A 109,929-nucleotide genomic window follows, 5' to 3' on the forward strand; every position below is an offset into this window, starting at 1 on the left:
CGGCCCGAGTTCAAGGACTATGCCAAGCAGGTGATCGCCAACGCGCAGGCGCTGTCGGATCAGCTGATCAAGGGCGGCCTGGACACGGTGACCCACGGCACCGACACCCATGTGGTGCTGGTCGACCTGCGCCCCAAAGGGGTGAAAGGCAACGCCACCGAGAAGGCTCTGGGCCGGGCGCATATCACCTGCAACAAGAACGGCGTGCCGTTTGATCCCGAAAAGCCGACCATCACGTCGGGCATCCGTCTGGGGTCGCCCGCCGGCACCACCCGCGGCTTCGGCGAGGTCGAATTCCGCCAGATCGCCGACTGGATCATCGAAGTGGTCGACGGCCTGGCTGCCAATGGCGAAGACGGCAACGGCGCCGTCGAAGCCAAGGTCAAGGCCGAAGTCGCAGACCTCTGCGCACGTTTCCCGATCTATCCGAACCTGTAACTGGTCCACCCTCCAACACAGAACGGCGCCATGAGGCGCCGTTTTATTGCGTAAGATCTCTGAAAACGTTCTGGATCTCGCCCAGCGCAAATCCGGTGTTTTGGGCAAGGTCCCGGCCCCCAAAGCCGCCCGGGCCATTCTGGTCAATACGCGCTTTTTTCGCCTCGACCAGCCTTTCGCGCAGCTATTCACACCGAATCCGTGCATTCGATGTCACCGCACCCAGGGATTTGCACCATGTTCAGACCTTGGTGCGCAGTCCAGAATCCAAGGTCAGATCAAGCCGCGCCACCACAGAAAAACCAGCAAAATCGTCGTCAGTGCCAGCATGTTGAAGGCCAGCCCCCCCAGCAGGCCAAGGAACCACCCCCATCTGCGATCCGCAAGATTGATGGACCCCAGATGTTCCTGCACCACGTCAGACGCCTTGATCAGCCTGGGGTTATCCAGAACCAGCCTCAGTTTGGGATGAGACGCCATCGCCTCGGCCCGGGCCAGAATCAAAGCCTGGTTGTAGACGCGCCGCGGCAGTCGGCGCTTGGCCTTGCGGATCGATGCCTCGAGCGTCTTGTCGCGCACCCCGAGCTTTGCGCGCAGCAACACAACCGTTTCGGCGATCCGGGTCTGAATGTCTGGGTCCTGCGGCATTGGTGGCCTCCTGCCGTGGCAATCTAACGGCAGCATCAATGACCTACAATGGGGCTGGCTGTTTCCGGCATTGACTTGTATCACGCGGTACATGCTGAACACCATCATACATGGCGAACCAACCGCCCGACCGCCCCTTGTCATTGCCCACGGCCTGTATGGATCGGCCCGAAATTGGGGCGTGATTGCCAGACGGTTGTCGGACGAGCGGCAAGTTGTGGCCGTCGACATGCGTAACCACGCCTACAGTGCGTGGGATTCTTGCCATGATTATCCTCACCTGGCGCAGGATATCGCCGAGGTCATCGAACGGATTGGCCGGACGGCGGACGTACTTGGGCATTCAATGGGCGGCAAGGCCGCGATGACACTTGCGCTGCAACACGGCGCGCTGGTGAACAAACTGGTGGTCGCAGATATTGCGCCGGTGAAATACACGCACAGCCAAATTCAGTTCATCGAGGCCATGCGTGCCGTGGATTTCTCGCGCATAGCGCGCCGCTCGGATGCCGAGCAGCAATTGGCCGAGCAAGGCGTTGAAAAAGCATTGCAAAGCTTCTTCACCCAATCGCTGGACATCAAGGGAAAGCGTTGGTTGCTGAACCTGGACGTGTTGGCGGACCAGATGCCAAATATCATGGGCTTTCCCGAGTTGGACGCCCAGTGGCAAGGCCCCGCGCTGTTCCTGTCAGGGGGCGAGTCAGATTATGTCTTGCCGGAACATCGAGCCAAAATCCGCGCACTGTTCCCCGGCGCGCGATTTGCCAAGATCCCCGGTGCCGGTCACTGGCTGCACGCCGAAAAACCGCACGAGTTCGAAGCTGCCGTCAGGACCTTCCTGAACGCCTGATCAAGCTCCTTGATACAGCCGCTTGGCCACCATCCAAGATGCCGGGGCGGCGATTACGGCCCCCGCGGCCGCAGCGCCCACAATTGCGCTGACGGACACCATTCCAGCCGAAAGCACGGCGATTACGGCCGAACCGGACAGAGCAGTTGCAATCAGTGAATACAGCATAGCAGCAAGGCGAAACATGGCCGGGCTTTCCTTTTGATGGCTTCCGGCCAAATATTTCACGATTCGAATATGTTGCGCTTTGATTTGTGTCAGATGCAGACGGTTCCGAAGCTAGGATTTGGCGATTTCACCGCCCCCATTCACCCAGTCCGTCAATCCCCCAAGATTGTACACCCTCTGGTATCCCATATCCTTCAGAAGTTTTCCGGCCAAGGCCGCGCGCCCACCCGATGCGCAGTACAACACTATGGGGCGATCCTTGCGCAGTTCAGGGTCATGTGATTGCAATGTATCATCTGCCCGAAACTCCAGCATGCCACGAGGTATGTGATGCGCCCCGGCGGCGCGGCCCGTCTGTTCCAGCTCATTCGCATCGCGTATGTCCAACAGCAGCCCCCCCTGTTCGGTCATCGTCTTTGCCTGGGCTGCATCGACACGTTCGACCACAGCGTTGGCCGCCTCCATCATCTCTTTGACCGTCACCGTCATACGAGTTCTCCTTTACGTCACCGCGCAGAGGTTAACATGCGAATTCCGGAAGGTCCCGACATGGAGGGGAACGCAGGTGTTACTGCTCGCGAAACGCGCGCGACATGCTGTCTGATACCGGTTTGGCGATATAGGCCGCAAAGGTGCGTTCTTCGGTTTGGATCATGATTTCAGCGGGCATGCCCGGTGTCGGAACAAAGCCGCGCACGCGCTGCAACTCATCCGGGGTCAGTGAGACACGTGCCAGATAGACCTCCTGCGGAACACCGGTCGAATCCTCAAGCAACGCATCTGCCGAGATATAGAAGACCTCGCCATACAAAACAGGCGTCGTGCGTTGGTTCAATGCGATCAGGCGGACTGTGGCGGTCTGCCCCGTGACAACACTGTCAATCTCGGTACGCGGAATCTGTGCCTCGATGATCAGGGGCGCATCCGCGGGCAGGATCTCGGCTATCGGTTCCCCGGTTTCAATCACACCGCCCGGCGTATGATAATGCAATCGCACGACCGTTCCTGTCACCGGTGCGCGCACCACGGCCCGATCAAGAACGCTGCGGGCCTGACGGGATTTTTCACGGACGCTTTCCAGATCGGCTTCGATCACGCCCAGTTCGTCCAGTGCGGCCTCACGATAGGCGGACCGCGTACGCGCAATCTGTTCGTCATATTTCAGCAACATCTGGTTGATTTCAGCGGCTTCCGCCTGCAACCGGGCCTGCTGCCCTTCGGCTTCGGCCTGGACACGACGGATGGTGTTCAGCTCTCCTTTGCGGACAAGGCCCTTTTCGAACAGTTGGTTTTTGGCCTCGAACTCCTCCTGCAAAATCTCGGCACGCCGGGTCATGCTGTCCAATTGCGCCTCAAATCCACTGGACCGGATTTTCAGCGCTTCCATGTTGCGTTCCAGCAGCGCCAAGTCATTCAGCAGCGTCTTGCGCGACACATCGAAGCTGAGCTTTTGCCCATCCAGAATGGCCAATACTTCGGGATCTTCGGATGCTTCGACAAGCTCTTGCGAAAACACGAGGCGGTCGCGTTCCCCGTACTCGGCCAGCAACCGCTCGGTCATGGCCTGAAGGCGCAGCTTGCGAATAAACAGCTCACGCTCATTGGCCTGGGCCGAGGTCTGGTCCAGGGTCATCAGAACCTGACCAGCCTGAACCGCCTGACCTTCCACAACCTTGATGTCTTCGATGATGCCGCCTTCAAGATGTTGGACAATCTTGTTTCGGCCCGTGGCAACAAAGCTGCCTTGCGCGATGACCGCTGCGGCCAGCGGGGCACTGAAAGACCAGACCCCGAAACCGCCGAAACACACGACAAGCATGACCAGCCCGATCACCATCAACCTGTTGATCGAGCGTGGAACCTCGGCATACCAGACTTCTGGATCATTGGCTGAGTTGTTCACAGGTACGAGGTTATTCATGGTCAGCCCCCCTGCTGGCCTTCAATTCCAGTCTGCTTGCGCGGCCCGTTGAGCTGCTGAAGAACCTGATCACGCTGACCGAACAGGGCCACGCGCCCGTCGGTCAAAAGCATGATCTTGTCGACAACACTCAACAGCGTTGGCTTTTGCGTAATGACGACCACGGTGATCTTGCTTTGACGCGCCTGTTCGATCGCACATGCCAGCGCCTTGTCCCCCGCGACGTCGAGATTTGAATTCGGTTCATCCAGCACAACCATTCTGGGATTGCCGAAGAACGCCCGTGCCAGTGCGATACGTTGCTTCTGACCACCGGACAAAGGCGAGCCATCAGCCGCCACCACGGTCTCATATCCCTGCGGCAGCGTTGCAATCATGTTATGAACATCGGCCAGAACGGCGGCATCATGGATCTGTTCGTCAGTGGCATCCGCCCTCATCCGACCGATATTGTCCTTGATCGTACCCGGGAACAGCTGAACATCCTGCGGCAGGTAGCCGATGCTTTCGCCAAACTGGCGCGGGTCCCAGTTTCGGATGTCCATCAGGTCAAGCCTAACGCTGCCCGATGTGGGCAGGATGGATCCCACCAGAGTTTTTCCAAGCGTGGTTTTCCCCGCACCGGAATTGCCAATGATGGCCAATGTTTCGCCGGGAACCAGCGAGAACGTGATGCCGTTCAGAACCACGCGCTTGGTTCCGCCCGGTACATAAAGCAGGCGTTCGACATCCAGACGACCTTCGGGGCGTGGCAAGCGCAGTTTTTCGTATTGCAGGGCCGAAGTCGACAGCAGCGCCTTGATCCGGCCATAAGCTCCGCGCGTCAGCAGGTAGCTGTTCCATCCTTCAATCGAACCTTCGATTGGCGCAAAGGCACGCCCGGCAATGATCGAGGCCGCAATCACCATACCGCCCGTGATCTCTCCTTGCAGCGCCAGAAACGCGCCCCAACCCAGAATTCCGATCTGCGTCAAAAGGCGAACGGCGCGCGAGATCGAAGCGAAGATCACGTTGCGGTCCTGTGCCCGCACCTGCCAGGTCAGGGATTGGGCAGTGTCCCGCCCCCAGATCCGCACGGCCTCGGGGATCATTGCCAGGGCGTTGATGATCTGGCTGTTGCGAGACATCGAATCCAGATGCAGGTTTGCCATGGACTGTGCCTTGTTGGCCTCGGCAAACGGCTTGGCAGTCATTTTCTGGTTGATCAGCGCAATCGTCATCAGGATCAGCGCAGTAACCACCACGATCATGCCCAGTTCCGGATGCACCAGGAAAATCATCAGAATGAACAGCGGCGCAAACGGCACGTCCAGAAATGAAAGCAGCGTGCCCGAGACCAGAAAACCACGAAGCTGTTGCAGATCGCCCAATGTCTGATACTCGCGCCCGTTTCCATGCAGCGACGCATGGGCCGCCGCGCTCAGAACCGGTGCGCCCAGCCGGGCCGCCACTTCAACCCCCGTCCGCATGAGCATGAACCGCCGCACCGCATCAAAAGCTGACTGGAAGACCACTGCCCCTGCAACGATGGCCGTCAACATGATCAGCGTGTCCAGCGACCGGCTGGTCAGAACCCGGTCACTGATCTGGAACAGATAGATCGGGATCGCCAGGATCAGGATGTTCGTAGCGCAGGTCAGGACCAGAACAAACGCAAGATTGCGCCGGATCGCCCGCATCGAAACGCGCAACGTGCGCTGGAAGTCTTCGGGCGGGGTGCGTTTGTGGAAGGTTTGGGGTGGCCCGTTCCCATCACCGCCGCCGGAATTCGTTTGCAACAGTGGCTGGTTTGCCTTGGCCTCGATCGTGGTGCCTATGCCGTTCCCACCGGAAGCGCGCGCAGAGGGGGTCTTGCGCGCTGTCGAGTCCCCGGCAGATGCCGGATCCGGGCCGTCGGCGTCGGCCACCCCATTGCCGCCACCCGCCGGGTCTTCATTTTGCGCGGGTTGCGGTTGCGCACGCTGACGGGGAGGATCAGCGCGCCGTTGTTCGCGTGAGCGTTTTCGGTCTTCGGATTGCTGTGGTAGTTCGGTTTCAACCGGCGAATCTGGATCTGACACAGACACGCGCATCTCCTGCGTCAGGTGCAACCGGGCTTTGGCCCGTCGTGCTGCGGGATCTGCCCCACCGTCTGCGCGCTGGCGCTTCGGGCCCAAACCGCCCTGCCTGTCCAGGGGACTGGATAAGAGTGGGCGGCGCGACGAAAAAACAATCGACATATACAAACCTTCTGGTCACTCGATAAAAACTTGGGGGGGGTCAGGCCAGCATGGATTGCAGGCCGTCATCTGGTGTCGTTGTGTCAGTGGATTGTGCGTGCAGTGCCAGGGCCGCATCCGGTTGCGGCACAGACATGTCCGCCATGATTGCGGCGATCGCCTCGTTGGTCATATCTGTGATTTCCTGGTTGTCTGGCACGTCAATCAGGCTGGCCTGATGAAGCAGCAGGTCGGAGTAAGATCCGTCAGCGGCCATTACCGTCGAATCCACGCCCATTTTGGTCAGATTGACCGAGTTCAACAGGGCGTTGCTGCCTGCGACGACCTCGGTATCGGCGGCACTGGGACCGGACAGGTCAATTTGATCCTGATCCAGCATCATGGTGACCTGTTCAACGATGTTCACCTGCAACAAGTCTCCGTCGATCTTGAGCACGCGCATCTGTTCCATCCCTGCGAACAGGGGATCGTTGAGCAGCGCGTTCTCCAACGCATCCATGTCCGTTTGATCAAGCGCCATGGCGTCGGACAGGTTCTGTTGCAGACCCTGATGTGTATCTTCGCCTATCGTTTTGACCGACGCGTCATTCATGATCACGTTGTCATCATCTCCGGCCATTGCGCCGGGCATACCGCCGCTGATGATATCGTCATCCATCAGGACGTTGGTCTGGTACAACATGTCCACGGAAATCATATTCCCGTCGATCATGATCAGGTCGTAAAAACTGCCCAGCTGCACGATGTCGGTGACATTGAACATTTCGTTGTCGCCCAACGCGTACAATGTCGATGCGGCCGAAATCTCGGTCTGTATGTTGTCGATATCCGTGCCGTCGATAACTTGTTTGACGAAGTTTGCCACAACCAGATCACCGTGGACCCAATCCACAACGATGAACTCAGGTTGTCCGGTTGTTCCGGCGCCATTGTCCAGCCAGGGGGCATCTCGGCCTTCGACTTCAATCTTCGAGGACTGAATCACGTTGGTGCCGCTGCCCGTTCCCGGCGCCCCCACATCCCAATCTGAAACAAGCGCAACCTGGCTGATGGCGGTCAGGCTGATCGCCTGCCCTCCGACGGCGATATAGGGGGCATCAACCCAACCCACAGATGCCGAAACGGCATTGATCGCAAGGTTTCCTCCGGTCACGACCAGGTGTCCGTCATCAAAGTCAGGATCTTTCGACTGATCCCACTCGGCCGGAAGCATGGACTCGGCCTCATCCTCTCCGGCTTCCTCCGGTTGATGGAACGCAGGCAGGATGTCTGTCCATACCGGAGCGTCGTCAACGTACTTGCCGTTCACGATCACCCCCAACGCATCATCGCCATGAAACTGATGTACCGTGACCCCGTCGATATTCGCGTTTGCCGGGGCCGTCATCTGTTGGGCCAGCGCCTCGAGCATTTCGGTCGACTTGTAATCCGCGAGCGAAAGCGAAGGGGCTGCCACGGCATGAAGCGACAGCGCCATGTCCAGCATCTCTTCGCCTTGGGCGATCAGCGCCTCGGTATCACGAAAGTCCCCTTCCCCCACCGTGTCGTTGTCGCGCATGACCACCTTTTGCACGGTGAACGTCATTGCCGACCCCAATGGCACCGTATCCGGTCGAAGAATGATCAGTTCAGGTGCGGAAGACGGGCCGGATATGCTGTCTGGAACAAATCGCGCGGACTCCGCGCTGTCACCGTTGAGGATGATGACCGCCTCGTGCACCGGCCCGACAGGAGCTTTTGGCAACGGCAGCTCCGGCTGAGAGGGAAGAAAATTGAACGGCAGGGCTTCGTATTCGCCCGCCGGGATATCCAGATCAGCTTTGATGTGAATCGAGGTTGGCTCGTCAAGCCCGTCTATTTCAGCTTTCCGCCTCAGGGCGCTGAACTCCTCGTACTGATCCCGCAGGCGGGCTTGTTCTATCGTAAGCTCAAAAGTTCCAACAAAATGCGCTATCGTTTCCGTAATACCGTCAAGTGCCATGTCGGTTATCCTTTTTGCCCGCGGCGGCTCGTAATTACCGCTTTGGGTTCAGTTGGGCCGGGGCCGCGTTTTGCGGCCCCGGCATTTTTGAAAGGTAGCAAGGCCCGAAAATGCGAGCCCCGCCTTTTGACTTAAACGTCAGTGTCGTCGCTGGCGTGGGACATGGTCATCGAACCACCCACCATGGTCGTATCGACCGTGTTGCCCAGAACGTTGGCGCCCATGATGATCGACTGGTTGAACGCAGACGTATCAACGACAGCCGCAGCCGATGCATAGGACTCGCCGGTTACGATACCATCGCCACCATTGTTCGCGCCCCAGGCACCACCATTGCCGCCGGCACCACCGTCACCTGAATAGGCGCCGCCACCGTTACCACCGGTGATCATGCCACCCATGGTATCGCCTGACGTTGCAGTGCCCATCGAAGCTCCGCTGGTTCCGCCGTCCGCGGCGGATGCGCCACCGGCACCACCGTTACCCGAGTCGGCCGCACCAGCTGCATCGCCAGAGCCAGTCGATGTGGCATCATTGTCGGAACTGCCTTCGCCACCGTATCCGGCAATTGCTTCGGCCAGGCTGTCAGCCGCACCGTTTGTGTCGGCATCTCCGAAGATGTCGGCAGCTCCGCCGCCACCCGCGGTATTGGCCGCGTCGGCAGACCCGGCTCCGTTGCCGGTAGACGATGATGTCGGCGTCGTGCTGCCGCCCGCGCCGCCGTCGCCGTCGGCAGCCGATGTTCCGGTACCGGCCGCATCCGCTGCGCCATCTGCTGCGTTCGACCCGCCGTCACCGCCGCTGCCGTCGGTGTCCTGCGAGTTGCTGGCCGCACCGTTCACGTCGCCTGGGCTCTGGTCGATGTCCGGCCCACTTGCCGACTGATCGCCAACACCCTGAGCATCGGAATCCGCGTCAGCGGTCCCACCCGAACCGTCGCCGCCCGAGCCGTCGCCACCCGAACCGTCGCCGGCCGTGCCGTCGCCACCGGTGCCGTCACCGCCGGTCCCGTCGCCGCCTTCGCCTGCTTCGGCGTCAATCATGCCCAACTCTTCCTGAAGAGCCATGATTGCAGCTTCGACCATCGCGCCGAATCCACCTTCGCCGTTGCCGCCGGTGCCGTCGCCACCGGTGCCGTCACCGCCAGAGCCGTCACCGCCGGATCCGTCACCACCGGTTCCGGTTCCGCCAGAGCCGTCAGCCGAACTGTCCGCGCCGCTGTCAGCAGAGCCATCCGCAGTGTTGTCACCCGCAGTGGCATCATTTGCATCGGTGTTGCTGTCGCTGGTGTTCGAAGCCGAACCATCTGCCGCAGCATTACCATCGCCACCGTCCGCGCCGGACGCGTCCGCGGCGTTATCTGCCGTTCCGGTACCCGTTCCGGTCGAGTCGGAGTCGCTGTCGCCGCCGTTTGCGTTACCGGATGCATTCGAACCGGACAGACCCAGGCCCAGGCCCAGACCAAACGAATCCGCGCTGCCGCCGGCTCCGCCGGTTCCGCTGCCATCGGCACTTGTGCTGCCATCGTTGTCAGACGACGCGGAACCATCCGCGGCACCGCCATCTCCGCCGGCACTGTCACCGTCGGATCCTGCGCCCGCCATACCAACACCGTTGCTGGCATTGCTTGCGTCACCGGTCGATCCGCCCCGGCCGCCGCTGGAATCGGCATCGGCACTGCCGGTATCGCCACCGTCAGCCCACGCGTGGCTGCCCAGCGTCGATGAATCGGCCGCGCCGCCGTAACTGGTTCCACCGTCGCCCGATTTTCCACCGCCGGCATCCGAGCTGATACCTTCAGCCGCAGTAGCAGTACCACCATTGGCATCGCCGTTCTGGTAGAAGTCGGCATTGTTGGATACGCTTGGTGAGTCCAACGTGTCATCATCACTCAGACTGGCGACCTGGCTGTTCACGGATGACATCGCTGTTCCGGCACCATCCATCGAGACATCCAGATTCATGTCATCGCCTGGATCATAGGTCAGATCGCGACCAGCAGTGATCACGTCACCCACTGTCGCCGAGTCGCCGAGGTCCAGATCAACCTGATCATCGTCGCGCGGAATCCACTCACCGCCGCCGAAATCGATGTTGATTGAGTTGCTGTTGGAGTTGTCGTTGGTGTTGTCGCCGGCATTAAGCGTCTGGTCCTGATCCTGACCCTGGTCCTGATCCTGACCCTGGTCCTGATCCTGACCCTGGTCTTGATCCTGACCCTGGTCCTGACCCTGATCCTGGCCTTGCTCGTTGGCGTTTTCTACATTTTGGTCCTGCTGCTGTTGCTGCGCAGTCACGTCGGCTTCGACAAGGGCCTCATCAACCTGAATTTCGACATCCACCGGAGCTTCGAGGTTTTCGACTACAATTTCGTCAACGGTCGTTACGTTTGTATTGTTTACATTACGTCTCATAACAAATTCCCATTACTGGAACGCCTGACCGCCATTCATCTACAAAGCGGCAACGGGCGTGATTGAAACTGAAATACCCGCACAGCGTTCAAGCACGCTGAATGCGGTCCACGATCGTTTTCCTGAGGCCACCTCCTTTCCCGGCTAAGCCGAATTCGCGGCCGTTCACAATCGATGCTGAAATACGCAAGGAACGGGCGCGGCAGGGACAGACGCTTTCACAATTAAAGCCTGACCATGTTTGCAGCGACGCACGCTTGCGACTAGCTAACTGAAAGTTCTGATATGGATAACATGTTGTATTTTATGTTTATTTTAAAAAACCGCGAAACTATTCCCGGCCTGGATCAAAAAGTTCTAAACAAGAAAAACAACAAAAAATAATGCAATTGTTTCCGCCAGTTACACAATGACAAGCCGAAAAACCTAAACAATAGTTCTATATCTCGGGCACTTGAACTATACCGTCTGGTTGTAGAAAATCACGTTTTCAGCTACAATAAATCTTACGTAATTCTTTGATTAGTTAACTACTTTTGCACCGGCAATTCCATTTCGATAAAGCCATTTCCGGTTAACCCCGTTTTGTGAGGGAATATAATGAGTGAGTCTTTGAACAATGAATCTGGCAATCAGAGTCTTTATTCAGAAGATTTTTCGATTGTCTTCCTCGGGAAAGAACTATTCTATTCAAATCAAACCCTAAGAAGCGTTCAAACTGAATTTGGCGTCCGCGCTTTTCGCTTCGAAACACTCGAGGCCATGCGCTCACATGTTCCGGACAGCGGCAAGATCGTCGTCGTGGATCAGATGTTGATCGAGGACCTTTTGGCGCGCCCCGATGCATACTCCAAAAGTGCAGGTTCCGGCTGTCTTGCCTTCGCCTATCGCAAAGAGGATTCGGCCCGACACCTGTTCGAAGACTGGCACCGCGCGCAGTTTGGAGATGTAGGCTTTCTGCCGATGAATGTCGCGCCGGACGCGTGGCGTGCCATCCTCAGATTGCTGATGCACGAGGAACTGTATCTTCCCAGCTTCCTGGCTGACTGTGTCTCATCCCCTTGTCAGCGCGCGCCTGAGAGACCACGGCAACGGGAAGCCATTACATCCAACGGCGCGGATCGGCATGCACAATACTCCAAGCTGACACGCCGCGAAAAACAGGTTCTGCAACTGGTCTCAGAAGGCAAAAGCAACAAATTGATTGCGGCCAAGCTGGGCATCACGGAACACACGGTCAAGCTGCACATGCATAACGTTGTCGGAAAGATCGGCGTCAGCAACAGGACTGCGGCTGCTCATTTCTATTTCGAGGTAGCGCCTCACGAGGCGCAACAGACCGCCCTTGACTGATCCGTTCGAAGCCCGGTTCGACCGCCTGATCCTTTTGGTCGGCAGGCTGAACTATATGTGGACAAATACCGAAAGCCTGCTGATCCACCTGATCGCCGGCCTGACCGGAACGTCCAAGGACGTGGCCGTAATCATCTTTTTGACTTTGAACACCACCCGCGCGCGAATAGATCTGGTTGAAAGACTTGCAAAAATGGAAGGGCGCCCTGCCCCGGTTCGCGATCCGATCCTTGAACACACGCAAAGGCTGGCCAAGCTTTCCGGCATCCGCAACAAGTACAACCATTGCATCTATTCCTTCGACCCTGAAAGCGGAAACCCGAAAACGATCCTCATGCGGATCGCTGACCGCAAAACCGACATAAAACTCGGCCGCGAGGATACCGTCGACGACGATGCTCTGCTCCAGATCGAAGCAGTCGTTGATCAGCTGTCAGCCGCAAACAGGGAGATTTGGAAACTGATCCGACAATTGGGATTTCCGGTTTAGGGTCGGTTGCACAGCAGAGTTGAGTGGGGCCTTCGCAGCACGCGAGCATCCCCCACGGCGCGTCCTGCCACGCGCCCATAAGTCACGGCATTTTTTGAAAATTTTTGTGGTGCGGGCGGTGGGACTCGAACCCACACGGGCATACGCCCTTCAGATTTTAAGTCTGATATGTCTACCATTCCATCACGCCCGCACGGCGCAGCCCCTGGGGCCGTGCAATTTCCTTACAAGCACAGCGGGATGAGAACAATGCGCTTTGACGCAGATGGACCGGGATTTTTCGGTGCAAAGCTGCGTCTGCCGTCGCCGTCGTTCAGCGGCTGGGCCTCTCCCCTGTTTCGAGGTCACGTAACAATCGCCTTTCTGACATCATCTCTTCCTCGGCAAACCATCATGGCGCGGATTGCGCTGCACGTTCACTTTGCGCATGACCTTGGTGTCGTCTCCATTTACCACCACTGAAAACCGTTCTTCGCCCAATCGCAAAGAAGACCCGACCGGTTTTTTAGCGTCTTGGAATGATCCTTTGTTGGTACTTCCATCGTTTACAAATAATAATATTCAATTTAATGATTGCGTATGAATGGAATTTCTTTGTCCCGACGCAGTTTCCTGTTCAATGCCACGTGCCTCGCGGTACTTGGAGCTCAAACCAGGATCGTGCAGGCAGAGCTGCGGCTCGGCCCTTCAGCCCGAATTACAACCGTGTCAGACGGATACCTGTCATTGCCACCTGATGTTGTTTTCGGAGCCATGCCCAAAGAGGAGATCGAGCAAATCCTGATCCGCAATCAAGCGGACGCGACCAAGTACGAGCCAGAGTGCAACGTCACGCTCTATCGAGATGATGAAAACACCGTACTATTCGATGTTGGCGCGGGGCCGGACTTCATGCCTACATCTGGCAAGCTTTTGGAGACCCTTGAAACAATCGACCTGTCGCCCGAGGATGTTACGCATGTGGTCTTCACCCATGCACACCCCGATCACATCTGGGGTGTTCTGGATGACTTCGACGACCTGCTTTTCCCAAATGCGACGCACCTCATTGGACGCAAAGAATGGGATTATTGGTGGAACCCCTCAACGGTGGACACGATTGGCGAAGATCGCACCGCGTTCGCGGCCGGTGCCAAACGCCGATTGGAAGCAATCGAGGATCAGGTCGCGTTCTTTGAGGATGGGCACGAGATCCTTCCCGGTATTGCCGCACGGGCAAGCTTTGGGCACACGCCCGGTCACATGGCCTTTGAGCTTCGAAATGGGGATGAGTCGGTGATGGTCGTAGGCGACGCGCTGGGAAATCCGCACGTTGCGTTTGAACACCCCGATTGGCACAGTGGAACGGATCAGGACCCCCAGGTCGCCGCAGCTGCGCGTTACTCACTTCTGGATCAGATTTCCGAAGAGAAAATGAGAATGATTGGCTTCCACCTGCCGAACGGTGGAATTGGCCGCGTCGAAAAGACCGGTTCGGCCTACAGGTTCATTGGAGAGGCGTCATGATACGATCACTCATGATTGCGGTTGCTTTCGCCACGCCAACTTGGGCAAGCGAGGATATTGCTGACCAGTATCCGCAAAGCGTTCTGTATTCCAAGCCGGTCGAGTTCATTCCTGGCGTCTATTCCGCCATTGGCGCAACCGCTCCACCGACCTACGAAAACTCTGGTCACAACAACAACCTGAGCTTCATCGTGACCGGTGAAGGCGTGGTCGTTGTCAACGGCGGTGCGGCCTATGTCCTTGCCGAGGCGCTGCACAAGGAAATTCAGGCGATTACGGATCAGCCCGTCACGCTTGTCTTCAACGAAAACGGTCAGGGGCACGCGATGCTTGGTAATGCCTACTGGTCAGAAATCGGTGTTCCAATCGTCGCCCATTCGGATGCAGCAGCTGAGTTCGAGGAATATGGCCCTCAGATTCTGGAAGGAATGAAACGATACAATCAGGACAAGGCAGAGGGTACGTTTCTGGCAGGCCCAACCGAGACATTAGATGATGAATACGTGGTTGAGATGGGCGACTTCCGGATCGAAGCAAAATACCTCGGACCGGCCCACAGCCCCGGCGATATCTCGATCTGGCTGCCGAACCAAGGCCTTGTCATCGCGGGTGACATGGCGTTCCACGAGCGCTTGCTGCCGATCTTTCAGGATACCTATACCGCGGATTGGCTGGAAACCTGGGACAACGAGTTCGAGGCTTTGAATGCCACGTATGTCATTCCCGGGCACGGTCATCCCACGAATATGGATCAGGTGCGCCGCTATACACGCGATTACCTGGTGTACCTGCGAACCAGGATTCAAGAACATATGGATGCAGGCGGCGATCTGACCGAAGCCTACTATGTCGATCAGTCCCCCTATGCCCATCTGGACACGTACGAGGAACTGGCAACAAAGAATGCCGGGCGCGTTTTCGAACAGATGGAGTTCGAGTAAGTCAGGAATGCTGTAGTACCGGCAGCCGCATCAAAAACCTGTGCGTGCCTATCGCCCCAACCCACATGAAGAAAACGGCAAGCCAGGCTGTCAATGACAGGGCGGACCCGCCTGAAAGCCCGGCGCCCACGGCGCAACCTCCGGCAAGCATCGCTCCGAACCCCATGAGGACAGCTCCGACCAGGTAACGTTCCATCGGTGTATCCGAGCCAAAACGTTCGATCTTCCACTCGCCGGAAAGGATGGCAGATCCTGCTGCGCCAATGGCCACGCCGGGAACAAGGCCGATGCCGAAAGACAGCGCCACATTTCTCTCTGCAACCAACGCCATCAGCGTGTCTGTGGCCGGGCCGGTAAACGTCACTGAAGACACAGGTACGACTTCGAAAGAAGCTTGCGCGATGGAATATGTCATGAACCACCCAAGCGCCACTGCCCCGCCCACGCCTGCGGCTGTCACGATCTTTGCAGGTGCGACATTTCTATGAAACGCAAACACAATTGCCAGAACAAATCCAATTGCGGCAACGGCTGTATAGGCCGGTGGTGAAAGCCCGATTATTGCTGAAAGATCGCGCTGTGCGCCTCCTGAGATGGTCCACAGACCGGAAATCGCTTCACGGGCTGGGCTGAGTACTCCTGTGTAGGCTGCCTGGGCCACCAAGGTCAAAATCAATCCTGTCACAAGTGCACGCAGGTTGCCGCACGAGGCCAAGACCAACAGGCGAGATGCACATCCGCGCGCAAGAACCATGCCTATGCCAAACATCGCCCCACCAATAACCGCACCGCTAAGGCTGCCGGTTGACGCGATGGCGCGTGCTTCTGAAAGGTCCAGCAATTCAAGCGAGACAAGCGCCTGAACCAGCGTCAGTGCCGCGGTAAAGGCGATCAGCCAAACCGCCAAACGGGGGCCAAGCTTACCTTCGGCGACTTCGACAGTCGACGCGCGCAAACAAAAATGGGACTTCTGAGCCGTCACGCCGAACAAGATACCGACGAGCACTCCGGCAAATGCCAATGCGCCCGGGTCTCCCAGCAGATCGATGAGCCTCTCCATGGGCAGAAACTCTCACTTCGTTGCGTATGTGTCCTTGCCTTTGGTCAATTCGTCATCGTCATTGCGCGGCCATCGGCCGGCGCGCCAATTGGCATTGCGTCCATAACTCTCCCAATGCGGATACCAGCCGGTCGACATCTTCACAGGTGTGCACCGGCGACGGCGTAATCCGCAGGCGTTCCGTTCCTTTGGGGACAGTTGGATAGTTGATGGGCTGAATGTAGATCCCATAGTCACGCATCAGCACATCCGAAATGAAGCGACACTTGACCGGATCGCCGACCATGACCGGAATGATATGGCTTGGGTTCGGTGTATGGGGAATACCCAGATCGTCCAGCCTGTCCCGGACTTCGCGCACGCGCTTCTTGTGCTGTTGCCGCTCTGCATTGCTTTGCTTCAGGTGCTTCACCGAAGCCGCAGCACCTGCGGCCACGGCTGGAGGTAACGCGGTAGTAAAGATAAACCCGCTGGCAAAGGATCGGACAAAGTCGACAAGCTCCTTCGACGCCGCGACGTATCCTCCTACCACGCCGAACGCCTTGCCCAAAGTCCCTTCAATCACGGTCAGGCGGTCCATCAGGCCCTCGCGCTCGGCAATGCCTCCGCCGCGCGGACCGTAAAGCCCGACCGCGTGAACCTCATCCAGATAGGTCATCGCACCGTAACGATCCGCCAGATCACAGATCCCGGCAATCGGTGCAATGTCGCCATCCATGGAATAGACGCTTTCAAACGCAATCAGCTTTGGCGCATTTGCAGGCAGGTCCACAAGGTGTCTTTCAAGATCCGCAAGATCGTTGTGCTTCCAGATCCGCTTTTGGCAACGACTGTGACGAATCCCCTCGATCATCGAGGCATGATTCAATTCGTCGGACAAAACCGTGATGCCAGGAATGCGGGACGCCAAGGTTCCCAAGGCGGCCCAATTGGATACGTAGCCGGACGTGAACAGCAATGCCGCGTCCTTGCCGTGAAGGTCCGCAAGCTCCTGCTCCAACAGCACGTGTTCGTGCGTGGTTCCCGAGATATTCCGCGTTCCCCCTGCCCCGGCACCACTTTTGTCAATCGCCCCATGCATGGCTGCGAGGACTTTTGGGTGCTGGCCCATTCCAAGATAGTCGTTCGAGCACCAGACAGTGACTTTTTCGGGACCATTCCCCGTGTAACTGCGCGCCTTTGGAAACGCGCCGCACTGACGTTCGAGGTCCGCGAAAACCCGGTAGTTTCCTTCGTCTTTCAGTTGACCAAGTTGATCACGAAAATACTGCTGGTAGTTCATTTCAATCCCCAACAGCCTCTTCAACGATTCCGGACAACAGGGTCTGGACCTTTTGCATTGGGCCGTCCGGATAGCTTCGGTATCCTACCTTCACCCCGTCATCGTCCTCGGTCACGAATATCCCGTATGGGCAATAGCCGATATTCATCGGATCTGCTTCCATCACCTCACGCGAAATCTTTGCCGAGCAAAAAATAAAGATGTCCGCCGCCGCGAATATCTGTTTGTCGCTGCCGACATCAGCGCCCGTTCGGTTCAACATATCCCCAACGTGGCTCACATAGTCGATGACCAGCCCCTGCCCGACAATGGCGGATTCGACGGCAAAGGTGGCATCATCAAAACTTCCGTCAAAGGGAGTGGTGATGATATCCTCGGCGAGTCCCTGACCGGCGGAGACTGCAAAAAATGCGGCCGTAACGATAAAGTGTTTCATGGTTCTGATCCTCCTCCTGAGCCGCATTTTCTCGGATTGAACTTCCGGGGGCTTTGACCCGTGTCAAAACCCCCGAAGACTTCTATCCGAACATGTCCGAGGTGATCCCGGCATACCAACCCAGCGACTCTTCGTAGGTTGCTTTTCTCAGATCGGCATCTTCGCCGGTCTGGCTGATGAAGCCGTCCACCTTGGCGATTTTTTCCGGCGTCGCCTCGTAGGTTGCGCCAACCTTCACGCCATCATCCGTGTCGATCAGTGACCAGCAGGTGTTGGAGAACTTGGCCGGGAACACCTTGGATCCGGTCAACGCGCCCCGCACGGCATTCGCACAGACTTTCGCCTGACTGTTGGCTGAGAAACCCGATTTCGGCATGTCGCCCTGCTGGCTGGCGTCGCCAAGGACATAGATGTCCGGATCAGCCTTGGAGGACATGTCCGCGGCGTTCACCGGCGCCCAGTTGCCGTCGGTCACTCCGGCCATTTCCGCAATATGTCCGGCTTTCATGGCTGGAATCACGTTGCAGACGTCGACTTTGGTCTCTTCTCCGTCGATGGTCAGCGTCATCGCGTCCGGGTTTACCGAGACATTGCCGCCACCGAAGTCTTCGCCGATCCAGTCGACCATGCCTTCATAGTGGTTCGCCCAGCCTTCCTGGAACAATGCCATCTTCGAAAACTTCGGCTTTGGATCTGCCACGATGATTTTCGCAGTTGGGTTGTTTGCTTTCAGAACATGCGCAACCATCGAGACCCGTTCATAGGGCCCGGGCGGGCACCGGTACGGGTTTGGTGGTGCAACCATCGCAAAGGTACCGCCTTCTGGCATCGCCATGATCTGCGCCTTCAGAAGTTCCGTCTGAGAGCCCGCCTTGTACGCATGCGGCATCTTGTTCTGCGCCGAGACGTCCCAGCCTTCAACTGCCCCGTCGACAAAGTCGATACCAGGGCTCAGGATCAGCTTGTCGTAGGGGACCGAGCCACCACCCGCCAGCGAAACAGTCTTGGCATCGCGATCCACGCCGACGGCCCAATCGTGGACCACGTTGATCCCGTATTCGGCTGCAAGCGTACCATAGCTGTGGGCGATATCCGAAAGTTCCTGAAACCCTCCCAGATACAGGTTCGAGAAGAAGCAGGTGTAGTAGGTCCGTGACGGCTCGATCAGCGTCACGTCGATCTCACCTTTGCTGTCCTTGGCGATGTAGCGGGCGGCCGTAGCGCCGCCTGCGCCGCCGCCGACAACAACAACCCGGGGTCTGCCCTGAGCCAGAACCATCGGCGCAGATAGTCCGGCTGCCACCACCCCGGCGGCTCCTAGAAATGTTCGTCTATTGAGTGTCATCGCGTTTCCTCCCCATAGGCACAGTCACTCTGGATTATTGAAGTAGGCGGCCAAAGCCGCAATCTCGTCATTGCTCAGCCTTCCGGCGATCATTTGCATAACCGGATGTGGCCGCTGTCTGTCCTTGTATGCGTGCATGGCGACAACAAAATCCTCGTCGGGCCAATAGACGATCGATGGGATACCTTGGTCACCGCCTTCGATCTGGTGGCACGTCGTGCATTCGCTGCTGAGATATGCGCCGTATTCGGGATCCCCCTGAATCGCCAGGATCGCTGGATCGACGGAATGATCCGTACCTTTCGCGGTTGGGTCCGCTTCGGGAATATCACGGGGATTGTCTGAAAACGCCCGCAAATAGGCAATCACGTTGGCACGGTCTTCCGGGTCTTTCAGGCCGCGAAAGCTCATCCTTGTGCCCGACGCAAATGCACGTGGGTTCTCGATATAGGCCGACAAGGTGTCAGCGTGCCATTCCAAACCCGAATTTCCCGCGCGCACAAGGCTCTTGGAATAATTGAAACCATCGAGACCCGCGGCCTTGCGCCCAAAGACACCATTCAGATGCGGGCCGATTTTGTTTTCAGCACCTTCGCCAACCTGATGGCAGCCTTTGCATTTGGCGAACACTGTTTTCCCGGCCTCGGCATCACCCAGGTTTTCGGTTGCGTAGGTCGATGAGGCGAAAGCCGCCAGAACCGCTGCGCACGACAATATGTTCGACCACCGCATGATCAGCTTCCGAACGATTTGAGGTAGACAATCACGGCCTCAATGTCATCCGGCTTCCTGAGCCCCGCAAAAGACATTCGCGTGCCCTTCATGTAATCCTTGGGTTTCGTCAGGAAAGCCGCCATTTCCTCATCCGTCCAAACAAGGCCGGCCTCGGCTGCGGCTTTCATCGCCTTGGAGTATTTGAACCCCTCGACCGATCCTGCATTGGACCCAACAATCCCGTTCAATGCCGGCCCGGTACTGTGCTTTGCACCTTCACCCACCTGATGGCAGGCTTTGCACTTCTTGAAGACTTTTGCTCCGGCGGCAACCAGTTCCGTTGCCTCGTCAGTCTTTTCGGCCTCTTGAACGGCTGGTTCCGCAGCGGCTTCTTCCTCGGGCTTGGGTGCCGCTGCCGGAATGAACGACGGGCCGTCCGCAGTGAATGTCGGCAACCCGTCCACGCTGGCGTCATTCATCACCGAGTTCGACCCACCTTCGGGCGGCGTTTCGACCAGAAAAACAGAGCGCATCGTGACAGCGGCCTCTGCCTTGCAGTTTTCCATGCAAGGCTCTTTGCGCCATTCAGTGTACTCGGTCTCGGGTCGTGTATCGACGACAAAACCGTCTTTGTTGTACATCTCGAATTCGGCGAAGTTTTCGTTGCTCAATTCGAAATCGTCATCCACCAAATCATTTGAATACAGGATGTAGGCAACAATCGCATAGGTCTCATCCGCGGTCAAAGTGCCCGCCTCGCCAAATGGCATGGATCGGGAGATGTAATCCCAGGCGGTAGACAAATGCGGCCAGTAGGACCCGACGGTCTTCACGGGATCTTCGTTTGCAAGCGTATCGAACCCACCGGCAAGAACAGGCCAGTTGTCCACACCTTCCGCGAATTCTCCGTGACAGGACGCGCAGCGGTCGGCAAAAACCTCTTCCCCGGTCCAAACGTCGCCCGATCCGACAGGCAAGCCCCGCCCGTCCGGCAGAACATCAACGTCCCAGGCCGCGATCTCTTCCTCCAGCGCAGGCCGTCCAAGCCCATAGGTACCCTCGCGGCTGGGCGCGGGTGCGGTCAGGTTCGCGCCATTCGCAACCCGTTCCGCGGCAGCAGCCTGAATTTCCTGAACTTTGAGCTCAAGCTGGGCTGCTCGTTCGGCTTCTGACTTCGCTTTTTCCTGTGCGGCTGCTGCGTGGGCCTCAACCTGGCCAATCCGGGTTTCCAAAGTTTCGATCTTCGATTGGCCGAAGTTTCGGTTGGCGAACACCAACGCCCCCGCAAGCACCAACGCTGTGCCGCCGAATACCGGCAGGAAAACATGACTAAGAGACTTCGACATTCTCGGCGATCCCTTCTGCGCTTACGTACCACGTCTGGATACAGTTGTTGTGATAGACCGAGTTTTCGCCGCGCTTTTCGCGCAGCTGGTCTTTGGTCGGCTGTACATAGCCGGTCTCATCCATTGCTCGGGCCTGTAGGAGCATGGGTGCCCCGTCCCAATTCGTGTCGAGATAGAAACGTGTCAAAGCCTTGGTGTCGCCCTGCTTGCCAAGGCGTGCCGTTTCCCACGTGATGCCGCCGTCCTTGGATACATCAATACGGGTAATCTGTCCGTGGCCTGACCATGCAAGCCCTGAAATCACCAGCGGCCCCGGCCCATGTTTGATCGGCATTTGCGGACTGGGCGAGGTTATGACGGATTTCGCATCCATCACCCAAGTCCATTTCTGGGCCGTGCCGTCGGCATAAACATCGGTGTATTTCGAAGTTTCTTCGCGGCTTTCCACCGCCCTGTCGACAACCTCGATCCGGCGCAGCCATTTGACCCACATGTTGCCTTCCCAGCCCGGCACGACCAGGCGCACAGGATAGCCATGCTCCATCCGCAGGGCTTCGCCATTTGCCTTGAAGGCCACCAGAACGTCATCCAGCGCTTTTTCCATCGGAATGGAGCGGCCATTGGACGACGCGTCCGCGCCCTCGACATAGACCCATTTGTCGGGCGAGATATCGGCGCCGGCCTCCTGCAACAGCGTGCGCAGCGGGACACCGGTATATTCCATGTTGTGGATCATACCATGGGTGAATTGCACACCGTTGAGTTGCGCGCCTGCCCACTCCATCCCGGTATTCGCCGCGCATTCGCAGAAATACACGTGGTTTTCGCGCGGGAACCGCTCGATGTCGTCATACGTAAAAACCAGCGGGCGATCGACCAGCCCGTTGATCATCAGCCGATAGTCTTCCTTGCGCAGTTCAATCGCGCCAGAGTGATGACGTTCAAAGGCGCAGCCCTGCGGCGTTATCGTCCCTTCGAGCGCATGGATCGGCGTGAAGTTGATCGACGAAATCGGAGAGGCGGTCAGCCATTCCACATTGCGTCGCACGACATGGGATTCATAGCTGATCGGCATGCCATAAGGTGTCTCGTCAACGCCTGCACCCGTGTACGATGCCCAATCCTGAAGCTCTGTTATCAGGGGGTCGGGCGTTTCTGCCACTGCCGCACCTGCAACTGACCCCGCGGCGACCGCGGCACTGCCTTTCAGGAAGGCCCGGCGCGACGGTTTGAACGCGTCATCCATATCTCTTAGGTCTCCATCTGTTTCTTAAGCGCCGACGACATCGACACTGGTGTTTTCTTGCACCGTTACGGTGCCTAGATTGCGAATGTGGTTTTCGACGACATCCCAGATCGGCGGACCCTCGGTGCCTTCGTTGACGCTGGCCCAGCCGGCCACGACATAGGTTTTCGACGGATCAATCGCTTCACCTGTCTTCAGCAAAGTCATTTCGCTGATCCGCTGCCCTTGTGGCTTGGTCACGTCGATGCGGTAGCCCAGCCCACCGACACGGACCATGTCGCCGCCCTGCTGGTAGTAAGGATCAGGGTTGAACAGGTTGTCGCCAACATCCTCGAGGATCACATGGATGAATTCACCCGTCATTTCCGTGCGATAGGCATTCGGGTAAGACATCGAGGTGACGTTCCAGATGTCCTCGCGCGTGATCTCCTGCCCCGGCAGGATCGACGGGCCCCATCGAACGCCAGGCGACATGGCAATGTCTGCCTCACGTTCTTTAAGCAGGGCGTCGCAGATCAGATCATCCCAAGTGCCGTTGAAATTGCCGCGACGATAGAGCAACGAGTCCGTTTTACCGATCACTTCGCTGAGCGTGGCCTCATACGGCGCGCGCTGCTCATCTATCAGAGCGGTAATCGCAGGATCCGGAGCGATAACATCAGAGAAAATCGGGATCAGCTTGTGCTTCAACCCCATCAACTGCCCATCCCGTACATCCAGGTCCACACGGCTGACGAATTTGCCGTTCGAGCCTGACGCGATGATGTGTGTTTTGCCCACCAGAACCGGCTCGGGCAGCGCGTCATGAGTGTGGCCGCTGAGGATCACGTCGATCCCCTGCACCCGGCCTGCCATTTTTTTATCTACGTCAAAGCCGTTGTGGCTGAGGACGACGACGACATCGGCACCGGCACCGCGAACCTCGTCAACCATTGCCTGCATGTTCTCATCCCGGATACCGAAAGAGTATTCAGGGAACATCCAACCCGGGTTCGCGATTGGCATGTATGGGAATGCCTGCCCGATCACGGCAACTTTTGCACCGCCCCGGTCAAAGAACTTGTAAGGCTTGAACAATTCCGCGGGTTCATCCCATTCGGCATCAAAAATGTTCTGACCCAAGGCGGCAAAGGGCAGCCCTTCGACGATTTCGTTCACTCTGTCGCTGCCCAGCGTGAACTCCCAATGGAAGGTCATTGCATCGGGTTTCAGCGCGTTCAGGACATTGACCATGTCCTGACCGGCTGTCTGGTAACAGGTGTAAGATCCGTGCCAGGTATCGCCGCCGTCCAAAAGCAGGGCATCGGGTCGGTCCGCACGGATGGCGTTGATGACTGTAGAAACCCGGTCCAAACCACCGACCCGACCGTAGGTTTTTGCCAGGGCTGCAAAGTCGTCATAGGTCAATGCATAGGCCGAGGGGCTGCCATCTTCGATCCCATAGGCCTTGCGGAACGCGGCCCCCGTAACGTGCGGCATCTGTCCCTTTGCCTCGCCGATACCAAGGTTTATCTCGGGTTCACGGAAAAAAATCGGTTTGAGTTGCGCGTGAATGTCGGTGACATGGATCAGGCTGATATTGCCAAAGGTTTCAAACTCCAGCAGCTGATCCTGCTTCAGACTTTGCTGCGCTGCAAGTCTGGCCCAATTGCCAAACCCGGACGCCCCGTACAGAGCCGAAGCCGCCATTGAAACCTGCAAGAAGTCACGTCGAGAAATCATCTTTCAGCTTTCCTGTTACACATATAAATGTGTGAATGTTGCGTTCCTGAAAAACCCGCGCGGGACATCGCCCACGCGGGTCGTTCGTTATTGGCGCACAGCCGGGGTTTCGACTGAAAGCCCGTTGCCACGCGAGGCAACATAAAGCTCCAGCGCACGGAACTCGTCCGACCCTTCGGCAAAGGTTTCCGCCCGCGTATCACGAATACAACCGCGGAAACGATTGTGTCGCGAGATCAGCTTGGCCTGTTTCAAGCGGTAAGTCGGGAACCCGTTGATCATTCCCTGGCTCAGGTGATCTGCCCGGATCATGTTGCCCCAATTGTCTTCATGACAGTTGGCACAGCTCAGCTCCAGCTGACCATAGCGTGTGTAGTACATTTCCTTGCCCTGTTCCCAATACGGGGCTGCATCACCGTCAATGGCAACGTTCATGGGCATTCCGCGTGACTGAAGGCCGATCAAAGCGACCATGCCCTGCATATCGCCACCGGACCATTTCCAGGCATCGGCCTCCATACGCTCGGTTCGGCACTCGTTGATCAGATCTTCCATGACCACCAGCTTGCCGGTTTCGGCATCAACCTTCGGCATGGAAGCCTGCAATCCCTTGAAGCTTTCCACCCCGTCGTGGCACGAGGCACAGCTTTTGCCGGCAGCACCATCGACCGTCTCATAAAGGTCGGCGGCCTGATCGACGAAGATCATCGCCGGATTGTCGAAATCATCGATCTGAAGGGCCTGGGTTTCATCCGTACGGAAATGCCAACCGGAATAGATCGTGTCCAGGTTTTCCAGATGCGCCGGAGCTTCGGTGACCGAGGTCATGTCCAGCTCGCCATTGATCACGAGATTGTCTTCGTCCGGTCCGGCCATTGCTGCCGCTGGGAAAACCAGAACTGCCGCGATCGCCGTTAATGCCTTTGTATTCATTACGTTCCTCCCTTGGTGGACCAGCGCCAAACGTCATGTCCGGCGCTGATCTGCCTTAGTGGTCGAGCCGTCAGGCGATCTCGATCGATTTCTTCTCGTCGTAGACAGAGCCGTCGTCATCGTACCAGGTGAACACGAACTCACCTGCCTCGGGCACGGTTGCCTCAAACTGAAAGTACGGATTGGTAGAAATTGCCGGCTCCATCGTCACATCGATCACCATTTCGCCGTTAAACTCGCAGGTGAAACGGTTGATGATCGACCGAGGTATGACGTTGCCTTCTTTGTCCTTGCGCTGTCCGCTTTCCATCTTGTGGCTGATCAGTGTCTTGATCGTGACGGCTTCGCCAGCAGCGGCTTTCTTCGGAACCTTGACGCGGGGTTTCACACCGGATGCCATTGGTTAGTCTCCTGTTCTTCGAGGCATGCGTGGCTATCAGCCGCCGCAGCCGCCGATTGTCACTTTTACGGTCGCGGATGACTTGGCAAAGCTGCCATCTGCCATCTTCGCCACGGCAATCACGTCTTGCGTTCCCGCAAGACGGATACGGGTCGAAGCGGCTTGTTCAGCAGCCAGCGGTCCGAAATTGAACGTTGCGACGCCCGGTTCGGGGTTGCCTGCTGCAACGATCAGAATCGACGCCGCACCCGGGGCGCTTACTTCGATCGGAACCGTGTTTCCGTTTTCGGCGATTTCAGGTGCCGTCAGTGTAACACCGCCGTCAGCCACATCCGCCCCACCTGTAAACGCGGCAATCGCATCCTCAGCGGCCGCATTTGCACGAAGCGGCATCATTGTCAGGAATGCGGCACCCAGCCCAAGGGCCAGAGTTTCGCGGCGAGAGAGTTCCATTTTCAATCTCCTTTGAATCTTCGACAATCACACTTTGGAAGCGCGACTATTGCTCTTTCAGGGTCGCAAGAAACGCGACCACGTCTTCGATTTCCTGCGCTGTCAGGATCGACGTCAGAGGCTCGGTCGGGGCTTTGCCGGTATAGGCGTCGCCCGGGCGGATATAGCCGTCATCCTTGTAGAATGCCGGCATCACCGTGCCTTCGAACGTCATTTTCGCGTTTGCAACCAGTCCGCGAAGCTCGGCCTCGGACCAACGATCACCGGCACCATCCAGCGCCGGGCCAACCTCGCCCTGGAACGGAATGTCGGCCAAAGCCGATACCGCGTGGCATGCCACGCAATTGCCTTTTGACTTGTCGCCAACGATAAGCGCGCCATTTGCCGCATCACCGGCGGTGCCGGTCAAAGACGCCTCCACCTCACCATATTCACCATAGGTTACGCTTTCCGGGTCTGTCTCCGCAGCAAAAGCGGCAGCCCCCGTCATTGCGCAGACCAATGTTAAGAGTCTCAGCTTCATGATCCCTCCCATATGCTAATACGCCGACGGCGCCTTGCGACCCAAAGCATTTGTGTACCGTAGTCGACGAGTACGGTCTGTCGCAACATTAAATTCATTACAATGAATTTTTTTATTTATAACTCCGACCCTCAGTCTTGCGAAACATTGTTTCGCTCCTGAATGCGTCGCGCGTGATATCGCTGAAAATCTTCACCATTATCAAGTTCGTACCGCTTCTCGTAGACCCAGGTGAAAAGGTCCAAAGTTGTTCCTTTGGCGAACGCTCCCGGCATTACTGCAACCGCAGCTTCAATGGCGGTGGCGTCCTCGGGAACTTCTTCCGGCAGAAATACAAGGGTCGGGGTAAACAGAATCCCCCATTTGCGCATCAGCGCTCTTTGCTCGCTCTCTTCCCCATCAAAGTCGGTGGCCGTGGTACTTCCGTGCAAATCCAGTTGGACGACAAAAAAGTTCTCTTCGATGAACGCCGCCAGGTCAGGCTGGGGGAAAACCTCTTCGTGCATTTTCTTGCAATAGATGCAGCCCTGTTGCTCGATAAACAAAACCAACCGCTTGCCTTCACCTGACGCCTCTTCAAGATCCTCGCGAAGGTCTTTGAACGTGTCGCGCATCCACGGTGTTTTATGCAACCCGTCGTCGCCAAGCTCGGCGGCGGAAACCGCCACGCCCAATAAGCATGCCATCAATACTGACAATGTTCGCTTCATGTTTTCCTCCCGTATTATCCAATGGCCGCAAGCCAGGGCATATGGTCCAGCATCCATTGGGCGACTTGATTGATCGAGTTTGTTGCGATCAGGACGCCGAACAGAATCAACAAGGCGCCCATCCCCTTCTCGATCAGAGGCAAATGCTTTCTGAACCGCGCCATCCACTGCATGAAGGGACGAACCAAGAAAGCCGCCAGAACAAACGGTGCGGTCATTCCTACCCCGTAGACGAACAAAAGAACCGCTCCACGCCAAGCCGTCTCGGTTCCGGCCGCTGTAAACAGGATTGCAGCAAGCACCGGCCCGACACAGGGCGTCCAGCCGAAAGCAAATGCCAGTCCAAGAACATATGCCCCGATCAGGCTCAGGTTTGATGTCTCGCCGACGTCTGCCCGAAACTGGCGATACAGAAACCCGATGCGAATCAGCCCAAGGAAATGCAAACCCATCGTCACGATGATGGCTGCCGCTATCCAACGAAGGATATCGAAGTATTCGCGAACAAGTTGTCCGAATATCGAAGCCGTGGCTCCGAGAGCCATAAAAATCGTTATGATCCCCGCTGAAAATGCGATTGCAGCAAGCGTTGCCCTGCGGCGAACGTTGCCGGAAATGGCGGAATTCGCGGAAATCTGCTCCATCCCGACACCCGCCAGATAACTGAGGTAGAACGGCACAATCGGAAGGATGCAGGGGGACAGAAAGGACAACAGCCCAGCGACCAGAGCTCCTGCAAGTGTAATGTCGAGCATGGTCAAACCTGTCCTGGCGCGCTATCATTCATACATTCAAAGTAATAAAGATATGTCGCCGCGGTCAATCGGAGCTTGAGATGCGCCACCTTTTCCTGCTTGTGCTTGCGGTCACGTTGCTTGTTTCGCCCCGGGTTTTACGGGCGGAAATGACACTTCTGATGGCCGAAGAAGATGGGTGCATGTGGTGTGCCCGATGGGATTCCGAAATCTCGGGGATCTACCCGAAGACACCGGAAGGAAATGCCGCCCCGCTTCAGCGCATAGACATCCATGCATCCATGCCGGATGGAATCGAACTGGGAAGACCTCTGTACTACACTCCAACCTTTGTTTTGCTGAACAACGGCCGCGAAGTCGGCCGGATCGAAGGGTACCCCGGCGAAGACTTTTTTTGGGGCATGTTGGGCGTGCTGCTACGTGACGCAGGGGTACAGATTGAGACTTCTGGATAAACGACGGTATATTACATAAACTGTTTTGAATGCGTGAAGCTGAGAAAGCGAGGCGATCTTGTTGGATAAACCATCGAAACTGCCAGTGTTCACAAAAGACATGTGCGCAGAAGATCTGGACCGAATGATGGAGAATGCGCAAACGGCATCAAACTTCCTTAAGGCCATCAGCCACGAGGGGCGCCTGATGATCTTGTGCTATCTGTCATCGGGTGAAAAGTCCGTCACCCAGATGGAAGAGATGCTGTCGGCGAGACAGGCCGCCGTATCCCAACAGTTGTCCCGACTGCGCTTTGAGGGCTTGGTCAAAACACGGCGCGAGGGTAAGACTATCTATTACAGATTGGCTGATGATCGTTCGACGCAAATACTGGAAGTCGTCTACGATCTTTTCTGCCGGGACACGTAGAAGCCGGTCAAGACGCCGCCAGCTTTGGGAGGAGACTGGCAATGCTCGAAGCATTGGGAGACGCAAATGCCGTTGCTCTGATCGGTTTGATTGGAGGCATCGCATTGGGGCTGGCCGCACGCATCGGGCGCTTTTGCACGTTGGGTGCCATCGAAGATTATCTTTACGCGGATGATGATCGGCGTCTTCGCATGTGGGCGGTTGCGATTGGCGTTGCGATTGTTGGAAGCCATACCGCCATGGCGTTCGGGTGGCTTGACCCTGTCGGGACACGCTACCTTGCCCAGACCTGGAACCCGATCGGTTCGATCGTGGGCGGCCTCATGTTCGGTTATGGAATGGCCATCAGCGGGAACTGCGGCTATGGCGCGTTGGCAAGACTGGGCGGTGGCGACCTTCGATCCTTCGTCATCGTTCTGATCATGGGTCTTTCGGCGTATGTCGTAATGTCGGGTCCCCTGGCATATCTTCGGGTTTGGCTGTTTCCAGTGGAAATGGATCTCAGCGCCCCCCAAAGCGTCAGCTTTCTTGCTGAACGGATGACTTCTGTTCCGGCGTGGCTCTTCGGTTCTGCCGTCGGTATTGTTTTGGTGGTCTTTGCTTTGGCGAACCAGCAGTTCCGCCGCACGCCAGCGCAAGTGTTCTGGGGATCTGTGGTTGGACTGGCGATCGTTTCGGGCTGGCTTGGCACGAACTGGGTAGCGACCCACGGTTTTGACGGTGAGCCGGTGCAAACCCACACCTTCGCTGCGCCTTTGGGTGACACGATATTCTACTTGATGACAGCGTCCGGAAACACGTTGTCTTTTGCCGTCGGATCCGTCTCGGGCGTTCTGATCGGCGCGTTTTTGGGATCCTGGTCAAAGGGCCATTTTCGCTGGGAAGCCTGCGAAGATCCACGTGAACTGAAACGGCAAATGCTGGGCGCGGCGATCATGGGCCCCGGAGCGATCATCGCAGTCGGTTGCAGCGTCGGACAAGGCATATCTGCCTTTTCACTTCTGGCCTACAGCGCGCCCGTGACATTCGCCGCGATCTTTGCGGGCGCGGCGCTTGGACTGAAACAGCTCGTGTCCGGACTGTCCTTCATTACCGAGCGCTGAGTTCAAAACACTACCAAGCCCTATACCGAAAAGGTGTCGGTCGCGCCGATCAGCCCCACTTGAGTGGTCTGGCTTTGTTGGTTGGTGCATGACCGGCCTTTGGTTGACCGACAGGATGCTTTGCGGCGCTCGCGCCCTCAGTGGCGATCGAGGATTCTGCACAGCTCCGTCGCATGTGCCACACGGCTAAAATACGGATTAGGAATCTTCAACGATTTTCAATACCAAAAAAACCCAGCCCTTGAGCCGCATGCCTTCGGGCAATCATGAGGCAGGACTTGCCTCGGATAAACTATCAAAAAAGGCAACAAGGTCTTCAGCAACCGCAGCTTCGGCTTTCTGACACATTGAAGATCTGCCAACGAAAACGAGATTTGGTCGTCCGCAAGGACCCTGCAAACCCACAAGGCCACTGAGGCAATAAGCAATCACCGGACAGCCAGCCAGGTCTTCGATTTTGAAATCTCCGCCCGGTCTGGCTGTACATGTTGCAGGCTTGGCCAGTGACGCGCTTTTCTTCGCAAAGCTTTCGTCAGCCTGACTGAAATAGCACTTTTGCCAAGAACCGGTCTTAGTTCATGCCCAAGGCTTCTTTGTACATCTCGATGACAGCCTCTTGCTCGGCAATATCATCTTTATCTCTTTTTCTGAGAGAAATGATGCTGCGAAGAGCCTTCACATCGTAACCGCGTGATTTACTCTCTGCGTACACTTCCTTTATTTGATCCGCGATGTCTTTCTTTTCCAACTCCAGGCGCTCGATACGCTCAACAAATTGGCGCAGCTCCCCAGAGGTGACCTTGTAACTTGCTTCTGCTTCTTCCGACATGCTCATCCAATTCTTCCCAATTCTGGATCATCACCGCTAAGAGAATACAGTTCATACCCCGTGTATTCGTCTCAAGCTTTGGTTGCTACACACAAAACAGTTTTCTAGAGGCAGAAGCAACGACGTGCCTGGGCCTCGGCCATGGCTTCTTTCCGTTGTTCCACCAGGTTGTTTTCACCGCATCCAGACCCTCAAACCGTTCGATGAACTGGCACGTTTCATCAGCAGTCACGCGACAGTTGGGGGCAGCCTGATTGTTGATGATGCCTTCCATACGCGTCCGTCCCACGGGCTGAAATCTGATGCAGGAAGCCGGATACAATGCCGCCGCCCGGGTCGCAAGCACCCAATCCCACCCAAACCCCAAGTGTGCTTGTACGGCGCGATCCGATCCGGTAAGCGCGGGGGGGGTAGTTCAAGAAGAGATGTAGGGCACCATGTTCGAATTCATCACCTGGGGCGGCGCAGCCCTTTCTCTGGCCGGACTCGCCGGCCTGATCTGGTGCATTCTTCGCGTGATGAAAGCGCGCAAAGCGGGTCTGTCAGACGACGAATTGCGCGCGACCGTTCAGGGCGTTTTGCCTTGGAACCTGGCGTCTTTGTTCCTGTCCGTTCTTGGATTGATGCTGGTCATCCTCGGGATATCCTTTGGATGACTTCTTGTATCAAACCGGCAGGTTATCGAACTGCGCTTCCATAGCGTCTTCGCACAGGGCTGCATCCAGACGCCGCAGGCGGGACGGCACCTGCATCCCCTGCTGTCGCATACGGTCGACAACCTTGCTCACACTCGGCTGAAGCGCCAAACGCGTATCAAGGCTCGCATTTCTGAGCTCTTGCTCAAGCCGTTCTGCTTCGGAATAAAGACTTGTCGATGTCATAATACCCTCCCAAGTGTCGCCAGTATCCCAGATATAGGTAACGGGAATAAGACCCGCTGATATTAACCTGAAATTGTGCGGGATATTGCCCAACACGTTCGCGTTTTCGGCAATCCGGCGCGGATGACCCAAATTTTAGGCTGTTTCAATCGCGAATGCCTTGACCCGCATCAAACACAGGTTCGATGTTGCATCACATTCCATTTTACATATATGATCGTGACAACCGATACGGAGGAAATCATGACACCCACAGTGAAAGCGTTTTTTGACGATCAAACCTTCACGGTGTCCTACGTTGTTCATGAACCGCAAGGGCGTGCCTGCGCCATCATCGACAGTGTCCTGGATTTCGATCACGCGTCGGGGCGCACAGAGACAAAATCGGCTGACGCAATCATCGACTTTGTGCGCGCGCACGATCTAAAGGTCGAATGGATTCTGGAAAGCCACGTTCACGCCGATCACCTGTCCGCGGCCCCCTACCTGCAACAGGAACTGGGTGGCAAAATCGGAATAGGCGCTCAGATCGTCACCGTGCAGGACACGTTCGGCAAAGTCTTCAATGAAGGAACCGAGTTCCAGCGCGATGGCAGCCAGTTCGACGCCTTGTTCTCGGAGGGGGACAGTTTCCACATTGGGCAGATGCGGGGCGATGTTCTCCATACCCCGGGGCATACCCCGGCCTGCCTGACCTATGTGATAGGCGACGCCGCCTTTGTGGGCGACACGCTGTTCATGCCGGATTTCGGAACGGCGCGCTGCGATTTTCCCGGTGGCTCCTCAGCCACATTGTTTGAATCGATCCAGAAAATCCTGTCGCTGCCAGACGAAACGCGCATCTTCGTCGGACATGACTACAAAGCGCCGGGCCGCGATGAATATGCCTGGGAAACGACGGTAGGCGAACAGAAAGCGCTGAACGTCCATATCGGAAAAGGGCGGAGCATCGAAGAATTCGTGGAAATGCGCGACGCAAGGGACGCCACCCTTGCCATGCCGCGCCTGATCCTGCCCTCTTTGCAGGTCAACATGCGGGCCGGGCAAATGCCGCCTGCTGATGAGCAAGGCGATGTATTCCTGAAGCTGCCGGTGAACAAAATCTGACGCAAGTCAAATCAATCAAAAAAGGATAAACCCACATGAACATCGAGTGGATCTGGGGGCTGTGCGGTGGCCTGCTGATTGGCCTGGGCGGAGCCGTGTACCTGCTTGGAAATGGCAGGATCATGGGTGCAAGCGGCATTTTGGGTGGCCTTGTCGATGGTGAGGCCGGCGACACCAAAGCCGAACGCCTGGCCTTCATCGCCGGGTTGATCGGAATGCCGCTTCTGCTGCGGCCACTGATCGCCCCCGAGGCCCAAACGCATCTTACCAACAATCTGGGCCTTGTTGTTGTGGCCGGGCTTCTGGTCGGTGTGGGAACGCGTATCGCCAATGGCTGCACGTCGGGTCACGGGGTCTGTGGCATCTCGCGATTTTCTCTGCGCGGCATCGTGGCCACCGTATTCTATATCCTTGCCGGCGGAATGACCCTCGTCCTGCTGCGCCATGTTTGGGAGCTGATCTGATGCGCCTTTTGATTGCTTTTCTTGCAGGATCGCTTTTCGGTGCCGGATTGTTGATTTCGGGCATGACGGACACGACCAAAGTTCAGGGTTGGCTGGATGTTTTCGGAAACTGGGACCCGACCCTGGCCTTTGTGATGGGTGGCGCCATCCTGCCGATGCTTCTGGCCTGGAGGCTGACCACCGGGCGCAAGGCCTTGACCGGAGGCGATTTTCCACCCCCTGCGAGGTCCGAGGTTGATCGCAGGCTCATCATTGGTTCCGTCCTGTTCGGAATGGGCTGGGGCTTGGCCGGGCTTTGCCCGGGACCGGCGATGGCCTCGCTGACATATGGTGGTTTGGGTGGGCTGGTCTTTCTGATCGCGATGATTGCAGGCATGTTCATCGCACCAACGCTAGGGGCTCAACTGGACAGAGCCGCAAACGCGGCCTAAGGATTTCGCATGGAGATTCGACCGATCACGCCCCGCTATGCTGTCTCGCCGCAGATCACGGTTGAAGATGTCCCGGCAATTGCCGAGGCAGGCTTCGTCAAGGTGATCTGCAACCGGCCCGATGTTGAGGTTCCCGCGATCATGCAATCCGACGCGATCGGTGAAGCCGTCCGTGCCGCGGGCATGGAATACGAGGTGTTGGAGCTGACCCACCAGACCATGACGCCCGAGATCGCAAAGCGGCAGCGTGACCTGGCAGAAAACTGCGATGGTCCGGTTCTGGCTTATTGCGCCTCGGGCACTCGATGTTCGGTGGTCTGGGCCCTTGGTCAATGCGACCGCATGAGCACGGACGACATTCTAGCCGCCACGACAAATGCCGGGTATCAACTGGAAAACCTGCGCCCTGCCCTGGAACAACTCCGCAGCAAGGCAGATTAGGCCCTATTCTGCGTCGGGATTCGTGTCGGCGGCGTCAAGGCCAGCCAGTTGCGAAATCTCTGCGACCATCCGCTCGGAATCGTTCAATGACAGATCGGTGTCCGTCAGGTCCAAACCCTCGTCCCCTATTGCCGGCGGCATGACATCCACCGCGCTGGAATCTGGTTCGACCAGGTGGTCGTGCGGCTGCATTCTCCCTCGGCTCTCGATGAACTCCTGCGCGTCGTCCCCCGACAAGGCGGGTAAGGCTGCATGTTCGTTCAATCGAACGGCGCGCAACCCACCACATTGACCAAGGCGGCCAATACCCGTTGGCTTTCGGTCGATGGTCAATATCTCAGTTCTGTCCAGACGCGCCCCGCGCAATGGCAAAACACATCCAGGTTGAATTTCTGACAGATCGGACAATGGCAGCGACATCCGGCACAAGACGGCGTTCAGTTCCGCCCGCACAACACCCGATGCCTGCTCGAGTCGGGGACCGGCCGGGTCCGAGACCTCCTCTGCCTTTTCCGGGGTGGCAGGATGCTCTGGAAGAAAGATCGAGATCTGTCCCTGCTGCGCCCCGCCGGCCAGATCAACCGTCAGATCGAAGACGCGGTATTCATCTTCAGTCATGGCCAACGACAAGCCGCGCGAATCTTTCGTTCGTGCCGCGAACTCGTATCCCGTCAGGCAGACCTCCTCGGCCGCAGCGTCTATTGAGCCGGCGGTCAAGGTCAGAGCGGTTTCGATAAATGGCACCACCATCGCGGCGTCCGTATCCGTAAAGGCCCTTGGGTCGGGATCACCGGGCAGTACGTGACCGATGGTCTGGGTTTGCACAATGGCGGACACCACATGCGGGCTCAGACAAATCCCAGCGCGCGCCTCCGGCCCGTCAAACACCAGCATCAGCCAATCCTGAGCGACTGATTCCACCATGTCATCCTGCGTGGGGTTGGCCTGTTTTGCCCCGATGACGGCCAAGGGAAGGTTCAATCGATCACTTGCTGCCCGCGCAAACCCCAAGCGCAGCGCCCGCAGAACCGAACGCGGGCGATCGCCCAGATCTTTTCGTCCAACAGACAGTTTGCGCGCCAAAGCAGCGCTGACAGTTTGTGACATGGCGCCCGATCACCAGTTGCTTCAATAACTGGCTATTGGTTTACCCTGCCGAGCGTTACGAAGTTCTTTATGGCTGTGTCATTGCGCGGCCTGCTGGAATGCCAAAGGCAGGCTGACCCGGAATGCCGCGCCGCCCTGCCCGGGCAAATATGTGATCTCACCGCCCAACCGTTGCATGATCTCGCGGCAAATGGCCAAGCCCAGACCTGCGCCCCCTGCCTTGTCGACCCCGACTCGGGCAAATTTCTCGAACACCATCGAACGCGCGCCGGGGGGAATGCCGCTGCCGTTGTCGATGAAATCGATGATGACCCTGCCGCCGACGTCGTGGGCTGAAATGACCAATACCGGATCTTCCGCGTCACAGTATTTCTGCGCGTTCGAGATCAGATTGATGAACACCTGCCCCAACCGGTCCAGATCCGTATGCAGGCGCATTCGCTCTGCCGTAAAAGTCCGCCGGACCATGATTTTCCGCTCTGCTCCGGCCAGTGCGCTGGACACCGCCCGGTCCAGAACCGAACGCAAACTGTCATCGCTGAGGTTCAGATTGACCTGCCCGTTTTCCAGCACGCTCAAGTCCAGCAGATCGTCGAGAAGCCGGGTCAGGCGCAAGGCCTCATCGTGAATGATTGCAGCATAGCGGGTCTGCTCCTCTCGGCTTAGGCCCTCTGTATCCCGCATGATCTCGGAAAACGCCCGGATCGAGGTCATCGGCGTGCGCAACTCGTGACTGACCTGGCTGAGGAAGCTGTCTTTTTGCTCGGAAATCTGCGTCAGTTTGGTGTTTGCTTCGCGCAGTTGGCGCGCCGTACGGGACAATTCGGACGACTTCTCTTCCAACCTCCCCGAATACTCCAGAAGCTGCGCCGATTCATCCGCCACCGCCAGCAGATCTTCTACGGAAACTGAAGACCCACCGACGATCTGAGCGATCATCGCATGTGCCGTGGCGGTGCCAACCGACCCGCTCAACTCTCTCTCCAGACGGTTGAGGAAACCCGGGGTCGGTTCCGGCATATGCGACCGGCCACCCTGTTTTTCAGCCTCAGCCTGAAAGAACTCCTGCGCCGGGGCGGTGCCCAGAATACGCTGTGTCATGATCATCAGATCTTCGCTTTGCGCCACCGAACCGGACCAGCCTCCCGGTGAAACCGAGTGATCGAAAACGTTGACGAACTGCGCGCCCTGCAAACGCTCCAGAGGGCTGGGGAAGCTCAGCAGGGACGCCACGCAAAAGGCAATGGTATTGAGGGACAGAGACCACATCACGGTATGGACCATCGGGTCGATCCCTTCGATCCCGAACAGGGCATGAGGACGCAACCAGGCAAGGCCGAACAGCCCATTCTGCATGACGGCCTCCGGCATCCACGGCGCGCCCATACCCGGCAACAACAGCGTATAAATCCACAATGAGAAACCGACGCTCAACCCGACAAGTGCCCCTGTGCGGGTTGCTCCGCGCCAGAACAATCCCCCGACCAAAGCAGGCAGGATCTGCGAGATGCCCGCAAAGGCGATCAATCCGATCGAGGCCAGTGCCGCACCCCCGCCGGACAACCGATAATAGAAGAAACCCAACGCCATGATCACGGCGATGGAAACACGGCGCGCTATCAAAACAATGCTGCGCACATCGCCCGAGACTGACCCTGTTCCTTCATGCGTGCTCAGCCAAATCGGCATGACCACATGGTTCGACACCATCGTCGACAAGGCCATTGCGCTGACGATGACCATCGACGTTGCGGACGAAAACCCGCCGATAAAGGACAGCATGGCCAACCAGTCATTGCCCTGCGACAGCGGTACCGTCAGCACGAACAGGTCGGGATTGGCCCCCTCTGGCAACAGGTCCAGACCAACGACGGCAATTGGCACGACAAAAAGGCTCATCAAAAGCAGATAGAGCGGAAACGCCCATGCGGCGGTTCGCAGATGGCTTTCGTCATCGTTTTCGACCACCATCACCTGAAACATGCGCGGCAGGCAGATAAAGGCCGCAGCGGACAGGAATATGAATGTTGTCCAGCGCCCGGCATCGACGTTCCACTGTCCGATTTCCGAGGCATCTATCCGCTCCATCATCGGGCCAACGCCACCGGCAATGCCCCACACCACGAAAACGCCCACGGCGATAAGAGCAAACAGTTTGACAACGGCTTCCACGGCAATGGCGGTGACCACACCGTGGTGACGCTCGTTTACGTCCAAATTACGCGTACCGAAGAGAATTGCGAACACGGCCAGCCCCGCGGCGACCCAGAAAACACTGGCCCCTTCGCGATACAGACCTGATGGATCGGCTTCGGCGAATATCGAAAATGACAGGGTAATCGATTGCAACTGGAGCGCGATGTAGGGTGTCCCGCCAAGCACGGCAAGAACGGTCACACACACGGCAAGCGTGTTCGACTTGCCATAGCGCGATGACAACAGGTCCGCGATCGAGGTCACCCGCTGACTGCGCCCGACCCTCACCAGTTTGCGCAGTCCCCACCACCAACTGACCATCACCAGGGTTGGGCCAAGGTAAATCGTTACAAACTCCAACCCGGACCGCGCGGCATTGCCCACCGCACCATAGAATGTCCATGCAGTGCAATAGATCGACAGCGACAAGGTATAGATCAGGGGCGACCGCAGCCACTTGCCCCGCCCTGCCGCAGCCATCCGGTCAGCGGCGAAAGCCACGGCGAACAAGAAAACGACATAGCCAAGGCAGACCAGGATCAGCGTGTTAATGGTTGCCATCACTCAGCGTCCGCGTCCTGATCCTCGCGCACGCCCAAACGGCGGGCGGCAATTCCAAAAAACAACCCTACCACGATCAGCGCGCCCCAGCAGACAAAGATGTAGTACATTGCTGAAGACAGGGGGACAGCCTCGCCCTTGCCGGGCTGATCGGGCCACAGCAACGGAAGCGCCAGCAGAGCCGCCCCCATGAACGGCAAAAGCCGCGCCGCATCCGCCAGCCTACGTCGGCGATAGCTTTGACGTTCGAGAAAAAGCGAGGGTCGTGCGCCCTGTGGTGCGTCCTTTTTGCCCTCGCCAGACATCATATCCGTGTCGCCTGCGCGTGAAGATCGCGCACGGCCGTCAGAACTTCGGCATTGGAAAACGGTTTGGTCATGAAACGGCTGACGCCTGCGTTTTCCGCCATTTCCCTGTCGCGCGATTGACCGCGCGCCGTCAGCATCAAAACCGGCAAACCTGCCAGTTCTTCCATCTCTCGGATGTCCCGCAGGATATCCATGCCGCTCTTGCCCGGCAGCATGACGTCCAGAATGACCAGATCGGGCTGTGCCCTCTGAATCACCTGAACCGCATCCGTTCCATCGCCATGCGTGTCGACCTGCCATCCCTCGCGGGTCAGCAGAAACCGGATTGCTTCGGCAATGTTCGGCTCGTCCTCGATCAACAGAACCTTACGGCTCATATTTTCAGTTCCTCCCCAAGACCGTTCCTCCATCCTCAGATCGGTCCCGTCCAGATTAAGCCTTCTGTCGGGAAAGTGTCAAAAGCCTTCGCTCAAAATCGACGGTTCGCGGCGGGCCTTGCAGGCATTGCTGGGACAGACACGGCAGTTCGGCCCGACTTGCGTGACCGGAGCGCCGCCTGCCGCCTCGTTGCCCGAACGGACCAGCATAACCGAGCGATAAACGGGATCCTGATCATACCCCAATACCGCATAAGGCCAAGCATAGGCGAAGCATTCGAATTCAGCCGGGGTCCGTCCCATCTGGACAACCTGCTTGCGCACCGGAACAAGTGGGCGGCTCAAAGCCGTGAACAACGGCCACAGCGGGCAAACCTCACCATGCCGCGCCAAAGCAAAGCCCGGAATCGGCTTGATGAACAATATGCTGCCGGATGCATCGCACAGCACCATGCCAACCGGCTGCGGCAACACGTCATCGGGTATGAACGCCAGTCGTCGCAGAACGGTGGCGACGTCTACGGAAAAGCGATAAGCCAACGCGATGGGATCCGTGTCGCCTTTTTGCAGACGTGATCGAAGCGCATCCAGCGGCAAAGCTACGGCATCATCGCGATACATCTTCAGAACTTCACGCGCCACAGTTCGCGCAGCCGACGTGTTGAGACTGCTCAGATCAACGGCATCCACGTCCTCGCCCTGTTCCAATTCCGAAAAACTGTACCTGCGGGATTCGAAGAACGCTTCGACCTCTTCAAGCGGAACACCGCGCGGATCAATTGACGAGTCGCTTTCGTCCAGAAAGGTTACAAGTGCCTTTGAACTGCCGGCCAGCCGCTCTGCATCCTGGTGCAGGTTTTTGTGAAATCGTTCCCGCCACTCTGCTTCGATGTCCTCTGTGTCTGCAAGAATTGCCGCCGTTGAACGAATCGCCGCCGCCGTTGACAGCACTTCGTGCATTGATGCCGCAAGATGCGGGTCATGAGTCAGCCGGTCTGACAGGATCTCGACATTCCGTTCAAGCGAAACAACACGGCGGTGCATCTGCGCAAGCACCCCGGCCCATCCGGGAAAGCGCCCGGCAAATTCCTCCAGCCCGTCCACTTCGGCCTGCTGCCCGACGGCGTCATCCGCCGCCTCCCGCAGGGCCGACACAAGGGTCGCCTCGATCCCCTGTGTCAGGACTGAGGGTTCGACGGAAAGCGCAGACGCTATATCCACCAGCAATTTGCCACCGATCCGGCGGCGGTTATGTTCGATCAGGTTCAGGTAGGACGCGGATATCCCGGCAAGGCGGGCAAGTTCCGCCTGCCGAAGCCCGGCAATCTGCCGTCTTTCCCGAATGCGGCTTCCCGTCAACATATCACGCATGATCGTATTCTCCTGACCAGGCTTCAGCCTCTTTTTTCAGAACATATCATGTGTTTCACTGGTTTACCCAGAGATTTTCAAACCGTATTTACAACCTTGACAAAAGCGGCAGCCGCCAATGCGCATCAATGGCCACAGGAAACCGCATCTCCCCTTCAATTCCGCGTGGTTTCCCGGCACGATAAGCGGATGAGTGACCCCGCCTTTGAATATGCACCGATCGGGCTTGTTGAGCTGGAAAACCGGATCATCAGACGCTGCAATCTGCAATTCGCCCGCACTTTCGGCGGGGAAGAGGCCGATTACCGCAACATGCCGCTGTTGCATCTCTATCCCTCGGTCGCGGATTGGGAGAGGATCGGGGAACGCAGCCTGCAAGTGATGCGAGACACCGGGTACTACACGGATGAACGCGTCATGCGGCGTCGCAATGGCGATCTGTTCTGGTGCCGCGCCCGTGGCCGCTCTTTGACGCCCGATGACCCCTTCCGCCATGGAATCTGGAGCTTTTCCGACATCTCGGAAGAACGTCCCCTTGTCGAATTGACCGTTCGAGAACGCGAAGTGGCGATCCTGTCCTGCCGCGGCCTGTCCGCCAAGGAAATCGGCGTCGAACTGGGCCTGAGTTACCGCACAATCGAAGCCTATCGCGCCCGCTTGCTTGAGAAATTCGGCGCCCGCAAACTGCCCGAGCTTGTCGCCAAATTGTCGGGGATGCCTCTGTAACCTGTCCGCCCCTTTAAATTATACGGGATTCCCGCCTGTGATGGTGCGAGTCGGCGCTTTTCATGCACCGCCGCTTAGCCTATAACCCTGCGTAATTTGATCAGAGCCCGCAAGAAACAGACGGGCCAAAGGGGAACCGTCGAGGACACTCATGACAGACACCAAACACGAAGCGGATGTGGCATTCATCAAGGCTCTGGCCGAGTTGCTGCGTGACAACGACCTGACCGAATTGCAGGTCAAGCGCGAATATGGCGAGGAAGACAGCCTGAACGTGCGCGTAAGCCGCATGACACAGGCCGCAGCCGCACCAGTTCAGGTTGCCGTCCCTGCGGCGGCACCAGTTCCTGCTGCTGCGGCTGCGCCTGCCGTGGCCGAAGCCCCTGCTGCCCAGGAAGATCCAGCCAGCCACCCCGGCGCTGTAACGTCGCCCATGGTTGGCACCGTCTACATGCAGCCCGAGCCCGGCGCCCCCGCATTTATCTCGGTCGGCGCTTCCGTGTCCGAAGGCGACACGCTGCTGATTGTCGAAGCGATGAAGACCATGAACCACATCCACGCGCCCAAGTCGGGTACCGTCAAGCGTGTTCTGGTCGGCGATGGCGACGCTGTGGAATTCGGCACTCCTCTGGTCATCATCGAGTAAGGCGGGCCCATGTTCGACAAGATCCTGATTGCCAACCGAGGCGAGATCGCCCTGCGCGTCATCCGCGCCGCCCGCGAGATGGGGATTAAGACGGTAGCCGTCCACTCCACCGCGGATAGCGACGCGATGCATGTGCGCATGGCGGACGAATCGGTCTGCATCGGCCCCCCGCCCAGCCCCCAGAGTTACCTGTCCGTGCCCGCGATCATTTCGGCCTGTGAAATCACCGGAGCGCAGGCGATCCACCCCGGCTATGGCTTCCTGTCCGAGAATGCCGAGTTCGTGCAGATCGTCGAAGATCACGGAATCACGTTCATCGGCCCCACTGCGGAACACATCCGCGTCATGGGCGACAAGATTACGGCCAAGGACACGATGAAGGCTCTGGGCGTACCTTGTGTGCCGGGATCAGACGGCGGCGTGCCTGATCTTGCGACGGCCAAGAAGATCGGTGAGGAATTCGGCTATCCGGTCATCATCAAGGCTACCGCAGGCGGCGGCGGTCGCGGCATGAAAGTTGCGATGAACGCTGACGAAATGGAAAGCGCCTTCATGACTGCACGGGCCGAAGGCAAGGCCGCCTTTGGCAATGACGAAGTCTATATCGAGAAATACCTGACCACGCCGCGCCACATCGAAATTCAGGTGTTTGGCGACGGGAAAGGCAAGGCTGTTCATCTGGGCGAACGGGATTGTTCGCTTCAGCGGCGCCACCAGAAGGTGTTCGAAGAGGCCCCCGGCCCCTGCATCACCCCCGAAGAACGCGCCAAGATCGGCAAGGTCTGCGCCGACGCGGTCGCCAAGATCAACTATATCGGCGCCGGCACCATCGAGTTCCTCTACGAAAATGGCGAGTTCTATTTCATCGAAATGAACACCCGTCTTCAGGTGGAACACCCGGTCACCGAAGGTATCTTTGGCGTCGACCTGGTGCGCGAACAAATCCTTGTCGCCGCGGGTGAACCGATGTCCTTCGGCCAGGACGATCTGGAAATCAACGGCCACGCCATCGAGGTTCGGATCAACGCCGAAAAGCTGCCGAATTTCTCGCCCTGTCCCGGCAAGATCACCGCGTACCACGCACCGGGTGGCCTTGGCGTTCGGATGGACTCGGCTCTTTATGACGGGTATTCGATTCCACCCTATTATGACTCTCTGATCGCCAAGCTGATCGTGCAGGGCCGTGACCGGGCCGAAGCGCTGGCCCGACTGGAACGCGCATTGGGGGAGTTGATTGTCGACGGCATCGATACCACGGTCCCTCTGTTCCACGCACTGTTGCAGGAACCCGATCTGCGCAGCGGCGACTACAACATCCACTGGCTGGAGCGCTGGCTTGCGGAGAACATGGAACAATAGTCACCAAGGACCGGAGGGCCCATGCCCTCCGGTTGCCTCATACCTGACATGAGCCTGTCCCCCGAACTTTTGTTGCATGGCTATTCCATCGGTATCTTTCCGATGGCCGAGCATCGCAATGACCCCGAGCTGTTTTGGGTCGATCCCAAGTTCCGCGGCGTCTTTCCACTGGACGGATTCCACATTTCTCGAAGCCTGGCGCGCCGTATCCGAAACTGCGGGTTCGATATCTCGATCGACCAGGATTTTTCTGGCGTCGTCGACGGGTGTGCCGACAGGGCCGATACCTGGATCAACGCCCAGCTTCATGACCTGTACCGTCAGTTGCACCAAACCGGGCATGCGCATTCATTGGAAATCTGGGAAGACGATGCGCTGGTTGGGGGCGTCTATGGCGTGAGCCTGGGCGCGGCATTCTTTGGCGAAAGCATGTTTTCAAGGCGCAAGGACGCTTCGAAAATCGCCCTCGCCTATCTTGTGGACCGCCTGCGGCAAACCGGCTTCCGCCTGTTTGACACGCAGTTTCTGACCGCGCACCTGGCCTCTTTGGGCGCAATCGAAATTCCGCGCGGTGCCTACAAGAAAGAACTGGAAGAGGCCTTGAACCACAGCGCCGATTTCTCGGCACCGCTGAATCAGTCGGCGGCGGGTGTGATACACCGTATGACCCAAACGTCATAACGCGCGTGATCCAGCGCATTCAACGCGGGGGAGGTTGCGATCATCCAACCGTCAAACAGCTGATCGGCCTTTCCGCTCTCCCAGATGGTCAGATAGGCGAATGCGTCACCGGTTGGATTGTCAACAGGATAACGGCAATCCCCCAGGGCAACATCCAGCCCAAAAACCGCTGCCGTCTCGCCGGTCTGCAATTCAACATCGACAGTCTGGCCGTTCACCTTGTCGAGGCCCCGCAACATTGCCCCGGGTCCAGATTGAACTTTCTGCTGCGCAGCCGCACCAGTGCCGGCCAGCAACAAGGCAAGAAACGCGGCGCGTATCATTCGCTGCCGTCTCCGGCTACGAACTTGACCAGGAGCGAAATCAGGCTGACCGCGCCCTGCGTATCCTCGATCTCATCGCCGGGATCAAAGTAGAATGGCGAGCCGCCGGGCATTACCTCGACGAAATTGCCCCCCAGCAGACCTTCTGACGAAATGACTATGGCACTGTCGTCCGGCACCAGAATCCCGTCCGCAATCGTGAAAGTCGTGTCAGCTCGATAGGTTTCAGGGTTCAGGGTGACGCCTGTCACGGTTCCGATCTTGACGCCGGCAAGGCGCACATCCGTGCCGACACCCACGCCCTCCAGTGATCTGAAAGACGCGCCCAGCTCATATCCAGCGGCCCCTTGCGACAAGCCCGTCGATTGGCTGGCATAGACACCAAACGCCACGGCACCGGCCAATACGACACCGCCGACAAGAACTTCGGTCCAGTTATGGGTCGACATTATCGCCTCGTCTATTCCGGGCTCCAGGCCTCATAGTCCTTACGTTCAACCGGTTCCGCGCGACGCAGAGATCCGGCCGGAGCATAGGCCAGCGCGGTGCCGGTCAGGTTTTCCTGATGTGGTTTTTCCCAGGATTTATGCGGCAGCGGTTTATCCGTCGGAGGCTCGTCCCAAGTGCGATGCAACCAACCATGCCATTCAGGATCAACCCGGCTGGCTTCGGCCTCGCCATTGAAGATAACCCAACGCCTGCTGTCATCGGCATTGCGGTAAAACACGTTGCCTTCATTGTCTTCGCCCACTTTCACGCCCTTGCGTGCAGTGTAGATCTGAGTGTTCAAAGTCGACCCATTCCACCAGGTCACGGCTCGCAAAAGACTGTTCAGGATTCCCATCGGGTGCCTCCGGCATTTCGTCGAGGAAAGGTATGGACCAAAGGCCCGCCAAGGTCCAGTGCCCCTGATACCACCTGCGTCACTCCGGCAGAAAGGCGGTCACTTCGATCTCGATCCTGTATTTCGGATCGATCAAACCGCATTCGATCATTGTCGCTGCCGGAGGGTTGGCTCTGAAAGTTTCGGCCAGGATCGGCCAGCACGGCTCGAACTCACTGCGATCGGGCAGCATGTATGTGACCCGAACCACATCGTGAAAGCCTGCGCCAGCCTCTGCCAAAGCCTTCTCGATCGTCGCCAGGGCTGATCGGCACTGTTCAACCGCGTCTTCACCCTGCCCGACAGTACCGGCGACGTGAACCCATCCGCCCGCGACCACCGCACGGCAGTACCCGACCTTGGCTTCGAACTCACCGCCCGAAGAAATGCGCTTCACTGCCATAATTCGTCACCTTTGTTGTTCGAAAACTTGCTTAAGCTTCCGCCGCCTAACTGCACCGACACTCATGTGCGAGCGACGGATCCACAGTTTCATCTGGCTAAAAATATCCCGGGGGGATGCCCGAAGGGCAGCGGGGGCAGAGCCCCCTGAACCGGTTCAAGTGAAGTCCCACCGTCGCGGCAAATAGCCCGATCTCAACCGGCCGATGCCGACTCCGGTGCAGCGTCGGTATAGATGAACAGAGGCTGCGAGTCAGACATGACCGCCTCTTCGTTCACCACAACTTCGCTGACATTCTTCATTCCAGGCAATTCGAACATCGTATCCAGCAGAATATCTTCCAGGATCGACCGCAGACCCCGCGCGCCGGTTTTGCGCTCGATGGCCTTTTTGGCGATTGCCTTCAAGGCATCATCCGTAAAGGCCAGCTCAACATCTTCCAGTTCGAACAGACGCTGGTATTGCTTGACCAATGCGTTCTTGGGCTTGGTCAGGATAGTCACCAGCGCGTCTTCATCCAGGTCCTCAAGCGTCGCCAGAACCGGCAGACGACCGACGAATTCCGGGATCAGGCCAAATTTCAGAAGATCCTCGGGTTCCAGTTCCTTGAATATCTCGCCGACACCGCGGTCATCATTGTCGCGTACATCGGCGCCAAAGCCCATGGCCGAACCTTTGCCGCGTTGCGCGATGATCTTGTCCAGACCCGCGAATGCACCGCCACAGATGAACAGAATGTTCGTCGTGTCCACTTGCAGGAATTCCTGCTGGGGATGCTTGCGGCCACCCTGTGGGGGGACGCTGGCCACTGTCCCCTCCATCAGTTTCAGCAATGCCTGCTGCACGCCCTCACCGGATACGTCACGCGTGATCGAGGGGTTTTCGGATTTGCGGGTAATCTTGTCGACCTCATCGATATAGACGATGCCGCGCTGCGCACGTTCGACGTTGTACTCACTCGCCTGCAACAGCTTGAGAATGATGTTTTCGACATCCTCACCCACATAGCCGGCTTCGGTCAGCGTGGTCGCGTCAGCCATGGTAAACGGCACGTCCAGAATACGCGCCAGCGTTTGCGCCAGAAGCGTTTTACCGCAACCGGTCGGGCCGATCAGCAGGATATTCGACTTTGCCAGTTCGATATCGCTGCCCGCTTTCTGAGCGTGGTTCAAACGCTTGTAATGGTTGTGAACGGCAACCGACAGAACCCGCTTTGCGGTGGCCTGACCGATTACATAATCGTCCAGCACTTCGCAGATATCCTTGGGCGTCGGAACACCGTCAGAAGACTTCAGCCCGCTGGCCTTGGTCTCTTCGCGGATGATGTCCATGCACAGCTCAACACATTCATCACAGATGAAAACCGTGGGGCCTGCGATCAGCTTCCGGACTTCATGCTGGCTTTTGCCACAGAAGCTGCAATAGAGCGTGTTTTTCCCATCGCCGCCTGAATTCGTCGCCATGATCTACCTTTCGGGCTTCGTCCCTGCACCCCTTTTCGGGGGCGCTTACACCTGTGTGTGCAGCTTAGGCCAGCACTCTGGCGGCTACAATCTCAAAATGACCCCCGCGCCGGTGACGCGGGGTATTGGCCTCAGGCCTCTTCCGTGTCCATTTTCGCTCGGTTTTCGACGATTTCGTCGATGTGACCCCATTCCTTGGCCTCTTCCGGGCTCATGAAATTGTCACGATCCAGCGCTTTTTCGACCGCCTTTTTCGTCTGTCCGGTATGACGCACGTAGATGTCATACAGGCGATCCTTCAGCTTTTGCGTCTCGGCCGCGTGAATCATGATGTCACTGGCCTGGCCCTGGTACCCGCCGCTGGGCTGGTGCACCATGATGCGGCTGTTGGGCAGCGAAAAGCGCATTCCCTTCTCGCCCCCGGCCAGCAGAACCGAGCCCATCGAGGCCGCCTGACCGATAACCAATGTGGAACATTTCGGCTTGATGTATTGCATTGTGTCGTAAATCGACAAACCGCTGGTCACCACACCACCGGGCGAGTTGATGTAGATCGAGATTTCCTTGTTCGGGTTTTCCGCCTCGAGGTGCAGCAATTGCGCCACAACAAGATGGCTCATCCCATCATGGATCGGTCCGTTGATGAATATGATCCGCTCTTTCAGCAGGCGGGAGAAAATATCATAGGCGCGCTCGCCCCGGCTGGTCTGCTCAACGACCATGGGGACAAGTGTATTCATGTAGGTTTCTACGGGATCGAACATTCGTAACCTGCCTGTTTAGCTATGGATCGGGACAATATCCCAACAAGTGTTACCTGAGTCTTAGTGTCGGCTAAGGGGGGCTGCAAGGGGGGCAAGTGAGAACGCTGACCGAATGTCGATCATCATCAATCGTCAAAGCGAACCATCTGTTGTTTCCGGGGCCGATCCGCCAATCGCCATCATTTGAATTACACGCCCCTTGCGTTTCGGGAACATTCAATCCGAACTCGCCTTTCACACATCACGCTATTTTGATTCATACATATAGAAATGAATGTACGAAACATGTACTGAAGGGGCTCACACTCACGTCTCTTTACGTAACGGAAACAACGCCCGGCCAACGGGTGTGCAAGGAACTCAATCGATGGCACTTCCTCAGCTGTCCAATGACATGTCACAAGAAGATTTTGACCGCATGGTCACCAACGCGACACGCGCGTCCAATTTCCTCAAGGCTATAAGCCACGAAGGCAGATTGATGATCCTGTGTCACCTTGTGTCAGGTGAAAAATCCGTCACCGAACTGGAAGAGTTGCTGTCCGCCAGGCAAGCCGCTGTTTCACAGCAGCTTTCCCGTCTGCGACTTGAAGGGCTGGTGATACCTCGCAGGGAAGGCAAAGCCATCTATTATCGTCTGGCGGATGAACGTCCGCGCCGCATGCTCGAAGTCGTTTACGAGCTCTTCTGCGGCGAGGCTTCGGCCTAAGAACTGGCTCCGCCTGAAAAAAGGTGCTACCGAAAAAAAGATCGAGCACCAAGGAGACGAATATGATCCGCGTAATTCTGATTGGCCTGAGTCTGTTTGCACTGACCGCCTGCGAAACCGCAAAAGGCGCCGGCAAGGACATCGAAAAAGCCGGAGATGCCATCCAGGGCGCAGCAACCGACGTGCAGGAAAGCCTGTAAGACACTTTATTTTGCGGCGGGCGTAGAACAATCATCAATATATGGTTGAAAGATCTCGCATGCCGCGGTAGCTTGCCCTTACAGGTGCATAGACGCGGCATTGCATCATCTGACGCTAAATCGGGGCTCTTTTGCACACGCAGAAGAGCCCCGGTCCCTTTCGGCAGGGGTGAGTGGTAGCCTGTATGAAACCGAAATCGGCAAAGGAAAAGGCGTCAGGTGCGCAGACGCGGTCTTTGCATGCATCCTTTCGGACACTCCTGACGCCTTACCGGTTCGATGCGCCCCGAAGGGCACCCCGATCCAGTTGCCCCAGCCTCCTGAGAGACTGCGGCTGCCGCTTTGCCCCCGAAGGAACATCACAGCGTGCATCGGCCTTCTGAGAAGGTGGCCATCCGACTTGGGCACGAAACCCGCACTCGGCCGATCACCCACCGGTAAGCCATTGCAGTTCAACGCAAATCCTAAGATCCGGTCTCTCTGCCAAGACCCCCGGGCCTTTGCGTCCCACCTTCGGTTCCGAAGAACCTGTGTGGTGTTCAGACTGTTGCAGCACGCCTTGTATCTGACAAGAAAATAGCACCGCAGCATGAAAATTAGACGGGGATAAACTGTTGGTATCTGCCGGGAAATCTTTGTGGATAATCCGAGAAGTTTTGACTCCACGCATGTTTGTCCCGGGAAATTTTCAGGCCTGAACCTGACCCCGATTTTTTGCCCAATGCTGCGGGCGCGAAGGTCACCGCACGCGCCGTTAGTTGAGAATTGCAGGATTTGTACAACCTTCGGACCACCAATCTTTCGAATCGTACATACGGAGATTCGCCGATGCGTTGCACCATTTCCCATGCGCGCGCCAATTTGGGCGCTCTGGTCACCCGTGCACAGGACCCGCGCGAAGTGATCATTCTGACCCGGCACGGCAAACCGCTGGCCGCTCTGGTCTCGGTCGCCGAGGCGAAGCGGATCTGGCATTTGCAGGATGATGACGAGATCGGGTGGAAACACCCGCTGTCGGGAATTCGCGGGATGTGGTCGCGGGGACGCAACATCCCCGGAATGGAACCGGGACCGGACGGCAGCTATGTCACCGCGCGCGAAGCCGCGCTGAAGGTTCGCGAAATCCAGATGGCCCGCGCCGAGGAACGTCGCATTCTTGCGCGGGGCGGTCTGGATCCTGTCGCAGGCGGTGAACTGGCCGCCCGGCCCGTCTCCTCGCTGTGGAGACGATTGTTCCGTTTTTGAGAAGCGGTCCGACCCGCGCGTGGCAACCTACTAACCTCCGCCGCAGTCAAAATCGCAGCAGCGGTACTTACCCCCTACAATCGCCCGGGCCGGACACGCTTCAGTTCACCTGACGTTCCAGAACGGTGCTGTAGGTCGTTCCGGTCCGCAGGCTACGGAAATCGGCAAAAATCCTGCCATCTTCGTACCGCGCATCGATCAACGCATTCGCGCCGATCAGCAGAGGTGAGGTTTCGACGATGCCGATACTGCCCGTCCCATCGAGGCTGATGGTGCCGGTGGCCTCGTATTCATTCCAGTCGGTATCGCCATCGCGACGCCATTTGCTGTGCCCCCAGAAAACGTTGCCGTCCTGAAGCTGCACATCCAGCATCCATTCGGCCTGATTGAACCGGGGCTGATCGCCTTTGTAGTAATGGCTGGGCTGGACGGTCGTGTAGGACCCCAGCCATGTGCCGCGCAGGTCGGGCGTGGTATCGGCCAGCGCGGCCGTTCCAAGGGCGAGGGTCGTGGCCAAAGCGGCTGCTCCGGCAGTCATGTATCTGGTCATGGCTCTCTCCTGTTCGTCTGGTCAACAGATTGGGAGGGCACGTGGCGGTTGCAACTTACCTAAGGGAAACTTCATGATTGGTTCACCGGGGGCTTAGAATGGGGCTTCAGGCCCAGGCCAGAGCCGTCCCAACAATGACCAGCGCGATGCCGATCCCCTCGCGATAGGAAAAGTTCTCGCCAAACAGGAAATACGAGGCGATGGCGATCAGCACGACCTCGGCCCCCAGAATGCCGGTATAGATGATGCCCAATCGTTCGTTGCGCAGCGCAGCAAGTTCCAGCGTTGCGGCGGCCAGCAGCGTGGCAACAATCAGAAGGGTCAGGCCAACACCGGGAATTTTCCACCAAAACTTCATCGAGATCATGGCCACGGAATAGAGACCCGCCGATCCGAGGGCGATGATGGGGATCATGGATGTGGACATCTGGGCCTCCTGCCGAGGTTGCCGTTACGTCAACATTAGCAGGTGGGCGAAGTTGAGGCTGTGAGGTTGGTCACAGTCTCCGGTCAGAACACGATTGCGATGAGTTCGGACAGCCCAATCAGACCCAGCAACACATTCGACGTCAAGATCAGCCCTTTCAGGTTACGCGCCTTCAATCCTTGGGCAAAGCTGGTCTGCGCAAACTCCTCGGTCATGTCGCCGCGCAGGTTTTCAACATCTTCCAGCGCGGTCTTGCCCGCCAGAACACCATAGGTGGTGATCACAAGCACCAGCACGATCAGCGGCAGAGCAACCCCTTCGGCCTCAAACCCGATGACCGCGGCGATGGCGACATAGGCAAAGATCGAGGTGCGCATGATGTCGTAATAATGGTCAAGACGGCGCATCGAAATCTCGGAACGCAATTGCGGGTCCATAACACTTCCCCCTTTGAAAAATCTGTTTGGAATGCGGGGAGTCTAGCACTTTTGGTTGGATTTCAGAAATTGTGCGATTGCCAAGCCGGAGGGAAGCGCCGGCCCGAGGGGGTAAGCGGCGTCTCGGAATTCGTCCAGTGGACGAATTCAGCCGCGAACGGGCGGAGCCCGGAGCGCAAACGCGCCTGCCACGGTTTATCAACAGAACTGAGGGCAGCGCCGACCCGAGGGGAGGCGCAAACGCGCCGCCCCATGGGGGCGGGTCGGCGCGGCCCGGCGGTGCCGCCGGGCGATTGGTTTAAGTTCAAAAAAATCTCAGCTTCCACAAACCTAGAGGTCATCGACTAATTACTTCAACTCAATTAAATCAAAGGATCTTTAAGCTTTGAATCAACCCATTGTGCACGCAAAAATTCTCATCCATATTCAATACTTTCACTTCGCTGTCGTAAGCAAAAACACGGTGGTTTGCTGTGGTTATGTTGCCAATGATATTGAAATGGTACAATAGCTTTAAAACTTGCGTTTCTGTTAACCTTTTCTCACGACCCGGGGTAGAGTTAAGAAACTCGCGATATCTGTCATTAAATTCTTTCCTCGTGAAAATTTGCTTTCTTATTCTCGACAACACATCCAAAACTTCTGATACATCATCCAAAACTGGAAAGAGCTCATCAATTACCTCACGACGCATATACGCAGAATGACCGTCAGCCGCATCTTTTATCTCGGAGTTTCCAATCTTGTCGCTCTCATTTGCAACGGCTACTCTCGCACATTCCCTAACGTAACTTATTATATCTCTTGGCCGCAAAAACGTTCTGCTTGTTAAGTATTTGAAAGTTTCAACACCGCCTCTCTTAGCGCTGCCAAGCTTAGTCGTTCGCACTGAAAAGACTTTACTCCAAATATCTTCTATCGCCTCGCCGCTTTCATCCACCGCTCTTGAAAGTCGGAAATTCAACAATTGTCTTAGCTGGTTGACATCCCATTTCAGCGTCACTGCACGGTCCAACCACTTATTCTTATCGACATCACGGCAGAGATCAAAAATGTCATCACGAAGGAAAATGACCGGCCTTACATTTGCTGAAGACTTACGGAAATCTGCTCTTACATTCTGAACGGCTTTGAAGAGACTGATAAGAAGTTCAAAATATCCATCTCGTCGATCAGGGTTTAGAACGTCGCGGTAGTCCTCGTCTAACTCATCAAATATAATATAATACTCGCTATCATCTATGTGTTCCGCCACAAACCTGCGCATAGCCTCTGTTGCTCTGACAAAATCAAATTCGAGCTGCTCCGATTCATTCTCAACACCCCCACCAACACCAAGAATTGACAAATTATACCCTGAGCTCGTTATTCTAGAAAGTGATCTGGCAAGAGCACCTTCGATTTCGAAATCAAACGCCTTCCTCAGATCAAAAGAGCAATTTTTGCAAACATTTTCATTCTCCGACAACATTGAACAAATGTAGTGATATATTACGTATGTCCAGATCGTAATGTATTGATTTGGTCTATTATAATGATCGTCTGAAAAATTATAGAGCGAGTTGAAAGGAAAATTTTTAAACGATAAAAGTCGAGAGAATTGATTGTAACTCTTTTCATTGTGAAGGTACTCAGCAATCGCGGTTTTACCAGTACCCTTTCGTCCAATCACATAATTCTTTTGGCCATTCTCAATTTGACTCACATCCTCAAAGTGGAAGAAATATCTCTTGGTATCTTCTTCTTTTGCCTCAATAGACCAATTTGAAATTTCTCTTAGAAAATCACTTCCCATCAGATCACCTTAGTTTCTGCAATAATTTAAAAATAGACTGGGTTCATTCAAAACCTAACTATCCATCTTCAACGCTGAAATAAACGCCTCCTGCGGGATATCCACCTTCCCGAACTGGCGCATCTTCTTCTTACCCGCCTTCTGCTTGTCCAGCAGTTTGCGCTTCCGCGTGGCGTCGCCTCCGTAGCATTTGGCGGTCACGTCCTTGCGCAGGGCGGACAGGGTCTCGCGGGCGATGACCTTGCCTCCGATGGCCGCCTGAATCGGGATTTTGAACATGTGGCGCGGGATCAGGTCTTTCAGCTTTTCGCACATCGCCCGGCCCCGCATCTCGGCCCGGTCGCGGTGAACCATGGTCGACAGCGCATCGACCGGCTCGTCATTCACCAGCACCGACATCTTGACCAGATTATCCTCGGTATAGCCGGTCATCTGGTAGTCGAACGAGGCATAGCCCTTGGTCACCGATTTCAGGCGGTCGTAGAAGTCAAAGACAACCTCGTTCAGCGGCAGGTCATAGACGACCATGGCGCGGCTGCCTGCATAGGTCAGGTCCAGCTGGATGCCGCGGCGGTCCTGGCAGAGTTTCAGCACGTCGCCGAGGTATTCATCCGGCACAAGGATGGTCGCCTTGATACGCGGTTCCTCGATATGGTCGACCTTCGAAGGGTCGGGCATGTCGGCGGGGTTGTGCAGCTCGATCATCTCGCCGTCTTTCATGTAGACGTGATAGATCACCGAGGGCGCGGTGGTGATAAGCTCGATATCATATTCACGTTCGATACGGTCGCGGATGACCTCGAGGTGCAGCAGGCCCAGGAAGCCGCAGCGGAAGCCAAAGCCCAGCGCGGCCGAGGTTTCCATTTCGAACGAGAAAGAGGCATCGTTGAGCGCCAGTTTGTCGATCGCATCGCGCAGGTCTTCGAATTCGGCGCTGTCCACCGGGAACAGGCCGCAGAACACCACCGGCTGCGCGGGCTTGAAGCCCGGAAGCGCCTCTTCGGTGCCGTTGCGGTCATTGGTGATGGTGTCACCGACGCGGGTGTCGCGGACCTGTTTGATCGATGCGGTCAGGAACCCGATCTCGCCGGGGCCAAGGCTGTCGACCATCTCCATCTCGGGGCGGAAAACGCCGACGCGGTCGACATGGTGCAGGGTGCCGTTCGACATGAACTTGACCCGCATTCCCTTTTTCAGCGTACCGTCCATGATGCGGACCAGAACGATCACGCCGAGATAGGCGTCGTACCATGAATCCACCAACATCGCCTTGAGAGGCGCGTCCAGCTTGCCCTTGGGCGCGGGCAGATGTTTCACGATGGCCTCAAGCGTCTCGTGGATGCCCTGCCCCGTCTTGGCGCTGACCTGAATGGCATCGGTGGCGTCGATGCCGATCACATCCTCGATCTGTTCGGCCACGCGGTCACAGTCAGAGGCCGGCAGGTCGATCTTGTTCAGCACCGGCACGATCTCGTGATCGGCGTCGATGGCCTGATACACGTTGGCCAGCGTCTGCGCCTCGACCCCCTGGGTGGAGTCCACGACCAGCAGCGAACCCTCGACCGCGCGCATCGAGCGGCTGACCTCATAGGCAAAGTCCACATGGCCGGGGGTGTCGATCAGGTTCAGCACGTACTGCTCGCCATTGTCGGCGGTATAGTCGATGCGAACCGTGTTGGCCTTGATGGTGATGCCGCGCTCGCGCTCGATATCCATGCTGTCGAGCAGCTGTTCCTTCATGTCGCGATCCTTGACTGTTCCGGTCTCTTGGATGAGCCGGTCAGCAAGGGTGGATTTGCCATGGTCGATATGCGCGACGATGGAGAAATTGCGGATATGAGCGAGGTCTGTCATGGAGTGGGATATGTCGGGAGTTTTGTCCCTCGTCAAGCGTTGAAGCGTTGCAAAAAAGGTCCCACCCGCGCCTTTCTGTTCAGTGGCATTTACCGGAATTCAATGAATAGTTAAGATGATCGCATCATCTGGCCGTTTCAAAAACAGAAAGCAGGAAAGACTTGGCCGACTATTCGATCTTTGTTTTGGGTGAAGGTCAATTGTCCGTCTCTGTGGCGCAGGGTCTGGACGGGATCAATCAGGGCACGGGGATACATCTTATTGGTGAGACGATTACCATCAATTCGCGCGCCCCGACCGAAGTTTTCATCACGGATGCGGGATCGGACACCAATTTTTCCGACAATGATGGCAATCAGCGGTTAAACGGCGATCAGACAATCGATGGCACACTTTTCTCCAGCGGCACGCGTGTTGAAGCCGAATATGGCATTACGCTGACAGATGGAACAACCACGTGGCAGGCGGTTGCGTTCAACGTGAACAACTCATCACCGGCATATGGTACCGTCGAGGGCATCGCATTCATCGGGGGCCCCGGACAGTTTCCGCCGGCCGGAGTGCCTCTGACGGTGGTCAGTACACAGGAAGGTCCCAACTTCGCGTCAAACGCATATGTCAGCCCCATTTGTTACTGTCGCGGGACACTGATCGAAACCAGATCCGGATACCGGCCCATCGAAATGCTGAAGCCGGGTGATGAGATATGGACCCACGACAATGGCTATTTACCCGTCATCTGGACAGGTGAACAGGCTGTCATCACAGCCGGTCGTTTCAGAATGGTCGAAATTCCCGAGGGAACGCTTTCGAATTTCGCGCCTTTGAAAGTGTCACAGCAACACAGAATGCTGGTCACGCACCCTTTGGCTGAAATCCTTTGCGCAGAGAACGAAGTGTTTGTTCCAGCCGTCAGCCTTGTTGATGCGGGCATTGCAACACTGTGCCAGGAAAACAGTGCAACTTACCATCACCTGCTGCTTGAGACACACAACGCCATCAACGCCAACGGAGCAATTTCCGAGAGCTTGCTGCTGGCACCGTCCACCAGCAGCCAGAACCCGGATGATCTGTTCTTTCGCGGCCTCGTCGATCAGGTTTCATGTGCCGTTGAAACCGCGAGGCTGACGCTGAAGAGAAAAGAGGCAACATTCCTGATCAACAGTATCTTGTCCGTTGATCCAAACTCCACTTTGATTCATACTCCGCCGCAGACCGAGAGGGGCATCAGACCCGTCCGGGCAGGCAAAAACGAGGCTCGAGTATGAAACAGTTTCTCCTTATCGCATTCTGTGCGGCATCGCTGACGGCAGTGGCTCCGGTTGCGGATGCGGCGCAGATCAAGCGGGCGTGTCTGGCGTCGGACCGGTCGGCGGCGACGCGGGATCGGTGCTCTTGCATCCAGCGCGTGGCGGATCAGGCGCTGACCCGCAGCGATCAGCAGACCGTGGCCAAATGGTTCACCGACCCCCATCAGGCGCAGGAGTTGAAGATGTCGCAGACCGCGCGCGACGATGCGCTGTGGGACCGGTATCAGAACTTTGGCCAGATGGCACAGGCGATCTGTAGCTAAGTCCTTCTGAAACCTTGACCTGATCCACGCTGCGCCCCAGAAAGGCGCAGCGAAAGGTGTATCTTATGGTGATGAAAGGGCTGACCCTGCGGGGCCTTGAGGTGTTCGAGGCTTTGGCGCGGACGGGATCGGTGGCACAGGCCGCCGAGATCACCGGGCTCAGCCAGCCGTCCGTTTCCCAGCAATTGCGCAATCTGGAAAAGGCGTTGGGCACCGAACTGGTTGATCACGGGCGGCGACCGATGCGCCTGACGCAGGCCGGGCGCAGCTTTCTGGCGCGGGCCGAGGCGGTTCTGGCCGAGCTGCAAATGGCACAAAGCGAATTGTCGGTCATGGATCTGGGGCATCTGACCACGCTGTCAATCGGGCTGATCGACGACTTCGACAATGATCTGACCCCGCGACTGGCCACGCTGCTGGCCGACAGCCTGACCCGTTCGAATTTCAAACTGATCACCTTGTCGAGCCTCGATCTGTTCGAGGCCCTGGCCGAACAACGCCTGCACATGGCCGTAACCGCCCATAGCGGAGAAGTTCTTGAGGGGGTGGTCGAGTACCCTCTGGTCCGAGATCCGTTCATTCTGGTTGCACCACAGGGGTCGGGCGGAGTGGAAGCGGTACAGAACAGCCTGCCGTATCTGCGCTATGCCCGCGAGCAACTGATCAGCCGGCAGATCGAGGCGCATATGGCGCGCGGCGCGCTAGAGTTCGAGGAACGGTTCGAGATCGGCTCGCACATGGCACTGATGGCCATGGTTGCACGGGGCCTGGGTTGGGCGATCACGACGCCGCTGGGCTTCATGCGCGCGGCGCGGTTCCATGAAGGGCTGGAGGCCCACCCTGCCCCGTTCGGGGATTTCTCGCGCAGCATATCATTGCTGGCGCGTACGGGCTGGTCCGATCAGGTACCGCAGGAGGTGGCGGGCATGACACGGCGTCTGATGCAGAACCAGATCGTTGACCCGGCTTTGGCCACACTGCCCTGGCTGAGCGGATCGCTGCGGGTGATCGGCGGTTAACTGTCCAGATGGGCGGCAAGCCCCTCGACCGCCGTTTCGATCAGGTCCAGAGCGCCATCGAAATCCCGTGTGTAATATGGGTCAGGCACATGATCCGCGCCGGTTTCAGGGGCGAAATCGGTCAGCAGGCGCACCGGGGTGTCACTGTCGGCGGGGCGCAGATCCTCGATATCCGCGATGTTGTTGGCGTCCATGCCGAGGATCAGATCGAAACGGTCGAAATCGGCAGCCGTGAACTGACGGGCGCGCAGGTCGCCCAGGTCAATTCCCCTGACCTTCGCAGCTGCCTGCATCGGGCCATAGGGCGGATTGCCCGCATGCCAGCCCATGGTTCCGGCACTATCGGTTACGTGGTGCGGCGCGCGGGCGCGAAAAACGCCCTCTGCCGCAGGTGAGCGGCAAATATTGCCCAGGCAGACAAAGAGGATACGGTGTGACATGCACCAAGCTGTACCGCGCGGAGGAGAAATGGAAAAGATCGTGATTCTGACCGGGGCCGGAATATCCGCCGAAAGCGGGTTGAGCACCTTTCGCGATGAGGGTGGGTTATGGGCCCAGCACCGGATCGAGGATGTCGCCACGCCGGAAGGATTCGCCCGCGACCCTGCACTGGTTCAGGGGTTTTACAATGCGCGGCGGGTTCAGGCCTCCAAGGTGCAACCCAATGCCGCTCATGAAGCACTGGCCCGGCTGCAACGGGACTGGCCCGGAGACGTCGTGATTGTCACCCAGAACGTGGACAGCCTGCACGAGGCGGGCGGCGCAAAAGATGTCATCCACATGCACGGAACTTTGGCGGGCGCGTTGTGTTCAGCCTGCGGCCATCGCTGGACCGCCCCGCCCGAAATGGCGGTTGGGGAATCCTGCCCCGCCTGCGCGCGGCCCACTGCCCGGCCCGATGTGGTCTGGTTTGGCGAGATGCCTTATTTCATGGACGAGATTTATGACCATCTGGCCAGCGCGTCACTTTTTGCCGCCATTGGCACCTCGGGTCAGGTTTATCCGGCAGCAGCCTTTGTGCACGAGGCACAAGCGGCGGGCGCAAGGACGATCGAGATCAATCTGGAACCGTCGCCGGGCACATCCGGGTTTGACGAACGTTTGGTTGGCAAAGCGACTCAAACAGTTCCCCGATGGGTCGGGCACCTGCTTGCGCCGCACACTTAAGGTACAGACAACACGCGCTTAATTCGGTTAGACTGCCCCCGAAACGACTGGAGGACGAAAAATGGCTGATCAGGACCCCCGGACCGGTGAAATTCTGGATGAAGGCAGCATGGCCGGGCGCGACATGCTGGGGGAGCAGCTTTCCAACCTGTGGTGGACCTTTCTGCTGCGCGGAGTGTTGGCCGGGCTTGTCGGCATTGCCGCACTGTTCTGGCCGTCGGGCAGCATCGCGTTGCTGCTGCGGCTGGTTGGTGTGCTACTGATCCTCGATGGCGGCCTGACACTTTTGGGCGTTGGGCGGCGCGGGGTGATGGGTGGCGCTGCAATCGGTGCGCTTCTGATCGGGCTTGTCCTGCTGATCTGGCCGGAAGGCACGGTCAAACTGGCCTTTTTCCTGATGGGCGCCTGGGTGCTGATCATCGGGATCGGGTCGCTGGCGGCATCTGGGCAAATGCACGAGAGAGACCCGCAACGCGGCTCCATGCGCGTCTCGGGTTTCGTCGCGCTTGTCGTCGGGCTCGTATTGATGATCTGGCCGGCGGTCGCGCTTGTTGCACTGGGATGGGGTATCGCCTTTTCGGCACTGGCCATTGCCGCGGTCATGTTCTGGCTGGCGTCCCGATTCCGCCAGGCCGGTGACCGTGTTGGCCTGAAAACCATCAACAAATAGCACCAGCGGCAGCCACAAGGACAACAGGCCGGGCAATGCCCGGCCTGACGCATGGATGACGGCCGCAGCGCGGCCCGAAGACAGGCGTTGCCCTAGTTCGAATGTGATCCGTGCCCGACCATGTCCTGACGCTCCAGATCGACCGGGATTTCGACTTCAACCTCGCCGGCCTTTTCGAAGATCAGCGTCACCGGAACCGTGGCACCCTGCTCGAACGGTGCCGTCAGCCCCATGAACATCACGTGGTCGCCACCGCGTTTCAGCATGTGGGTTTCACCTGCCGGAATGGCAAAGCCTTCCTCGACATGCACCATCTTGGCCACGCCATTTTCGTCGACTTTGTGGGTGTGCAGTTCAACCCGGGCAGCGGCATCTGATGACGCGCCGACCAGACGGTCGTCCGCATCGCCCAGATTCTGGATCATCATGAACGCGGCTCCTGCCTTGGCGGTCTTTCCCGACGACCGGGCATAGGCGTCATCAACTTTGATGGTGCCTTCGGCAAAAGCTGGCAGGGCCAGGGTCACAGCGGCCAGGGTTGCAAACAGAGTAGTTTTGAGGGACATCGTGCCTCTCCTGTATTGTAGGTTTGAAAAAGTTTTGTTTTCAGCCACGTACAGGCGGCGCGCGCGCCGGGGTGCCGGGGACCGGCAAGGCGATTTGATTGACCAGATGCCGCAACGGCGAAGGCTGCGCCTGTTTCGGCGCCATAGGCATCGATGGGTGGGCGACGGCAACCGCGCCCATCAAGGACAACGCATAATCCGGACAGTAATGCGGTGGTGCGGTCGGTTGCCCGTCTTCGTCCATATAGACAACGACCGGACCGGTGCCTGTGCACAACACCATCTGACCCACGGCCCTGTCCATGCCGCGGGACACAGCAAGGCCCTGCCCGGTCAGAACCAAAAGCAGGGACAGAACATAAGGCAGGAATCGTGTTATGGCTGGTCTCATCCTGACCCGGGTATAGGTCAGTCGGCAGAGTAGCTTCAAGCGCCAAAGGGTCGCGCTTGAAGCTGGTTTCAGTAATCAATTCCCGGTCGTTTCACCTTGCTTGTATTGAAGCTGGTGTGGGAACGATTCACCCTGCGCTGCATCCGCGTACAAGCCGAAATTGCTTTGCGAAAAACCGCGGCCAGAAACAGGAAAAGGTAGAAACTTTTTAACGTCATAGTGAGGCCCCCGCCTGATGAATAACAGTGACGTTAGGTCAGATTCGTGAGTCCGTATGTGAAGCAATTCACCAATGGCGAAAAATAATTTCGAAATTGAAAACAATGCCAGGCGGCAGCGGGCGTCTCAAAACGAAAAAGCCCTGCACCTCAGAGGTGCAGGGCCTGAAAACCGAAAGCGAAAAGGCTTAGGCCGTGGCTTGCGCCTTGGCAATTTCCTTCTTCACTTTCAGCGCGTTCGCCGACAGTTCTTCGTCCTTGGCTTTGGCCAGGAATGCGTCCAGGCCACCGCGGTGGTCAACCGAACGCAGAGCGGCTGCCGAGATGCGCAGCTTCACGCCGCGGCCCAGGGTCTCGGACTGCAAGGTAACGTCATTCAGGTTCGGCAGGAAACGACGACGAGTTCTGTTTTTGGCATGGCTGACATTGTTGCCAGTCATCGGGCCTTTTCCGGTCAGTTCGCAACGGCGCGACATGGTTTCTTCCTTTGTTTCTGGAGGCCGGGCACAAAGCCCTCGGCCAAATCACAAGGGGCACAACCCGAAGTCGCGCCCGAAAACTGGTTGGATGCGTGTAGTGGGAATCGCAGGAAGGGTCAAGACGGACCGGACGAATTCTTTCATTTTGCGCCCGCCTTTCAAACCTTGCCCCTTTCACCCCGTCAGCTCAGCGTGCCAAGCAGTTCCTCGGCCGCGCGGACCGGGTTCAGACGCCCGGCCGAGACTTCGGCGTTCAGGCGTTCCATCTCGGCCTTGGCCTGCGGCGTGTCGAGCCGGGCCAGAAGGGCATGGCGGACCTCCTGATCGAACCAGTATCGCGCCTGCGCCGCGCGGTTGGCCTCCCAGATACCGTTGTCGCGGCGCCATTGGATCAGGGATTGCATCTCGTCCCAGGCTTGCTCCAGCCCCTGTTCTTCGACCGCTGAAACGGTCATTGCCTTGGGGAAACCTTCGGGATCCTGCGGGCGTTTGCGCAGCAATCGCAGCGCGCCGGCATAATCTGCGCATGTCCGGGTCGCCGTGGCCTTCAGGTCACCATCCGCCTTGTTGATCAGGATGATGTCGGCCATCTCCATGATGCCACGTTTCACACCCTGCAATTCATCCCCGCCCGCCGGGGCCAACAGCAACAGGAACAGGTCCGACAATTCGGACACCACCGTTTCGGACTGCCCGACGCCCACGGTTTCAATCAGCACCACGTCATATCCCGCGGCCTCGCACAGGGCGATGGCCTCGCGGGTCCGCCGGGCAACGCCGCCGAGATGGCTCTGGCTGGGGGAGGGGCGGATAAAGGCGTTCTTCTCGCGGCTCAGGCGTTCCATCCGGGTTTTGTCCCCCAGAATCGACCCCCCTGACCGAGCCGAACTTGGATCAACCGCCAGAACCGCGACACGCAGCCCCTGCCCCGTCAGCATCATGCCAAAGCTTTCGATGAAGGTGGACTTGCCCACCCCGGGCGTACCCGACAAACCGATCCGCAGCGCCTGACGCCCCGACCCTGCGAGCTGGGCCAACAGCTCGCTGGCCTGTGCGCGATGATCGGCGCGGTTGCTTTCCACCAGAGTGATCGCACGTGCCAGCGCCCGGCGCTCGCCCTTCAAAATCCTGTCGCTGAGGTTGTCTGTCTGCATTCTTGTCCCGATCCTAGAGGCAGGAATAGTTGCCGCGCTCCGGGGGCGTTTGTCCAGACCGGAGGTCTCTGGAAATGCGATCAAGGCAATAGCTGCGTCAATTCGTGCGCCGCGTGACACTTCCGGTTATGGTCTTGGCACCATGGGTTGCACCAAGGTGCTCGCACCCTGCGAGAACTGGACGCCACCTGCATGATGGCGGATAAGAGCCGGATGACGATACGCCTGCCCATCGACGACGCCATACCCGAACTGCTGTACACTTTACGTGCGCATGGTCGCGCGGTGCTTCAGGCACCACCCGGTGCAGGCAAGACCACGCGGGTTCCTCTGGCAATGCTCGAGGCAGGTCTGTGCGACGGCAGGATCGTGATGCTGGAGCCCCGGCGGCTGGCGGCCCGGGCCGCAGCCGAACGGATGGCCGAGACCTTGGGAGAGCGCACAGGCCAGACCGTGGGTTACCGGGTGCGCGGCGAGGCGAAAGTGTCAAAAGACACCCGGATCGAAGTGGTGACCGAGGGCATCCTGACCCGGATGCTGCAATCCGACCCCGACCTGCCCGGCATCAGCGCGGTGATTTTCGATGAATTCCATGAACGGTCTCTGAACGCCGATCTGGGGCTGGCCTTGTGCCTCGAGGTAACGGGCGCATTGCGGGACGATCTGATCCTGCTGGCCATGTCAGCCACGCTGGATGCAGATCCCGTCGGCGCGTTGATGGCGGCCCCTCTGGTCACATCGGACGGGCGCAGCTTTCCGGTTGAGACGCGCTGGCTGGATCGGCCATTGGGACCGCAAGCGCGGCGGTTGGATGGGTTGGTCGATCTGGTGGTTCAGGCCGAGCGTGAGACGCGCAAGTCAGGTGGTGGGATTCTGGTTTTCCTGCCGGGAGAGGGCGAAATCCGACGCGCTGAAAGCCTTTTGAACGGTCGGCTGACCGACAGTTGCGTTGTGCGTCCGTTGTTCGGAGCCATGCCCTTTGCGGCCCAGCGTGCCGCGATTGCCCCGGTGGAACAAGGGCGCAAAGTCGTGCTGGCGACGTCGATTGCCGAAACGTCGCTGACGATCCCCGATATCAAGGTTGTTGTGGACATGGGGCAGGCCCGACGAGCACGGTTCGATCCGGGATCGGGCATGTCACGGCTGGTGACCGAACGGGTGACCCGGGCCGAGGCCACACAGCGTGCGGGCCGGGCCGGACGTGTGGCCGAAGGGGTGTGTTACCGGCTCTGGTCAAAGGGGGAAGACGGTGCGCTGGCGGCCTACCCGCCTGCCGAGATCGAAGCGGCTGACCTGACCGGGCTGGCGCTGGAGCTGTCACTGTGGGGCGCCGACCCGGCCGATCTTGCCTTCCTGACTCCACCTCCCGAAGGGACGATGGCCGAGGCGCGGGCTTTGCTGACGATGCTGGGCGCACTCGACACCAATGGGCGGATCACCGATTATGGGCGCGCCCTGGCGGCGCTGCCCTTGCATCCCCGGTTGGGGCATATGCTTGTGCGGGCCGGTCCGAACGCGGCCCCCTTGGCGGCGCTGATGGCAGAGCGTGACCCCCTTCGCGGTGCTCCGGTGGATATCACCCTGCGGCAAGAGGCGCTGCGCGATCCCCGGGCCTTTCAGCGCAACAGGGTCTGGCAGGTCAACATGGGCGCCGTGGATCGGATCAATGCCGAGACCAGACGGCTGCGGAAACAGGCCAAGGGCGACTCGGCTGATCTGAGCCCCGCCGCCATGGCTGCGCTGGCCTATCCTGACCGCATCGGACAGCGGCGCAAGGGTGACGCGCCGCGCTATGTGCTGTCAGGGGGAAAAGGCGTTGTTCTGGACAGTGCGGATCCACTGGCCAACGCTCCGTTTCTGGTCGTCATCGACACGGATGGCAACCCGCGCGAGGCGAAGGTCCGGATGGCCACGCAGATTTCGGAACGCGATATCCGCGATCTGTTCGCGGATCAGATCAATTGGGTCGAAACTTGCGCCTGGTCGAAACGCGAGCGGCGGGTCGTGTCGCGGCGGCAAGAGCGGTTCGGCGCGATCACGCTGGATGACCGCATCTGGAAGGACGTTCCAGACGACGCCGTGGCGCGCGCGATGCTGGACGGGATCCGCGATCTGGGCTTGCGGCTGGAAGGTGCCGCCGCGCGCCTGGCCGCCCGTGTCGAACTGGTGCGTGCCGATGGCGTTGATTTGCCCGATTTCTCTGTCGAGGGCCTGATGGCCGAGATGGACGACTGGTTGCTGCCCATGCTGTCAGGGGTCAAAAGCGCCGAAGACTGGAAGAAATTCGACCTTTTGCCCGCCCTGCGCGCGCGGTTGGACTGGGCACAGATGCAGGACCTGGACCGGCGCGCTCCGGGGTCATTTGAAACGCCCCTGGGGCGCAAGGTGCCAATTGATTACAGCGCTGCCGTGCCTGAAATCTCGGTCCGCTTGCAGGAAGTGTTTGGCGTGACCCGACACCCGGCAATCGGCGGCCAGCCTTTGAAGATCACCCTGCTGTCACCGGCGCAGCGCCCGATCCAGATAACGCGCGACCTGCCCGGTTTCTGGGCTGGCTCTTACGCGGATGTACGCAAGGACATGAGGGCGCAATATCCCAAACATCCCTGGCCCGAAGACCCGACCCGGGCTGATCCCACGCTGAGGGCGAAGCGCAGACGGGAATAGAACCGTCAGAAAAACCCGAGCTTTGCCCAAAATCCACGAAACAACCCGGCAAACCCTCAAAAACCGGCCAAAATTGGAAGGTCTATTTGAAACCCACCATTTCCGGTGTTAAGTCATGTCGGCTTTGAAGGCATAGAGTAGACAGACAAAAAAACTGATGAATGCATGGCTGCAAAAAATCTGGGAAGAGGTCGGACGACCGCTGTTCCTGCGTCCCCGACGGGTGCAGTTTGCGGCGTTGTGCACCCGCGTTCATGACGGGCAGGACCAGGTCCTTCTGATCACCAGCCGTGACACCAAACGCTGGATCATCCCGAAAGGCTGGCCCATCGATGGTTTGAGTGGCGCGGAAACAGCCCTTCAGGAGGCCTGGGAAGAGGCCGGGGTACGCGCGGATGCGGTTCACGATGAACCCATCGGTCAGTTCACTTACGACAAGATCCTCAAAGACGGATCAGCGCAACCGGTATTGACCAATGTCTACAGGATTTCGGTACGTGCGCTGGCCGATGACTTTCCCGAGGCCGATCAGCGCGAGCGCAGCTGGTTTTCGCCGGCTGAAGCGGCCACGCTGGTGCAGGAGCCCGAGCTTCAGGCCTTGTTGCGCAAACTGTAAGGAATTCGCAACATTTTGATGGCACCCAGCTTGCCTGAGCAGCCGGATACCGTTAGTGGCGCACGATCCCTCAACATTTGACCAAGTTCATGTCTGACACGAATCCGAAACCACGCTGGCAAACGTTGGACAGCGACCTGCACCGAATTTCGCGGGTCGAGACCGCCAACATCCATGTCGCGCGCCACCTGCTGGCACCGGGGGTCGCGCTGGCCTTCATGGCGCTGGCCGGGCTGACGGCGGTGGTCCTGTTCGGTCGGGCGGATGGCAGCCATATCGTGGTCGCGGCGGCCGCGTTCGGGGCCTATATGGCGATCAATGTCGGTGCCAATGACGTGGCCAACAACATGGGCCCCGCGGTCGGCGCGAATGTGCTTACCATGGGCGGCGCCATCGTGATTGCCGCCATTGCCGAAAGCGCAGGCGCTTTGCTTGCAGGGGGTGATGTGGTCTCGACCATCTCCAAGGAGATCATCGATCCGGCCTCGGTGCAAAACAGCGAGGTGTTCATCTGGGCCATGATGGCGGCGCTGATATCGTCAGCCATGTGGGTCAACCTGGCAACCTGGATCGGCGCCCCTGTGTCCACCACGCATTCAGTCGTGGGTGGGGTCATGGGTGCAGGCATTGCCGCAGCGGGCCTGAGCGCGGTGAGCTGGGGCACAATGAGCGCAATTGCAGCCAGCTGGGTGATTTCGCCGATACTCGGGGGTGCGGTTGCGGCGGCATTTCTGGCGCTGATCAGGTCGAAGATCCAGCATCAGGACGACAAGATTGCCGCCGCGCGCAAATGGGTGCCCATCCTTTTGGCGGTGATGGCAGGGGCCTTTGCCACGTATATGTCCGTCAAAGGGCTGAAGCGGATCGTGACAATCGACCCCAAGATGGCTTTGCTGATCGGGTTGGGTGTGGGGCTGCTGACCTGGTCCGTGACCGTCCCGTGGGTCAAACGCAAATCAGAAAGAATGGAAAACCGGACCCGGTCGCTGAAAACGCTGTTTGGCCTGCCGCTTGTGATCTCGGCCACGTTCCTGAGTTTCGCCCACGGCGCAAATGACGTGGCCAATGCGGTCGGCCCGTTGGCCGCGATTGTTCACGCGGCTGAATTCGAAGAGTTCGCCGCAACGGTTTCCATCCCGCTTTGGGTGATGATCATCGGAGCGTTCGGGATTTCCTTCGGTCTGTTCCTGTTCGGCCCCAGGCTGATCCGGATGGTGGGCCACCAGATCACCAAGCTGAACCCGATACGCGCCTTTTGCGTCGCCCTGTCGGCGGCGATCACCGTGATTCTGGCCAGTTGGCTGGGCCTGCCGGTCAGTTCGACCCATATTGCCGTTGGTGCAGTCTTTGGCGTCGGCTTCTACCGCGAGTGGGATGCTGAGCGCCGGCGCAAACAGGGAAAGATTCAGCGCACAGCGCAACACCTTGCCCCGGAAGAATACCGCCGTCGCAAGCTGGTACGACGGTCGCATTTCATGACCATCGTGGCCGCATGGATTGTCACCGTGCCCGCCGCCGCAACCATGTCGGCCATCATTTACTGGGTGCTGACCGCATTCGCCTGAGCGATGACGTCATAGCCTGATCTGTTCCGGCGACAACGGGTGATCGGGTGCATGTTTGATCAGGTCGGACACCTGCGTGCAGATGGGCGTTGGCACTCCGGTTTCGTGACCCATCCGGATGATATGCCCTTGCAGACTGTCAATTTCCGTTTGGCGTTCGGCCATGAGGTCATAGGCCATGGACGTTCGCGCATGCGGGTCGATCGTCAGCATCCGGGCCGCGATCCGGGTGAACAGCGGTGTCGGCAGCCGCAGAATATGCGGGGTCATCCATGCCGGAAGCGGTGTGGTCGAGGCCACTGGATGACCCGCCGCCTTGAGGACAGTCAGCGCCTCGGACATCTGATCCGCCATGAGATTGCGCCAGTCGCGGCTCATCAGCTGATCTACCAGCGCGAGGCCGGACAAAGCATTGAGCGCATTGTTCAGGTTGATCACCAGCTTGCCCCATTGCACGGCCTCGATCTGGTCGCTGGACGCAACGGGAAGGTCCGCGCTGCTCAGCTGCGCGGCCAGATCGCCGGCGCCGCTTTGGATGACGATCTCTCCGGACGTGGCCCGGTGATAGGTGGCGGGGGCCGTTGGCACCACGTTGAACGGAACCATTCCGGCGCGTATGTCGCGCCCGGGAAGGGCATTGCGCAGTGTTGTGGCGGCCTCGATCCCGTTCTGCCAGGACAGGACAGGCACATCCCGGGGTGCAAAGGCACTTATCTGCTCGGCCATATCCGACGTTGCGCCAGATTTGACCGTTACAATGACAAGCTCGGCCCGGCCCAGGCAGGCCGGATCTTCGCTGAGCACGAGCGATTCCGGCGGGACCGTGTAATCAAGGCCGTCAAAATCCGTGGCCGTCAGCCGGCGCTCACGGATCAGGTCCAGCACATGTGCGCGTCCCAACAGGGTCACGGAGTGCCCCGACCGGGCCAGCAAGGCTCCGCAGAAGCAGCCAATGCTGCCTGCGCCTGCAAGGACAAGTTTCATGATACCCCCTCCGGTACACCCGAAAAGGATCACCGCAAACGACCCGTGACACAAGCCCGCTTGCCCCCGACGTCGCGTGCTAGCGGGCCAGCCGGGGTTTGGTGCGCTCAAGCTCTTTGGAAATAGGGATAAATTCCTGATCGTCACCCGGAGGCAGTTGAAATGCACCATTGGCCCAATCGGCGCTTTTCCACTCACGGGTTGCCGTTTCGATCTTTTCCTTCGAAGACGAAACGAAATTCCACCAGATGTAGCGGTCTTCATTCAGGGTCGCTCCGCCCAGCAGCATCAGCCGCGCGCCCAGTGCGCCCGCCGTGACAGACAGCTTGTCCCCGGGCCGGAACACCATCATGCGGCCCTCGTCAAACCTGTCGCCCGCGATTTCGACCGAACCTTGCGTGACATAGACACCGCGGTCTTCGTGGTCGTCAGGCAGAGGGAAGGACGCGCCGGGTTCCAATTGCACATCGAGATAGAAGGTTTCGGACAACATCGTGACCGGGCTGGTCTCACCATAGGCCGACCCCAGGATCAACCGGGCGCTGACGCCCGCATCCTGAAGATGCGGCAGCGCGGCCTGTTTGTGATGTTCGAAATCCGGGGCCATGTCCTCATGCGCTTCGGGCAAGGCGATCCAGGTCTGAATGCCGAACAGGCTGTGTTTCCTGCTTCGGGTCTCGTCGCTGGTGCGTTCTGAATGGGTCACACCACGGCCTGCGACCATCCAGTTGACCTCGCCGGGATAGATCATCTGATGTGTGCCAAGGCTGTCGCGGTGCTCGAACTCGCCCTGATACAGGTAAGTGACCGTGCCCAGACCGATATGCGGGTGGGGGCGCACGTCGATGCCGCCTTCGGTGATGAATTCAGCGGGCCCCATTTGATCGAAAAAGATGAACGGGCCCACCAACTGTCGTTTTATCGAAGGCAGCGCGCGGCGCACCTCGAACCCTCCGAGGTCACGGGCACGCGGGATGATCAACGTGTCCAGCGCCGGATTTTCCGAGATGCAGTCCGGATTGTGTGTCGGGTTCCAACTCATTTCAGCTCTCCCTTCGTTGCAGGTGGCCAGGCCGTCTGCGTTCACTCAGGTAAGAAATAGCCGCGCAAAGCCGCCTATAAAGTGCACGATTGCACAGATGGAGTGCGGCACCGTTCCGATCTAGCGCGGCCAGAGCCGGGGGAAAAAGGGTCCGTCAATCCGATCCCCCTCGCCATAGCCTGCTGCCTCGAACTGCGCGCGCTCGTCCTTGGCCCAGTCGCCGCGATACCGGATGACACCATCAGGCGCCGTCATGCGAAGGGTGAAGCGCCGCACCGTTTCCGACGGCGTGATCGAGGACAGCCCGCCATGCAGCGTTCGCATGTCGAAGAAAATGCAATCCCCAAGCTCCAGATCCCATTGCAGCAAGTCATACGCGCCGGGGTCGGCATTGACATCAGGTGGCGGGTGATAGGTCTGCCCGGCAACTTCGGTGGGTTGATGGCTGGGATGACCATCGGCAAACCGCACCCGCATGAACAGCTTGTCCCACAGGTGTGAGCCCTTCACGAAAGCGATGCCGTTTTCCTTGGTCACGGGTTCCAGCGGCAGCCAAAGGACACACATCGTGCCTTCGAAGTCGAAGTAAGACAGATCCTGATGGAAGGGCGGGCGCGAGGTCGAGCCGGCCTCGCGCAGGAACCAGTTGTCCATGACAAGGTTGATGGATGGCGCCCCCAGCAACCCGGCAGCAAGCGGTGCGCAGGGGGAATTGTGAACGAATTCCTTGAATTGCGGGATCTTGTTCCAGGCCCAGTAGTCTTCGAAATAGCCCGGGGCGTTCGGATCCCTGGTATGACGGGTGAAATTGTCCGTCGGAGTGTCAAGGTCGGCGTCGATACCTGCGCGCAGCAATGACAACCAGTCAGATGAAAACTTCGACCGCAGTACAACAGCCCCATCGCGTTGGAAGGCGGCAATGTCTTCCTGTGTAACCAGATCTGCTGTCGTCATGGAAGGATCATCCCGATGTGTTTTGGTGGCCCCGAGCATCGCACCGCACAGCACGAGAGGTCAAAGAGATTCGTTTCGACGCACGGAATCAAACACAGAACCGTGAGGGTGCAGGTTTCCAACCGCGCACGGCCTCGGATTTTGAAAGAAACATGCTATGTTTCAGTTGGAAGCCGCAGACTGACAAGATTGGATCGCGTATTGGAGGTTTCTCGATGACAGATGCGTTGCTGTCCCGTCGTTCCCTGATCACCCAAGGTGCTGCCATTGTGGCAACCGGGGCCGCGGGACTTTTGGTGCCTGCCCGCGCAGCCGGGCTTGCGCCGACGCCTTCGATGCGGGGCGGATCGAACAACTATCGCCCCGGCGCGCCAATCGTGGACCGGATCGGTGGCGGCGGGTTCTGGATGACCGGCACCGTACGACGGGCAGGCGACGGCGCACCCCTGCCCGGCCAGCGCATTCAGATCTGGGCCCATACCACGGAAGGCCACGAGCGTGACCCGCAAAGCCATGGGGCGACTTTGACGAATGAAAAGGGTGAATTCCGCCTGGAAATGCCGCAGATCGTTCCCGCATTCGGTCAACCGCACGGGCATCTGGCCTATGACAGCGACGCGTTCGAAACCGTGTTCCTGCGGCCTGTGATGTCCAGTTCCAAGGACAAGACGCTGGCTGCGCATTTCGTGTTGCAACCGCTCTGATCCCGGTGATCCCAACCGGTGTCATCTGGGCGACACTGATCGCCGCCCTTGCCGTTCCGCTGATCGCTGCGGCAGGCAGCCCCTACCTTGCATGGCGCGATCCTGTCTACATCCTCGGCGGGTTTGCCGGGATTCTGAGCCTGGATCTGCTGTTGCTGCAACCGCTTCTGGCCGGAAGATACCTTCCGGGATTGTCGGTAATGATGAGCCGCCACCTTCACCGCTGGATCGGCCTGTCCCTGGTGCTGGCGATCGTGGTCCATGTCGCGGGATTGTGGCTTACCAGCCCGCCGGATGTGGTGGATGCATTGTTGTTCGCCTCTCCGACACCGTTCTCGGCCTGGGGCGTCATTGCCATGTGGACAGCTTTCGGGGCGGCCCTGATGGGTGTCTTCCGCCAGCACCTGCGCCTGCGATTTCGTCTTTGGCGGCTGAGCCACACCGTGCTGGCCGGGGTGACGATTGTCGGCAGCGTTGTTCACGCCATGCTGATCGAGGGCACGATGGAGATCATGACCAAGACGGCGCTCTGCGCACTGGTCCTGCTGGCGAGCGCAAGCGCACTCGCCAAGCTGAAGGTGTGGGAGATCCGTCGGCGTCCTTAAACGCCCAGACACCAGCGCATGACCGCCTTCTGCGCGTGCAGGCGGTTTTCGGCCTCATCGAAAATGACCGAGTTCGGTCCGTCCATAACCTCGGAGGTCGCTTCTTCCTCGCGGTGGGCCGGCAGGCAATGCATGAACAGCGCATCCGGTTTGGCATGCGACATGAGTTCAGCGTTGACCTGATAGGGACGCAGCATGTTGTGGCGGCGTTCCTTGGCCGACTGGGAATCATGCATCGAAACCCAGGTGTCCGCGACGACGAGGTCGGCGCCTTCCACCGCTTTGTGCGGATCCCTTTCGATCACGATTTTCGACCCTTTCTGGCGGGCAAACCCTATGAACTCTTCTTCCGGGTCAAGCTGAGCGGGGCCGGTGAAGGTCAGATCGAAGCCGAATTGACCGGCGGCGTGCAGGAAGGAGGCGCAGACATTGTTGCCGTCGCCGGTCCAGACCACCTTTTTGCCGGCGATGGGGCCGCGGTGTTCCTCGAATGTCAGAACATCAGCCATGATCTGGCAAGGATGGGTGCGGTCGGTCAGGCCGTTGATCACCGGCACGTCCGAATATTCGGCCATTTCGGTCAGGATGGTTTCATCAAAGGTGCGGATCATGATCATGTCGACATAGCGCGACAGCACGCGGGCGGTGTCGGCGATGGTTTCTCCGTGACCCAACTGCATGTCCTTGCCGGACAGCACCATGGTTTGCCCGCCCATCTGGCGCACGCCCACATCGAAAGACACGCGCGTCCGCGTCGAGGGCTTTTCGAAGATCAGCGCGACCATGCGGCCCGCCAACGGCTGTTCGTCGTCGGGCGCGGCCTTGGGGCGGCCCAACCGGGCCTGTTTCATCGCTCCGGCCTGGTCGATCATGGACCGCAGCGCGGCGGCATCGGTTTTGTGGATGTCGAGAAAATGATTCATGTCGGTTCGTTTCCTGGCTGTCGGTTGCCGGGGGCGCTGCCCCCGGACCCCCGGAGTATTTGGGAAAAGATGAAGATCAGGCGGTTTGGAGCTGGGTCTCGATCTGCTGAGCAGCCTTGTCGAGACGGATCATGGCCTGAGCGATATCGTCCTCGGTCAGGGTCAGCGGCGGCAGCAGACGGATCACGTTGTCGGCGGCGGGAACGGTGATAACTTCGTTGTCATACCCTACGTTGACCACGTCGATATTTGTCGGCTTGCATTTCAGGCCCAGCATCAGGCCCGATCCGCGGACCTCTTCGAACACGTCGGGATGATCGGCGACGAGGCCTTCGAGTTTCTGGCGCAAGAGGCCCGCCTTGCGGTTGACGCCTTCGAGAAAGGCCGGAGTTGCGACCTGGTCGATCACCGCGCAGCCCACCGCGCAGCCCAGCGGGTTGCCACCATATGTCGAGCCGTGGGTGCCTGCGGTCATACCGGATGCCGCGTCTTCTGTCGCCAGCACCGCCCCCAGCGGGAAGCCCCCGCCGATGCCCTTGGCGACCATCATGATATCAGGGGTGATCCCTGCCCACTCATGCGCGAACAGCTTGCCGGTGCGGCCAACGCCGCATTGGACTTCATCAAGGATCAGAAGCAGCCCGTTGTCGTCGCAGATCTGACGCAGCGCCTTGAGTTCGGCGTCGGGGACCGGGCGAATACCGCCCTCGCCTTGGATGGGCTCGATCAGGATCGCGGCGGTCTCATCGGTGATGGCGTCGGTCACGCCATCGAGATCGCCGAAGGCCACATGCACGAAACCCGGCAGAAGCGGGCCGAAGCCCTTGGTCATTTTCTCGGACCCGGCAGCCGCGATACCGGCTGACGACCGGCCGTGGAAGGAACCGTCGAAGGTGATGATCTCAACCCGCTCGGGCTGACCTTTGTCATAGAAATACTTGCGGGCCATTTTCACGGCCAGTTCGCAGGATTCCGTGCCGGAGTTCGTGAAGAAAACCGTATCGGCAAAACTGTGTTCCACCAGCTTGTCAGCCAACGCCTGTTGCTGAGGAATGTTGTACAGGTTCGAAACATGCCACAGCGCATGGGCCTGGTCAGTCAGCGCGGCCACCAAGGCCGGATGGGCGTGGCCCAGCGCGTTCACCGCGATCCCTGCGCCGAGGTCCAGAAAACGTCGGCCATCCGCCTCGGTCAGCCAGGCGCCTTCGCCCTTCACGAATGTCAGGGGCGCACGGTTGTAGGTCGGCAGAACGGACGGGATCATGGGATCATCCTTTTCAGGTGGTATGAGCCTCGTGAGTGATACACGAAGGCCCGGTTCGTCAACAATTTTGGTGAGGTCTGTGCCGATTTGCCGGGCACACGAGATCAAACCGGCCGGTTACGCAAAGATGCGTCGGCGTCGGAGCAGTTGGATATGCACATGTTTGATCATGGCCGTCCGTATAGCGATGCTTGCGCAGGTTGGGAAGCCGGTATTTTGAAACGATCCAATTTTGCCCTTGCCAACGCCCGCGCAACCGCGCACCGCTTGGCCATGTTCGAACCCAAACACCATAATCCACCGCTTGCGGCCGCGCTTATCTTTGTCGCCACCGCCTTTATCGCGGCAACGACGCTGCTGGCCAAAGCGCTGGGGACGGATGCGTTGGGCCCGCCCTTGCACGCCATGCAGATCAGTCACGGGCGGTTTCTGTTTGCCCTGCTGGCGATCCTGCTGGCGGTCGCAATTCTGCGGCCCCGGCTGGTGCGGCCCCATTGGGGTCTTCACGTCGGGCGGACCAGTTTTGGCTGGGCGGGGGTGACACTGATGTTCGCCTCGGTTGCCTTCATTCCGATGGCGGATGCGACGGCGATATCCTTTCTGAACCCTGTTTTCGGTATGGTGCTGGCCATTCCGCTGCTGCAAGAGCGGGTTGGTCCGTGGCGCTGGCTGGCGGCGGCTGTTGCCTTGACGGGCGCACTGATCCTGCTGCGTCCGACCCCCGCCAGTTTTCAGCCCGCTGCCCTTCTGGCGCTGGCGGCGGCTGCGCTGATCGGGATGGAGCTGATTTTCATCAAGAAACTTTCCGGGCGCGAGCCACCGATGCAGATCCTGCTGATCAACAACGCGATTGGGCTGGTGATCGCCACGATAGCCGTCAGCTTCGTCTTTCAGATGCCGACCCCGCAGCAATGGGCAGCATTGTTGGGGATCGGCGTTCTGATGGCCTGCGCGCAGGCCTGTTTCGTCAACGGCATGGCGCGGGCGGACGCATCGTTTGTGGCCCCGATCAGCTATGCCACGCTGATCTTTGCCGCCCTTTACGACTTTGCGGTCTTTGATGTGATCCCCGACTGGATCAGTCTGGTCGGGTCTGCAACCATCCTGGCCGGCGGGCTGATCCTGGTCTGGCGAGAAGCCGTGCAACGCCGCGCCTGAGAGCCTGCCCAGCACGACGGGAACGGGTGCGCCTGCATTCCGGCCCTTGCAACCGGCCGCGATGGCCGGGCCTCCTTAAGCCTTGAGGCGATATCCGGTGCGCAGCATCAGCCAGGTGATGGCTCCGATCACGAGTGTCGCAAACGTACAGACCGCCATTCCCAGCCACGGAGAGCTGTCGGACACCCCGATCATACCATACCGCAAGCCATCGATCAGATAGAACACCGGGTTCAGATGGGTCAGGCGGTTCAGCAAGGGCGGCAACGCCTCGACCGAGTAGAACGTGCCCGACAGGAAGGCCAGCGGCGTGACGATAAAGTTGGTGATCGCGGCCATCTGGTCGAACTTGTTGGCAAAGATACCCGCAAACAGACCCAAGGCGCCCATGAACGCGCCGCCCAGAACGACAAAGGTCAGCGCGATCAACGGGTGCTGAGGCGCGATGGAGAGCAAGACCAGGAGCGCAATCGAGATCACCAGTGCAATCATCACGCCGCGGGCAATGCCACCCGCGAGATAGCCCAGCAGAATCTCGAGCGGTGACAGCGGTGGCATCAAGGTATCAACGATGTTGCCTTGCACCTTGGCGATCACCATCGAGGACGAGGTATTGGCAAAGGCGTTCTGGATCACCGTCATCATCATGATCCCCGGTGCCAGAAACATCACGAACGGCACGCCCATGACATCTGGCCGGCTGGGTCCGATGGCGATGGTGAAGATCAACAGAAACAACCCCGCCGTAACCAGAGGTGCAAGAACCGTCTGGGTCCAGACGGCCAGAAAGCGCAGGGTTTCGCGCTGCGCCAGCGTGTAAAGGCCCATCCAGTTGACTGCTCCGAAGCGACGCGCGGTCTGATCTGCGGGATTCTGCATGTTTTGCCCTCAAACTGATTCGAAGACAGCTTGTAACTCGGGCAGCAGTGTTTAGAATAGGGGGCTGAGACGAATTCCCAAGGCGGCCCGAATCCGGGGCCGCTTTCCGCTTTTGAAAGGCTAACGATGTCCTGGACAGACGAGCGCGTAGAACTGCTGAAGAAGATGTGGGGCGAAGGCCAGTCGGCCAGCCAGATTGCCAAGGAACTGGGTGGCGTGACCCGCAATGCGGTGATCGGCAAGGTGCACCGCCTGGGCCTGTCCAACCGGACGGCAGGCGCATCCCCGGCCAAGGCGGAACCGAAAGAAAAACCGGCGCCCGCCCCCAAGGCCGAGGCCAAACCCAAACCTGCGCCCAAGACCGAACCGGCGCGTCCGGCCCCGGCCCCGACCGCCGAGGCGAAACCGGTCGTTCCGGCCCGCCGTCAGATCATCCCTGCCGGTCAGCCGCTGCCACCGCAGCCGTCGGCCAATGAGATCAGCCCCGAAGCGCTGGCCAAGGTCAACGAGATCGAAAAAAAGGCCAAGAAGCTGACTCTGATGGAATTGACCGAAAAAACCTGCAAGTGGCCCGTAGGCGACCCCGCGACCGAGGATTTCTGGTTCTGCGGCCTTCCGGTTGAGGCGGGCAAGCCCTATTGCGAGGCGCATGTGGGCGTGGCCTTCCAGCCGATGAGCTCGCGCAGGGATCGTCGGCGTTAGAATTCAGCTATGAACGCTGCTTTTAGCAGCGTGACATTTTCTTCTTTCTTGGCTGCCCACCCGTCGCAAGATGAGTGGGCAGTATTTTTTGAACCAAAAGATTTGGTCATTCAGCCCGCCATGAAATACAAGATCCTGTTCTGCGCCTACAGTGTGCTGATTTTCGCGGCGTACATCGAGCCATTTGACCCTTCGATATTCGAGCCGAATGGGCGCGGAAAAACCCTGCCTTTGTTCTTTCAGGCCACATACTTGTACTCATGGCTTGCGCCCGCCATTCCTGCATTCATTGGTGGCCTTGTGCTACTGGGATTGCCTTCAATCCCACGATCTCTCGCCAGATGTATCGCCGTTTTTTCAATCGTTTCCGGCTTGTTACTAACGTTATTTGGGATGGTGCCATCGCTTGGTTCTGACACTCAGATTCTGCACGGTGTCACCCTGACGATAGCCGTCGCCGCAAGCTTTCTCATTTGGTCGGGATCGGGTGGGCAACCACACCCCTCTCGGGCGGCGAAGATTGGTATTTCAATCGGGACAATCGCCGCGCTCTGGTCGTTGTTGACAGTTCCGATGATCCTTGTTCAGGCGCGTTTCATTGCGGATGGCGCGCCCTATTGCATCGCCGAACATTCGAAAAACGCGCCAATCGAGGCAGTACGCGATTTACGGGGTTTCTCATTCTACACGACTGCGACGGGAGACAAATCCACGTCAAAATGGTACTTTCACGGGCTGATGTTAGTAGATCATCCCGATGGGCAACGGGTTTATAACTGGTCTCCAGGAAGATGGCGTTTCGATCCGGTTGAGCGCCCGGATGCAATGATCGAGCCGGTCAGAAATGTCTGCGCCCCAAGCTGACCCCTACTGCGCCGGATGCGATGGTAAATTCGGCATCGCCACCCATCCGGGCAGTTCGTCCGGCGAAACGGAAACATGCAGGCGTTCTGACGGGTCCTGCCCGACCTTGCGGTGCTTTCGCAGCAGGAAAATCTTGCCCCAGCCGCGCCATGTGCCAACCGACGGCGCATGGGGATCAATGGGAAACCGATCGCGCCAGCCGTCGGGCAAAGGCAGACCGTGCAATTCCGCCTTGTCCAGCATCCAGATCAGGGAAATGTTGCTCAGCGGCCGCGCCTCTTCGTAGCCGTTCAATTGGCCACCTATATCGCCGTGGGTTCCGCGGAACCAGACCTGTTCCACATGACCCTTGAACTCGGGCGTGCAGGTCCACAGAACTGGTTCGAACACTTCGCGCGTCTCATCCAGCGCCATGGCGTGATACCCATGACGGGTGGCCGGGCCCAGCTCATGGTTGTGAAAGGCGTGCTTATCCTCGGCCCAGCGCCACAGCAGCGGCAGACGCAATCCCAGCGCCTTGACCGTGTCCCAGACGCCGATCATCTCGATCTCGACCCCTTCGTGGCAGAAACGTCGGCGGAACTCGCTGGCGGCGATGCCGTCTGGATTGCATTCATAGTGGCGGTACGCTTGCAGTATGTTTCGTTCGGTGGCGTGTTCCGCCTTGAGCAGGCCGATCATGTCGATCACGCCGGCCAGACTGCGCACGCCATAGGCACCGCGCGAATAACCGATGAAAAAGATCTTGTCGCCCGGCTTGTAGCGGGACGCCAAATACCCATAGGCGCGGCGGATCTGGCGGTTGATGCCCCGGCCCATCATCACGTCCAGCGAGGACTTCCAGCTTTCCCACTGCACGCCTGCCTCGTAGAACACCGAAACCTTGCTGCCCATCTCACAGCACAGGCGAAATGTCTGACCGGCATGAGTTTCAAATCCGGGCTCGAGGGTGGACATGGTGCCATCAAGGATGATGACATGGCTGATCGGTTCGCGGTGCCGCGTCTCGGCGGAATGCTCGGACCGCAAAGGCCGCCCGAGCCATCCCAGAACCTTTCTACTCAGCCGCGACAGATTCATGCGTCAGCAATTCCCATACTCTTTGAGGTGTGAAAGGCATGTCCGCCTGCCGCACCCCGTGATCCCAGAGCGCATCCTGAACCGCGTTTGCCACAGCGGCCAGCGCGCCCACGGTGCCAGCCTCGCCACACCCTTTCATCCCCATCGGGTTTGAAGTTGACGGGACCGGCGCCGAGGTAAACTTAATCATGGGTATGTCGGTTGCACGGGGCAAGGCGTAATCCATAAACGAAGCCGTGAGCAGTTGCCCATGTGCATCGTGCACGACATGTTCGGCCAGGGCCTGCCCGATTCCCTGCACCACCCCGCCATGCACCTGCCCTTCGGCCAGCATCGGATTGATAAGATTGCCAAAATCGTCAACCACGGTGTAGCGGTCCACCCAGGTTTCGCCGGTGTAGGAATCGATCACGACTTCGGCAACATGCGCGCCGTTCGGGTAGCTGCGCGCATCCAGGTTGGCGCGGGCCTCATGTTGCAGCAGATCCGTTCGACCATCGGCACGCGCCATCTCGGCGGCTTCGGTCAGGGTCGGCGTCAGGTTGGAGCCCGGCGCGCGGAATGTCTCGTGGTCAAAACTCACATCACTTTCCTCGACCCCCATCTTATCCGCAAGATAAGGCGTGAATGCGGCGATCATTTTGTCAATCGTGACCAGGGTGGCGGTGCTTTGCACAGTGACCGAGCGGGACCCGCCAGTGCCGCCGCCATGGGCAAGCCGGTCGGTATCGCCCTGTATGACGGTGATCTTGTCCATGGGGATCCCCGTCTGATCCGACAGGAACTGGGCGTACACCGTCTCATGTCCCTGCCCGTTCGATTGTGTGCCGACGTAAAGGTTCACCGTGCCATCCTCGCAAAACGCGACCTTCGCGTTTTCGGAAGGGTCCCCCAAAATGCTTTCGATATAGTAACAGAGACCCTGCCCCCGGATCAGCCCGCGTTCGGCATCCGCGGCCTTGCGGGCCTCGAACCCGGTAGTCTGGTCAGCCGCACGGGTGAGCACCATGTCGAAATCACCGACATCAAACGTCTCGCCGGTGGAGGAGGTGTAGGGGAAATCGCCGGGACGGATGAAATTCCTGCGCCGCAGCTCCCACGGGTCGACGCCCAGTTCACGCGCGGCGCGATCCATCGCGCGTTCAAGCACGTAAATCGCCTCGGGCCGACCTGCACCGCGATATGCGTCGACCTGCGTCGTGTTCGTATAGAAGCCTTCGACCCGCAGATAAGTGGTCTGGACGTCATAGACACCCATCAGCACTTTGCTGAACAGGCTGGTCTGGATCGCCTGACCGAAGTGGCTGTTGTATGCGCCAAGGTTCACCTTGCTGTGGACGCGATAGGCGGTGATCTTGTGATCGGCGTCAAAGGCCAGCTCGGCCAGCGAGGTCAGATCGCGGCCATGATGGTCGGACAGCATCGCCTCGGACCGGTCGGACATCCAGTGTACCGGCCGACCCAGCTTCATCGCCGCCACGGAGACGCAGAAATATTCAGGGTATGGCATCACTTTCATACCGAACCCGCCACCGACATCCGGGGTCGTGACGCGTATGTCTTCCGCATCCAGTTTCAGCTTTTGGGCCAGTTGGGCCTTCATCGCCCAGACGCCCTGACCTCCGTAAGAGAAATGCAGACGCCCCTCGGACCAATCGGCCTGGCAGCCACGCGGTTCAAGCGAACTGATGATGACCCTGTTGTCGACGACGTTCAGCGACACGGTATGAGCGGCGGCCTGAAAGGCAGCCTCGGTCGCGGTTTCGTCGCCCAATCCCCAATCAAAAGCACGGTTCTCGGGCGCTTCCGCGTGCAGGGTCTCGCCCCCTGCATCGACGTCCAGTTTGGCCGGGCGTTCTTCTGTATCCATCCAGATCAACTCGACCGCGTCCTGCGCCTGCGTCAACGTATCCGTAATGACAACCGCCACCGGCTCGCCCACGAAACGCACGCGATCCTTGGCCAGCATGTGCCGGTCCGGCGCAGCCGCCTGGGACCCATCGCGGTTTTGCAGGACGGCCGCATTCAGCACCGTGTCGATGCCTGATGCGGCCAGGTCCTCCAGCGTCATGACCAGCCGAACGCCGTCGGCATTCCGCGCGGCCTCGACATCCAGAGACGTGATGTCACCATGCGCCACCGGGCTGCGGTAGAAAGCGGCAAACAAAGCGTTCCCGGGCACCGCATCATCCATGTAACGCCCCTGCCCGGTCAGGAACCGTTGATCCTCGGTCCGTTTCACCGGCTGGCTTCTGCCGAACTTTTCCATGGGTGGCCCTCCTGCGCGATACCATGGGCGAGCCTAGCCCGCGACCCGGCGATGTCCAGCGGGGTTCACCGAAATTCGTTTGCGCGCAAAGGATGTTCGGATAGCCTTGGGCCATGAGCTGGGCGCATGATACCGTTTTTCCCTTCTCTGCCCCGATGACCAGCGGGCAGACGACCACACATGACGTTTATGTCGGCGGTGAAGGCCCACCGATCCTGATCCTTCAGGAACTGCCAGGGATCGGGCCAGAAACGCTGGCGTTGTCCGCAAAGCTCAATGCATCCGGCTTTCGCGTCTACCTGCCTCATTTGTTTGGAACCTATGGCAGGGTTGAAATGGCAAAGAACATGGCCCGGTTGTTCTGCGTACGGCGCGAGTTCAGCATTTTCGCCCGCGGCAGGCAGAGCCCCATTGCAGGATGGATGCGCGCCCTGACCCGTGAAATCAAGCAGCGCGAAAACAGCGCCGGTGTGGGCGTCATCGGCATGTGCCTGACCGGCAGTTTCGCCCTTACCCTCATGGCCGAAGACGCCGTTCTGGGCGGGGTAGCCAGCCAACCTGCGCTGCCGATCCTCGGGGGCCGCCATCTGCACATGAGCGCTGAAGACATCGGCGCGGCCTCTGCGGGTATGGCCGCGAAAGGCCCCGGCCTGGCGATGCGGTATTCAGAAGACAGGCTTGCCCCCAAGAAACTGATACGGGCGCTTGAACAGGCGTTCGGCGATCTGCTGGAAACGGTCGAATATCCCGGCAAGGATCATTCGCTGTTGACGCTGGATTTCCACGAACCCGCCTATCAACGCGTTGACGCCTATTTCAAGGCGCGCTTTGGCATGGCTTAGGCGCACTAGGCCTTCCCCTTGCCGCGCGCATTCGCTATTGCAGGCGCTGACCCGAATTTGTTGACGCAGGACGCATCACATGGCGATGGAAAAGACATTCAACGCGGCCGAGGCCGAGGCCCGCATTTATGAGGCCTGGGAACAGGCCGGAGCCTTCAAGGCAGGCGCGAACAAATCGCGCGACGAGAGCTTTTGCATCATGATCCCGCCGCCGAACGTGACCGGTGCGCTGCATGTGGGCCATGCGTTCAACAACACTCTACAGGACATCCTGATACGCTGGCACCGGATGCGTGGCTTTGACACGTTGTGGCAGCCCGGGCAGGACCACGCCGGCATCGCAACCCAGATGCAGGTCGAGAAGATGCTGGCCGCCACCCAACAACCCAGCCGCAACGAATTGGGCCGCGAAAAGTTTCTGGAGAAAGTCTGGGAATGGAAGGGTGAATACGGCGGCACCATCATCGAGCAGCTGAAGCGCCTCGGCTCTTCCTGTGACTGGTCGCGCAACGCATTTACCATGGCCGGTGCGGCGGGCGATCCGCGCACGGGCCACGAAAACAGCCCCAACTTCCACGACGCGGTGATCAAGGTTTTTGTCGACATGTACGACAAAGGCCTGATCTACCGCGGCAAGCGGCTGGTCAACTGGGATCCGCATTTCGAAACCGCGATATCGGACCTCGAGGTCGAGAATATCGAAGTCGCCGGCCATATGTGGCACTTCAAATACCCTTTGGCAGGCGGTGAGACATATGAGTATTTGGAAAAAGATGAAGATGGGAATGTGATCTTCCGCGAGGAGCGTGATTATATTTCGATCGCCACGACCCGCCCCGAAACCATGCTGGGCGACGGCGCGGTTGCGGTGCACCCCACGGACGAACGCTATGCGCCGATCGTCGGCAAGCTGTGCGAAATCCCGGTTGGTCCGAAAGAGCATCGCCGCCAGATCCCGATCATCACCGATGACTACCCCGATCCGAATTTCGGCTCGGGCGCGGTGAAGATCACCGGCGCGCATGACTTCAACGACAACATGGTCGCCAAACGCGGCGGTATTCCGATGTATCGCCTGATGGACACCAAGGGCGCGATGCGGGCCGATGGAGCCCCTTACGCAGACGAGGCAGGCAAGGCACAGGAATACGCGCGCGGCCGCGCCTTCACCGAGAACGAAATCGACGCGATCAATCTGGTGCCGGATCATCTGCGCGGCCTCGACCGGTTCGAAGCGCGGGCCAAGGTGGTGGAAGAGATCACGGCTGACGGTCTGGCCGTGATGACCCGCGCGGATGATCCGCGTCTGGGCTCGACCGCTTTGAAGCCGGATCAGGAAGGGGCCGACAAATTGGTGCCGCTGGTCGAGAGCAAACCGATCATGCAGCCCTTCGGCGACCGGTCGAAGGTGGTGATCGAGCCGATGTTCACCGATCAGTGGTTCGTGGATGCCGAAAAGGTCGTCGGCCCCGCGCTGGACGCGGTCAAGGACGGCACGGTCAAGATCATCCCCGAGTCGGGCGAGAAGACCTATTACCACTGGCTGGAAAATATCGAGCCCTGGTGCATCAGCCGCCAGCTGTGGTGGGGACATCAGATTCCGGTTTGGTATGGTCTCGACCTGTCCGCGGAAGACTTCATTGACGACGAGAATGATGGCGACCTTGATCTGGTTGAATTGGGCCGGTTGCTGAACGAAGGCGGCATGCTGCACCGCGGCAATGTCATGGAATGTGCCGCGAGCTTTGAGGCCGTTACCGAAAAGTTCCTTGACGACAATGCGGACATTCCCAGCCCTCTGAGCCACGCGACCGTGATCGAAGTCGCCGACAAGCAGGAGGCGATCCATCGGTTCGCCGAAAGCCTGGCGCAGTACGCCGTTGATCAGGATCCGACCAAGCTGGTCTATCCGGTTTGGCGCGACCCGGATGTGCTGGATACCTGGTTCTCCTCCGGCCTCTGGCCCATCGGCACGCTGGGCTGGCCCGAACAGACCGAGGAGTTGCAGCGCTACTTCCCCACCGATGTCCTGATCACCGGTTTTGACATCCTGTTCTTCTGGGTCGCCCGGATGATGATGATGCAATTGGCCGTGGTCGATCAGGTCCCGTTCCACACCGTCTATCTGCACCAGCTCGTCCGCGACGAGAAGGGCAAGAAGATGTCCAAGACCACCGGCAACGTCATCGATCCGCTGGAAATCGTGGACGAGTTCGGCGCCGACGCGCTGCGCTTTACCAACGCTTCGATGGCGGCCATCGGCGGTGTGCTGAAACTGTCGCGCGAGCGGATCACCGGTTATCGCAACTTCGGCACCAAGCTGTGGAACGCCGTCCGCTTTGCCGAAATGAACGAGGTCTTCACCGACGCAGTGCCGCAACTGGACGGGGCAGACCTGAACCCCAAGGCCGCCGTCAACCGCTGGATCATCGGCGAAACCGCCCGCGTGCGCGAAGAGGTCGATGCGGCGCTGGACAGCTATCGCTTCAACGATGCCGCCAACGGGCTCTATGCTTTCGTCTGGGGCAAGGTCTGTGACTGGTACGTGGAACTGTCCAAGCCACTGCTGCAAGGCGACGACGCCGAGGCCCAGGCCGAGACCCGCGCCACCATGCGCTGGGTTCTGGACCAGTGTATGGTCCTGCTGCACCCGATCATGCCCTTCATCACCGAGGAACTGTGGGGCCTGACGGGTAGCCGCGCCAAAATGCTGGTGCATGCCGACTGGCCAACCTATGCCGCCGCCGATCTGGTCGATGCCGACGCGGATCGCGAGATGAACTGGGTGATCTCGGTGATCGAGAACACCCGCTCGGCCCGCGCCCAGATGCGCGTTCCGGCTGGTCTTTATGTGCCGATGCTGGTGACCGAGATCGACGCCCACGGCCAGGCCGCCTGGGACCGAAACGAGGCGCTGATAAAGCGGTTGGCGCGGATCGACAGCCTGACCAAAGCGGATGAACTGCCCAAGGGCACGATCTCGATTGCCGCCCCCGGAGCCTCCTTTGGCCTGCCGCTGGCGGATATCATCGACATCGGCGCGGAAAAGGAACGGCTGGAAAAGGCCAGGGCCAAGCTGGCCAAGGAACTGGGCGGCCTGCGCGGCCGTCTGAACAACCCGAAATTCGTGGCCTCGGCTCCCGCAGAAGTCGTGGAAGAGGCCAAAGCCAACCTCGCCGCCCGCGAAGAGGAAGAAGCGAAACTGAACGAGGCGCTTGCTCGACTGACCGAAATCGCCTGATCTTCATCTTTTTCCAAATACTCAAATCCAGAACCCCGCCGCGACCACAACGGCGGGGTTTTCTTGTGCGCGATGGGACCTTGCCCGACCCTACCCCCGCTTGTTAGCAATCAGCGAACACATATTTCCGAGGCCGTCATGACGCACAAAGCCCCACCGCTCCAGACAGTCTCGACCGGGCTGGTTGTGGCAATCGTCGGCTTCTTCAGCTCTTTCCCGATTGTATTGCAGGGATTGGCGGCGATGGGGGCATCCCCGGCGCAGGCGGCGTCCGGATTGATGATGGCGGCGATCGCCATGGGCCTGACCGCCATCGTGCTGAGCCTGTGGTACCGACAGCCGATCAGCGTGGCCTGGTCCACGCCGGGTGCGGCCCTGCTGGCGGTTTCCGCCACACCCGCATTGGGGTTTGCCGAAGCGACCGGCGCGTTCCTTTGCGCAGGGGCTTTGACTGTGTTGGCCGGGCTCTGGCGACCTTTGGGGCGGTTGGCTGCGGCGATACCGACGACCTTGGCGCAGGCCATGTTGGGGGGCGTGTTGCTGCCGCTCTGTATCCTGCCCTTTCAGGCGGCGGTCGAGATGCCATGGCAAGCCTTGCCTGTGATCCTGACATGGTTCGTCGCCGGCCGGATCAACCGCCTGTTTGCCGTTCCGGCTGCGGTTGTTGCTGCGGCCGTCGTCGTGGTTCTTAACACCGGGGACGCGTCCCTGACACCGACGAAATGGATCGCGGCTCCGGTCTGGACCACGCCCGGCTTCTCTGTGGCTTCGGTCATCGGGATTGCCGTGCCGCTGTTCATCGTCACGATGGCGACCCAGAACATCCCCGGAATCGCGGTGATCCGCAGCTTTGGCTATGCGCCGCAGACAGGCAAGCTGTTCTCGGCCGTAGGCATTTCCAGCATCTTGTCTTCTCCGTTCGGTGCCCCTGCCACCTGCCTTGCGGCGATCACTGCTGCGATGTGTTCCAACGAAGACAGCCATCCAGACCCCGAACAACGCTACTGGTCCGCGGTGATGGGTGGGGTATTCTATTGCCTGTTCGGGGTGTTCGCCGTGGCAATCAACGGGTTCGCAATTCATGCCGATCCACTGTTGATGGGCACGCTGACCGGTGTTGCGCTGATCGGGGTGATGGCCAATGCCACATCCGCCGCGCTGGAAGTTCCGGCCGAACGCGAAGCGGCCATCCTGACCTTTGCCATCACCGCATCCGGCATTACCGCGTTTGGACTCGGCGCGGCTGTCTGGGGTCTGTTGGCGGGTGGCACCGCCTATCTGGTTGCGCAACGCGTCAGATAGCCGGTTTCAACCTCCCTGCGGGTCACGTATGATGGTGGCATGTTTGGTGCACTGGGAAAACTGGTCGAACGCCAGATCAAGAAAGCCCAGGCCGAGGGTCAGTTGCAGGGCCTCGAGGGCGAAGGCCAACCGCTGCCTGACCGGTCATCCGAGGCATTGAGCGATCCGGCCACCGCCGCCGGCCATCGGATCATGGCGCAGGCAGGCGTGTTGCCGGAAGAATTCGCCATCAAAAAGCAGCTCGACACAGAGCGACAGAACTATGCGACCCTGACGGACCCCGCCGAGCGTAAGGCCGCCATGGCTCGTATCGCCGATCTGGAGATGCGCTACAACATGGCCCGCGACGCGCGGCGGTCTTTCATGCGGTGATCATTTGAACACGGGCTTGCGGCCCTGCATCTGCGCCATGACAACTTCCATCTGGTCGGGCTTGCCGATCAATTCCACCTGCTCGGCCGATTCCGCCATCAGAACGTCTGCGCGTGACTGAGTTTCGGCGACTTCGATCAATCGCTTGGCGGCACGGATGGCCGAAGGGCTTTGACCGGCGATGTTTTCGGCAATGGCCAACGCTTCGGTCAACGGGTCATCGGACAGCTGCGTGACAAGGCCCCAATCGGCCGCCTGCGGCGCACCGATCGGGCGGGCCGTATAGGTCAGCAGACGCAATACGTCCGACCGGACCAGACGAGGCAACAGAACCATACCACCCATGTCGGGGATGATGCCCCATTTCATCTCCATCACGGCCAGTTTCGCCTCGGGATGCGCGATACGGATATCCGCGCCCAGCGCGATTTGAAGGCCACCGCCATAGGCCACACCCTGAATTGCGCAGATCACCGGAACCGGAACGCGACGCCAGATCAGGGCAAGTTCCTGCATTTCGTTGGCGTCTTCATGACTGCGGGTCATCAGCCATTCCGTTGGGTCCATATGGGCCATCTTGGCAAAGCTTGCCATGTCGAGCCCGGCGCAAAAGCTTTTGCCTTCACCAGACAGGACCACGGCACGGGCATCCGATGCGGCGACCTCTTGCCCGGCGGACAGAAGCGCCTTGATCATCGCATCATCCAGCGCATTCATCTTGTCGCCTCGGGTCAGAGTGACATGGGCAACGTGGTCTTGATAGGCAACGGATACGCGTGACATGGGGGACCTCCGGTATTTCTATTGCTGCAAACATGCCCGGACAGAATGCGGAATACCACTGCGACGTCAGGGCATTTCGCCGACAGGCATTCGTCCGAACCACGGGGAATCGAGGGTCATGACATAGAACTGATCACCCACGATCTTGCCCCCGGTCGTGATGCCCAAGCGGCCTTGCGGGTCCTGTAGCGTGCGCAGAATCGCACCATCGCCGTTGAACTGCACCATCATGCCGCGATGGATTGGCGCGGGGCGTACTGCCGGACCCAACCGCCAGATCACCTTACGCAGGAACGGGTACGGCATCAGTGCCTCGGACGGGACACGCGGGCTGGCGAAGGCCATCCAATAGGTGCCGTCGCCCTGAGCCTCGAGGTTGTCGGGATAGCCGGGCAGGTTTTCCAGCAGGATCTCTTGTTGCCCTGCTTTTGGTCCGGTCAGCCACAGCTTGTGCACGCGCGCGCGACCTGTTTCCGCGATCAGCAGAAAGTCCTCGTCAGGTGAAAGCGCGACACCGTTGGTATAGACAAACCCCTCGGCGATCTTCTGGGTGCTGCCATCGGGAGTGCGGCGCGCGACGTAACCTGTATCGGACTGTTCCCAGATGCTGAGGACAGAGGTCGGTTTGGTCCCGCCCATGGTTTCCGGGTCAAAGCGATCAGATGAATTCGAGAAGTAAATCGTGCCATCCTGCGCCACGTCCAACTGGTTGGCGTAGATCACCGGCGCGCCGTTGATGTCACTCACCACCCTGTCCAACGTGCCCGGACCGGTCCAGCGCATCACGCCCCGATAGCTGTCGGCGATGTAAAGCGCGCCATCCGGTCCGGCCTTGAGGCCCAGCGGACGCCCGCCAAGCTGGTCAACTGTAACCGGATCCGCCCCGTCGATGCGGTAAAGGGTACCTGACAGACTGGTCGTGTAGACCGTTCCATCGGGCATGACGGCGATGTCTTCAGGGCCGATCTCTTCCCCCGGCAGGCGGATCAGTTGCGCTGCGTCCAGTGCTGTATTTTCAACGAAATCCCCAGTGAATCCGGCATCTTCCGGCATCTCGACGGCAACAGGCTCAACCGGGACGGGCCAGAATAGAAGATAGGCGAGGCCCAGGAGAATAACGGCTACGAAAATGCGCATCTGCGCTCCTTTTTCAAATCTCTTTTCCAGCGCGCCCAAACATGGTGCGTGCTTGCTCATTGATCGGGCTTGGGGTTATCTGCGGACATGACCGGACCTCGATACACCCCGCTTGCCCAAACCCTGCCCGCCACCGTGCCCTTTGTGGGCCCCGAAACGCAAGAGCGTCAACGTGGCACGCCATTTGTTGCGCGATTGGGAGCCAACGAGAGCATTTTCGGACCCTCGCCCCGCGCGATCGAGGCCATGGCGCAAGCCGCGTCAGATATCTGGATGTACGGCGACCCCGAAAACCATGACCTGCGCCATGCCTTGGCCGACCATCACGGCGTATCGCCGGAAAATATCGTCGTGGGCGAAGGGATTGATGGGCTTTTGGGCTATCTGGTGCGGCTGATCGTCGGGCCCGGGGATGCCGTTGTCACTTCGGACGGGGCCTATCCGACCTTCAACTATCATGTGGCCGGGTTCGGCGGGGTGATTCACAAGGTGCCGTATTCAGGTGACCACGAGGATCCCTCGGCCCTGTTTGCCAAGGCTGCTGAGGTTGGTGCCAAGCTGGTCTATCTGGCCAATCCGGACAATCCGATGGGCAGCTGGCATTCCGGCGCGGACATCGTGGCCGCCATGGATGCCTTGCCTGATGGGTGCCTGCTGGTTCTGGATGAGGCCTATGTGGAATGTGCGCCCGAGGGGACGGCTGCACCTGTGAGTGCTGGTGATCCGCGCGTGATCCGGATGCGAACCTTTTCGAAGGTCTATGGCATGGCAGGTGCGCGGGTTGGCTATGCCATGGGCACGCCGGATCTGATCGCGGCCTTCAACAAGGTGCGCAACCATTTCGGCATGAACCGCGCTGCGCAGGCCGGGGCTTTGGCGGCTTTGCAGGATGGCGCGTGGCTGGAGCATATCCAAGCACAGATCGCAGAGGCGCGTGAGCGGATCGGCGCGATTGCCCGGGAAAACGGATTGGCGGTCCTGCCTTCGGCCACCAATTTCGTAGCGATTGACTGCGGGCGCGACGGGGTTTTTGCCAAGGCCGTGCTGGACGCCCTGGTGGCGCAGGGGATTTTTGCCCGAATGCCGTTCGCGGCACCGCAGAACAGGTGCATTCGGGTAAGTTGTGGCCCGGCGTCTGATCTGGACGCGTTCGCCGCCGCTTTGCCCAAGGCGCTTGCGGTTGCGCGGTTGGGCTGATTGATCCCTATCCGCCCGGCCGGACAGCAAAGGGGGGCTGTCTGCCCCCCATCGCGCCACGGCGCGATTCCCCCCGAGGATATTGTTGGCCAGATGAAGAGGCGGATCGGGCGGAGACGCCCGTAGAATGTCAGGCGGCCAGCACGGCGGCGGCGGCTTCGAGGGCCCCCTTGCCACGCGATATGTCAAGTGAAGCCATGCCCGTTTCCACACCGCCCAGAATGGCCATGACCATCTGCCCGTTGATATGCCCCATGTGGCCGAGACGGAAACAGCTGTCATAGTCCTCCATCCCAAGGCCGATGCCCAGTGTCAGACCCAACCGGGTTTCGGTGAACCCACGCAGGGCCGTGCCGCGACCTTCCGTCAACCGCAAAGCAGTGACGGCGTGGCTGCGAAAGGCACGGTCGGCGACGTTCAGGTGCAACATGCCGCCTTCGGCCCAGGTCTCACAGGCCGCCCAGATGGCATTGGCCAGGCGCTCATGGCGGGCCCAGACCTGTTCGATCCCCTCTGCATGGATCAGATCAAGCGCGGCGCGCAGGCCATAGAGGTGGTGTGTGGGTGCGGTGCCGTTGAAATACTGATAGAACAGGTCCGGGTTAGCGCGCGGCTGCCAGTCCCAATACTGCGAAACGCGCGGCATGGTGGCCCGTTTGGCTTGTGCTTTCTGGTTGAAGAAAACAAAGCCGATGCCCGCCGGGGTCATCAGGCCTTTTTGGCAAGCGGCAACTGTGACATCCACGCCCCAGCCATCCATCTCGAACCTGTCACAGCCCAGCGAAGCAATGCAGTCTGCCATCAACAGCGCCGGGTGCTGCAAGTCGTCCAGAAGCCTGCGCAGCGCCGGGATGTCGTTCCGGATCGAACTGGATGTATCCACGTGCACCGCCAGAACCGCCTTGATCTGGTGACTTTGATCCGCACGCACCGCATCTGCGATCCGCTCGAAATCCCAGGCTGAAGAGGTGCCGAAATCGATCAACTGTACCTTTGCCCCGATCCCTTCGGCCATTTCGGCCCAGCCATGGGTGAACCTGCCCGAGGCCGGGGCCAGAACGGTTTCGCCGGGGGCGATCACGTTGGACAGCGCCGCCTCCCACGTGCCGTGGCCATTGGCGATATAGATGGCGACGTTGTGCTTTGTACCGGCAACCCGGCACAGATCGCGCGTCAGGCCGGGCATCATATCAATAAGTTCGCCATCATAGATGTTGGGCGACGGGCGGTGCATGGCTTGCAAAACCGCGTCCGGCATGACCGAAGGGCCCGGAATGGCCAAATATGCCCGCCCCTGGGAAAGGGAAACTGTCTGTGTCATGGGGTCAACCTGTATGAATTGACACCCACATTACCGAGGGGTCGCGCAGCGTCAATCCGCCAGCTTCGATGCCTCGCGCGCAAGTGTTTCGATCCCGGCCCAGTCGCCGGTTTCGACCATTTGCTTCGGCGCAACCCAACTGCCACCGGCGCAGATCACGTTGGGCAATGACAGGTAATCGCGGGCATTGGAGGGGGACACACCACCCGTAGGACAGAAGCTGATCTGTGGCAGCGGCGCGCCGATCGCCTTCAGCGCAGGTGCACCACCTGAGGCTTCGGCCGGGAAGAATTTCAGCATATCATAGCCCTTTTCCAGCAACGCCATCGCTTCACTTGCCGTGGCGGCTCCGGGCAGCAGCGGCAGGCCTTCGGCTTCGCACGCCGCGATCAGGGCATCCGTGGCGCCGGGGGAAACGCCGAACAGCGCGCCGGCCTGTTTGGCAGCCCGGACATCATCGGGCGCGACCAGCGTGCCTGCACCGACCACGCCGCCGGGCACTTCGGACATGGCCTTGATTGCATCCAGCGCCGCCGGGGTGCGCAAGGTCACTTCAAGCGCGGGCAAGCCGCCGGCGACCAGCGCCTCGGCCAGAGGGCGGGCCTGTGCGGCGTCATCGACGACCAGCACGGGAACAATGGGCGCCAGGGCACAGATTTCGCGGGTGCGTTGAGTTTTGGACATCTCTTATGCTCCGAATATGCTGGCGCCAGTGTCGGCGGACCCGACATTCTGCCGGAACGCAGCGAAAAGATCGCGCCCGACACCGTGTTGATTGGCGGAAAGGTCGGCGGTGGCGGGGGACCGGTCCAAAACCCCGTTGGTCAGGATTTCCAGTTCGCCGTTGACCGCATCGACACGCAGGATGTCACCGTCTTGCAGGCAGGCGATGGGCCCGCCGTCCAGTGCCTCGGGGCAGACATGGATGGCGGCGGGTACTTTGCCGGATGCACCCGACATGCGGCCATCTGTGACCAGTGCCACTTTCTGTCCACGGCCCTGCAAAATCGACAGGATAGGTGTCAGCGAATGCAGCTCGGGCATCCCATTGGCCTTTGGCCCCTGAAAGCGGACCACGACGATGACGTCATCAGTGAACTCTCCGGCCTTGAATGCGGCTTTGACCTCATCCTGACCGTGAAACACGCGCACGGGGGCTTCGACGACCTGATGTTCTGGCGCGACGGCTGATACTTTCATGACCCCGGTGCCCAGATTTCCTGTCAGGCGCGAGAGGCCACCTGTGGGTTGGAACGGGTCTTTGGCCGGGCGCAGGATCTTTTCGTTCAGGCTGTGACCCGCGCCGTCCTGCCAGATCAGCTCACCATCAATCAGCTTGGGTTCCTTGGTATAGTTGTGTAGCCCCTGCCCCGCGACGGTCAGCGTGTCAGGGTGCAGCAGGCCATCTTCAAGCAGCGTTCCGATCGTGTACCCTAGGCCGCCGGCCGCATGGTAATGGTTCACATCCGCCAGACCGTTGGGATAAACCCGCGCGACCAGCGGCACGACTGCGGATATGTCGGAAAAATCCTGCCAGTCCAGCACGATGCCACCGGCGCGCGCCATGGCGATCAGGTGGATCAGAAGATTGGTTGACCCACCGGTCGCCATAAGGCCCACGATGCCGTTGACGAAGGCGCGTTCATCCAGAACCTGATAAACTGGTGTATAGCTGTTGCCCAACGCACTGAGCGACAGGGCACGCCGCGCGCCTTCCTCGGTCAGGGCATCGCGCAACGGGGTATTCGGATTGACGAAGCTGGAGCCCGGCAGGTGCAGGCCCATGAACTCCATCAGCATCTGGTTGGTATTGGCGGTGCCGTAGAAGGTACAGGTGCCGGGGCCGTGATAGGCTGCCATTTCGGCCGCCATCAGTTCTTCGCGGCCCACCTCTCCGGCGGCGAATTTCTGTCGGACCTTGGCTTTTTCGTCGTTCGGCAAGCCGCTGGTCATCGGTCCTGCGGGCAGGAACACGGCTGGCAGATGGCCAAAGGCCTGCGCGCCGATGATCAGGCCGGGGACAATCTTGTCACAAACCCCGAGGAACACGGCCGCGTCGTACGTGTTATGGCTGAGCGCCACACCGGTCGCCAGTGCGATCACATCGCGTGAGAACAGCGACAGCTCCATCCCTGCTTCGCCCTGGGTGACACCATCGCACATGGCTGGCACACCGCCTGCCACCTGTGCCGTTCCTCCGGCGGCGCGGATCGCGTCGCGGATCAGGGCGGGATACCGTTCGAACGGCTGATGGGCCGAAAGCATGTCGTTATAAGCGGTGACGATGCCCAGATTGCCGGCGGTACCGGTGGCCATCGATTGCTGATCTTCGCCTGCGCCCGCATAGGCATGGGCCTGACCGCTACAGGACAGATGCGCACGGGCAGGACCTTTGGATCTGGCCTGTTCCATCCGTTCAAGATGTGGGCCGCGCAGATCGGCGCTGCGGTCGATGATCCGTCTGGTGACATCGGAAATGACTGAGTGAACCATGATTACCCTCCGATCTGACGCCAGCGACGCCCATCGCGATGCATCAGCATCAATGCTTCTTCGGGGCCTGAACTGCCCTGATCATACCGGGATGGGCGGTCTCCGCGCTGCTCCCAGCCCTGAATGATGGGATCGACCCAGGCCCAGGCGGCCTCGGCCTCGTCCCCGCGCATGAACAATGTCTGATCGCCACGGATGACATCCATGATCAGCCGCTCATAAGCGTCGGGGGCTTGCGCTTCGTCCCCAAGCGCATCGGCGAAGCTCATGTCAAGCGCAACGTCCGACAGCCGGAAGCCTCCCGGCCCCGGGTCCTTTATCGTGGTGCGCAAGGTGATGCCTTCATCAGGTTGCAACCGGATCACCAATACGTTTCCGTGCAGCGGGCCGACATTGGGGAAAATCGTATGCGGTGGGTCACGAAAGAACACCGCAATTTCTGATTCGCGGGCCCGCAGGCGCTTGCCAGTGCGCAGATAGAACGGCACACCTGCCCAGCGCCAGTTGCCGATATGAACCTTGAGCGCAATGAAGCTTTCGGTACGGCTGGCGGGGTTGCCGACATGATCGACATAACCGCCCTCGCCCTTTTCGGCCCGGTACTGGCCGCGCGCGATGTCGGATTGGGCGACGGGCTCCAGCGCTTCGATCACTTTGACCTTTTCATCTCGCACCGCGTTGGGCGAGAATTTCGACGGCGGCTCCATCGCGGTCAGACACAGCAACTGCACCAGATGGTTCTGGACCATGTCCCGCATCGCGCCGGACTGATCGTAATAGGCCCCGCGCCCTTCGACGCTTACGGTCTCGGCCACCGTGATCTGCACGTGATCGATATGGGTCGAATTCCAGAGCGGTTCGAACAGCGAGTTTGCAAAGCGCAGCGCCATCAGGTTCTGCACGGTCTCTTTGCCCAGATAGTGGTCGATCCGGTAAATCTGATGTTCTTCGAAACAGGCACGTAAGCCCTCGTTCAGCGCCTTCGCCGAGGCCAGGTCGTGCCCAAATGGTTTTTCGACGACGATGCGGCTGTCCGGTGTCGCAAGACCGGCGTCATGCAGCCGCTGCGCGATACCCGAAAACAGGCTTGGACCAACGGACAAGTAAAAGGCCCGCACGACGTTATCGCGCATCAGCTCTTTCAGGTCGGACCACCCGGCCTCACCCAGAGCGTCCACGGGCACGTATTCGACATGGGCAAGGAACCGATCCAATGTCTCTTGGGAAAAGCCGGGCGCGAACTGTTGCATCGATTTGCGAACCTGATCGCGAAACCCGTCATTGTCGATATCCGAGCGTGCCGTGCCGATGATCCGCGCGTCGTCGGGCATTTGCCCGACCTCGAAGCGATGGTACAGGCCCGGCAGGATTTTGCGCTGCGCCAGATCGCCGGTCGCACCGAAAAGCACCAGATCAAATGGCTCTACCGGAATTACGCGTGAAACCATCACAGGCTCCTTCTGAGGTTGCCGATATCAGCTTAGCACGGCGTGAAAACCCGCAAAACCTGATATGTTATCGCTAACATTGAAAGTCTATTAGAAAGCCGCTCATGAAAAATCAAGCACAGTTTGAAGAAACCGTGCCGTTTTGCGCATCAGGTCTGATGGCGCAGCCAGTCCATGACCGCGGGGCGCACCGATTGTTCTCCGCGGTGGCGCGCGTCAGCGATGATTTTGCGAACCTCCGTCAGATTGGACCGCAACAGAAGGCTTTTGACCGGGCCAATCGAGGCGGGACGCATCGACAGCGTCCGAATCCCCATCGCCGCTAGGCACAACGCCTCGACCGGGCGGCCCGCATCTTCACCACAGAAGCTGAGCGGGGTGTCCGAGATATCGCAGCGTTCGACGATGCGCTCCATCAGGCTCAGGAAGCTGACATTCAGTGTGTCATAACGACGGCGGACCAGTTCGTTTTCACGGTCAGCGGCAAAGAAGAACTGCTTGAGATCGTTCCCACCGATTGAAATGAAGTCCACCTCGTCAAAGAATTTCTGCGGCGCAAAGGCCAGCGACGGGGTTTCCAGCATCGCGCCCACTTCAAGCGTTTCGGGCAGGACATGGCCCAATCGCTTTTCCCGCTCGATGGTTTTGTTCACTTCCCAGCGGGCGTCGCGATATTCCTCGGCCTGTGCGACAAAGGGGAACATGATGGTCAGCGGTCGGCCATTGGCGGCGCGCAGCAGGGCCTGCAACTGCATTCGCATGACGCCGCGCTTGTCCAGACCGACACGAATGGCGCGCCAGCCCAGCGCCGGGTTTGGTTCCGCCACGTGCTTCATATAGGGCAGAACCTTGTCCGACCCGATATCGAGTGTGCGGAATACCACCCTTTTGTCCCCCGCCGCGTCCAGAACGCGCTTATACTGGCTGACCAGTTCCGACCGTTTCGGCATCTGGTTGCGGATCAGGAATTGCAGTTCTGTGCGGAACAGGCCAACGCCTTCGGCGCCCGAGGTGCCAAGTGAAGGCAGGTCGGCCATCAGACCCGCATTCATCACCAGATTTATCCGCGATCCGTCCCGCGTCACGCAGGGAGTTTCGCGGATCGACGCATAACGTTCCTGCGCCTTGGCCTGCATCGCGATCTTGTCGCGGAAGGCACTGACCACGCTGTCTTCCGGGCGCAGATGCACAACACCCTGATCACCATCGACCAAAATGTGATCTCCGTTCAGGGCCTCGGTGGTGATCCGGCCCACATGCACGACCAAAGGAATAGCCAGCGCCCTTGCAACTATGGTGGCATGGCTGCCGACTGAACCTTCTTCAAGCACGATCCCCTTCAGCGCCCGTCCGTATTCCAGCAGGTCGCCGGGGCCGATATTGCGCGCGATCAGGATCGGATCGGGTGGCAGATCGGCACTGTCCGTCTTGCCTTGCCCGGTCAGGATGCGCAGCAGGCGATTGCTGAGATCGTCCAGATCCGCAAGACGTTCACGCAAGTAAGGATCTGTGACCTGCCCCATGCGCGCGCGGGCCTGGGATTGTTCCTTCTCCACCGCGGCTTCGGCGCTGAGCCCCAGGGCTATGTCTTCCTCCATCCGCCGCATCCAGCCTTTGGAATTGGCGAACATACGGTATGCTTCCAGAACCTTCAGCTGTTCCTTGTCGCCGCCCTGCGAAATTTCGAGCATCTTGTCGACACCGACGCGCAGTTCTTCCACCGCTTCGACCAGACGTTCGCGTTCCCGGTGCGGGTCTTCGGCAATTGGATTGGTCACAACCACGCGGGGTTCGTGCAGCCAGACATGCCCTTCGGCGGATCCTTCCTGTGCCGGACCGCCGCGCAGCAGAACCGATTGCTGGTGCAGGGGTGACAGGGCCGCACCCTCGCCGACAAAGGCGCCAAGCTCGGCCATTTCGGCCAGCACCATGGCGACCACTTCCAGCGCATAGACCTCATCGGCGGAAAATTCGCGCGCCTCGCGGGACTGGACGACCAGAACGCCCAGCTTTTCCCCAAGGCGTTGAACCGGCACACCCAGGAAAGAGGAATACCGTTCCTCGCCGGTTTCCGGCATGTAGCGGAAGCCCTTGGCCGACGGCGCGTCGGCGGTGTTGACGACCTTGCCGAACTTGGCAACCCGCCCCACAAGACCTTCGCCCATGCGCATCCGGGTTTTATGGACCGCTTCCGGAGACAGCCCCTCGGTCGCGCAAAGTTCCAGCGTGTCTTCATCGCGAAACAGGTAGATGGAACACACCTCGGCCCTGATACTGTCAGCGATCAGGTGCGTGATCCGGTCAAGACGTTCTTGACCGGCGGCTTCGCTCGCCATTTCTTCGCGCAACCGCCGCAGCAGCTTGCGGGATTCTGTTTCCGTGCCGTCTGACATGGCCCAACCGATTTAGTGTGTCAGGCGATACCTTTGGCCGATAAGCTCAGGCCGCCTTGTCCAGTTCAAAGGCATCATGCAGTGCCTGAACAGCAAGTTCCATGTATTTCCGATCCACAAGGACGGAAATTTTGATCTCGGAAGTTGTAATGACCTTGATGTTGATCCCCTCATCCGAGAGCACCTTGAACATCTTGGCCGCCACGCCCGATTGCGAGCGCATCCCGATTCCCACAACCGAAACCTTGCAGACATCGGTGTCTGCAACCAGTTCGGCATAGTTCAGCTCGCCCTTTTCCTTGATCGCCAGCAGCGCTTTTTCGGCGCGAGCAACCTGATCCGTGGGGCACGAGAACGTCATGTCCGTGCGACCCTCGTCCGAGATGTTCTGGACGATCATGTCGACATTCACGCCCTCTTCGCTGAGCGCCGAGAAGATGGTCGTGGCGATGCCCGGTCGGTCGGCCACGGAAACAACGGTCATCTTGGCTTCGTCGCGGGAATAGGCCACACCGGCCACAACATTGGATTCCATGATATCCTCCTCGTCGCAGACCAGCGTGCCGGCCTCATCGGATTGTTCTTCAAAGCTTGACAGAACGCGCAGTTTGACTTTGTACCGCATCGCAAGTTCGACCGAGCGTGTTTGCAGCACCTTGGCACCAAGCGACGCCAGTTCAAGCATTTCCTCGAACGAAATGCGGTCCAGCTTGCGGGCCTTTTCGCAGATGCGCGGATCGGTGGTATAGACGCCATCAACGTCCGTATAGATGTCGCAGCGTTCGGCGTCGAAGGCTGCCGCAAAGGCAACGGCCGTTGTATCCGACCCACCCCGGCCCAATGTCGTGATCCGGCCTTCCGGGCTGATGCCCTGAAACCCGGCAACCACGGCCACGCGCATGCCTTCGCTGAATTTCTGGTTCAGGTTCTCGGTCGGAATTTCCTCGATCCGCGCCTGACTGTGCGCGCTGGTGGTCAGCAGCGGCACCTGCCAGCCCTGCCAGCTGCGCGCGGGGATGTCCATTTCCTGCAAGGTCAGGGCCATCAGGCCAGCGGTCACGTTCTCGCCCGAGGACACGACGGCATCGTATTCGCGCGCATCGAACAGTGGCGATGTCTCGTTCACCCAGCCCACAAGCTCGTTGGTTTTGCCCGACATGGCCGAGACGATGACGATCACGTCATAGCCCTTGGCGACTTCAACGCCGATCCGTTTGGCGGCGCGGCGGATGCGGTCCAGATTGGCGACCGATGTGCCGCCGAATTTCATTACGAGTACTGGCATGGGGGCAAAAGTCTCCGCGCCTTGGATTAGAAGTTCCGTGCCTCATAAGCGAGGGGCACCGCAAGGGCAAGGGCGCAAAGCGGTCGCCCCTGCGGCGCAGGGCCGCTTTACATTGCACTGGCGCGATGTCAGCCTAAGGACATCAACCAGATCAAGAGGTTCTTCATGTTTCGCCTAGCCCTTGCCTTTGCAGTAATGTCATCGCCGGCACTGGCCCAGGTCGCGAGTGTCGCAGGGACGGACGGCAAGAACGCGCTGGGCACAATTCCCTGCGCGGCAAATGCCGGTGATCCGGTACAAAGCTGCCACGCCGAACTGCGCCGCCATGATGACGGAAACATAACGGTCGCGGTGGCCCTGGGTGGCGGGCAAGTGCGCAATATCTATTTCAAGGATGGCGTGCCGGACTCCAGCAACTCGACCTCGAAAATCTCACATGAAACGCGCGGCGATATGATGGTGGTCTACATTGAGCCCGGTGAGGTCTTTGAAATCCCCAAAGCCGCATTGACCTCTCAATAGGCGTGCGGTTGCCCGTCATAGGTTTCAAAACAGCCCGTTGTGCTTAGCGACAGGGCGTCAAATCGTTCGATCAGGCCGGACACGGCCTGATCCACATCGATATCGGCCGCTGCACCGCCCATATCCGTCTGAACCCAGCCCGGATGATAGATGCCGACGGCAATCCCGTCATCTTTGAGATCCATCGCCAGATTCCGCCCAAGGTTCAGAGCCGCCGCCTTGGACGCGCGGTAGATATAACTGCCACCCGGCGCAAGTGTATGCGACGCCATTTTCGACGAAAGGATCGCGATCTTGCCACCCGCCGCGCGTAGGTTGGGCAACAGTGTCTGTATCGTCAGAAAGACCCCCGTGACATTTACCGCAAAGCTGTGTGCCCACATGTCGGCCGGGTAGCCATCGATCGAATGCCCCTTGTCCAAATACACGCCAGCGTTGCAGACCAGCAGGTCGATGGGCTGGTCTTTCAACTGTTCTGCCATGGCTGATTGCTGCACGGGATCGGACACATCCAGACGCACCTGCATGCTGCCGTCGCGCGCCGTCCCGGTGACCTTGTCCCCCCGGTTGACGTAACGCTGTGCCAGGGCCTGCCCTATGCCGCGATTGGCGCCGGTGATCATGACGTGCATGATCAATTGGTCTTTCTGCTTGGAACAAACGGCAGCGGAGCCACCGGCACGCCATCTTCGATCAGGGATTTCGCCTCATCCAGCTTGGCTTCTCCGTAAATCGCACGTTCCGGAGCCTCGCCCAGATGAATCTTGCGCGCCTCGCTGGCGAAATCTTTCCCTACATAATCCGAGTTTTCTTCGACGTGGCGGCGCATTTCGGCCAAAACCTTCTCGATTTCAGGCGATGGGGTGGCCACGTCGATCTTTTCTTCAGGGGTGGAACGGATTTCACTTTTCTTACGTGCATTCCGCGCCGGGCGGACGCGTGGCGTCATGACCGCTTTCTCGACCTGCGTGCACCCGCAAACCGCGCAGGTGACCATACCCACAGAGGCCAGCTTGTCATAGGCTGCGGCGGATTGGAACCAGCTGTCGAAACTGTGGCCTTCGCTGCATTTCAACGCGTATTGAATCATGTTCAGTCCAAAAAAACGATTGGCGAATAGATACCGATCAAGATGACAATATCAAGCCTATCAGATGCTACTTTAATGTGAGTACGGCTTAAAGTCGCGCAACAATTCAGCAAGCTCATCAGAATCGACCTTTAGCGCCGCTTTTTTCGGCGAAAACCACTTGCGCCGACGCTCGGTCTTTTCCGGGTAGTCTGGCGACACAGCGCTTACATGCACTGGAAAAACATCCACCAGACACAAGGATGGGGGCCGGTTCGAATGGTGCTTGAGATGCAGGAACTGCCCCAGTCGCGCCCCGTTGATCCGTCCAGATACGCCCGCCTCTTCCCAAGCCTCTTGCAAAGCGGTTTCCTGCGGGCTCAGACCGGGGATGAGCCATCCTTTGGGTATGATCCATCGCCGTGACTTGCGTGTCGTGACCAACAAAATCTTGGGACGGCCGCGCTTGATCCGGAAACACAAAGCCGAGGATTGCCGCAAAACTGGCTGCCTTGCAGCTTTTGGAAGGTCATGAAGCAACAATCCTGCATTCATCGAGCGACGCTCCCTTTCGGTCAAACGTCAGCCATCCAAACTCGCAAGCCCACCCGATCTAGAGGCCGACGCCTGCAACCATACCACATGATGTATCACGCGCCAAGTCACTCGCGTCGATCAGGATATCGCCTACATTCGGGCAGAAAGCCGCCGCGCCAGATCGTCATGGGGAATATCAGCGTCAATTGCCAGTCGGCGCAAACCGAAATGCACGCGCGCGATCTGTTGGTAATAGCGCGTGTAGACATAATTCGTGCCACCCCCGGCCAATGCCCCCAGCACAGGAACGGACTGGGCTGCAAGCTTTTGCCCCAGTACAATCGAAAAGCGCGGCGCAACGGCGGCAATCAGGCGTTGCATGGCCGGTCCGGTCAGCGTCAGCCGGACCGAGAAAAAACCCAGATCTGCCCCATCATCATGCGACAATGGTCCTGCCGCCGACAAAACGCGAACGCAATCGAACTTTACGTTTTCGGCAGAGGGATCAAACCCCTCGCGCGCGGCGGCCCCCTGAATGGCGCGTAGCAGCATCGCGGTTGTCGCGGGCAGCTCCATCAGGGCTGTCGAAACGCCGCCCAGCCCCCCGGCCGCACCCATGGCAGTCGTCACCGCGGTGTTGACCCAGGGCTGCTGATCAGGAACCGCGAGCCGCGAGCCCTCGGCCGCATGCATCGCCAGCCATAACGCCTGTTCGGTTGCGCCTGTCAGGCCATTCCGAACGGGTTCGGGCAATTGCTCCAGCAATGACTCGGCTGACCCCCCAAGTTTGTTGAGAAGTTTCACGCCAGCCCCTCCGGCGGATCGGTAGTGGTCCGCCAAACGATCCAGTTCGGCCTCGGTATCCACGTTTTCAACAAGAACAACGTTCTGCATTCACGCCCTCCTGCCTACCAACATCGGCGCTGCGCAGCATGGTTTCAATAGGTCAGCGGCCCCAACGCGTTACCGCACCCTGAACCCCGGACCAGGCGCCGGGCACCAGTTCCAGCCCCAAAACCCGGTCAGGGTTGGTGGGCGGAGGCATCTCGACCGCGTGCAATCGTGTGAAACCGAACCGGCTGTAATAGGGCTCATCCCCCACCAGCATGACCCTTTGCCAACCGCGTGTGCGCCCCGCCTCGACTCCTGCATGTATCAAATATCCGCCCAGGCCTTCACCTTGGTGGGTGGGGTGCACGGCAACCGGCCCCAACAGCAGAGCATCGTGATCACCGACATGAACCGGCCAGAACCGGATCGCACCGGCCAGAATCCCCTGACCGTCGCGCGCGACCATAGACAAGCCCGCAACCGGCGGCACGTCATCACGCAAGCGGTAGGACGACAAGGCCTCGCGACCCGGCGCAAAACACAGGTCATAAAGGGCTTCGACTTCCCACCAGTCGTCCGGCTCTTCCGGCCTGATCCCGAATTGCTGCACCCTGCCCTCTTTTACTTGCTGGCAATCGCCCTAGCACTTCGCTACGCCTTGGGCAAACGCTTGGAGTTCAGATGTTCTATCGCCCCGAAGACGGCCACGGATTGCCGCACAACCCGTTCAACGCCATCATCACGCCACGCCCGATTGGCTGGATTTCGACACGGGATGCGGATGGGATCAACAATCTGGCGCCCTATTCCTTCTTCAACGGCGTCGCCTATACACCACCGCAGGTCATGTTTGCCTCGACCGGCACCAAACAGGATCAGAGCGTCGGCAAGGACAGCATCGCCAATATCGCGGCTACGGGCGTGTTTTGCGTGAATGTCGTGGCCCATGCGCATCGGGACGCGATGAATGCAAGTTCCGCCGGATTGCCGAAAGAGGTTGATGAGTTTTCACATGCCGGGCTTTCGCCCATCGAATGCGAAACCATCCCCTGCGCACGGATTGAAGGGGTCCCGGCTGCGCTGGAATGCAAACTGACCCAGATCGTCACGCTTCCCGGTGAAGACAATCGGGTGGTGTTTGGCGAAGTGACAGGTGTACACCTGCACGACGATCATATTCGGGATGGCATGTTCGACGTGACCTCGTTCCAACCTTTGGCGCGGCTCGGGTATCGCGATTACTCTGTCGTTTCCGAGTTGTTCAGCCTTTCTAGACCGGATGACTGATGCCCCTGCCTGACGCTTCGCGCCGATATCCTGTCACTCTGCCTGACGGCACGGAACACAAAGGAACGGCCTTTCTGTCACGAGTGATCGACCACCCCAGAATTCAGGTGGGAGATTACACTTACGCATCAGATTTTGACGAACCCGAGGATTGGGCCAATCGGCTGGCCCCTTATCTGTTCGAGTTTTCGCGCGAAAAGCTGATTTTGGGGAAGTTTTGCCAAATTGCCCACGGCGTCCGCTTTGTGACAGCCTCGGCAAATCATGCGATGGATGGGATAACCTGCTTTCCCTTTCCAGTTTTCGATCCGGAACAGATGTTGGAATACCAGCCGGACTTTCGGGACACCGTGATAGGCAATGATGTCTGGATCGGCTATGGCGCGTTGATCCTGCCCGGAGCCAATATCGGTGACGGAGCGATAATCGGTGCGGGTTCAGTCGTGCGTGGAACCATCCCGCCTTATGCGATCGTCTCGGGCAATCCTGCCGAGGTACGGCGATACCGGTTTGACGCCGACACAATCGAGCGGCTGCTTTCTTTGAAGTGGTGGGACTGGCCAGTCGAACTGATCGCCGAAGCCGAAAGCGCTCTGCTGACGGGAGATATCGATAAGCTGGAGCGCTTGGGCCCTTGAAAAAGGTGGCCCAATTGGCCGCCTTTCGAAGTCAGTGCCCGCCCAGAATACCGGTGCGGACAGAGTAATCTACCGCCAGTTCGTAATCCGGATCATCATCACTGTCGACCATGAGGTGTCCCGCTTTGTTCAGCAGTTTGTGACAGTCGCGGCTCAGGTGACGCAGCATGACCCGTTTGCCTGCCGCCTCGTATTTTGCGGCGATGTTTTCGATGGCTTGCAGGGCGGACTGGTCCACCACGCGGCTTTCGGCGAAATCGATGATAACGGTTTCGGGATCGTTCGGGACGTCGAAAAGTTCGATAAATCCGTCAGAGGATCCAAAGAACAGCGGCCCCTGAATTTCATAGACCTTCGCGCCTTTCTCAGTCTCGGATTCACGCGTAACCGCATGAATGCGCTTGGCATTGTTCCAGGCATAGGCCAGCGCCGAGACGATGACGCCTACCACGACGGCAACGGCCAAGTCCTCCATCACCGTTACGACGGTGACCAGAACGATGACGAAGGCATCGGTCATTGGCACTTTGCGCAGAATCTTGAACGAGTTCCACGCAAAGGTGCCGATCACAACCATGAACATCACGCCAACCAGCGCGGCCAGCGGGATTTGCTCGATCAGGGGTGACGCGAACAGGATGAAGACCAGCAGGAAAAGCGCTGCCGCGATACCGGCAATACGTGTACGCCCGCCGGATTTCACGTTGATCATCGACTGGCCAATCATCGCGCAACCGCCCATGCCACCGAAAAATCCGGTCACGATATTCGACGCGCCCTGTGCGATGCATTCCTGAGAGGCCCCGCCGCGCTTGCCTGTGATCTCACCCACAAGGTTCAGGGTCAGCAGGGATTCGATCAGGCCAATGGCGGCCAGAATGACCGCGTAAGGCAGAATGATCTCAAAGGTTTCCCAGTTCAAAGGAACCATTGGAACATGGAACGCTGGCAGGCCACCTTCGATCGATGCCAGATCGCCGACGCGCGGCACATCAAGGCCAAAACCGATCACGATTGCCGCGACCACCAGAATACCGGCCAGAGGCGCTGGGATGATGCGCGTGATACGCGGCATGATCCAGATCACTGCCATGGTCAGCCCGACAAGACCCAGCATGGTGTAAAGCTGCATCCCGGACAACCATTCGCCGCCGCTCAGTCCATGACCGGTGTTTTCCATGGTTCCGGGCACTTTGAACTGTCCCATCTGGGCCAGAAAGATCACGATGGCCAGACCGTTCACAAAGCCCAGCATGACCGGATGCGGCACCAGACGAATGAAACGCCCCCAGTGCATGGCCCCGGCAATGACCTGAAGGATTCCCATAAGAACAACGGTCGCGAACAGGTATTCGACCCCGTGTTCGGCCACCAGTGCCACCATGACAACCGCAAGCGCGCCGGTCGCGCCCGAGATCATGCCCGGTCGCCCACCGATCAATGCCGTGATCAGACCCACCAAAAACGCCGCGTAGAGACCGACCAACGGGTGCACGCCCGCCACAAAGGCAAAGGCCACCGCCTCGGGCACCAGTGCAAGGGCAACCGTCAGACCGGACAGCAGCTCAATCCGCAGGCGTGAGAAGGTCAGTCCCTCATCTGGCACCCAGCGCAGATCGGGAATGGCGAGGCGATTGGCAAAGCTTGCCAGCAAGGCTCGGGGCATCAGACAGTCCTATAGGATTATATGTTCGCGCGAAGGCGTTGTTGTAGCTGGCGCGCCGGCATTGAGCTACTGCATTATGTGGGATGCAGCCATGCGCAATGCGCATACCTGGCGCTCACGGCAAGGTGATTTGAGGAGCCACTATGAAGCCACCACATGTGAGGCCATGCGTTGGATCCTCTTCTTACTGTTCTTACTGTTCCCGGCCCTTCCCGTCCTAGCACAGGATTTGGATGGCAATGACACGGCCGGCAACTGGCGGGTAACGCATCACGAAATTTTCGGCATCTGGAATTCGATCTGTGACGAGCGCGAAGAAAGCGGCGCGTTACGGCAGCGGTGCTACATCCGACGGGCAGAGGTGTTTTCCCTTCGGCCAAAACTCGCGGCACAGTTCGTTTTCATTACGCCGGAACCGGAAGGTTTCAAAATTGAATTCGGGATCGAGCCGGGTACTTTCTTCACCCCATCCGGATTTCGCATCGAAAAGGACGAAGAAACCACATGGCGCACCCGGCGCCCCGGATGCCTGACCGGGCTTGGCTGTACCTTCGAAGGCCAACGCGCCAAGGCGCTATTGGACGCCATGCTGACCGGCGATGCGTTCCGCTTCGTGTTCCGAGACCGGCACGGGCAGTCACAGGATCTGACCTGGTCTCTGGGCATGTTCGGCGCGGCCTGGGCCGATTTCACCGGGCAATCACAACAGCGCAACCTGTTGACGATGCGGGAATAGGCCTCTTGTCAAATCCGGGCTGAACCCGCACAAATTCAACATCAGGTATTCAGGCGGAGCAGGACAGTGACCCAAACCAGGATAGCCGTCATCGGCGGATCAGGCATCTATGACATCGATGGGCTGGAGAACCCGGAGTGGGTAGAGGTTGAGACCCCATGGGGAACACCGTCAGACCAGATCCTGACCGGGTCGCTGGACGGTATCGAAATGGCCTTTCTGCCGCGTCATGGGCGCGGTCATGTGCACTCGCCGACAGATGTACCCTATCGCGCCAATATCGACGCGCTGAAACGGTTGGGCGTGACGGACGTGATCTCGGTGTCGGCCTGCGGATCGTTCCGCGAGCATATGGCACCGGGTGACTTCGTGATTGTCGATCAGTTCATCGATCGCACTTTTGCACGGGACAAAAGCTTTTTCGGATCTGGCTGCGTTGCCCATGTCAGCGTCGCCCACCCCACCTGCCCACGCCTGTCGGACGCATGCGAGACGGCGGGCAAGGCCGCTGGCATCACCATCCACCGGGGCGGCACCTATCTGGCGATGGAGGGACCTCAGTTTTCCAGTCTTGCGGAATCCAGGATGTATCGCGAGCAATGGGGCTGTGACGTGATCGGCATGACCAACATGCCCGAAGCGAAACTCGCCCGCGAGGCCGAGCTGTGTTACGCGTCGATCGCGATGGTCACCGACTATGACAGCTGGCACCCGGACCATGGCGAGGTGGACGTGTCCACGATCATCGCCACCCTGACCGGCAATGCCGAAAAAGGTCGCGCACTGGTCAAGGGCCTTCCATCCCTTCTGGGCGCAGAGCGGGCACCTTGCCCGCATGGCTGCGACCGGGCGCTGGAATACGCGATCCTGACCGCACCGGAAAAGCGCGACCCGGCGCTTCTGGCCAAGTTGGACGCGGTGGCCGGGCGTGTGATGTAAACGCCCGGTTTTTCTACAGATGGCTGAGGATCGCTCCGAAATCCGGTGTGGCTCCGAGCACTGGTACGGTTTGTCGTTCTGGCCGCGTGTCCGGGTGGCAAGTTCAACAGCTTTTTCTTTCGGAATATCCTGAAGAAAGCCCTGTCTGCATATTCTTCGGTTATGCGTGCAGTACTGTTCGCCTTTTTTTGAGTCCTGAAACGGGAAATTTGACTCAGGTGCTGTCGACTTGAGCCCAATTCGTAGTATGGCTGAAAACTCGTGTGACTTGAGTTGGAAAAGGAACCGCATCATGCCACTTGAAGTCTGGCTGGCCTTTGTGGCTGCTTCCACGGCATTGCTGCTGATCCCCGGCCCGACGGTGTTGCTGGTGCTCACCTATGCCCTGTCCAAGGGGCGCAGTGTCGCCGTCGCCTCGGCCACGGGGGTTGCAGTGGGCGATCTTGTGGCCATGACCGCATCTTTGTTGGGGCTTGGCGCGCTTGTTCTGGCTTCGGCCACGTTGTTTTCCGTTCTCAAATGGGTGGGCGCGGCCTATCTGATCTGGCTTGGGATCAAACTGTTGCGCAGCGCACCAGCCGGCGGATTGAGCACGGTCGACACCGGGCGGGATGTCACCGCGCGCAGCGTATTCGGTCACGCAGCCGCCGTCACTGCCCTGAACCCGAAATCCATCGCCTTCTTCATTGCCTTTGTGCCGCAGTTCATACGCCCTGCTGAACCGCTTGGACCTCAGTTCGTCATCCTGATTGCCACATTCGTCGGGCTGGCCTGGGTGAATGCGTTGGCCTACGCCCTTTTGGCAGCCAGGTTGCGGCGGCTGATCGGGCGCGCCAGCGTCATTACGGCAATGACACGGTTTGGCGGCTTGACCTTGATCGGCATGGGTATGGCCACGGCGGTCCTGCGCCGACCGGCCTGACACCGCATCAGTCTTCGGCGTGTTCTTTCATGAATCCGCGGATGAACCTGCGGATTTCACGCGCAGCAGACGTGTCCAGCTCTTTGCAAAGCTCGACAAACGAGTCTCGTTCATCCCTGTCGAGGCGCAAGACCAACTGACTGTTTTTCTTGGTCGACCCTTTGCCTTCATTCCCGGCCACGTGCATTTTTTCCCAACGAAGTTATGCTCTATCTGGCGATGCTGTGTATATCCATAGCATAGATTTTGTCGTTATCGGGCACTTAACGGCAAGGATAGGAACTGACAATGAACCGTGCAACCTTCTGGCAGTTCTTGAGCCATTTCCATTCAATTGAAGCCGACGACGCCTGAGACCCGGACATGTCGAATTGCAAACCAGACAGCTTGCTCATCGCGCTCCTGGAAATCCGAGCGCCGGGGCTGTTTGGAACAGGTGGCAGCAAGCAATCAAACGGGTCGGGCAATTGTCGTGGCCGGCGCAAAGGTTGCCCCGGTTTTTGTCCTGCTCAACGCTGCAACCTCGCACCCGTGCTGATCCGGCCGCGGAATTGTTCCTTGCATGGCCAACCCTCTTGGGCCAAACACAATATTGCTGTTTGACGCTAAAAGGTTGGCCCATGTCCAGAAACAAATCTGTCAAAGATTATATCCGAACCATCGTCGATTTCCCCCATGAAGGGATCATGTTTCGGGATGTGACAACCCTGTTTGCCGACCCCCGCGGGTTTCGAATGGCAATTGACCAGATGCTGCACCCCTATGCCGGTGAGCAGATCGACAAAGTAGTCGGGCTTGAAGCACGCGGCTTTATTCTGGGCGGCGCGATTGCACATCAGTTGAGCGTCGGTTTTGTCCCGATCCGCAAAAAAGGCAAACTGCCCGGCACAACAATCAGTCAGGACTACAAGTTGGAATACGGAGAGGCGATCGTCGAGATCCATGACGATGCCATCCAACCCGGCGAAAAGATTCTGGTGGTCGACGATCTGCTGGCTACGGGCGGAACTGCCGCGGCGGGTATCAAGCTGATCGAGCGGCTTGGGGGCGAAATCGTCTCGTGCGCCTTCATTATTGACCTGCCCGATCTTGGTGGCCGTAAAGTGTTGGAAGAGATGGGCATGGACGTGCATGTCCTGTGCGAATTCGAGGGGCTCTGACCAGGAGTTTTTCACAAAAACGTGATTGGAAACCGAAAACCGGGCAGGCTTAGCGCGGTTTTCGCGCCGATCAAGCCGCAAAACGGATCGACTCAAGTGATCTTGTGGTCAGGCTGCCCCGTATATTGGGTGATGCTGCTTGAAGCATTTCAACCCAGGGAGTTAAGCTCATGTTCCGCAAATTCGCCGCCGCCGGTGTCGCCTCGATCCTGTTCAGCACTGCTGCAATCGCCGATGGTCACGGCAAGGACATTGTCGACACGGCTGTCGCCGCTGGCAGCTTTGAAACACTCGTCGCGGCGGTTCAGGCCGCCGAACTGGTGGACACACTCAAGGGCGAAGGTCCTTTCACCGTTTTTGCCCCCACTGATGACGCATTCGCGGCTTTGCCCGAAGGTACGGTCGAAGACTTGCTGAAGCCCGAAAACAAGGATCAACTGGTTGCCATTCTGACCTACCATGTCGTGCCGGGCAAAGTGATGTCAGGTGATCTGAGCGACGACATGACCGCTGCAACCGTTCAAGGCGGTGATATCACGATCGACCTGGATTCAGGTGTGATGGTGAATGACGCCAACGTTGTTCAGGCCGACATCGAAACCAAGAACGGCGTGATCCATGTGATCGACAAGGTGATCCTGCCTGCATCGTAGGAAAACACCTGGACACGGCCCAAAGCCCGGGGCCGTGTTCACCCTTTCAGGACCGCGCCGGGGTTCATGATGCCCTGCGGATCCAATGCCAGTTTGATGGCCCGCATTGCGCCCAGCTTGGCCGGATCGCCATAGCGTTCCAGATCCTCGGTCTTGAGGCGCCCCACCCCATGTTCAGCACTGACCGAGCCGTCAAAGGCGTCAACCAGATCATGTATGGCCCGCTTGATCATGCCTCTTTGGTCCTCGAAATCCGATCGGCTCTGCCCTTTGGGCGGGAACACGTTGTAATGCAGATTGCCGTCACCAAGATGGCCAAAGCAATTGATCCGAAAGGGCCCGAGACCCGCAATCAAGTCTCTGCCATCGCGAATGAAGTCGGGGATTCTGGAAATCGGGATCGAGATATCATGGCTCGACACTGACCCGATCAGACGATTGGCTTCGGGGATGCGTTCGCGCACCGCCCACAAATCGGCCCGCTGCGCTTCACTTTGGGCGATTACTCCGTCCTGAACCTGACCAAGTTCGTCAGCGCGAACAAAGAGTTCCTCCAACGCGGCAAATGGTGATTGCCCGTCAGCCAGACCCAGCTCGATCAATACGCTCCACTCTGGCGGCGTGCGGAACGGTTGGCGAACATCCGGCAGAACCTCGGCCAGAAAATCAAGCCCCTGCCGGTGGATCAGCTCAAACGTGCTGACCGCCTCACCCACCCTGTCCCGCGCCAAAGCCAGCAGGTCGATCGCCGCTTCGGGAGACGCCACCTGAAACACCGCCGTCCCGATACCGGCGGGTCGCGGGAACAGCTTGAGCGATGCGGCAGTGATGATCCCCAGCGTCCCCTCGGCCCCGATCAGCAGATTGCGCAGGTCATAGCCGGTATTGTCCTTTCGCAGCCGGCTGAGGCCGTGCCAGATCTCGCCACTGGGCAACACCGCCTCAAGCCCCAGGCACAGGTCGCGCGCGTTGCCATACCGCAAAACGTTGACGCCCCCTGCATTGGTCGACAGGTTGCCCCCGATCCGGCAGGATCCCTGTGCCGCCAACGACAGAGGAAACAACCGGTTTACCGCCTCGGCTGCGGCCTGAACGTCTTGAAGAATGGCCCCGGCTTCGGCGACCAGAACGTCCTCGGTCGCAAAGACTGACCGGATGGCGGTCATCCGTTCCAACGAGATCAGCAAAGGCGCCGGATCCTCTGACATCACCTGCCCGCCAACCAGACCGGTGCCGCCGCCATAAGGCACGATCGGGACCCGCGCTTGCGCAGCCAATCCTAC

115 protein-coding genes, 1 tRNA gene and 1 pseudogene (1 of these 117 only partly in view) are annotated in these 109,929 nt (G+C 58.9%); 48 read left to right on the plus strand and 69 right to left on the minus strand.

Annotation, left to right across the window (positions count from 1 at the left end):
* Positions 1-438 (plus strand): annotated as a pseudogene (gene glyA, locus AC2FFD_RS07560) (serine hydroxymethyltransferase); the annotation flags it as partial.
* A 273-nt stretch (positions 439-711) separates the two neighbouring features.
* Here the strand turns inward: glyA and AC2FFD_RS07565 are convergent.
* Positions 712-1,086, minus strand: coding sequence for a hypothetical protein (locus AC2FFD_RS07565; RefSeq protein WP_496872756.1), 375 nt, complete (start codon positions 1,084-1,086; stop codon positions 712-714).
* Between the two features lie 91 nt (positions 1,087-1,177).
* On the opposite strand from AC2FFD_RS07565, the gene AC2FFD_RS07570 reads away from it, so the two are divergent.
* The gene (locus AC2FFD_RS07570) at positions 1,178-1,936 is read left to right on the plus strand and encodes an alpha/beta fold hydrolase (RefSeq protein WP_496872757.1); all 759 of its coding nucleotides are present in this window, start codon (positions 1,178-1,180) and stop codon (positions 1,934-1,936) included.
* On the opposite strand, the gene AC2FFD_RS07575 is transcribed toward AC2FFD_RS07570, so the two are convergent.
* The 6 genes from AC2FFD_RS07575 to AC2FFD_RS07600 form a co-directional block, all read right to left on the minus strand.
* Positions 1,937-2,122: a hypothetical protein gene (locus tag AC2FFD_RS07575; RefSeq protein ID WP_170345109.1), complete on the minus strand. Its 186-nt coding sequence runs from the start codon at positions 2,120-2,122 to the stop codon at positions 1,937-1,939.
* Between the two features lie 93 nt (positions 2,123-2,215).
* Positions 2,216-2,593, minus strand: a complete 378-nt coding sequence (locus AC2FFD_RS07580) for a rhodanese-like domain-containing protein (RefSeq protein ID WP_257600286.1) — start codon at positions 2,591-2,593, stop codon at positions 2,216-2,218.
* 79 nt (positions 2,594-2,672) lie between these two features.
* Positions 2,673-4,025, minus strand: a complete 1,353-nt coding sequence (locus tag AC2FFD_RS07585; RefSeq protein WP_496872758.1) for an HlyD family type I secretion periplasmic adaptor subunit — start codon at positions 4,023-4,025, stop codon at positions 2,673-2,675.
* Between the two features lie 2 nt (positions 4,026-4,027).
* Positions 4,028-6,091, minus strand: coding sequence for a type I secretion system permease/ATPase (locus tag AC2FFD_RS07590; RefSeq protein ID WP_374041599.1), 2,064 nt, complete (start codon positions 6,089-6,091; stop codon positions 4,028-4,030).
* A gap of 193 nt (positions 6,092-6,284) precedes the next feature.
* Complete coding sequence (locus AC2FFD_RS07595; protein ID WP_496872759.1) at positions 6,285-8,225, minus strand: type I secretion protein; 1,941 nt, start codon at positions 8,223-8,225, stop codon at positions 6,285-6,287.
* 131 nt (positions 8,226-8,356) lie between these two features.
* A complete protein-coding gene (locus tag AC2FFD_RS07600; RefSeq protein WP_496872760.1) occupies positions 8,357-10,639 on the minus strand; it encodes a hypothetical protein in 2,283 nt (760 codons plus the stop codon).
* A 762-nt stretch (positions 10,640-11,401) separates the two neighbouring features.
* Between AC2FFD_RS07600 and AC2FFD_RS07605 the strand changes: the two genes are divergently transcribed.
* Both AC2FFD_RS07605 and AC2FFD_RS07610 read left to right on the plus strand, forming a co-directional pair.
* Positions 11,402-11,992 carry a helix-turn-helix transcriptional regulator gene (locus tag AC2FFD_RS07605; RefSeq protein WP_496872761.1) on the plus strand — a complete coding sequence of 197 codons (591 nt, stop codon included), beginning with the start codon at positions 11,402-11,404 and terminating at the stop codon, positions 11,990-11,992.
* Positions 11,985-12,482 (plus strand): hypothetical protein, encoded by a 498-nt coding sequence (locus AC2FFD_RS07610; RefSeq protein WP_496872762.1) that lies wholly within the window; start codon positions 11,985-11,987, stop codon positions 12,480-12,482. The genes AC2FFD_RS07605 and AC2FFD_RS07610 overlap by 8 nt, the downstream gene beginning before the upstream one ends.
* Positions 12,483-12,589: 107 nt before the next feature.
* On the opposite strand, the gene AC2FFD_RS07615 is transcribed toward AC2FFD_RS07610, so the two are convergent.
* Positions 12,590-12,675, minus strand: a tRNA-Leu gene (locus AC2FFD_RS07615).
* 56 nt (positions 12,676-12,731) lie between these two features.
* Here AC2FFD_RS07615 and AC2FFD_RS07620 point away from each other — a divergent pair.
* The 3 genes from AC2FFD_RS07620 (at position 12,732) to AC2FFD_RS07630 (ending at position 14,929) form a co-directional block, all read left to right on the plus strand.
* On the plus strand, positions 12,732-12,944 hold the full coding sequence (locus AC2FFD_RS07620) for a hypothetical protein (protein WP_496872763.1): 213 nt from the start codon (positions 12,732-12,734) through the stop codon (positions 12,942-12,944).
* Between the two features lie 117 nt (positions 12,945-13,061).
* Positions 13,062-13,988, plus strand: coding sequence for an MBL fold metallo-hydrolase (locus tag AC2FFD_RS07625; protein WP_480685441.1), 927 nt, complete (start codon positions 13,062-13,064; stop codon positions 13,986-13,988).
* The gene (locus tag AC2FFD_RS07630) at positions 13,985-14,929 is read left to right on the plus strand and encodes an MBL fold metallo-hydrolase (protein ID WP_496872764.1); all 945 of its coding nucleotides are present in this window, start codon (positions 13,985-13,987) and stop codon (positions 14,927-14,929) included. The genes AC2FFD_RS07625 and AC2FFD_RS07630 overlap by 4 nt, the downstream gene beginning before the upstream one ends.
* A 1-nt stretch (position 14,930) precedes the next feature.
* Here the strand turns inward: AC2FFD_RS07630 and AC2FFD_RS07635 are convergent, their stop codons facing one another.
* The 14 genes from AC2FFD_RS07635 to AC2FFD_RS07700 form a co-directional block, all read right to left on the minus strand.
* A complete protein-coding gene (locus tag AC2FFD_RS07635; protein WP_496872765.1) occupies positions 14,931-15,989 on the minus strand; it encodes a YeeE/YedE family protein in 1,059 nt (352 codons plus the stop codon).
* A gap of 58 nt (positions 15,990-16,047) precedes the next feature.
* Positions 16,048-17,271 carry a 5-aminolevulinate synthase gene (gene hemA, locus AC2FFD_RS07640; protein WP_496872766.1) on the minus strand — a complete coding sequence of 408 codons (1,224 nt, stop codon included), beginning with the start codon at positions 17,269-17,271 and terminating at the stop codon, positions 16,048-16,050.
* 1 nt (position 17,272) lies between these two features.
* Complete coding sequence (locus AC2FFD_RS07645) at positions 17,273-17,707, minus strand: DUF302 domain-containing protein (RefSeq protein WP_496872767.1); 435 nt, start codon at positions 17,705-17,707, stop codon at positions 17,273-17,275.
* 82 nt (positions 17,708-17,789) lie between these two features.
* Positions 17,790-19,052 (minus strand): NAD(P)/FAD-dependent oxidoreductase, encoded by a 1,263-nt coding sequence (locus AC2FFD_RS07650; RefSeq protein ID WP_170345095.1) that lies wholly within the window; start codon positions 19,050-19,052, stop codon positions 17,790-17,792.
* A 24-nt stretch (positions 19,053-19,076) separates the two neighbouring features.
* Complete coding sequence (locus tag AC2FFD_RS07655) at positions 19,077-19,784, minus strand: c-type cytochrome (protein ID WP_171330267.1); 708 nt, start codon at positions 19,782-19,784, stop codon at positions 19,077-19,079.
* A gap of 2 nt (positions 19,785-19,786) precedes the next feature.
* On the minus strand, positions 19,787-21,112 hold the full coding sequence (locus AC2FFD_RS07660; protein ID WP_496872768.1) for a c-type cytochrome: 1,326 nt from the start codon (positions 21,110-21,112) through the stop codon (positions 19,787-19,789).
* The gene (soxC, locus tag AC2FFD_RS07665) at positions 21,096-22,358 is read right to left on the minus strand and encodes a sulfite dehydrogenase (RefSeq protein ID WP_496872769.1); all 1,263 of its coding nucleotides are present in this window, start codon (positions 22,356-22,358) and stop codon (positions 21,096-21,098) included. Before soxC ends, AC2FFD_RS07660 begins: the two co-directional genes overlap by 17 nt.
* A 24-nt stretch (positions 22,359-22,382) precedes the next feature.
* Positions 22,383-24,080: a thiosulfohydrolase SoxB gene (gene soxB, locus AC2FFD_RS07670; RefSeq protein ID WP_496872770.1), complete on the minus strand. Its 1,698-nt coding sequence runs from the start codon at positions 24,078-24,080 to the stop codon at positions 22,383-22,385.
* 87 nt (positions 24,081-24,167) lie between these two features.
* Positions 24,168-25,013 carry a sulfur oxidation c-type cytochrome SoxA gene (gene soxA, locus AC2FFD_RS07675; protein WP_170345090.1) on the minus strand — a complete coding sequence of 282 codons (846 nt, stop codon included), beginning with the start codon at positions 25,011-25,013 and terminating at the stop codon, positions 24,168-24,170.
* Positions 25,014-25,083: 70 nt separating this feature from the next.
* Positions 25,084-25,413 carry a thiosulfate oxidation carrier complex protein SoxZ gene (gene soxZ / locus AC2FFD_RS07680; protein WP_170345089.1) on the minus strand — a complete coding sequence of 110 codons (330 nt, stop codon included), beginning with the start codon at positions 25,411-25,413 and terminating at the stop codon, positions 25,084-25,086.
* 36 nt (positions 25,414-25,449) lie between these two features.
* Positions 25,450-25,866 carry a thiosulfate oxidation carrier protein SoxY gene (gene soxY / locus AC2FFD_RS07685; protein WP_496872771.1) on the minus strand — a complete coding sequence of 139 codons (417 nt, stop codon included), beginning with the start codon at positions 25,864-25,866 and terminating at the stop codon, positions 25,450-25,452.
* Positions 25,867-25,912: 46 nt separating this feature from the next.
* Positions 25,913-26,389, minus strand: a complete 477-nt coding sequence (gene soxX / locus AC2FFD_RS07690; RefSeq protein ID WP_257600278.1) for a sulfur oxidation c-type cytochrome SoxX — start codon at positions 26,387-26,389, stop codon at positions 25,913-25,915.
* 131 nt (positions 26,390-26,520) lie between these two features.
* A complete protein-coding gene (locus AC2FFD_RS07695) occupies positions 26,521-27,099 on the minus strand; it encodes a thioredoxin family protein (protein ID WP_170345086.1) in 579 nt (192 codons plus the stop codon).
* Between the two features lie 14 nt (positions 27,100-27,113).
* Positions 27,114-27,854, minus strand: coding sequence for a cytochrome c biogenesis CcdA family protein (locus tag AC2FFD_RS07700; protein ID WP_496872772.1), 741 nt, complete (start codon positions 27,852-27,854; stop codon positions 27,114-27,116).
* 80 nt (positions 27,855-27,934) lie between these two features.
* On the opposite strand from AC2FFD_RS07700, the gene AC2FFD_RS07705 reads away from it, so the two are divergent.
* The 3 genes from AC2FFD_RS07705 (at position 27,935) to AC2FFD_RS07715 (ending at position 29,821) form a co-directional block, all read left to right on the plus strand.
* Positions 27,935-28,309, plus strand: a complete 375-nt coding sequence (locus tag AC2FFD_RS07705) for a thioredoxin domain-containing protein (protein WP_170345084.1) — start codon at positions 27,935-27,937, stop codon at positions 28,307-28,309.
* Positions 28,310-28,409: 100 nt separating this feature from the next.
* Positions 28,410-28,718: an ArsR/SmtB family transcription factor gene (locus AC2FFD_RS07710; protein ID WP_170345129.1), complete on the plus strand. Its 309-nt coding sequence runs from the start codon at positions 28,410-28,412 to the stop codon at positions 28,716-28,718.
* Between the two features lie 41 nt (positions 28,719-28,759).
* Positions 28,760-29,821: a YeeE/YedE family protein gene (locus tag AC2FFD_RS07715; RefSeq protein WP_170345083.1), complete on the plus strand. Its 1,062-nt coding sequence runs from the start codon at positions 28,760-28,762 to the stop codon at positions 29,819-29,821.
* A gap of 571 nt (positions 29,822-30,392) precedes the next feature.
* Here AC2FFD_RS07715 and AC2FFD_RS07720 read toward each other — a convergent pair.
* Positions 30,393-30,656, minus strand: a complete 264-nt coding sequence (locus AC2FFD_RS07720; RefSeq protein WP_152457363.1) for a DUF2312 domain-containing protein — start codon at positions 30,654-30,656, stop codon at positions 30,393-30,395.
* A gap of 431 nt (positions 30,657-31,087) precedes the next feature.
* Here AC2FFD_RS07720 and AC2FFD_RS07725 point away from each other — a divergent pair, with 431 nt between their 5' ends.
* Complete coding sequence (locus tag AC2FFD_RS07725) at positions 31,088-31,306, plus strand: hypothetical protein (RefSeq protein ID WP_170345082.1); 219 nt, start codon at positions 31,088-31,090, stop codon at positions 31,304-31,306.
* A gap of 9 nt (positions 31,307-31,315) precedes the next feature.
* Here AC2FFD_RS07725 and AC2FFD_RS07730 read toward each other — a convergent pair whose 3' ends face one another.
* Positions 31,316-31,531 carry a hypothetical protein gene (locus tag AC2FFD_RS07730; RefSeq protein ID WP_170345081.1) on the minus strand — a complete coding sequence of 72 codons (216 nt, stop codon included), beginning with the start codon at positions 31,529-31,531 and terminating at the stop codon, positions 31,316-31,318.
* Between the two features lie 243 nt (positions 31,532-31,774).
* Between AC2FFD_RS07730 and AC2FFD_RS07735 the strand changes: the two genes are divergently transcribed.
* From AC2FFD_RS07735 to AC2FFD_RS07750, 4 genes are read left to right on the plus strand one after another with little or no spacing between them, the layout of a single operon-like run.
* Positions 31,775-32,638 carry an MBL fold metallo-hydrolase gene (locus AC2FFD_RS07735; protein ID WP_170345080.1) on the plus strand — a complete coding sequence of 288 codons (864 nt, stop codon included), beginning with the start codon at positions 31,775-31,777 and terminating at the stop codon, positions 32,636-32,638.
* A gap of 35 nt (positions 32,639-32,673) precedes the next feature.
* Positions 32,674-33,102, plus strand: a complete 429-nt coding sequence (locus AC2FFD_RS07740; RefSeq protein WP_496872773.1) for a YeeE/YedE family protein — start codon at positions 32,674-32,676, stop codon at positions 33,100-33,102.
* Complete coding sequence (locus AC2FFD_RS07745) at positions 33,102-33,533, plus strand: DUF6691 family protein (RefSeq protein ID WP_425079733.1); 432 nt, start codon at positions 33,102-33,104, stop codon at positions 33,531-33,533. The genes AC2FFD_RS07740 and AC2FFD_RS07745 overlap by 1 nt, the downstream gene beginning before the upstream one ends.
* A gap of 9 nt (positions 33,534-33,542) precedes the next feature.
* A complete protein-coding gene (locus AC2FFD_RS07750) occupies positions 33,543-33,974 on the plus strand; it encodes a protein tyrosine phosphatase family protein (protein WP_170345077.1) in 432 nt (143 codons plus the stop codon).
* Positions 33,975-33,977: 3 nt separating this feature from the next.
* Here AC2FFD_RS07750 and AC2FFD_RS07755 read toward each other — a convergent pair whose 3' ends face one another.
* From AC2FFD_RS07755 to AC2FFD_RS07775, 5 genes are all read right to left on the minus strand, one after another.
* A complete protein-coding gene (locus AC2FFD_RS07755) occupies positions 33,978-35,081 on the minus strand; it encodes a FliM/FliN family flagellar motor C-terminal domain-containing protein (protein WP_496872774.1) in 1,104 nt (367 codons plus the stop codon).
* Positions 35,082-35,159: 78 nt separating this feature from the next.
* Positions 35,160-37,838, minus strand: coding sequence for a sensor histidine kinase (locus AC2FFD_RS07760; RefSeq protein WP_170345075.1), 2,679 nt, complete (start codon positions 37,836-37,838; stop codon positions 35,160-35,162).
* Positions 37,838-38,146, minus strand: coding sequence for a hypothetical protein (locus AC2FFD_RS07765; protein ID WP_425079736.1), 309 nt, complete (start codon positions 38,144-38,146; stop codon positions 37,838-37,840). The genes AC2FFD_RS07760 and AC2FFD_RS07765 overlap by 1 nt, the downstream gene beginning before the upstream one ends.
* Positions 38,143-38,523, minus strand: a complete 381-nt coding sequence (locus tag AC2FFD_RS07770) for a response regulator transcription factor (RefSeq protein WP_152457354.1) — start codon at positions 38,521-38,523, stop codon at positions 38,143-38,145. Before AC2FFD_RS07770 ends, AC2FFD_RS07765 begins: the two co-directional genes overlap by 4 nt.
* A 78-nt stretch (positions 38,524-38,601) precedes the next feature.
* Positions 38,602-39,894 (minus strand): helix-turn-helix domain-containing protein, encoded by a 1,293-nt coding sequence (locus tag AC2FFD_RS07775; RefSeq protein WP_170345074.1) that lies wholly within the window; start codon positions 39,892-39,894, stop codon positions 38,602-38,604.
* 189 nt (positions 39,895-40,083) lie between these two features.
* On the opposite strand from AC2FFD_RS07775, the gene AC2FFD_RS07780 reads away from it, so the two are divergent.
* The 4 genes from AC2FFD_RS07780 to aat all read left to right on the plus strand — a co-directional run bounded on the left by AC2FFD_RS07780 (position 40,084) and on the right by aat (position 43,306).
* Positions 40,084-40,620, plus strand: a complete 537-nt coding sequence (locus AC2FFD_RS07780; protein ID WP_170345073.1) for a LuxR C-terminal-related transcriptional regulator — start codon at positions 40,084-40,086, stop codon at positions 40,618-40,620.
* A 151-nt stretch (positions 40,621-40,771) separates the two neighbouring features.
* Complete coding sequence (accB, locus tag AC2FFD_RS07785; RefSeq protein ID WP_496872775.1) at positions 40,772-41,266, plus strand: acetyl-CoA carboxylase biotin carboxyl carrier protein; 495 nt, start codon at positions 40,772-40,774, stop codon at positions 41,264-41,266.
* Between the two features lie 9 nt (positions 41,267-41,275).
* Complete coding sequence (gene accC / locus AC2FFD_RS07790; RefSeq protein WP_170345071.1) at positions 41,276-42,625, plus strand: acetyl-CoA carboxylase biotin carboxylase subunit; 1,350 nt, start codon at positions 41,276-41,278, stop codon at positions 42,623-42,625.
* Between the two features lie 48 nt (positions 42,626-42,673).
* Complete coding sequence (gene aat, locus AC2FFD_RS07795; RefSeq protein WP_496872928.1) at positions 42,674-43,306, plus strand: leucyl/phenylalanyl-tRNA--protein transferase; 633 nt, start codon at positions 42,674-42,676, stop codon at positions 43,304-43,306.
* On the opposite strand, the gene AC2FFD_RS07800 is transcribed toward aat, so the two are convergent.
* From AC2FFD_RS07800 to AC2FFD_RS07825, 6 genes are all read right to left on the minus strand, one after another.
* Positions 43,261-43,629 carry a DUF2155 domain-containing protein gene (locus AC2FFD_RS07800; RefSeq protein WP_496872776.1) on the minus strand — a complete coding sequence of 123 codons (369 nt, stop codon included), beginning with the start codon at positions 43,627-43,629 and terminating at the stop codon, positions 43,261-43,263. The two genes, aat and AC2FFD_RS07800, sit on opposite strands and share 46 nt — an antisense overlap.
* Positions 43,626-44,078, minus strand: coding sequence for an outer membrane lipid asymmetry maintenance protein MlaD (gene mlaD, locus AC2FFD_RS07805; protein WP_170345068.1), 453 nt, complete (start codon positions 44,076-44,078; stop codon positions 43,626-43,628). Before mlaD ends, AC2FFD_RS07800 begins: the two co-directional genes overlap by 4 nt.
* Before the next feature lie 11 nt (positions 44,079-44,089).
* Positions 44,090-44,473 (minus strand): NADH:ubiquinone oxidoreductase subunit NDUFA12, encoded by a 384-nt coding sequence (locus tag AC2FFD_RS07810; protein WP_170345067.1) that lies wholly within the window; start codon positions 44,471-44,473, stop codon positions 44,090-44,092.
* A 79-nt stretch (positions 44,474-44,552) separates the two neighbouring features.
* Entirely contained in the window at positions 44,553-44,915 is a 363-nt protein-coding gene (locus AC2FFD_RS07815; protein WP_480685422.1) for a RidA family protein, read from the minus strand.
* A 194-nt stretch (positions 44,916-45,109) separates the two neighbouring features.
* Entirely contained in the window at positions 45,110-46,378 is a 1,269-nt protein-coding gene (clpX, locus tag AC2FFD_RS07820) for an ATP-dependent Clp protease ATP-binding subunit ClpX (RefSeq protein WP_257600269.1), read from the minus strand.
* Positions 46,379-46,509: 131 nt separating this feature from the next.
* Positions 46,510-47,142 carry an ATP-dependent Clp protease proteolytic subunit gene (locus AC2FFD_RS07825; RefSeq protein WP_117869644.1) on the minus strand — a complete coding sequence of 211 codons (633 nt, stop codon included), beginning with the start codon at positions 47,140-47,142 and terminating at the stop codon, positions 46,510-46,512.
* A 367-nt stretch (positions 47,143-47,509) separates the two neighbouring features.
* Between AC2FFD_RS07825 and AC2FFD_RS07830 the strand changes: the two genes are divergently transcribed.
* The 3 genes from AC2FFD_RS07830 (at position 47,510) to AC2FFD_RS07840 (ending at position 49,296) form a co-directional block, all read left to right on the plus strand.
* The gene (locus AC2FFD_RS07830; protein WP_257600268.1) at positions 47,510-47,851 is read left to right on the plus strand and encodes an ArsR/SmtB family transcription factor; all 342 of its coding nucleotides are present in this window, start codon (positions 47,510-47,512) and stop codon (positions 47,849-47,851) included.
* 62 nt (positions 47,852-47,913) lie between these two features.
* Positions 47,914-48,051: an entericidin A/B family lipoprotein gene (locus tag AC2FFD_RS07835; protein WP_117869646.1), complete on the plus strand. Its 138-nt coding sequence runs from the start codon at positions 47,914-47,916 to the stop codon at positions 48,049-48,051.
* Between the two features lie 828 nt (positions 48,052-48,879).
* On the plus strand, positions 48,880-49,296 hold the full coding sequence (locus AC2FFD_RS07840) for a type II toxin-antitoxin system Phd/YefM family antitoxin (RefSeq protein WP_496872777.1): 417 nt from the start codon (positions 48,880-48,882) through the stop codon (positions 49,294-49,296).
* Positions 49,297-49,396: 100 nt separating this feature from the next.
* Here the strand turns inward: AC2FFD_RS07840 and AC2FFD_RS07845 are convergent, their stop codons facing one another.
* From AC2FFD_RS07845 to lepA, 5 genes are all read right to left on the minus strand, one after another.
* On the minus strand, positions 49,397-49,846 hold the full coding sequence (locus tag AC2FFD_RS07845) for a hypothetical protein (RefSeq protein ID WP_170345062.1): 450 nt from the start codon (positions 49,844-49,846) through the stop codon (positions 49,397-49,399).
* Between the two features lie 106 nt (positions 49,847-49,952).
* Positions 49,953-50,273 carry a hypothetical protein gene (locus AC2FFD_RS07850; RefSeq protein ID WP_209547005.1) on the minus strand — a complete coding sequence of 107 codons (321 nt, stop codon included), beginning with the start codon at positions 50,271-50,273 and terminating at the stop codon, positions 49,953-49,955.
* An 83-nt stretch (positions 50,274-50,356) separates the two neighbouring features.
* The gene (locus AC2FFD_RS07855) at positions 50,357-50,710 is read right to left on the minus strand and encodes a hypothetical protein (protein ID WP_152457338.1); all 354 of its coding nucleotides are present in this window, start codon (positions 50,708-50,710) and stop codon (positions 50,357-50,359) included.
* 367 nt (positions 50,711-51,077) lie between these two features.
* Positions 51,078-52,505, minus strand: coding sequence for a P-loop ATPase, Sll1717 family (locus AC2FFD_RS07860; protein ID WP_496872778.1), 1,428 nt, complete (start codon positions 52,503-52,505; stop codon positions 51,078-51,080).
* Between the two features lie 54 nt (positions 52,506-52,559).
* Positions 52,560-54,359: a translation elongation factor 4 gene (gene lepA / locus AC2FFD_RS07865; RefSeq protein ID WP_496872779.1), complete on the minus strand. Its 1,800-nt coding sequence runs from the start codon at positions 54,357-54,359 to the stop codon at positions 52,560-52,562.
* Positions 54,360-54,520: 161 nt separating this feature from the next.
* Between lepA and AC2FFD_RS07870 the strand changes: the two genes are divergently transcribed.
* The 3 genes from AC2FFD_RS07870 (at position 54,521) to AC2FFD_RS07880 (ending at position 56,951) form a co-directional block, all read left to right on the plus strand.
* On the plus strand, positions 54,521-55,627 hold the full coding sequence (locus tag AC2FFD_RS07870; protein ID WP_425079744.1) for a Hint domain-containing protein: 1,107 nt from the start codon (positions 54,521-54,523) through the stop codon (positions 55,625-55,627).
* Complete coding sequence (locus tag AC2FFD_RS07875) at positions 55,624-55,932, plus strand: hypothetical protein (protein ID WP_425079745.1); 309 nt, start codon at positions 55,624-55,626, stop codon at positions 55,930-55,932. Before AC2FFD_RS07870 ends, AC2FFD_RS07875 begins: the two co-directional genes overlap by 4 nt.
* A 65-nt stretch (positions 55,933-55,997) precedes the next feature.
* Positions 55,998-56,951: a LysR family transcriptional regulator gene (locus AC2FFD_RS07880; protein WP_170345127.1), complete on the plus strand. Its 954-nt coding sequence runs from the start codon at positions 55,998-56,000 to the stop codon at positions 56,949-56,951.
* Here AC2FFD_RS07880 and AC2FFD_RS07885 read toward each other — a convergent pair.
* Positions 56,948-57,391 (minus strand): low molecular weight protein-tyrosine-phosphatase, encoded by a 444-nt coding sequence (locus AC2FFD_RS07885; protein ID WP_425079746.1) that lies wholly within the window; start codon positions 57,389-57,391, stop codon positions 56,948-56,950. The two genes, AC2FFD_RS07880 and AC2FFD_RS07885, sit on opposite strands and share 4 nt — an antisense overlap.
* Before the next feature lie 28 nt (positions 57,392-57,419).
* On the opposite strand from AC2FFD_RS07885, the gene AC2FFD_RS07890 reads away from it, so the two are divergent.
* Positions 57,420-58,118, plus strand: coding sequence for an NAD-dependent deacylase (locus tag AC2FFD_RS07890; protein WP_425079747.1), 699 nt, complete (start codon positions 57,420-57,422; stop codon positions 58,116-58,118).
* Between the two features lie 61 nt (positions 58,119-58,179).
* Positions 58,180-58,788 (plus strand): HdeD family acid-resistance protein, encoded by a 609-nt coding sequence (locus AC2FFD_RS07895; RefSeq protein ID WP_170345053.1) that lies wholly within the window; start codon positions 58,180-58,182, stop codon positions 58,786-58,788.
* Positions 58,789-58,880: 92 nt separating this feature from the next.
* On the opposite strand, the gene AC2FFD_RS07900 is transcribed toward AC2FFD_RS07895, so the two are convergent.
* The 4 genes from AC2FFD_RS07900 to meaB all read right to left on the minus strand — a co-directional run bounded on the left by AC2FFD_RS07900 (position 58,881) and on the right by meaB (position 61,596).
* A complete protein-coding gene (locus AC2FFD_RS07900; RefSeq protein WP_496872780.1) occupies positions 58,881-59,354 on the minus strand; it encodes a copper chaperone PCu(A)C in 474 nt (157 codons plus the stop codon).
* A 40-nt stretch (positions 59,355-59,394) separates the two neighbouring features.
* The gene (locus AC2FFD_RS07905) at positions 59,395-59,745 is read right to left on the minus strand and encodes a glycosyltransferase family protein (protein WP_496872781.1); all 351 of its coding nucleotides are present in this window, start codon (positions 59,743-59,745) and stop codon (positions 59,395-59,397) included.
* 406 nt (positions 59,746-60,151) lie between these two features.
* Positions 60,152-60,439, minus strand: a complete 288-nt coding sequence (rpmB, locus tag AC2FFD_RS07910) for a 50S ribosomal protein L28 (protein ID WP_050603240.1) — start codon at positions 60,437-60,439, stop codon at positions 60,152-60,154.
* Between the two features lie 185 nt (positions 60,440-60,624).
* Positions 60,625-61,596, minus strand: coding sequence for a methylmalonyl Co-A mutase-associated GTPase MeaB (gene meaB, locus AC2FFD_RS07915; RefSeq protein ID WP_425079750.1), 972 nt, complete (start codon positions 61,594-61,596; stop codon positions 60,625-60,627).
* A gap of 213 nt (positions 61,597-61,809) precedes the next feature.
* Here meaB and hrpB point away from each other — a divergent pair, with 213 nt between their 5' ends.
* From hrpB to AC2FFD_RS07930, 3 genes are all read left to right on the plus strand, one after another.
* The gene (gene hrpB, locus AC2FFD_RS07920) at positions 61,810-64,263 is read left to right on the plus strand and encodes an ATP-dependent helicase HrpB (protein ID WP_496872782.1); all 2,454 of its coding nucleotides are present in this window, start codon (positions 61,810-61,812) and stop codon (positions 64,261-64,263) included.
* Between the two features lie 157 nt (positions 64,264-64,420).
* A complete protein-coding gene (locus AC2FFD_RS07925) occupies positions 64,421-64,879 on the plus strand; it encodes an NUDIX hydrolase (protein ID WP_170345048.1) in 459 nt (152 codons plus the stop codon).
* Positions 64,880-64,968: 89 nt separating this feature from the next.
* Positions 64,969-66,444 carry an inorganic phosphate transporter gene (locus AC2FFD_RS07930; RefSeq protein WP_496872783.1) on the plus strand — a complete coding sequence of 492 codons (1,476 nt, stop codon included), beginning with the start codon at positions 64,969-64,971 and terminating at the stop codon, positions 66,442-66,444.
* Positions 66,445-66,453: 9 nt separating this feature from the next.
* On the opposite strand, the gene AC2FFD_RS07935 is transcribed toward AC2FFD_RS07930, so the two are convergent.
* The 3 genes from AC2FFD_RS07935 to AC2FFD_RS07945 form a co-directional block, all read right to left on the minus strand.
* Positions 66,454-67,428: a 2-dehydropantoate 2-reductase gene (locus tag AC2FFD_RS07935; protein ID WP_496872784.1), complete on the minus strand. Its 975-nt coding sequence runs from the start codon at positions 67,426-67,428 to the stop codon at positions 66,454-66,456.
* Between the two features lie 79 nt (positions 67,429-67,507).
* On the minus strand, positions 67,508-68,470 hold the full coding sequence (locus AC2FFD_RS07940) for a pirin family protein (protein WP_496872785.1): 963 nt from the start codon (positions 68,468-68,470) through the stop codon (positions 67,508-67,510).
* Positions 68,471-68,590: 120 nt separating this feature from the next.
* On the minus strand, positions 68,591-69,424 hold the full coding sequence (locus AC2FFD_RS07945; RefSeq protein WP_496872786.1) for a phytanoyl-CoA dioxygenase family protein: 834 nt from the start codon (positions 69,422-69,424) through the stop codon (positions 68,591-68,593).
* 215 nt (positions 69,425-69,639) lie between these two features.
* Here AC2FFD_RS07945 and AC2FFD_RS07950 point away from each other — a divergent pair, with 215 nt between their 5' ends.
* Both AC2FFD_RS07950 and AC2FFD_RS07955 read left to right on the plus strand, forming a co-directional pair.
* Positions 69,640-70,128: a peptidase associated/transthyretin-like domain-containing protein gene (locus AC2FFD_RS07950; RefSeq protein ID WP_480685403.1), complete on the plus strand. Its 489-nt coding sequence runs from the start codon at positions 69,640-69,642 to the stop codon at positions 70,126-70,128.
* Between the two features lie 5 nt (positions 70,129-70,133).
* Complete coding sequence (locus AC2FFD_RS07955; protein ID WP_438826500.1) at positions 70,134-70,733, plus strand: ferric reductase-like transmembrane domain-containing protein; 600 nt, start codon at positions 70,134-70,136, stop codon at positions 70,731-70,733.
* Here the strand turns inward: AC2FFD_RS07955 and argF are convergent.
* Both argF and AC2FFD_RS07965 read right to left on the minus strand, forming a co-directional pair.
* A complete protein-coding gene (gene argF / locus AC2FFD_RS07960; protein ID WP_257600254.1) occupies positions 70,730-71,656 on the minus strand; it encodes an ornithine carbamoyltransferase in 927 nt (308 codons plus the stop codon). The genes AC2FFD_RS07955 and argF overlap by 4 nt on opposite strands.
* Before the next feature lie 76 nt (positions 71,657-71,732).
* Positions 71,733-72,920 (minus strand): aspartate aminotransferase family protein, encoded by a 1,188-nt coding sequence (locus AC2FFD_RS07965; RefSeq protein WP_496872787.1) that lies wholly within the window; start codon positions 72,918-72,920, stop codon positions 71,733-71,735.
* Between the two features lie 273 nt (positions 72,921-73,193).
* On the opposite strand from AC2FFD_RS07965, the gene AC2FFD_RS07970 reads away from it, so the two are divergent.
* A complete protein-coding gene (locus tag AC2FFD_RS07970) occupies positions 73,194-74,078 on the plus strand; it encodes a DMT family transporter (protein ID WP_496872929.1) in 885 nt (294 codons plus the stop codon).
* Positions 74,079-74,153: 75 nt separating this feature from the next.
* On the opposite strand, the gene AC2FFD_RS07975 is transcribed toward AC2FFD_RS07970, so the two are convergent.
* Positions 74,154-74,957 carry an ABC transporter permease gene (locus AC2FFD_RS07975; protein ID WP_496872788.1) on the minus strand — a complete coding sequence of 268 codons (804 nt, stop codon included), beginning with the start codon at positions 74,955-74,957 and terminating at the stop codon, positions 74,154-74,156.
* 126 nt (positions 74,958-75,083) lie between these two features.
* Here AC2FFD_RS07975 and AC2FFD_RS07980 point away from each other — a divergent pair, with 126 nt between their 5' ends.
* Positions 75,084-75,659, plus strand: a complete 576-nt coding sequence (locus AC2FFD_RS07980) for a GcrA family cell cycle regulator (RefSeq protein ID WP_170345039.1) — start codon at positions 75,084-75,086, stop codon at positions 75,657-75,659.
* Positions 75,660-75,668: 9 nt separating this feature from the next.
* Complete coding sequence (locus AC2FFD_RS07985; RefSeq protein WP_425079760.1) at positions 75,669-76,523, plus strand: hypothetical protein; 855 nt, start codon at positions 75,669-75,671, stop codon at positions 76,521-76,523.
* A gap of 3 nt (positions 76,524-76,526) precedes the next feature.
* Here AC2FFD_RS07985 and AC2FFD_RS07990 read toward each other — a convergent pair whose 3' ends face one another.
* Together AC2FFD_RS07990 and AC2FFD_RS07995 are read right to left on the minus strand one after the other, a co-directional pair.
* Complete coding sequence (locus AC2FFD_RS07990; RefSeq protein WP_170345037.1) at positions 76,527-77,603, minus strand: T6SS phospholipase effector Tle1-like catalytic domain-containing protein; 1,077 nt, start codon at positions 77,601-77,603, stop codon at positions 76,527-76,529.
* Entirely contained in the window at positions 77,581-79,872 is a 2,292-nt protein-coding gene (locus tag AC2FFD_RS07995; RefSeq protein WP_496872789.1) for a xanthine dehydrogenase family protein molybdopterin-binding subunit, read from the minus strand. The genes AC2FFD_RS07990 and AC2FFD_RS07995 overlap by 23 nt, the downstream gene beginning before the upstream one ends.
* 113 nt (positions 79,873-79,985) lie before the next feature.
* Between AC2FFD_RS07995 and AC2FFD_RS08000 the strand changes: the two genes are divergently transcribed.
* The 4 genes from AC2FFD_RS08000 (at position 79,986) to AC2FFD_RS08015 (ending at position 85,629) form a co-directional block, all read left to right on the plus strand.
* Positions 79,986-80,714, plus strand: a complete 729-nt coding sequence (locus AC2FFD_RS08000; RefSeq protein WP_170345035.1) for a dienelactone hydrolase family protein — start codon at positions 79,986-79,988, stop codon at positions 80,712-80,714.
* Between the two features lie 79 nt (positions 80,715-80,793).
* Positions 80,794-83,955 (plus strand): valine--tRNA ligase, encoded by a 3,162-nt coding sequence (locus AC2FFD_RS08005; protein ID WP_496872790.1) that lies wholly within the window; start codon positions 80,794-80,796, stop codon positions 83,953-83,955.
* Between the two features lie 138 nt (positions 83,956-84,093).
* Complete coding sequence (locus tag AC2FFD_RS08010) at positions 84,094-85,257, plus strand: benzoate/H(+) symporter BenE family transporter (RefSeq protein WP_496872791.1); 1,164 nt, start codon at positions 84,094-84,096, stop codon at positions 85,255-85,257.
* A gap of 39 nt (positions 85,258-85,296) precedes the next feature.
* Positions 85,297-85,629: a DnaJ family domain-containing protein gene (locus tag AC2FFD_RS08015; protein WP_257600246.1), complete on the plus strand. Its 333-nt coding sequence runs from the start codon at positions 85,297-85,299 to the stop codon at positions 85,627-85,629.
* Here the strand turns inward: AC2FFD_RS08015 and AC2FFD_RS08020 are convergent, their stop codons facing one another.
* Positions 85,630-86,412, minus strand: coding sequence for a crotonase/enoyl-CoA hydratase family protein (locus tag AC2FFD_RS08020; protein WP_257600245.1), 783 nt, complete (start codon positions 86,410-86,412; stop codon positions 85,630-85,632).
* A gap of 66 nt (positions 86,413-86,478) precedes the next feature.
* Positions 86,479-87,549 carry an SMP-30/gluconolactonase/LRE family protein gene (locus AC2FFD_RS08025; protein WP_496872792.1) on the minus strand — a complete coding sequence of 357 codons (1,071 nt, stop codon included), beginning with the start codon at positions 87,547-87,549 and terminating at the stop codon, positions 86,479-86,481.
* Positions 87,550-87,636: 87 nt separating this feature from the next.
* Between AC2FFD_RS08025 and AC2FFD_RS08030 the strand changes: the two genes are divergently transcribed.
* Complete coding sequence (locus tag AC2FFD_RS08030; RefSeq protein WP_425079767.1) at positions 87,637-88,746, plus strand: pyridoxal phosphate-dependent aminotransferase; 1,110 nt, start codon at positions 87,637-87,639, stop codon at positions 88,744-88,746.
* A gap of 130 nt (positions 88,747-88,876) precedes the next feature.
* Here the strand turns inward: AC2FFD_RS08030 and AC2FFD_RS08035 are convergent, their stop codons facing one another.
* The 6 genes from AC2FFD_RS08035 to AC2FFD_RS08060 all read right to left on the minus strand — a co-directional run bounded on the left by AC2FFD_RS08035 (position 88,877) and on the right by AC2FFD_RS08060 (position 97,686).
* Positions 88,877-90,067: a pyridoxal-phosphate-dependent aminotransferase family protein gene (locus AC2FFD_RS08035; protein ID WP_496872793.1), complete on the minus strand. Its 1,191-nt coding sequence runs from the start codon at positions 90,065-90,067 to the stop codon at positions 88,877-88,879.
* 51 nt (positions 90,068-90,118) lie between these two features.
* Complete coding sequence (eda, locus tag AC2FFD_RS08040; protein ID WP_496872794.1) at positions 90,119-90,751, minus strand: bifunctional 4-hydroxy-2-oxoglutarate aldolase/2-dehydro-3-deoxy-phosphogluconate aldolase; 633 nt, start codon at positions 90,749-90,751, stop codon at positions 90,119-90,121.
* A 3-nt stretch (positions 90,752-90,754) separates the two neighbouring features.
* The gene (edd, locus tag AC2FFD_RS08045; RefSeq protein WP_174818384.1) at positions 90,755-92,560 is read right to left on the minus strand and encodes a phosphogluconate dehydratase; all 1,806 of its coding nucleotides are present in this window, start codon (positions 92,558-92,560) and stop codon (positions 90,755-90,757) included.
* A 2-nt stretch (positions 92,561-92,562) separates the two neighbouring features.
* Positions 92,563-94,008, minus strand: coding sequence for a glucose-6-phosphate dehydrogenase (gene zwf, locus AC2FFD_RS08050; protein WP_496872795.1), 1,446 nt, complete (start codon positions 94,006-94,008; stop codon positions 92,563-92,565).
* Positions 94,009-94,157: 149 nt separating this feature from the next.
* On the minus strand, positions 94,158-96,401 hold the full coding sequence (gene ptsP, locus AC2FFD_RS08055; protein ID WP_170345025.1) for a phosphoenolpyruvate--protein phosphotransferase: 2,244 nt from the start codon (positions 96,399-96,401) through the stop codon (positions 94,158-94,160).
* Positions 96,402-96,447: 46 nt separating this feature from the next.
* Positions 96,448-97,686 carry an aspartate kinase gene (locus AC2FFD_RS08060; protein WP_152457283.1) on the minus strand — a complete coding sequence of 413 codons (1,239 nt, stop codon included), beginning with the start codon at positions 97,684-97,686 and terminating at the stop codon, positions 96,448-96,450.
* A gap of 165 nt (positions 97,687-97,851) precedes the next feature.
* Between AC2FFD_RS08060 and AC2FFD_RS08065 the strand changes: the two genes are divergently transcribed.
* Positions 97,852-98,208 carry a hypothetical protein gene (locus AC2FFD_RS08065; protein WP_170345024.1) on the plus strand — a complete coding sequence of 119 codons (357 nt, stop codon included), beginning with the start codon at positions 97,852-97,854 and terminating at the stop codon, positions 98,206-98,208.
* Here the strand turns inward: AC2FFD_RS08065 and AC2FFD_RS08070 are convergent.
* The 5 genes from AC2FFD_RS08070 to AC2FFD_RS08090 form a co-directional block, all read right to left on the minus strand.
* A complete protein-coding gene (locus tag AC2FFD_RS08070; RefSeq protein ID WP_170345023.1) occupies positions 98,202-98,840 on the minus strand; it encodes an SDR family oxidoreductase in 639 nt (212 codons plus the stop codon). The genes AC2FFD_RS08065 and AC2FFD_RS08070 overlap by 7 nt on opposite strands.
* Positions 98,841-98,842: 2 nt before the next feature.
* Positions 98,843-99,298: a DUF1178 family protein gene (locus tag AC2FFD_RS08075; RefSeq protein WP_257600239.1), complete on the minus strand. Its 456-nt coding sequence runs from the start codon at positions 99,296-99,298 to the stop codon at positions 98,843-98,845.
* A 72-nt stretch (positions 99,299-99,370) separates the two neighbouring features.
* A complete protein-coding gene (locus AC2FFD_RS08080) occupies positions 99,371-99,832 on the minus strand; it encodes an NUDIX hydrolase (protein ID WP_425079771.1) in 462 nt (153 codons plus the stop codon).
* A gap of 132 nt (positions 99,833-99,964) precedes the next feature.
* The gene (locus AC2FFD_RS08085) at positions 99,965-100,708 is read right to left on the minus strand and encodes an EcsC family protein (protein WP_480685384.1); all 744 of its coding nucleotides are present in this window, start codon (positions 100,706-100,708) and stop codon (positions 99,965-99,967) included.
* 52 nt (positions 100,709-100,760) lie between these two features.
* Entirely contained in the window at positions 100,761-101,255 is a 495-nt protein-coding gene (locus AC2FFD_RS08090; RefSeq protein ID WP_257600237.1) for a GNAT family N-acetyltransferase, read from the minus strand.
* 71 nt (positions 101,256-101,326) lie between these two features.
* Here AC2FFD_RS08090 and AC2FFD_RS08095 point away from each other — a divergent pair, with 71 nt between their 5' ends.
* Positions 101,327-101,932: a flavin reductase family protein gene (locus AC2FFD_RS08095; protein WP_496872796.1), complete on the plus strand. Its 606-nt coding sequence runs from the start codon at positions 101,327-101,329 to the stop codon at positions 101,930-101,932.
* Complete coding sequence (locus AC2FFD_RS08100) at positions 101,932-102,570, plus strand: CatB-related O-acetyltransferase (RefSeq protein WP_480685380.1); 639 nt, start codon at positions 101,932-101,934, stop codon at positions 102,568-102,570. The genes AC2FFD_RS08095 and AC2FFD_RS08100 overlap by 1 nt, the downstream gene beginning before the upstream one ends.
* 31 nt (positions 102,571-102,601) lie before the next feature.
* Here AC2FFD_RS08100 and AC2FFD_RS08105 read toward each other — a convergent pair whose 3' ends face one another.
* Positions 102,602-104,236: a SulP family inorganic anion transporter gene (locus AC2FFD_RS08105; RefSeq protein WP_257600236.1), complete on the minus strand. Its 1,635-nt coding sequence runs from the start codon at positions 104,234-104,236 to the stop codon at positions 102,602-102,604.
* Positions 104,237-104,402: 166 nt separating this feature from the next.
* Between AC2FFD_RS08105 and AC2FFD_RS08110 the strand changes: the two genes are divergently transcribed.
* The 3 genes from AC2FFD_RS08110 (at position 104,403) to AC2FFD_RS08120 (ending at position 106,833) form a co-directional block, all read left to right on the plus strand.
* On the plus strand, positions 104,403-104,972 hold the full coding sequence (locus AC2FFD_RS08110) for an invasion associated locus B family protein (protein ID WP_496872797.1): 570 nt from the start codon (positions 104,403-104,405) through the stop codon (positions 104,970-104,972).
* Between the two features lie 66 nt (positions 104,973-105,038).
* Positions 105,039-105,911 carry an S-methyl-5'-thioadenosine phosphorylase gene (locus AC2FFD_RS08115; protein WP_170345014.1) on the plus strand — a complete coding sequence of 291 codons (873 nt, stop codon included), beginning with the start codon at positions 105,039-105,041 and terminating at the stop codon, positions 105,909-105,911.
* 292 nt (positions 105,912-106,203) lie between these two features.
* On the plus strand, positions 106,204-106,833 hold the full coding sequence (locus tag AC2FFD_RS08120) for a LysE family translocator (RefSeq protein ID WP_496872798.1): 630 nt from the start codon (positions 106,204-106,206) through the stop codon (positions 106,831-106,833).
* A gap of 7 nt (positions 106,834-106,840) precedes the next feature.
* On the opposite strand, the gene AC2FFD_RS08125 is transcribed toward AC2FFD_RS08120, so the two are convergent.
* Positions 106,841-107,014 carry a hypothetical protein gene (locus AC2FFD_RS08125; protein WP_170345012.1) on the minus strand — a complete coding sequence of 58 codons (174 nt, stop codon included), beginning with the start codon at positions 107,012-107,014 and terminating at the stop codon, positions 106,841-106,843.
* A gap of 439 nt (positions 107,015-107,453) precedes the next feature.
* On the opposite strand from AC2FFD_RS08125, the gene AC2FFD_RS08130 reads away from it, so the two are divergent.
* Together AC2FFD_RS08130 and AC2FFD_RS08135 are read left to right on the plus strand one after the other, a co-directional pair.
* Complete coding sequence (locus AC2FFD_RS08130; RefSeq protein ID WP_170345011.1) at positions 107,454-107,993, plus strand: adenine phosphoribosyltransferase; 540 nt, start codon at positions 107,454-107,456, stop codon at positions 107,991-107,993.
* 170 nt (positions 107,994-108,163) lie between these two features.
* Positions 108,164-108,646: a fasciclin domain-containing protein gene (locus tag AC2FFD_RS08135; RefSeq protein WP_170345010.1), complete on the plus strand. Its 483-nt coding sequence runs from the start codon at positions 108,164-108,166 to the stop codon at positions 108,644-108,646.
* Positions 108,647-108,684: 38 nt separating this feature from the next.
* Here AC2FFD_RS08135 and AC2FFD_RS08140 read toward each other — a convergent pair whose 3' ends face one another.
* Positions 108,685-109,929: the 3' portion of an FAD-binding oxidoreductase gene (locus tag AC2FFD_RS08140; RefSeq protein WP_496872799.1), read on the minus strand. The gene runs 171 nt beyond the window's last position; only the last 1,245 of its 1,416 coding nucleotides appear in the window; its start codon lies beyond the right edge, outside the window; its stop codon occupies positions 108,685-108,687.

It is taken from the genome of Ruegeria sp. YTSC002, assembly GCF_059609845.1.

What these genes read in the sequence shown, in the direction of transcription:
- AC2FFD_RS07565 (WP_496872756.1), bottom strand. Translation starts at nt 1,086, where the DNA reads ATGCCGCAGGACCCAGACATTCAGACCCGGATCGCCGAAACGGTTGTG.
- AC2FFD_RS07570 (WP_496872757.1), top strand. Translation starts at nt 1,178, where the DNA reads ATGCTGAACACCATCATACATGGCGAACCAACCGCCCGACCGCCCCTT.
- AC2FFD_RS07575 (WP_170345109.1), bottom strand. Translation starts at nt 2,122, where the DNA reads ATGTTTCGCCTTGCTGCTATGCTGTATTCACTGATTGCAACTGCTCTG.
- AC2FFD_RS07580 (WP_257600286.1), bottom strand. Translation starts at nt 2,593, where the DNA reads ATGACGGTGACGGTCAAAGAGATGATGGAGGCGGCCAACGCTGTGGTC.
- AC2FFD_RS07585 (WP_496872758.1), bottom strand. Translation starts at nt 4,025, where the DNA reads ATGAATAACCTCGTACCTGTGAACAACTCAGCCAATGATCCAGAAGTC.
- AC2FFD_RS07595 (WP_496872759.1), bottom strand. Translation starts at nt 8,225, where the DNA reads ATGGCACTTGACGGTATTACGGAAACGATAGCGCATTTTGTTGGAACT.
- AC2FFD_RS07600 (WP_496872760.1), bottom strand. Translation starts at nt 10,639, where the DNA reads ATGAGACGTAATGTAAACAATACAAACGTAACGACCGTTGACGAAATT.
- AC2FFD_RS07605 (WP_496872761.1), top strand. Translation starts at nt 11,402, where the DNA reads ATGCGCTCACATGTTCCGGACAGCGGCAAGATCGTCGTCGTGGATCAG.
- AC2FFD_RS07620 (WP_496872763.1), top strand. Translation starts at nt 12,732, where the DNA reads ATGCGCTTTGACGCAGATGGACCGGGATTTTTCGGTGCAAAGCTGCGT.
- AC2FFD_RS07625 (WP_480685441.1), top strand. Translation starts at nt 13,062, where the DNA reads ATGAATGGAATTTCTTTGTCCCGACGCAGTTTCCTGTTCAATGCCACG.
- AC2FFD_RS07630 (WP_496872764.1), top strand. Translation starts at nt 13,985, where the DNA reads ATGATACGATCACTCATGATTGCGGTTGCTTTCGCCACGCCAACTTGG.
- AC2FFD_RS07635 (WP_496872765.1), bottom strand. Translation starts at nt 15,989, where the DNA reads ATGGAGAGGCTCATCGATCTGCTGGGAGACCCGGGCGCATTGGCATTT.
- hemA (WP_496872766.1), bottom strand. Translation starts at nt 17,271, where the DNA reads ATGAACTACCAGCAGTATTTTCGTGATCAACTTGGTCAACTGAAAGAC.
- AC2FFD_RS07645 (WP_496872767.1), bottom strand. Translation starts at nt 17,707, where the DNA reads ATGAAACACTTTATCGTTACGGCCGCATTTTTTGCAGTCTCCGCCGGT.
- AC2FFD_RS07650 (WP_170345095.1), bottom strand. Translation starts at nt 19,052, where the DNA reads ATGACACTCAATAGACGAACATTTCTAGGAGCCGCCGGGGTGGTGGCA.
- AC2FFD_RS07655 (WP_171330267.1), bottom strand. Translation starts at nt 19,784, where the DNA reads ATGCGGTGGTCGAACATATTGTCGTGCGCAGCGGTTCTGGCGGCTTTC.
- AC2FFD_RS07660 (WP_496872768.1), bottom strand. Translation starts at nt 21,112, where the DNA reads ATGTCGAAGTCTCTTAGTCATGTTTTCCTGCCGGTATTCGGCGGCACA.
- soxC (WP_496872769.1), bottom strand. Translation starts at nt 22,358, where the DNA reads ATGGATGACGCGTTCAAACCGTCGCGCCGGGCCTTCCTGAAAGGCAGT.
- soxB (WP_496872770.1), bottom strand. Translation starts at nt 24,080, where the DNA reads ATGATTTCTCGACGTGACTTCTTGCAGGTTTCAATGGCGGCTTCGGCT.
- soxA (WP_170345090.1), bottom strand. Translation starts at nt 25,013, where the DNA reads ATGAATACAAAGGCATTAACGGCGATCGCGGCAGTTCTGGTTTTCCCA.
- soxZ (WP_170345089.1), bottom strand. Translation starts at nt 25,413, where the DNA reads ATGGCATCCGGTGTGAAACCCCGCGTCAAGGTTCCGAAGAAAGCCGCT.
- soxY (WP_496872771.1), bottom strand. Translation starts at nt 25,866, where the DNA reads ATGGAACTCTCTCGCCGCGAAACTCTGGCCCTTGGGCTGGGTGCCGCA.
- soxX (WP_257600278.1), bottom strand. Translation starts at nt 26,389, where the DNA reads ATGAAGCTGAGACTCTTAACATTGGTCTGCGCAATGACGGGGGCTGCC.
- AC2FFD_RS07695 (WP_170345086.1), bottom strand. Translation starts at nt 27,099, where the DNA reads ATGAAGCGAACATTGTCAGTATTGATGGCATGCTTATTGGGCGTGGCG.
- AC2FFD_RS07700 (WP_496872772.1), bottom strand. Translation starts at nt 27,854, where the DNA reads ATGCTCGACATTACACTTGCAGGAGCTCTGGTCGCTGGGCTGTTGTCC.
- AC2FFD_RS07705 (WP_170345084.1), top strand. Translation starts at nt 27,935, where the DNA reads ATGCGCCACCTTTTCCTGCTTGTGCTTGCGGTCACGTTGCTTGTTTCG.
- AC2FFD_RS07710 (WP_170345129.1), top strand. Translation starts at nt 28,410, where the DNA reads ATGTGCGCAGAAGATCTGGACCGAATGATGGAGAATGCGCAAACGGCA.
- AC2FFD_RS07715 (WP_170345083.1), top strand. Translation starts at nt 28,760, where the DNA reads ATGCTCGAAGCATTGGGAGACGCAAATGCCGTTGCTCTGATCGGTTTG.
- AC2FFD_RS07720 (WP_152457363.1), bottom strand. Translation starts at nt 30,656, where the DNA reads ATGAGCATGTCGGAAGAAGCAGAAGCAAGTTACAAGGTCACCTCTGGG.
- AC2FFD_RS07725 (WP_170345082.1), top strand. Translation starts at nt 31,088, where the DNA reads ATGTTCGAATTCATCACCTGGGGCGGCGCAGCCCTTTCTCTGGCCGGA.
- AC2FFD_RS07730 (WP_170345081.1), bottom strand. Translation starts at nt 31,531, where the DNA reads ATGACATCGACAAGTCTTTATTCCGAAGCAGAACGGCTTGAGCAAGAG.
- AC2FFD_RS07735 (WP_170345080.1), top strand. Translation starts at nt 31,775, where the DNA reads ATGACACCCACAGTGAAAGCGTTTTTTGACGATCAAACCTTCACGGTG.
- AC2FFD_RS07740 (WP_496872773.1), top strand. Translation starts at nt 32,674, where the DNA reads ATGAACATCGAGTGGATCTGGGGGCTGTGCGGTGGCCTGCTGATTGGC.
- AC2FFD_RS07745 (WP_425079733.1), top strand. Translation starts at nt 33,102, where the DNA reads ATGCGCCTTTTGATTGCTTTTCTTGCAGGATCGCTTTTCGGTGCCGGA.
- AC2FFD_RS07750 (WP_170345077.1), top strand. Translation starts at nt 33,543, where the DNA reads ATGGAGATTCGACCGATCACGCCCCGCTATGCTGTCTCGCCGCAGATC.
- AC2FFD_RS07755 (WP_496872774.1), bottom strand. Translation starts at nt 35,081, where the DNA reads ATGTCACAAACTGTCAGCGCTGCTTTGGCGCGCAAACTGTCTGTTGGA.
- AC2FFD_RS07760 (WP_170345075.1), bottom strand. Translation starts at nt 37,838, where the DNA reads ATGGCAACCATTAACACGCTGATCCTGGTCTGCCTTGGCTATGTCGTT.
- AC2FFD_RS07765 (WP_425079736.1), bottom strand. Translation starts at nt 38,146, where the DNA reads ATGATGTCTGGCGAGGGCAAAAAGGACGCACCACAGGGCGCACGACCC.
- AC2FFD_RS07770 (WP_152457354.1), bottom strand. Translation starts at nt 38,523, where the DNA reads ATGAGCCGTAAGGTTCTGTTGATCGAGGACGAGCCGAACATTGCCGAA.
- AC2FFD_RS07775 (WP_170345074.1), bottom strand. Translation starts at nt 39,894, where the DNA reads ATGCGTGATATGTTGACGGGAAGCCGCATTCGGGAAAGACGGCAGATT.
- AC2FFD_RS07780 (WP_170345073.1), top strand. Translation starts at nt 40,084, where the DNA reads ATGAGTGACCCCGCCTTTGAATATGCACCGATCGGGCTTGTTGAGCTG.
- accB (WP_496872775.1), top strand. Translation starts at nt 40,772, where the DNA reads ATGACAGACACCAAACACGAAGCGGATGTGGCATTCATCAAGGCTCTG.
- accC (WP_170345071.1), top strand. Translation starts at nt 41,276, where the DNA reads ATGTTCGACAAGATCCTGATTGCCAACCGAGGCGAGATCGCCCTGCGC.
- aat (WP_496872928.1), top strand. Translation starts at nt 42,674, where the DNA reads ATGAGCCTGTCCCCCGAACTTTTGTTGCATGGCTATTCCATCGGTATC.
- AC2FFD_RS07800 (WP_496872776.1), bottom strand. Translation starts at nt 43,629, where the DNA reads ATGATACGCGCCGCGTTTCTTGCCTTGTTGCTGGCCGGCACTGGTGCG.
- mlaD (WP_170345068.1), bottom strand. Translation starts at nt 44,078, where the DNA reads ATGTCGACCCATAACTGGACCGAAGTTCTTGTCGGCGGTGTCGTATTG.
- AC2FFD_RS07810 (WP_170345067.1), bottom strand. Translation starts at nt 44,473, where the DNA reads ATGGGAATCCTGAACAGTCTTTTGCGAGCCGTGACCTGGTGGAATGGG.
- AC2FFD_RS07815 (WP_480685422.1), bottom strand. Translation starts at nt 44,915, where the DNA reads ATGGCAGTGAAGCGCATTTCTTCGGGCGGTGAGTTCGAAGCCAAGGTC.
- clpX (WP_257600269.1), bottom strand. Translation starts at nt 46,378, where the DNA reads ATGGCGACGAATTCAGGCGGCGATGGGAAAAACACGCTCTATTGCAGC.
- AC2FFD_RS07825 (WP_117869644.1), bottom strand. Translation starts at nt 47,142, where the DNA reads ATGTTCGATCCCGTAGAAACCTACATGAATACACTTGTCCCCATGGTC.
- AC2FFD_RS07830 (WP_257600268.1), top strand. Translation starts at nt 47,510, where the DNA reads ATGGCACTTCCTCAGCTGTCCAATGACATGTCACAAGAAGATTTTGAC.
- AC2FFD_RS07835 (WP_117869646.1), top strand. Translation starts at nt 47,914, where the DNA reads ATGATCCGCGTAATTCTGATTGGCCTGAGTCTGTTTGCACTGACCGCC.
- AC2FFD_RS07840 (WP_496872777.1), top strand. Translation starts at nt 48,880, where the DNA reads ATGCGTTGCACCATTTCCCATGCGCGCGCCAATTTGGGCGCTCTGGTC.
- AC2FFD_RS07845 (WP_170345062.1), bottom strand. Translation starts at nt 49,846, where the DNA reads ATGACCAGATACATGACTGCCGGAGCAGCCGCTTTGGCCACGACCCTC.
- AC2FFD_RS07850 (WP_209547005.1), bottom strand. Translation starts at nt 50,273, where the DNA reads ATGTCCACATCCATGATCCCCATCATCGCCCTCGGATCGGCGGGTCTC.
- AC2FFD_RS07855 (WP_152457338.1), bottom strand. Translation starts at nt 50,710, where the DNA reads ATGGACCCGCAATTGCGTTCCGAGATTTCGATGCGCCGTCTTGACCAT.
- AC2FFD_RS07860 (WP_496872778.1), bottom strand. Translation starts at nt 52,505, where the DNA reads ATGGGAAGTGATTTTCTAAGAGAAATTTCAAATTGGTCTATTGAGGCA.
- lepA (WP_496872779.1), bottom strand. Translation starts at nt 54,359, where the DNA reads ATGACAGACCTCGCTCATATCCGCAATTTCTCCATCGTCGCGCATATC.
- AC2FFD_RS07875 (WP_425079745.1), top strand. Translation starts at nt 55,624, where the DNA reads ATGAAACAGTTTCTCCTTATCGCATTCTGTGCGGCATCGCTGACGGCA.
- AC2FFD_RS07880 (WP_170345127.1), top strand. Translation starts at nt 55,998, where the DNA reads ATGGTGATGAAAGGGCTGACCCTGCGGGGCCTTGAGGTGTTCGAGGCT.
- AC2FFD_RS07885 (WP_425079746.1), bottom strand. Translation starts at nt 57,391, where the DNA reads ATGTCACACCGTATCCTCTTTGTCTGCCTGGGCAATATTTGCCGCTCA.
- AC2FFD_RS07890 (WP_425079747.1), top strand. Translation starts at nt 57,420, where the DNA reads ATGGAAAAGATCGTGATTCTGACCGGGGCCGGAATATCCGCCGAAAGC.
- AC2FFD_RS07895 (WP_170345053.1), top strand. Translation starts at nt 58,180, where the DNA reads ATGGCTGATCAGGACCCCCGGACCGGTGAAATTCTGGATGAAGGCAGC.
- AC2FFD_RS07900 (WP_496872780.1), bottom strand. Translation starts at nt 59,354, where the DNA reads ATGTCCCTCAAAACTACTCTGTTTGCAACCCTGGCCGCTGTGACCCTG.
- AC2FFD_RS07905 (WP_496872781.1), bottom strand. Translation starts at nt 59,745, where the DNA reads ATGAGACCAGCCATAACACGATTCCTGCCTTATGTTCTGTCCCTGCTT.
- rpmB (WP_050603240.1), bottom strand. Translation starts at nt 60,439, where the DNA reads ATGTCGCGCCGTTGCGAACTGACCGGAAAAGGCCCGATGACTGGCAAC.
- meaB (WP_425079750.1), bottom strand. Translation starts at nt 61,596, where the DNA reads ATGCAGACAGACAACCTCAGCGACAGGATTTTGAAGGGCGAGCGCCGG.
- hrpB (WP_496872782.1), top strand. Translation starts at nt 61,810, where the DNA reads ATGACGATACGCCTGCCCATCGACGACGCCATACCCGAACTGCTGTAC.
- AC2FFD_RS07925 (WP_170345048.1), top strand. Translation starts at nt 64,421, where the DNA reads ATGAATGCATGGCTGCAAAAAATCTGGGAAGAGGTCGGACGACCGCTG.
- AC2FFD_RS07930 (WP_496872783.1), top strand. Translation starts at nt 64,969, where the DNA reads ATGTCTGACACGAATCCGAAACCACGCTGGCAAACGTTGGACAGCGAC.
- AC2FFD_RS07935 (WP_496872784.1), bottom strand. Translation starts at nt 67,428, where the DNA reads ATGAAACTTGTCCTTGCAGGCGCAGGCAGCATTGGCTGCTTCTGCGGA.
- AC2FFD_RS07940 (WP_496872785.1), bottom strand. Translation starts at nt 68,470, where the DNA reads ATGAGTTGGAACCCGACACACAATCCGGACTGCATCTCGGAAAATCCG.
- AC2FFD_RS07945 (WP_496872786.1), bottom strand. Translation starts at nt 69,424, where the DNA reads ATGACGACAGCAGATCTGGTTACACAGGAAGACATTGCCGCCTTCCAA.
- AC2FFD_RS07950 (WP_480685403.1), top strand. Translation starts at nt 69,640, where the DNA reads ATGACAGATGCGTTGCTGTCCCGTCGTTCCCTGATCACCCAAGGTGCT.
- argF (WP_257600254.1), bottom strand. Translation starts at nt 71,656, where the DNA reads ATGAATCATTTTCTCGACATCCACAAAACCGATGCCGCCGCGCTGCGG.
- AC2FFD_RS07965 (WP_496872787.1), bottom strand. Translation starts at nt 72,920, where the DNA reads ATGATCCCGTCCGTTCTGCCGACCTACAACCGTGCGCCCCTGACATTC.
- AC2FFD_RS07970 (WP_496872929.1), top strand. Translation starts at nt 73,194, where the DNA reads ATGTTCGAACCCAAACACCATAATCCACCGCTTGCGGCCGCGCTTATC.
- AC2FFD_RS07975 (WP_496872788.1), bottom strand. Translation starts at nt 74,957, where the DNA reads ATGCAGAATCCCGCAGATCAGACCGCGCGTCGCTTCGGAGCAGTCAAC.
- AC2FFD_RS07980 (WP_170345039.1), top strand. Translation starts at nt 75,084, where the DNA reads ATGTCCTGGACAGACGAGCGCGTAGAACTGCTGAAGAAGATGTGGGGC.
- AC2FFD_RS07985 (WP_425079760.1), top strand. Translation starts at nt 75,669, where the DNA reads ATGAACGCTGCTTTTAGCAGCGTGACATTTTCTTCTTTCTTGGCTGCC.
- AC2FFD_RS07990 (WP_170345037.1), bottom strand. Translation starts at nt 77,603, where the DNA reads ATGAATCTGTCGCGGCTGAGTAGAAAGGTTCTGGGATGGCTCGGGCGG.
- AC2FFD_RS07995 (WP_496872789.1), bottom strand. Translation starts at nt 79,872, where the DNA reads ATGGAAAAGTTCGGCAGAAGCCAGCCGGTGAAACGGACCGAGGATCAA.
- AC2FFD_RS08000 (WP_170345035.1), top strand. Translation starts at nt 79,986, where the DNA reads ATGAGCTGGGCGCATGATACCGTTTTTCCCTTCTCTGCCCCGATGACC.
- AC2FFD_RS08005 (WP_496872790.1), top strand. Translation starts at nt 80,794, where the DNA reads ATGGCGATGGAAAAGACATTCAACGCGGCCGAGGCCGAGGCCCGCATT.
- AC2FFD_RS08010 (WP_496872791.1), top strand. Translation starts at nt 84,094, where the DNA reads ATGACGCACAAAGCCCCACCGCTCCAGACAGTCTCGACCGGGCTGGTT.
- AC2FFD_RS08015 (WP_257600246.1), top strand. Translation starts at nt 85,297, where the DNA reads ATGTTTGGTGCACTGGGAAAACTGGTCGAACGCCAGATCAAGAAAGCC.
- AC2FFD_RS08020 (WP_257600245.1), bottom strand. Translation starts at nt 86,412, where the DNA reads ATGTCACGCGTATCCGTTGCCTATCAAGACCACGTTGCCCATGTCACT.
- AC2FFD_RS08025 (WP_496872792.1), bottom strand. Translation starts at nt 87,549, where the DNA reads ATGCGCATTTTCGTAGCCGTTATTCTCCTGGGCCTCGCCTATCTTCTA.
- AC2FFD_RS08030 (WP_425079767.1), top strand. Translation starts at nt 87,637, where the DNA reads ATGACCGGACCTCGATACACCCCGCTTGCCCAAACCCTGCCCGCCACC.
- AC2FFD_RS08035 (WP_496872793.1), bottom strand. Translation starts at nt 90,067, where the DNA reads ATGACACAGACAGTTTCCCTTTCCCAGGGGCGGGCATATTTGGCCATT.
- eda (WP_496872794.1), bottom strand. Translation starts at nt 90,751, where the DNA reads ATGTCCAAAACTCAACGCACCCGCGAAATCTGTGCCCTGGCGCCCATT.
- edd (WP_174818384.1), bottom strand. Translation starts at nt 92,560, where the DNA reads ATGGTTCACTCAGTCATTTCCGATGTCACCAGACGGATCATCGACCGC.
- zwf (WP_496872795.1), bottom strand. Translation starts at nt 94,008, where the DNA reads ATGGTTTCACGCGTAATTCCGGTAGAGCCATTTGATCTGGTGCTTTTC.
- ptsP (WP_170345025.1), bottom strand. Translation starts at nt 96,401, where the DNA reads ATGTCAGACGGCACGGAAACAGAATCCCGCAAGCTGCTGCGGCGGTTG.
- AC2FFD_RS08060 (WP_152457283.1), bottom strand. Translation starts at nt 97,686, where the DNA reads ATGCCAGTACTCGTAATGAAATTCGGCGGCACATCGGTCGCCAATCTG.
- AC2FFD_RS08065 (WP_170345024.1), top strand. Translation starts at nt 97,852, where the DNA reads ATGTTTCGCCTAGCCCTTGCCTTTGCAGTAATGTCATCGCCGGCACTG.
- AC2FFD_RS08070 (WP_170345023.1), bottom strand. Translation starts at nt 98,840, where the DNA reads ATGCACGTCATGATCACCGGCGCCAATCGCGGCATAGGGCAGGCCCTG.
- AC2FFD_RS08075 (WP_257600239.1), bottom strand. Translation starts at nt 99,298, where the DNA reads ATGATTCAATACGCGTTGAAATGCAGCGAAGGCCACAGTTTCGACAGC.
- AC2FFD_RS08080 (WP_425079771.1), bottom strand. Translation starts at nt 99,832, where the DNA reads ATGAATGCAGGATTGTTGCTTCATGACCTTCCAAAAGCTGCAAGGCAG.
- AC2FFD_RS08085 (WP_480685384.1), bottom strand. Translation starts at nt 100,708, where the DNA reads ATGCAGAACGTTGTTCTTGTTGAAAACGTGGATACCGAGGCCGAACTG.
- AC2FFD_RS08095 (WP_496872796.1), top strand. Translation starts at nt 101,327, where the DNA reads ATGTTCTATCGCCCCGAAGACGGCCACGGATTGCCGCACAACCCGTTC.
- AC2FFD_RS08100 (WP_480685380.1), top strand. Translation starts at nt 101,932, where the DNA reads ATGCCCCTGCCTGACGCTTCGCGCCGATATCCTGTCACTCTGCCTGAC.
- AC2FFD_RS08105 (WP_257600236.1), bottom strand. Translation starts at nt 104,236, where the DNA reads ATGCCCCGAGCCTTGCTGGCAAGCTTTGCCAATCGCCTCGCCATTCCC.
- AC2FFD_RS08110 (WP_496872797.1), top strand. Translation starts at nt 104,403, where the DNA reads ATGCGTTGGATCCTCTTCTTACTGTTCTTACTGTTCCCGGCCCTTCCC.
- AC2FFD_RS08120 (WP_496872798.1), top strand. Translation starts at nt 106,204, where the DNA reads ATGCCACTTGAAGTCTGGCTGGCCTTTGTGGCTGCTTCCACGGCATTG.
- AC2FFD_RS08130 (WP_170345011.1), top strand. Translation starts at nt 107,454, where the DNA reads ATGTCCAGAAACAAATCTGTCAAAGATTATATCCGAACCATCGTCGAT.
- AC2FFD_RS08135 (WP_170345010.1), top strand. Translation starts at nt 108,164, where the DNA reads ATGTTCCGCAAATTCGCCGCCGCCGGTGTCGCCTCGATCCTGTTCAGC.